The following is a 115087-nucleotide window of genomic DNA, read 5'->3' on the forward strand; positions in this document are numbered from 1 at the left end:
CAGGTCTTCGTCGCCCTCGCCGACCCGAGCCGGCGCACGATCCTGGCCGCGCTCGCGTCGGGCGGCCCCGCCACGGCCACCGACCTGGCCGCGCGCCTGCCCATCACCCGCCAGGCGATCGCCAAGCACCTGGCCCTGCTCGCCGAAGCAGGACTCGTGACAGCCGAGCCGGGGGAGCGCCGGCGCGTGCGCTACCGGCTCCGTTCGGCCCCCATGCAAGTCGCACAACAGTTCCTGGCCGCGCTGGCCCGGGACTGGGACAGCCCGCTCGACGCGCTGCGGGACCACCTCGACCGATGAACCGGAGGAGAGATCATGACCGAGCACAGCTTCAGCACGACCATCCTGGTGGACCGCACCACGCGGGAAGCCTTCGACGCCATCGGGAAGGTCCGCGCGTGGTGGTCCGAGTGCATCGACGGGCCCACCGCCGAGCCCGGCGACGAGTTCGTCTACGACTTCGCGGGCAAGCACCGCTGCACGATCCGGGTGACCGAGGCCGTTCCCGGCCGCAAGGTTGCCTGGCTCGTGCTGGACAACGAATTCGACTTCACCCGCGACGAGACGGAGTGGGTCGGCAACACGATGATCTTCGACATCGGCGGGCGGGACGGCCGGACGGAGGTCCGCTTCACCCAGCAGGGCCTGGTGCCCGCGTACGAATGCTTCGACGTCTGTGCCACGGCGTGGAGCTTCTTCGTCGGCACCAGCCTGAAGAACCTGATCACCACCGGGCAGGGACTCCCGAGCGGCCGCGACATCGCGCGCGTGCCCGCCGAGGAGCACGCCCTCGCGCAGAGGAGCTGACCATGCAAACACCACCGATCGTCTCGGCCGAGGACTGGGAGGCTGCGCGTCAGCGGCTGCTGGTCGAGGAGAAGGAGCTGACCCGGGCCCGGGACGCGCTGGCCGCCCGGCGCCGGCGGATGCCGTGGCTGCCGGTCGACAAGCCGTACCGGTTCGAAGGCCCGCGCGGCGAGGCGAGCCTGCTCGACCTGTTCGACGGCCGCCGCCAGCTGATCGTCTACCGCGCGTTCTTCGATCCCGGCCTGTCCAGCTGGCCCGGCAACGCCTGCCACGGCTGTTCGATGATCGCCGACCAGGTCGCCCACGTCGCGCACCTGAACGCCCGGGACACCACGCTGGTGTTCGCCTCGCGTGCGCCGCAGCCCGACATCGAGCGGCTGAAGGCGCGGATGGGCTGGGCGATGCCCTGGTACACCATGCTCGACGGGTTCGACACCGACTTCGGGGTGGACGAATGGCACGGCACCAACGCCTTCATCCGCGACGGCGACCGGGTGTTCCGCACCTACTTCCTCAACAACCGCGGCGACGAAGCGCTCGGCGGCACGTGGAGCTACCTCGACCTCACCGCGCTCGGACGGCAGGAGGACTGGGAGGACTCGCCCGAGGGCTACCCGCAGACGCCGCCGTACGAGTGGTGGAACTGGCACGACGAGTACGGCGACACCGCCGCGCCGCGCCCGTCGGCCTGATCGGCCTGACAGTCCACATCGGACGGAGACGGGCTACTTGCCGGTCTTCTGCTTCTCGATCTGGTCCCGTCGTTGCCAGGCCGGTCAGCTCCTTGTTGTAGGCGTCGGCGACTTGGTGAGGTTCTTGTCGATCGCCTCGGCGCCCGGCCGGTCCTGCGCGGAGGTGAGCGCGACCTTCAGCACGCCGGGGTGTTCCTCGAAGATCTTGCCGACGTGGGTCGAGCCCGGCGGGACGACGATGACGTTCTGGCCCCAGAAGATCGGCTCGGTGAAGGCCACGCTCTTCTTGCGCTCGTCACTCGCCACGAGGCCGACGGCCATCATGTCGTACTGCCCGCAGTCGAGCCCGGGAAGTCCGGCCGCGACGGTGGTCGTCTTGTGGACGATCTGTGGCGGGTCGCCGGACAAGGGCTCCCGCGGCGGGCCGTTGTGCTCGATGCCGATCCGAGGATCGTCGTGCCGGGAGTCGTCGCGCAGCGCCGTCCATCGAGGGGCACTCACCGCCCATGAGAGCTACCTGAACAAGCCCTGACTTCGCGGCGCCGGTCGGGCCCGACGGCCGCCGGTCATTTCGCCGGTCGGTGCTGCTGCCCGTTCTCCCCGCCGTGCAAGCGGTTCAGCATGGCGTTGTACGCGCGCAGCGCTTCCTCGTCCTCGTCGAGATCCACGCCGGGATCGAGCGTGTCGGTCCGGCCCGTCACCGCCGAGCGCCGCGCCGACTCCAGCCACGCCCCGAGATCCCCGGCGCCGGAGGACGAGCCGACCCATACGGTGATGACGATCACCGCCACGCCCGCCATCAGCAGGTCTCCGCCGACCCACATCATGGCGCCGCCCCAGTGCAGATCGTCGACCGGGCCCGGGCCCCACCCGCGGCCGGGCGAGACGTAGGCCGGGAACGGCGGCTGCGAGGTCATCAGCAGCGTGAGGCCCACGACGGTGTCGACCACCATCCCGACGAGCAGTACCACCAGGCGAAGCAGCTGCGGCAGCCGCCGCCCGAACGGCTCCGTGCCGAGGATCGGCAGCAGGAAGAGGTAACCGCTGCTGAGGTAGAGCAACTCCTCGACGCCGTGCACCACCGGATGTGTCGCGGCGGTCTGCTGGAACGGCGTGAGGTGGGTGCCGACCACCACGGCCGCGTAGTAGACGAAGGCGAACACCGGATGCGTCAGCAGTCCGGCAGCGCGGCTACGGCGGGCCCGCGCGGCCGTGCGGCGGAACCGGTCCCCGCTCGCCCGGCGCAGCAGTTCCAGCGGGCGGCCCAGGAGCAGCAGGGCCGGTACCACCATGATGAGGAGCAGGTGTTGTGCCATGTGGACGGTGAACAGCACGGTGCTGTAGGCGTTCACGCTGCCACCGGCCGCGACCGTGCCCAGCAACAGTCCCAAGTAGAACCACACGGCCTCCCGCAGCCGCCAGTCCCGCACCCGCAGGATGCCGGCCAGGTACCCGGCGGCCGCGACCGCGATCACGACGGCGGCGGCGACCGGCATGTCCCACACCGTCAGGGCGGTGTGCCAGGACAGGGCTGGTGGGACGGTCAACGGTCCTCGCTCGAATTCGCCGGGGTGCTCAGGATTCCCAGTGTGGCACTGCGGGATAATGGAGTCCGAGGCACCGTCCCCGGAAAATCCGCGACGCCGTCCCGAAATGGGTGCCGGAGAGAAGTTGGTTCATCAATGCCCGATACGTTCCCGCCCGGTTCGACGGGTTCGCTCGAACTGGCGATCGGCGGAATGACGTGCGCGGCGTGCGCCGCACGGGTCGAGCGCAAGCTGAACAAGCTCGACGGCGTCGTCGCCACCGTGAACTACGCCACCGAGCGGGCCACCGTGTCCGGGCCGGTCGCGGTGGAGCGGCTGATCTCCCAGGTCGAGGGCGCGGGCTACACGGCGAAGCTGGTCGAGGACGGCGAGTACGACGACGGGCAGGGCCGCGTCCGCGTACTGTGGCGCCGCCTCGTGGTCGCGTTGCTGGCCGGCGTTCCGCTGGCGGACCTGTCGATCACGCTCGCCCTCGTCCCGTCGCTGCGCTTTCCCGGCTGGCAGTGGGTGCTGCTCGCGCTGATCGTGCCGGTTGTCACCTGGTGCGCGTGGCCGTTCCACCGCAAGGCCGCCGAGGCCGCCCGGCACGGGGCCAGTTCGATGGACACGCTGGTGTCGCTGAGCATCATCGCCGCCACCGGCTGGTCGGTGTACACGATGTTCGGGCAGAGCGGCAGCGGCCGCGCCGACGGGGTGTGGGGCCTGGTGCTGCAGCCGGGTGGGTCGATGTACCTCGATGTGGCGGCGGGCGTGACGATCTTCGTGCTCGCCGGCCGGATGTTCGAGGCGCGAGCGAAGCACACGGCCGGTACCGCGCTGCGCGCACTGGCCGACATGGGCGCCCGTGAGGTCACCGTGCTCGGCGAGGACGGCGCCGAGCGCCGGGTCCCGGTGCGGGAGCTGCGGACCGGTGACCGTTTCGTGGTCCGGCCCGGCGACACGGTCGCGACCGACGGCGTGGTGCTGTCGGGGGCCTGCGCGGTGGACACGAGCGCGATGACCGGGGAGTCGGCGCCGGTGGAGGTGACGGCCGGGGACGCCGTGGTGGGCGGGACCGTCGCGCTCGGCGGCCGGGTGGTCGTGCGTGCCGAGAAGGTCGGCGCCGCCACCCAGCTGGCCCAGCTGGTGCGGCTGGTCGAACGGGCCCAGAGCGACAAGGCGGCGGTGCAGCGGCTGGCCGACCGGATCGCCACGGTGTTCGTGCCGATCGTGATCGCGCTGGCAGCGCTGACGCTCGCCGGCTGGTTGCTGGGCGGCGCGCCGGCGGAGAAGGCGGTCAGCTGCGGGCTGGCGGTGCTGATCATCGCCTGCCCCTGTGCACTGGGCCTGGCGACCCCCACCGCGCTGCTGGTCGCCTCCGGCCGCGGTGCGCAGCTCGGCGTGTTCATCAAGGGGCACCAGGCGCTGGAGTCCGCGCGGGCGATCGACACGATCGTGCTGGACAAGACCGGCACGCTCACCACCGGGCGGATGTCGGTCGCGGGCGTGCAGGTGGCCGAGGGCGTCGCCAGGGCCACCGTGCTGGCCTGCGCCGGCGCGGTCGAGAACGCGTCCGAGCACAGCGTGGCCCGCGCTGTCGTCGACCTCGCGCGGCGCGAGCTGGGCGGCGTGGCCGGGGTCGAGGACTTCCGGACCCTGTCCGGACTGGGTGTGCGTGGCCGGGTCGGCGGCCGCGACGTCACGGTGGGCACCGTGCGGCTCATGCGGGCGGAGGGGCTGGCGGTGCCGGCGGCGCTCGAACAGGCCCGCTCCGGCTGGGAGGCGCGGGGGCACACGACGGTCGCCGTGGCGATCGGCACCGAGGTCGTGGCCGTCCTCGCGCTGTCCGACACCGTGCGCCCGAGCGCGCGTGACGCGGTCCGCGAACTGCACGCGCTCGGCCTGCGCACGGTGGTGCTGACCGGCGACAACGCGGTGACCGCCCGCGCGGTCGCCGCGGAGGTCGGCGCCGGGGAGGTGATCGCGGAGGTGCTGCCCGCGGGCAAGGCGGACGTGATCCGGCGGCTGCGAGCCGAGGGGCGCACGGTGGCCATGGTCGGCGACGGGATCAACGACGGCCCGGCGCTGGCCGGTGCCGACCTCGGCCTGGCGCTGGTCACCGGCACCGACGTCGCGGTCGGCGCCGCCGACCTGATCCTGATGCGCTCGGACCTCGCGGTGGTGCCGGCCGCGGTGCGGCTCGCGCGGGCCACGTTGACGACCATCCGCGGCAACCTCCGCTGGGCCTTCGGGTACAACGTCGCCGCGCTCCCGCTCGCGGCGGCGGGCCTGCTGAACCCGCTGATCGCGAGTGCCGCGATGGCGTGCTCGTCCCTGTTCGTGGTGTCCAACAGCCTGCGCCTGCGACGGTTCGGGCGGTCGCGGGCCGCCACTGCGGAACCGGCAGCACGGCACCCGGAACTTTCCGCCGCCGACCGACGACCTCGATGACGACGAGGACACCTCCTCGCCACGACACCGTCACGACGGAGGACGACGATGACTCGGCAGACTTTCGCGGTTTCGGGCATGACCTGCGAGCACTGCGCCGCCTCGGTGCGGGAGGAGCTGGGTGAGCTGCCCGGGGTCCGCACGGTCGAGGTCGACCTCGGGCGGGGGAGTGTCCGGGTCGCCAGCGCGGGGACGCTCGACGCCGGGCAGGTCGAGGCCGCGGTGCGGACGGCGGGCTACGAGCTCGTGCGATGACCCAGGCCGGCGTGCGGCCCGGCCCGGTGGCCGGGACGGAGCTGCTGATCGGCGGCATGACCTGCGGCGCGTGCGCGGCACGGATCGAGCGCAAGCTCAACAAGATCGACGGGGTCGAGGCGACGGTCAACTACGCGACCGGGAAGGCGCACGTCGTGCTGCCCGACGGGATGCCGGTCGAGGACGTCGTCCGGGCGGTCGAGGCCGCCGGCTACACGGCCGAGCCGCCGCGGCCGGCCGCTGAGCCCGAACCGGCGTCCCCGGCCGGGACCGCCGACCCGCAGCGGCAGCGGTTGCTCGTCTCGGCGGCGCTCGCGGTGCCCGTGATCGCGCTGGGCATGCTGCCGCCGCTGCAGTTCGTGCAGTGGCAATGGCTGTCGCTGACCCTGGCCGCGCCGGTCGCCGTGTGGGGAGCCTGGCCGATCCACCTGGCCGCGTGGACCAACCTGCGCCACGGCACCGGGACGATGGACACGCTCGTCTCGATGGGCGTGAGCGCCGCGTTCCTGTGGTCGCTGTACTCGCTGTTCCTGGGCAACGCCGGGGTGCCGGGCATCCGGCACGAGTTCTCCCTCACCTCGAAGCCGTTCGACCACGACGGCATCTACCTCGAGGTCGCCGCCGGGGTCACGGTGTTCATCCTGGCCGGCCGCTACTTCGAGTCCCGCTCCCGGCGCCGCGCGGGGGCGGCCCTGCGGGCACTGCTCGACCTGGGCGCGAAGACGGTGACGATGCTGCGGGACGGGCGCGAGCACCGGGTCCCCGTCGAACGGTTGCGCGCTGGGGACCTGTTCGTGACGCGGCCGGGCGAGAAGATCGCGACCGACGGCGTGGTCGTCGAGGGCGACTCGGCGATGGACCTGAGCGCGCTGACCGGCGAGTCGATGCCGGTCGAGGTGGCCGCGGGCGACGAGGTCACCGGGGCGACCATCGCGCTCAGCGGCCGGCTCGTCGTGCGGGCCATCAGGGTCGGCGCCGACACCCGGCTGGCGCGGATCGGCGCGATGGTGGAGCGGGCCCAGAACGGCAAGGCCGCCGCCCAGCGCCTCGCCGACCGCGTGGCCGGCGTGTTCGTCCCCGTGGTCCTGGTGCTCGCGCTCGCCACACTCGGGTTCTGGCTGGCCTCGGGCGCGGGCGGGGACGCCGCGGTCACCGCGGCCGTCGCGGTGCTGATCATCGCCTGCCCCTGCGCGCTCGGCCTGGCCACGCCGACCGCGCTGCTCGTCGGGACCGGGCGCGCCGCGCAGCTCGGGGTCGTCGTCAAGGGACCGGAGGTGCTCGAGTCCACCCGCCGCGTCGACACGATCGTGCTGGACAAGACCGGCACGGTGACCACCGGCAGGCCGAGCCTGGTGACCGTGCACACCGGAAGCGGCGTCCCGGTGGACGACGTGCTGTGGCTCGTCGGCGCGGTCGAAGCGGCCTCGGAGCACCCGGTCGCGGGCTGCATCGCCGCCGCCGCGACGAAACAGCTCGGCGAGCTGCCTCCCGTGCACGAGTTCCGCACGGTCGCCGGGTCGGGCGTGCAGGGCGTGGTCGAGGGGTGCGCGGTCGTCGCGGGAAAGCTGGACCTGCTGACCGGTTTCCGGACGCCGGCGTCGTTGCTGCGGGCGAAGCAGCAGGCCGAAGAGGCGGGCTGCACGGCCGTGGTCGCGGGCTGGGACGGGATCGTGCGTGCCGTGCTCGTGGTCGCGGACACCGTGAAGCCCACCTCCGCGGCGGTGGTGCGGCAGCTGCGCGTGCTCGGGCTGCGGCCGGTGCTGCTGACCGGTGACAACGAGGCGGTGGCCTGCTCGATCGCCCGCGACGTCGGGATCCGGGACGTCGTCGCCGGCGTCTCGCCCGAAGGCAAGGTGGCGGTCATCGAGAAGCTGCGCGCGCGAGGCGCCGTCGTCGCGATGGTCGGGGACGGGGTCAACGACGCGGCCGCGCTGGCGACCGCGGATCTCGGCCTGTCGATGGGGACCGGGACGGACGTGGCGATGGAGGCGGGGGACCTCACCCTGGTGCGCGGCGACCTGCTCGCCGCCGTGGACGCGATCCAGCTGTCCCGCCGGACGCTCGCCACGATCAAGGCGAACCTCTTCTGGGCCTTCGCCTACAACCTCGCCGCGCTCCCGCTCGCCGCGTGCGGCCTGCTCAACCCGATGATCGCCGGGGCGGCGATGGCGCTGTCGAGTGTCCTGGTGGTGTCGAACAGCCTCCGGCTCGCGAGGTTCCGCGGCGCCGGGACGACCGAAGTCACAGCGCGTCGTCGTCGCGCAGCCTCGCGGCGTTGAGGAGGTCGTCCCGGGCACGCGCGATCCGGGACCGGACGGTCCCGATCGGACAGTCGCACACCTGGGCTGCCTCCTGATAGGACAGTCCCAGGATCTGGGTCAGCACCAGGATCTCGCGCCGCTCCGGCTCCAGGCCGTCGAGCAGCAGCTTGAGCTCGACGACGTCCTCGAACCCCGCGCCGCTGCGGCGGCCTTCGATCGGCTCCCACTCCGTGTGCGCGGCGATGCGCGGGCGCGCCCCGGCCGCGCGGATGTGGTCGACCAGCACCCGGCGCGCGATCGAGAGCAGCCAGGTCCGCGAGGACGAGCGGCCCGCGAAGCGGGGCAGGCTGGTGAAGGCGCGCAGATACGTTTCCTGGGTGAGGTCGTCGGCGCGGTCGGCGTCGGCCAGGTGCGCGAGCAGCCGCCACACGTCCGCCTGCGTCGCCCGCACCCAGTCGGCGAGCGCCCGGCGGTCCCCGCGGCCCGCGGCGATCGCCAGTTCGGTCACCCGGTCGTCGTCCTCGCGCTTTCCCGGCACAGCGCAGGAGGCTAATACACCCCCGCCGGGAACTTCCGCGCCCCATGGACGACTAGCAGGGTGTGCGATGCGAGATTTTCCGGGACGCGTTGTCCGCGCGGATCGATGGTGAGCAGGAACCGCTGGACCCCGACGTGCTCGACCGGCACCTCGAGACCTGTGCGGACTGCCGGGCGTGGTACTCCGCCGCGCAGGACCTGCGCCGCTGGATGACCGTGCGCGCCGCCCCCGTGGTGCCCGATCTCACCGAGGTGGTCCTGGACCGGATCCCCGCGCCCACCGGCGAACGGTGGCCGGCCCGGATCGGGCTCGGCCTGGTGGCGCTGGCCCAGCTCACGTTGTCGGGCGCGCAGCTGTTCGGCGCGGCGACCGGGATGGGTGCCATGCCCGCCGCGTTCATGACGGGGCATCTGAGCCACGAAAGCACCGCGTGGAACCTCGCGGTCGGGATCGGGTTGCTGTGGGCGGCGCTGCGGCCGCGGGCGGCCGCCGGCCAGCTTCCCGTGCTGACCGGCTTCGTGCTGGCACTGGTCGCGTTCTCGGTCGGCGACCTGCTCGGGCACGCGGTCACCCCCGGCCGGCTGGCCTCCCACGTGTTCGTGCTGCTCGGGCTCGCGCTGCTGTTCGTGGTGCGCCGGCAGTACCGCGACGACGGGCGGCCGGGCACCGGGGACGCCCTCACCCCACAACACCGCACCGCACCGGGTACCGATCCCGGCGAGGCGGCGGACGAGCCCCTGCCGGGGCCCCGGCGCCGGCATCGCCCCGCCAGCCGCCACCGCGCCGCCTGAACCACGAAGACCCTGTCCGACCGTCCCCATTGGAGTGTGCTGTCTTGTCCAGAACCCTGCGCAGCCTCGCCGTCCTCGGCGCGGCCGGTGCGGCCGCGCTGCTGAGCCTCACCGGCGTCGCCTCGGCCCACGTCACGGCCAACCCGAACACCGCGCAACAAGGCGGCTACGCGAAGGTTTCCTTCCGGGTGCCCACCGAGCGCGACAACGCCTCGACGACCCAGCTGGAGATCGACTTCCCGGCCGAGCACCCGCTCGCCTCGGTCTCCACCCGCGCGGTCCCGGGGTGGACGGCGAAGGTCGAGAAGACACCGCTCGCCAAGCCGATCACCACCGACGACGGGCAGCTCACCGAGGCGGTGTCGAAGATCGTGTGGACCGGCGGGAAGATCCCGCCGGGCTCGTTCGAGGAGTTCGACGTCTCGATGGGCCCGCTGCCTGCCGACACCGACCAGCTGGTGTTCAAGGCGCTGCAGACCTACGACAACGGCGAGGTCGTGCGCTGGATCGACACCACGACGCCGGGCGGGCCGGAAGCCGAGCACCCGGCGCCCGTGCTCAAGCTGACCCCGAAGGCGGACGCCACCACCAGCGCCGCGGTCAGCCCGGCCGCTTCGAGCACCGGCTCGGGCTCCGGGTCCTCGACCGGCACGGTGCTGGGCGTCATCGCGATCGTGCTGGCCGCGCTCGCACTCGCCCTCAGTGTCTTCACGCGACTGCGCTCCCGCCCCGGCACGAACGGCGCCGGCGCGGAATGACCGCGGCGCCCGGCCGGCGGGCACTGCGCGCGACGCTGCTCGTGCTGGCGAGCGGGTGGCTCGTGCTGTTCGCCGGGTCCGGCGCCGCCTCCGCGCACGCCGCTCTCGACTCGACCGACCCCGCGCAGGGCGTGGTGCTGCCCACCGCGCCTGCCCAGATCTCCCTGACGTTCAGCGAATCGGTCCAGGTCGCCGCCGACGGGGTGCGGGTGTTCGGCCCCGACGGCACCGAGGTGGACGCCGGGCAGGCCACGCACCTCGGTCCCGCCAGTACGGTCGGGGTCGGCCTGCGCGACGGGCGGCAGCAAGGCACCTACACCGTGTCCTGGCGGGTGATCTCCGCCGACTCGCATCCGGTGTCCGGGGCGTTCACGTTCTCGGTCGGGCACGCCTCGCCCAGCCACGGGCCGGCGTCGGCGGCGTCCGCACAAGCGAACACCACGGTGAGCGTGCTGTACGCGATCGCGCGCGGCCTGGCCTTCGCCGCGTTCGCCGTCCTCGTCGGCTCGGTCGGCTTCGTCCTGGCCTGCCTGCCCTCGGCCCAGCGCTCCCGCGCGATGCGGCTGGTCATGTTCACCGGCTGGGCCGGCTCGATCGCCGGGGCCCTCGGATGCCTGATCCTGCAGGGGCCCTACGGCTACGGGTTGGGCGCCGGGCACGCGTTCGACGCCGATCTCGTCCAGCAGGTGCTGGGCAGCAGGCTCGGTGTCGCGCTGCAGGCACGGTTGCTGGTGCTCTGCCTGGCAGGCGTCTACCTGACGTTGCTGTCTTCGGCATCGGCGACCGCCTGGCGCGGGTGGCGCTGGACGTTCGGCGGCGCGGGCGCGGTCCTGGCGATCGGGCTCGCGGTGACCTGGTCGGCCGCCGACCACGCGGCAGTCGGACTGCAGCCCGCGATCGCGCTTCCCGCCGATGTCGCCCACCTCGTCGCGATGGGCCTGTGGCTCGGCGGGCTCGCCGCGCTGCTGCTCACCCTGGTCCGCCCCATCGCGGACGGACCGGCGCTGGTCACGGCTGCCCGGCGATTCTCCCCCATCGCAGCCGGTTCGGTCCTCGTGCTGGTCGGCACCGGCAGCTACCAGGCCTGGCGCCAACTGGGCACCTGGAGCGCCTGGCTGAGCACCGGCTACGGGCGACTGCTCCTGATCAAGGTGCTGCTCGTCGGGTGCCTGCTGGCCGCGGCCGCGCTGTCGCGGCGCTGGGTACGCCGCCGTAGCGGGACGAACCCGCGCGCGCTGCGCCGCAGTGTGCTCGCCGAGGCCGGACTCGCGGTCGTGGTGCTCTCGGTGACCGCACTGCTGGTCGAAGCGGAACCAGGCCGCACCGCGACCGCGGCGCCACCGGGCCCCGTGCACCGTGAGGTCGGCTACGACACCGGCGGCCCCGGTGGCGCGGGCCGGGTGGAGGTGGACGTCAACCCTGCTGCCGGCGGGCCGAACACGGTCGGCCTGTCCATTGAGGACAGTGCGGGCCGGCCCCGGGACGTCCCCGAGTTCCACGCGAAGCTCACGCTGCCCGCTCGCGGCATCGGTCCGCTGGAGATCCCCTTGCGGCGCACCGGAACCGGCGACTACACGGCGGCGGCGGTGCAGATCCCGGCAGCGGGCTCGTGGCAGCTCGCCCTCACCGTGCGCACCTCGGACCTCGACGAGACGACGGTCGCCACGACGATCGAGATCCGGTAGCTCAGATCAGCAGGGCCGTCATCAGGGCCATGCCGAGACTCATCACGCCATCCACCGCCAGACCCGCGGTGCGCAGCCGGAGCCTGCCCTCCCCACGGCCGGCGTCGATCGCGCGGGCGAGCCGGCCGACGCCCGCCAGCACGAACACCGCCGTCAGCACCACGGCGACGATCACCACATGCGGCGGCGTGTCCGTGCTCATCGTCATGCCCGCCATCGCCATCGGCATCGCCAGCAGCGTCCACGCCATGCCGCCCATCATCAGCGCGTGGTGGCCCAGCGACAGCCGCCCGTGCGAGCCGTGGCCCTCGGTCCCGAGCACCAGCATCCCGACGAACCACGCCGCCGCGGCGGCGAACAACAGCACCTGCGGCACCCGCGCGACGCCCATCGCCGCGGGCCACGCCATGGCGACCATCCCCGCGCACATCAGCACGTGCAGCACATCGCAGGTCCGGCGCATCGGGGGACCGTGGCGCACGCACCGGTACAGGCAGAAGACGCCGACCGCGGCGAAGACGACCGTGACGATCCAGCGCAGTCCCGTCCCGGGGATCACGAGGTCATCCCGTGCCCGCGCGGCCTGTGGTGGACCCCGGTGAGGAGTGCTTCGCGTTCGCCGATGGACATCGCGCTCCCTTCAGATCCCGCTCACCCCATCCAGTCGTCCGCCGGGCCCGCGGAGTTCCCGGCAGCCGGGCGGTGGCCGCGGACGGCTCGCAGGACCGTGTCGTTGGTGTGCTGCGTGCCCTCGGGCGGGGGAGCTGTCCGGGGGCGGGTTTCGTTGACCAGCACGGTCCAGTCGTGATCCAGGAGCTCGGCGACGTCGCCGGGGTGGTAGTAGTCGCCGGGGTCGAAGCCGTGGTCGTCGTGTGGGGACAGGTCGGCGGGGTCGTGGCCGGCGACGAGCAGGGTGCCCCCGGGTGCGACGGCGGACAGCAGTCCGCGCAGCGCGACGTGGTCCGGCCGGCGCCGAAGCGGGAAGTACTGGACGGAGACGAGGTCGAACGCGCCGGCCGGAGGTGGTGCGACGCTCAGGTCGGCACACGTCCAGGCCACCCGGCCGGCGCAGTCCGTGGCCGCGGCGGCGGCGCGCTGCAGGGCGGTCCGGGAGATGTCGACCGCGGTGACCTGCCAGCCGCGCCGGGCCAGCCAGAGCGCGTCGGCGCCTTCACCGCAGCCCACGTCGAGCGCCTGGCCCGGCGCCAGTTCGCCGGCCTCGGCGACGAGCACGCCGTTGGGGTTGCCACTGAACACCTGCTCGCGGCTGCCGTACATCCCGTCCCAGAACTGTGCGTCCATGTGCCCATCTTGCTGTCCCTGCCACCGGTCGACAAAGTTCTTTGCGAGAACCGCAAAAGCCGGCGGCGGTCATCGTCACGGTGCACCGCGTGCGCTCGCCGGTCCAGCGAAGCACGTCGCCCTCGATCTCCAGCCTGGAGCGGTGAACATTGCCGAAGCTGTCGTAGCACGTGGAGCCGTACGCCTCGCCCCGGCTCACAATCCGGGGTGCTGTCTCGTCGTACTCGTGAGGGCAGTCGCGAGGGAGGGGAACACCATGAGCACGCCATCCGACCCGGGCCTGAGCGCGATCATGAGCGAGCGGCGGCAGCTGACCAACCTCGCGTACCGGCTCCTCGGTTCGCTGGCCGACGCCGAGGATGTCGTGCAGGACACGTACGCCCGCTGGTACGCCATGTCGCCGGCACGACGGGAAGCCGTCGAAGTCCCCGGTGCGTGGCTGACGAAGGTGGCCAGCCGCGTCTGCCTGGACCTGCTCCGCTCGGCGCGGGTCCGCCGGGAACGCTATGTGGGCGAATGGATTCCCGAGCCGCTGCCGGACAGTGCGGAGTGGAGCCACGGGCGGGCGGGCGGCGCCGCCGACCCGGCCGACCGGGTCACTCTCGACGAGTCGGTCAACATGGCGTTCCTCGTCGTGCTCGAAGCGATGACCCCGGCCGAGCGCGTCGCGTTCGTCCTGCACGACGTCTTCCGCTACTCCTTCGCGGAAGTGGCCGAGATCGTCGGCCGCACCCCGGCGGCCTGCCGTCAGCTCGCCTCCTCGGCCCGCCGCCGCATCCGCGCGTCGCAGGCTCCGGTGACTCCCACCGCCCGCCGGGCCGACATCGTCCGGGAGTTCAAGCGGGCCTGGGAAGCCAAGGATGTCAACGCCCTCATCGGCCTCCTGGACCCCGGCGCGACCGCGACCGGTGACGGCGGCGGCCTGGTGAGCGCCGCGCTCCACCCCATCGACGGCGGCGAGGCGATCGCGCGCTACCTGGTCGAGCTCGCCGGCAAGGTGACCGGCCTGGCCGTCCAGGAGCGCACCGTCAACGGCCAGCCCGGCCTGGTGGCTCAGCAGGACGGGGTCATCGTGATGGTGATGGCGTTCGACCTCGCGGGCGACCGGATCAAGCACATCTGGGCGGTCCGCAACCCCGAGAAACTCCGGTTCTGGCCGAGGGGCTGACTCGGTCGTCGCGGAAGGGCAGCCCGCGCCGCCGCCCCGGAGCGTTACCTCGCAGGACCGCGGCCGGCCAGGGTGGGAGAGCCGTTATCATCGGCTGGTCGACTAGGAGGGGACAGGTCTTGACCAATCCGTTGGTGGCAGCGCCCGTCAGCACGACGACCGCGACCAGTGGAGTTCCGCTGCTCGAGGACGCCCAGAGCGTCCGGGCCGGCATCGAAAGCGGTGACTGGGCCTCGGCGGTGATGGGCGCGGCCGGAACCGCGATGGACGCGCTCTCGATGGTGGCGGACCCGTTCGGGTCGATCCTCGCGGCGGGTGTCGGCTGGCTGATGGAGCACGTCGGGCCGCTGAAGGAGGCGCTGGACAAGCTGGCCGGGGACCCGGACCAGATCACCGCGCACTCGCAGACCTGGCAGAACATCGCGCAGGAGCTCGGGACCATCGGCCAGGACCTGACGAGCCAGGTCGACGCCGACGTCCAGAGCTGGGCGGGCCCCGCGGCCGACTCCTACCGCAGGCAGGCCGCCGACCTGACCGCGTTGCTCGGCGCGGCGAGCGAGGCGAGCGCGGGCACCGCCAGCGGCGCGCAGACCGCGGGCCAGGTGGTCGCCGCGGTGCGCCAGCTGGTGCGGGACACGATCGCCAAGGTCGTGGCGCACATGATCTCCTGGGCCCTGCAGGTGATCGCGACGCTGGGCATCGGGCTGACCTGGGTCGTGCCGCAGGTGGTGAGCCTGGTCGCGAAGACGGCCACCCAGATCGCCGGTCTCGTCAAGCGCCTCACCACCGCCATCAAGACGCTCTCGGAGCTGCTGGGCAAGGCGGGCAAGGTGTTCGGCGGCGCGTCGGACGCCCTGAAGAAGATCAAGTCCGCGAAGCCCGCGACCCCGGGCAAGCCGACGTCGCTGCCGCAGGCGAACAACTTCGTCAATCTCGGCGGCAAGACCAGCCCGAGCAGCGCGGGCGGCGGCGGTTCCCGGTCCATCGACGACAACACCCCCTCGCCGGGGAAGCCGTACCAGCCGCCGTACGGCCCGACGAACGTCTCGCAGTCCGCGAACGACCACGTGATCTTCGGCAACCTCAAGCCGCCGAGGCCGAACCGGCCGGGCCGGCCGCCGAACCCGTGGGGGTTCAGCGGCGGCCACGTGCTGCACAACGACCTGCCGCCGGGCACGGTCCCGCACAACACCGCCCCGGCCGGGGCGAGGCCCAGCTGGCACGGCGCCGGGGTGACCGGCGGCAACCCGCCCGTCGTGCACGGGCCGGTGGGCCCGACCGGCGTCGGCCCGGCGCCCGGCCCGGGGCCGTTCGGCTCGTTCCCGCATCCCAACGGGGTCTACGACCTGCCCCGCCCGACGATGACCGACCCGCACGGCGGCAACGCCGGGAAGCCGATGAGCACGATGTTCCCGCAGGGGCTGAATCCGGGAGCCGTGCAGAACATCGGGGACCAGGCGTGGAACGGGGGCCGCCCCAACGGCCCCGTCGCGCCGGTGGCCGGGGCACGGCCGGACGCACATGGGAACCCGCAGAGCTACACCTGGCACGGGCAGGGGCAGATCCCGTACACGCCGATCTACAACCCCGGTGGTGCGGACCACGGCAGCGGAGCCGGCAACCATCCGAACGCGGGCAGCACGGTCAACGTCGCGGGCTACGCCAACCCGTACTACCCGCCGGGCGCCCCGACAGCCAACCCGCCGCTGCAGCCGGCCACCTTCTATCCGGACGGCAACGACATGAGCCCGCCCCGGCCCACGCCGTACACCCCGGTGTGGAACCCGGGCGGCGCGGACCACGGCGGCGCGCCGTCCTGAGCCACGAGATGAGTTCCATGTTCGATATCGGCGAATCGGTGTCGCTCGCGTTCGACGAGCAGCGCAGGCTGCGGGTGATGGTGCCGCAGGAGTACCTCCCGCTCGCGGCCTGGCTCTACACCGACGCCCAGCCCAACATCTCCGTGCTCGACCAGCTGGGCGCCGCGCTGCAGCAGTGCCGCGGCGAGGAGCGGACGCTGGTCGGCAACGGCTGCCTGGTCGACTTCGTCAACGACGTCGTCGTCCTGGAGAGCCGGTACGGGGTGTGGCCGCGCAAGGTGCTGCCCCAGTCGGTGTTCTGGCCCGTGCTCAACGGGTTGCGCTCGTTCCTGGTCGGCACGGCCGGGCAGCCGGCGCTGGCCCGGCCCGCGGACTACCCGCTGGCGGTCGCGCGCGTCTTCGAGCAGCAGGCGGACGACGGGCGGAAGCCGTTCCTGGTCAACTACACCTATTTCCCGCCCGAGTGGTCGGACGAGGAGGTGCGCGAGGCCGGGACCGGCGCGTGGCAGTCGCCCACCGTGGTCCGCGACGAGGCGACCGGGGTCTGGTCCGGGATGTGGCGGGGCCTCGAACTGGCCGGATACTTCCAGCCCCGCACCGGCGAGGTGCTGACCTACTTCCCGGTCGTCTCCCCCTGACCGGGGAGTCTTCCCGCGCCGTCGCCTTCCGTCCCGGGTTCGCCGAACTCGTGCTTGCAACTTTGGTCCAACAATTCTAAAGTCGGACCCAATCATCCACTTCAGTGGAGGCGAGCACATGTCAACGGTGACCGTGCGGGAGCGCTACGACGAGGCGGACTCCCGGGCCTACTACCAGGCCGGGTACTGGCAGGCCGACGGGCTCGCGGAGCTCGCCGAGGCAAGGGCCGCGTCCCACGGCGACAAGGTCTTCGTCTCGGACGGGACGTCCGCGCGGACCTACGCCGCCTTCCGGGAGCAGGGGACGCGGCTGGCGGCGGGGCTGCGCCGGCTGGGCGTGCGGCGCGGCGACCGGGTCGCGGTGCAGCTGCCGAACTGGACCGAGTTCGCCGTCATCGCCTTCGCGGTCAGCAGGCTCGGCGCCGTGCTCGTGCCGATCATGCCGATCTACCGCGCGGCCGAGGTCGGCTACGTCCTGCAGCACGCCGGTGCGAAGGTCGCGATCACCTGCGAGGACTTCAGGGGCTTCGGGCACCTCGGCATGTTCGACGGCCTGCGCGCGGACCTGCCGGACCTGGAGGCGCTGGTGGTCGTCCGCGGCGACGGCGCCGTCACCCTGGACGAGCTGATGGACGCACCGGGAACCGGCCTCGAAGCGCCGCCTTCGCCGGACGACGAGTTCCTCATCGTCTACACCTCCGGCACCACGGCCCGCCCCAAGGGCTGCCTGCACACGTTCAACACCGTTTGCGCGAGCGCTGCCGCGATCGCCCGCAGCGTCCACTACACCGAGCACGACGTCCAGTTCGGACCATCGCCCATCACGCACAGCACCGGGCTCGTCACCAGCGTCATCCTGCCGCTGCTCACCGGCGCGTCCTCCCACCTCATGGAGGCCTGGGAACCCGGGGAAGGCCTGCAGCGCATCGCGGAGCACGGCTGCACAGCCGCGGTGACCGCCACACCGTTCCTGCAGATGCTCACCGCCGCCTACGACCCCGACCGGCACGACGCGAGCAGCCTGCGGCTGTGGGTGTGCGCGGGCTCGCCGGTCCCGGGCTCGATCGTGCGCCGCGCGAGCGAGCAGTTCGCCGGCTGCCGGGTGCTGAGCCTGTACGGCCGCTCGGAGAACTTCCTGACCACCATGTGCACGGTCGACGACCCGCCGGGGCGCTCCGCGACCTCGGACGGCGCCGCGATCGCGGGCGCCTCCGTGAAGATCGTCGACGAGGCCGGCGAAGAGGTCCCGCGTGGCACCGAGGGCGACATCGCCTACCGCGGCCCGAGCCACATGCTGCAGTACTACGGCGACCCCGAGCAGACCGCGGCGCTGTTCACCCCGGACGGCCACTCGCGCTCCGGCGACCTCGGCGTGATGGACGCCGACGGCTACGTCCGCGTCACCGGGCGGCTCAAGGACATCGTCATCAGGGGCGGGTTGAACATCAGCGCCCGGGAGCTGGAGGACCTGCTCGTCGAGCATCCGATGGTCGAGCAGGTCGCCGTCGTCGGGATGCCGGACGACCGGCTGGGCGAGCGGGTCTGCGCCTACGTCGTGCCGGCGCCGGGCACGCGGCCGCGGCTGGCGGACCTGACCGGATACCTGCGCGGACGGGACGTCGCGACGCCGAAGCTGCCCGAGCGGCTGGAACTGCTCGACCGGCTGCCGCTCACCGCGACCGGCAAGGTGCGCAAGCACGTCCTGCGGGACGACGTCACGGCCAAGCTCGCGGAGCAGTGAGCCGCGAGATCCTGCGTGCGGCGCCGCTGACCGCCGTGAAGGGGTGCGGCCGAGGGCGTCAGCGGCGCAGCGTCGCCAGGCCCTCGCTCGCGAAGCCGGCCACCAGGTCGGCCAGCGCGGGGGTCTGGGCGAGCTTCGCCGGCCAGTAGGCGATCGAGAAGATCACGCCGAGGCACGCCTGCGTCCCGGCGGCGATCTCGTCCTGGCGGGTGTCCGGGAAGCAACGGGTCACCGCCGCCTCCCAGCGGGCGATGTACTGCCGGCGCCGCCGGTCGAACTGGCGCTTCCACGGGTCCACCAGGGACCGGTCCTCGCGCTGGTAGATGTTCACCAGGTGCCGGTGCCCGACCGCGAACCCGACGTGGTGGCGGATCAGCCGCTCGAGGTCCTTCGCCGCGTCCTCGTGCACCGGCGCCGTCGCGCTCAGCAGCTCGTCCAGCGCCTCGTTGAACAAGGCGGCCAGGATCTCGTCCTTACCGGAGAAGTGCCGGTACAGCGCGGGCCCGCTCAGCCCCGCGCGCTTGCCCAGCTCGTCGACACCGACCCCGTGGAACCCCTTCTCATAGAACACCGCGGCGGCCGTGTCCAGGATCTTGCGGTCCCTGTCCACCGGGCAAACCTAGCACATCGGCGTGAACGATCGTTATTGTGGACGGATGCACAGGGAAGCCGGGCTGGCCGTGCGCGGCCGGGCGCTGCTGCGCGAGGCGGTCGCGCTGACGGGCCCGCTCGCGGATGTCGTCGCGCCCGCGGCCGACGACCCGGCCGGGTTCGACGGGCCGCTCGCGGTCCTCGTCGGCGTGCTCCGCGACCACCTGCCGGAGGCCGACCGGCCCACCGAGACAGCCCTCCTGCTGGCCGAGACCTACGCGCTGCGGGCGGAAATCCGGGAGTGGCTCGGCGGCGAACGGCTGCGCAGGCGGGACGCGCTGGAAGCGGGGCTCGCCCGGCTGCGCAAGGTCTCCGACCCGGACGAGCTGCTCGCCCGTGCCTGCGAGGCCGTGGTCGAGTCGTGCGGGTTCGACCGGGTCATGCTCTCCCGCGTCGAGGGGTCGCTGTGGCGGCCGTGGAAGAGCTTCGCCGTGAGCAACCGGGACCCTGAACGAGCGTTCCGCGAATGGATCCGGACGCTACCCGAGATCCGGCTCGACACCCTCGTCCTGGAGACGGAGATGGTCCGCAGGCGCGAGCCCGCGCTGGTCGCCGACCCACGCCACGACCCCCGCGTCCACCAGCCGCTGCTGCAGGCGTCCCGGGCGAACTCCTACGTCGCCGCCCCGCTCATGCCCACCGGCCGGGTCATCGGGTTCCTGCACGCGGACCACGAGTCGCGTCCGGCCACGACCCTGGACCGGGACATCCTCGGCGCCTTCGCCGACGCGTTCGGCCGGATCTTCGAGCGGGCGGTGCTGCTGCGCCGCCTCCGGGAGCAACGTGAGCAGGTCCGCGAGGCGATGCGGACGGTCGAGACCGTGCTGGCGGACCTGGCGGACGCCGAGATCGACCTCGCCGACCAGGCCCAGGCGGCACTGCGTCCCGCGCGGACCCCGGCGCGCTCCTCGGCGACGCTCGAATCGCTGCTCACCAGCCGTGAGCTCGAAGTGCTCGCCCTGATGGCCACCGGCGCGACGAACAACCGGATCGCCGACGAGCTGGTCATCGCCGAGGGCACGGTGAAGTCCCACGTCAAGCGGATCCTGCGCAAGCTGTGCGTGGACAACCGTGCCGAGGCCATCTCGCAGTACCTCCGGCTGACGATCGGCGACTCCACCTTCTGATCCCCGCGCTGCCCCTTGAATCGGGAGCGGACTCGAATTATGGTCCAATAGTTGAACCAACGGAGGTGGGCGAGTGCGGGCAGTGGTGCTGCGGGAGTTCGGGGCGGCCGACGTGCTGCGGCCGGGGGAGGTGCCCGATCCGGTCGCCGAGCCGGGCTGGGTCACCGTGCGGCTCAAGGCCGCCGCGCTGAACTGGCACGACGTGCTGGTCCGCCGCGGACAGTACGGCTCGCCGCTGCCCCACGTGCCCGGCGCGGACGGTGCGGGCATCCGCGCCGACACCGGTGAGGAGGTCGTGATCGTGCCCTCCCTGTGGTGGGGTGCCGACGAGTCGGCCCCGGCGCGGAACTGGGAGATCCTCGGCGACCACCGGCCCGGCACCTACGCGGAGCTGGTGCGGGTGCCCGCCGAGTGCCTCGCGCCGCGCCCGGCGGGCTACAGCTGGGCGCAGGCGGCGGCGCTGCCGCTGGTCGGGCTGACCACCTACCGCGCGCTGTTCACCCGTGCGCGGCTGCGGGCGGGGGAGTCGCTGCTGGTGCTCGGCGCGGGTGGCGGCATCGCGACGACGGCGGTGACCTTCGCCTGCGGGATCGGCGCCTCCGCCGTGGTGACCTCGTCCTCGCGAGCGAAGATCGAGCAGGCACAGGCGCTCGGCGCGAAAGACGGCGTGCTCTACACCGAAACCGGCTGGGAGCAGGCCGCGAAGAAGCTGTCGCCCGGTGGACGGGGTTTCGACGTCGTGCTCGATTCGGCCGGCACGTGGGCGGAGGCGCTGACGGCGTTGCGACCCGGCGGGCGGCTGGTCGTGCTCGGCGCGAACGCGGCCGAGCACGCGCCGATCGACGTCCGGCGATTCTACTTCGGACAGTACAGCTTGCTCGGCACGACGATGGGCGGCCCGCAGGACTTCGCCGGCCTGCTGCGCCTGCTCGGCGAGCACCCGATCGCGCCGCCGGTGCTCGACCGGACGTTCCCGCTGGCCGAGGCGGCGGCCGCACATCGCCACCTGGAACAGGGCGGCGGCTTCGGAAAGGTGGTCCTGCTGCATGACTGAGAAGTTCGTCCGCTACGAGGTCGACGAGCACGGCGCCGCGTTCGTCACGCTCGACGATCCCGCGACCCGCAACGCCCTGGGCGACGAGTTGCTCGACGAGCTGCTGGCCGCGCTGGAGCAGGCGCGGCTGGACGACGAGGTCCGGGTGGTCGTGCTCGGCTCGTCCCACGAGCGCGTGTTCTCCTCCGGCGGCAATCTCAGGGCGTTCGCCGACGACCGGCCGCCCATCGTCAAATACGCCGGGCTGGACCGGTTTCCGCGGCTGTTCAAGCTGATCGGCGCACTCGGGAAACCGGTGCTCTGCGCGGCGGGCGGCGACGTGCTCGCCGGTGCGTTCGGGCTCGCGCTCGCGTGCGATCTGGTGCTGGCCAAGGAATCGGCGCACTTCGGCTGCCCGGAGATCAACGTCGGCGCGTTCCCGTTCATGATCTCGGCGCTGATCTACCGCAACGTCGACCGGATGAAGGCCAACGAGCTGATGATGCTGGGGGACAGGATCACCGCTGCGCAGGCGCGGGAGCTCGGCATCGTCAACCAGGTCGTGCCCGACGACGAGTTCGACGCGACCGTGCGGGCCTGGGCGCACCGGGTGGCGGCCAAGTCACCGCTGCTGATGAGACTGGGCAAGGACGCCATCAACGCCACCCGCGACCTCGGCCTGCCGGAGGCGCTGGACCACCTGCAGGCGCAGCTCGCATTGGCGTTCACCACCGAGGATCTCGGCGAGGGAGTGCGGGCGTTCCGGGAGAAGCGCGAGCCGCGGTGGCAGCGGCGCTGACGGCGATCGGGCGTTGACTTTTTTGGTCCAACAATATTAGCGTTGAACCAACAAGCAGGTTCGGGCTCTGCCCTTCTCCAGATCAAGGAAGATCGCTCATGACGTTCGCGCGGCTCACGGATCGCTACTCGGCCGAGGAGATCGAGCAGTTCTACGCCACCGGTCGCTGGTGCGCGGAGAGCCTGTTCGAGCTGCTGGAGCAGCAGGTGGAACTCCGCCCGGACAAGGTGTTCCTGACCGACGACACCCGCTCGCTGACGTTCCGCGAGCTGCGCGACGGCGCGCTGCGCCTGGCGGCCGGCCTGCGCCGCGCCGGGGTTTCGCGCGGCGACCGCGTGTGCGTGCAGATCCCGAACTGGGTCGAGTTCGGCCAGATCGTGGTGGCGCTGTCGCGGCTCGGCGCGATCATGGTCCCGATCATGCCGATCTACCGCCTGGACGAGGTCGGCTACATCGTCCGCAACGCCGGCGCCCGGATGGCGATCACCTGCCACACCTTCAAGAAGTTCGACTACGTCGCGATGTACCAGCAGATCCGCCAGGACGTCCCGGATCTGGAGACCGTCGTCGTGGTGCGCGGCGAGGTCGAGGGCGCGACTCCGTTCACGGAGCTGGTGGCCGACGTCGACCCGGAGGTGGCCGCCGCGGAGATCGGGCCCGGGGCCGGCCCGGACGACCACTTCGTGATCGTCTACAGCTCGGGCACCACCTCGCGGCCGAAGGGCTGCCTGCACACGTTCAACACCATGGCCTGCGGTTCCCGGTTGCTGGCCAAGGGTTTTGGCTACACCGACGCGGACGTCCAGTTCGGACCGTCGCCGGTCACGCACACCACCGGGCTGGTGACGAGCATCCTGCTGCCGCTGATGCACGGCGCCGCCTCGCACCTGATGGCGGCCTGGGAGCCGAAGGCCGGGCTGGAGCACATCCGCCGGTTCGGCTGCACCATCGCGGTGACGGCGACGACGTTCCTGCAGATGCTGACGGACGTCTACGACCCGGCTGTGCACGACGCGAGCAGCCTGCGGCTGTGGGTCGCGGCCGGGGCGCCGATTCCCGCCGCGTTCGTCGAGCAGACGCGGAAGCTGCTGCCCGGCTGCCGGGTGCTGAGCCTGTACGGGCGCACCGAGAACGTCACCACGACCATGTGCACCCTCGACGACGACCCCGCGCGCTCGCTCACCTCGGACGGACGGGTGCTGCCCGGCAGCTCGGTGAAGATCGTCGACCCCGCGGGGAAGGAGGTGCCCCGCGGGCAGGAGGGCGACATCGCCTACCGCGGCCCGATGCACATGCTGGAGTACATCGGCAATCCCGCCGAGACCGCGGCGCTGTTCACGCCGGAGGGCTACTCGCGCTCGGGCGACCTCGGGGTGATGGACGCCGACGGGTACGTGCGGGTCACCGGGCGGCTCAAGGACATCGTGATCCGCGGCGGCATGAACATCAGCGTGCGCCAGGTGGAGGACCTGCTGACCGGGCATCCCGCGGTCGCCGCGGCGGCCGTGGTCGGCATGCCCGACCGCAGGCTCGGCGAGCGGATCTGCCTGTACCTGGTGCCGAAGCCGGGGCACGGGAACGTGACACTGGAGCAGGTCAAGGAGTTCCTGCTCAGCCGGGGGCTGGCGATCCAGAAGATGCCGGAGCGCCTGGAGGTCGTGTCGGAGCTGCCGATGACGGCCACCGGCAAGATCCAGAAGCACCGGCTGCGCGCGGACATCACGGCCAAGCTCGAGGCGGCCGAGACCAGGGTGTGAGGTGGACTTCGACGTCACCACCCTGCACGGGCGCCGCGCCGCGGTGTGGCCGCAGAAGCTCGTCGACGAGGCGGCCGCCCGGCCCGGTTAGGTGGACGCGATCAGCGCGGCCTCGTCCGGCTCAAGCACCGCCTCCGGCAACGGCGATCCGGGCCGTCGCCCGCAGGACCTCGTCCTCGCCGCGGGTCGCCCGCAGGGTCAGGTCCGCGGCGCCGTCGCGCACCTCGGCGACCTCACCGGAGAACCGCAGGACGTCGCCGGGGAAGACCGGAGCCACGAAACGCACCTCGTACTCGCGCAGATGCTCCACGCCGCACCAGTCGGTCAGCCAGGCGGCGAGCATCCCGGCGTGCATCTGGCCCATCGCGAGTACCCCGGGGAACCCGGCCGCCCTGGCGAACTCCGGATCGTGGTGCAACGGGTTGAAGTCCCCGCCGGCGCCGGCGAAGCGCACGATGTCGGTCTGGGTGACCGGGCCGATCTCCCGCCCGGGAAGCGACTGGCCGGGTCCGGCGGCGACGGGGTTTCTCACCGTTCTCCTCGTTCGATCAGGACCTCGCGCACCCGCACGGCGCATTCGCCGGACGCGTCGAGGTAGTCGGTCTCCAGGGTCACGAAGCGCAGGCCGCGCTTGCGCACGTCGTCGGCCACCCGCCGGACGCCGCGCAGCGAGTCGCCGCCGCACAGCGGACGCAGGTACGTCCACCTCACCGAGCCCACGACCACCCGCTCGAACGCCAGCCCCAGCCTGTCGACGAACCCGCGCTGGTCGCGGTGGTGCCCGGCGACGACGACGTGGGTCGCGGTGGCCGGCACGTCCGGGAACCCGGCCGCACGAGCGGCTTCGGCGTCGGTGTGCACGGGATCTTCGGCGCGGGTCGCCGCCGCGAACTCGCGGATCTTCCCGCGTTCGACGTCGAAGGCGACTTCGTCCAGGATGTCCACCGGCCCTCCCCTTTTGGTCCGACCTATATTATCATTGGCCCGTAACTAGGTGAAGGGTTGGCAATGGATCTCGCGGACTCACCCGAGGAGGCCCTGTTCCGGGCGGAGATCAGGGACTGGCTCGCCGGCGCACTGCCGAAGCTGCCCTGGCCCGAGCCGCCCGGTCTGGAGGGGAAGCTGCCGTTCTGGCGGCAGTGGCAGCAGATGCTGTTCGAGGCCGGGTACGCCGGGCTGTCCTGGCCGAAGGAGTACGGCGGCCGCGGCGTGGACGAGAAGCTGCGTGCCGTGTTCACCGAGGAGACCGACCGCGCCGGCGCGCCGGAGCGGCTCAACATCATCGGTGAGGACTTCGCGGGCCCCACGATCGCGGACTTCGGCACCGAGGCGCAGAAGGAGCGTTTCCTGCGCCCGATCCTGACCGGCGACGAGATCTGGTGCCAGCTGTTCTCCGAGCCCGACGCCGGGTCCGACCTCGCCTCGCTGCGCACCAGGGCGACCAAGGTGGACGGTGGCTGGCGGATCGACGGGCAGAAGATCTGGACCAGCCGGGCGCAGCTGGCCGCGCACGCGATCCTGCTCGCCCGCACCGGCGGCGGCCCGCGGCACAAGGGCATCACGTACTTCCTGCTGCCGATGGACAGCCCGGGCGTCACCGTCCGGCCGCTGGCGCACATGCTCGGCGAGGCCGAGTTCAACGAGGTCTTCCTCGACGGGGTCTTCGTCCCCGACGAGCTGGTGGTCGGCGAGGTCGACGGCGGCTGGCGGGTCGCCATGGGCACGCTCGGCTACGAGCGCGTCGCGATCGCGACCGGCCGGGTCAACACCCAGCGCGCGGTCGCGGACATCATCGCCGACATCGCCGGGCGCACCGGCGAGGACGGGGGTCCGCTCGGCGCGGACCCGGCGGTCCGGCAGCGGGTGGCCGACCTCTACGGCCGCGCGCTGACCCACCGGCTGATCGGCCAGCGGGTCGTCACCCTCGCCGCCGAGGGCGGCCCGCCCGGACCGGTCACCTCGATCGGCAAGCTGTACTTCTGCCCCCTGGTCGAGGAGCTGGCCGACTTCCGGCTGTCGCTGGAGCCGCTCGGCGGCCAGTTCGGGCTCGACGACGAGCTCGCCGAGGCCTCCCGCTGGCTGCGGCTGACCTACCAGGCGCGCGGCACCGCCATCGCCGGCGGCTCCACCTTCATCCAGCGCAACATCGTGGCCGAGCGGATGCTCGGCATGCCGAGGAGCTGACATCGTGGTCTACACCTGGGTACCCACCGAGGACTACATCGAGAACGCCAACGTCACGCGGCTCGCCCGCGCGCACGGCCTCGACTCGCTGGCCGGGCTGCGGGCCCGGTCGGTCGCGGACATCGAGTGGTACTGGGACGCCGTGGTACGCGACCTGGGCCTGCCGTTCCGCACGCCGTACACCCGCGTCGCCGACCTCTCGCGCGGGATCGAGTGGCCCGACTGGTTCCCCGGCGGCGAGCTCAACATCGTCGACGCCTGCCTGACCCGGTGGGCCGGGACGGCGCCCGAGCGTCCCGCGGTGGTGCACGAGGCCGAGGACGGCACCGTCCGCACGCTCACCTTCGGCGAGCTGGCCGCCGAGGCCGAGCGGGTGGCGGCCGGGCTGCGCGCGCTGGGCATCGGCCGTGGTGACGCGGTCGGGCTGTTCCTGCCGATGATCCCGGAGGCCGTCGTCGCGTGTTACGCCGTGGCCCGGCTCGGCGCGGTGCTCGTGCCGCTGTTCTCCGGCTTCGCGCCGACGGCGATCGCCTCCCGGCTGCGGGACGCCGACGCGAAGGCCGTGATCGTCGCCGACGGCACCGTGCGGCGCCGTCGCGAGGTGGCGATGAAGCCCCTGCTCGACGAGGCGCTGGCAGCCTGTCCCTCGGTGCGGCACGTGGTGCTGGTCGGCAACCTCGACCCCGAACCGAAGACCTCGTCGCCGAAGGACGTGCCGTGGTCCGGGCTGCCCGGCGGCGACCCCGGTCCGGCCGAGGCGATGCGCGCCACGGACACCCTGCTGCTCGCCTACACCTCGGGCACCACCGGCAAGCCCAAGGGCGCGGTGCACACCCACGCCGGGTTCCTGGTGAAGACCGCCGCCGAGGTCGCCTACTCCTTCGACCTCGGCCCCGGCGGCGTCTTCTGCTGGGTCACCGACATGGGCTGGATCATGGGCCCGCTGTCGATCTTCGGCACGCACGCCAACGGCGGGAGCCTGTTGCTGTACGAGGGTTCCCCGGACGTGCCGGGCCTGGACCGGCTGTGGCGGCTCGCGGAACGCCACCGGGTCCGCATGCTCGGCGTGTCGCCGACGCTCATCCGCACCCTGCGCACGAGCGAGGGCACCGACCTGAGCGGGTTCGACCTGTCGTCGGTGCACGTGCTCGGCTCGACCGGCGAGCCGTGGGACCCGGACTCCTACGAATGGCTGGCCCGCGACGTGTTCGGCGGCCGGGTGCCGATCATCAACTTCTCCGGCGGCACCGAGGTCGGCGGCTCGTTCCTCGCGCCCTACCCGGTGGAGCCGATCCGCAGCTGCTCGCTCGGCGGTCCGTCGCTGGGGATGGACGTGGACGTGGTCGACGACGACGGGCAGCCGGTCCGGGGCGAGGTGGGCGAGCTGGTCTGCCGCCAGCCCTGGCCGGCGATGACCCGCGGCGTGTGGAAGGACGACGAGCGCTACCTCGAGGCCTACTGGTCGACCTTCCCCGGCATGTGGCGGCACGGCGACTACGCGCTCGTCGACCCCGACGGCCAGTGGTTCATCCGCGGCCGCTCCGACGACGTCATGAACATCGCGGGCAAGCGGCTCGCCCCGGCCGAGGTGGAGGCGGTGCTGGCCACGCACCCCGCGGTCGCGGAGGCGGCGGCGGTCGGCGTGCCGGACCCGAAGAAGGGCGAAGCCGTGTGGGCGTTCTGGGTGCCCCGGCCCGGCGCGGGGGAGGACGTGTCGGCGAAGCTGCGCGAGATGGTGGCCGAGGAGCTGGGCAAGCCGTTCGCGCCCGCCGTCGTGCACCGGGTCGGGCAGCTGCCCAAGACCCGCTCGGCGAAGATCCTGCGCCGAGCGGTGCGGGCCGCGGTGCTCGGCGCCGACCCCGGCGACCTGTCCGGCGCCGAGAACCCCGAGGCCGTCGCGGAGATCAGGGCCGTTGTCCACCCCTGACCCGCCCCGCTCAGCCGTTGCCGGGAACCGGGATCTCGGTGCGTTCCTCGACCTCGAGCACGGCCTCGGCGTAGGAGTGCACGTGCCGGGTCATCCGGCGGACCGCGCCGTCGGGGTCCTGGCCCTTGATCGCCGCGGTGATGGAGCGGTGCGCCCGCACGGTGGTGCGGCGGACCTCGTCGTCGACGAACGCCTCGTTCTCGGTGGCCGCGTAGATCGCGGTCGACAGCGCGGTCATCAGCCCGGTGAGCAGCTCGTTGTGGCTCGCGGTGGCGACGGCGACGTGCCAGTCGACGTTGGCCTGCAGGAAGTCGGCGAGGCTGCCCTCCCCGTCGGCGATGGCCTCGTTGGCGGCGTCGAGGCGAGCCAGGTCGGCGTCGGTGCGGTTGCGGGCGGCCAGCTTCGCGCAGTAGGGCTCGATCGCCTCGCGGGTCTCCAGCAGCGCGGCGAGCCGGACCTGCTGCCCGCGGATGAGCAGGTTGACCGAGCTGGCCACCGAGTCCTTCCCCGGGCGCTGCACGAACGCGCCGCCGCCGCGGCCGGCCTTGATCCGCACCAGGCCCTGGACCTCGAGGATGCGCAGGGCCTCCCGCACGGTGGTCCGGCTCATCTGCGTCTGCGCGACCAGCTCGCGCTCGGTCGGCAGCGCGGTGCCCTCCTCGAAGTCGCCCTCGAGGATGCGCTCCCGCAGGTCGTCGGCGAGCACGTCGGAGGCCTTGGGCACCTCCATCGGGGTCAGGTGCATCGTGGAACGGCTGGTCTTGGTGGCAGGGGGGCGGGTGCCCGCCATGTCAGTCTCCCCACATTTTGGGCTAACGGTCTGACCGAATATACCATTCTTTCCTTGCCGCGAGGTAGTGCACCAGCCCGCGCGGCGTGATCGGTGAAAGGCAAAAGATGCGCTGGACGTTGACCGAAGACCAGGAGCTGTTCCGGGACTCCTTCCGGGGGTGGCTCGACCGGTTCGCCGCCGAGGCGGTGCGCGGCCGGTTCGCCGCCGGTGCCGCCGCCGCGTTCGAGCGGCGGTTCGTCGAGGAGGGCTGGTTCTCGGTCGGCTCCCCGGAACCGCTCGGCGGGCAGGGCGGCGGCCTGCTCGAGCTCGCACTGGCGGCCGAGCAGCTCGGCCGCTCGGCCGCGCCGTCCTCGGCGTGGCTGGCGTCCGTGCTTGCCGTTCCCGTGTTGCCGCCCGAGGTCGCGCGGGCCTGCCTGAGCGGGGGCGAGTTCGCCGTGCTCGCGGTGAACGCGGACAAGCCGGTCGGTTCCCCCGGCTCGGTGGTCGCCGACGGCGCCGTGCTGACCGGGACGGTGTCGCTGGTCCTCGCCGCCGACCGGGCGGCGAAGTTCGTGGTGCCCGCGAGCGGCCGGCTGTACCTCGTCGACGCCGCGGACGCGCGGCTGACCCGGCGCGCTCTGCTCGACCGCAGTCGCTCGGTGGCCGACGTCGTGTTCGAGGGGGTACGGGGCACGGCGCTGCCGGTGGACGCGGTGGCCGAACTGGACCGGCTCGCCTTGCGGGCGGCCGTCCTCGTCGCGGCGGACAGCCTCGGCGCGAGCGAGCGGATGCTCGAACTGGCCGTGGAGTACAGCAAGCAGCGCCACCAGTTCGGCGTGCCCATCGGCTCGTTCCAGGCGGTCAAGCACGCCGCCGCCACGATGCTGGTCGCGGTCGAGTCCGCACGGTCGCTCGTCTACTACGCGGCCGCGTCCGTCGAGCAGGAGCACGAGGACTTCCCGCTGCACGCGGCGGCGGCGAAGGCCCAGGTGTGCGGGTCGGCCGCCGGGACCGCGGACAGCGCGCTGACCCTGCACGGCGCGATCGGCTACACGTGGGAGCACGACCTGCAGCTGTTCTACAAGCGCGCCAAGCTCGACAGCCGCCTGTTCGGGTCGGCGGCGGAGTGGAACGAGCGTCTCGCGGCGGCACTGCCGCTGGTGCCCGCGGTTCTATAGTTTTGGTCCGTCCTTTGTTATAGTTGGGCCAAATCCAATGTCGGGTGGGAGAGCAGCGGTGGACTTTGCACTGACCGAGGACCAGGCGACCATTCGCCAGGCGGTGGCCGAGCTGGCCCGTAAGTTCGACGACCAGTACTGGCTCGAGAAGGACGCGGCGCACGAGTTCCCCACCGAGTTCTACAACGCCTTCGCCCAGGGTGGTTGGCTCGGCATCACCACGCCGGAGGAGTACGGCGGGCACGGCTTCGGCATCACCGAGGCGGCGCTGCTGCTGGAGGAGGTGTCGGCCTCCGGTGGCGGGATGAACGCCGCCAGCTCGATGCACCTGTCGATCTTCGGCATGCACCCGGTGATCGTGCACGGCTCCGAGGAGCTCAAGCAGCGCACGCTGCCGCGCATCGTCAGCGGGGACCTGCACGTCTGCTTCGGCGTCACCGAGCCCGGGGCGGGCCTGGACACCACGCGCATCACGACCTTCGCGCGCCGGGAGGGCGACGAGTACGTCGTGAACGGGCGCAAGGTGTGGATCTCCAAGGCCGTGGAGTCGGAGAAGATCCTGCTGCTGACCCGGACCACCAAGTTCGAGGACGCCAAGAAGAAGACCGACGGCCTCACGCTGTTCCTCACCGACCTCGACCGGTCGAAAGTGGACATCCGGCCGATCCGCAAGATGGGCCGCAACGCCGTCACCTCGAACGAGCTGTTCATCGACGACCTGCGGATCCCGGTCGAGGACCGGGTCGGCGAGGAGGGGCAGGGTTTCAAGTACATCCTCGACGGCCTCAACCCCGAGCGGATGCTGGTCGCCGCCGAGGCGCTCGGCCTCGGCAGGGCGGCGCTGCGGGCGGCGGTCCGCTACGGCAACGAGCGAGAGGTGTTCGGCCGTCCCATCGGGATGAACCAGGGCCTGCAGTTCCCGCTCGCGGACTCCCTCGCCCGCCTCGACGCCGCGGAACTGGCCCTGCGCAAGGCGACCTGGCTCTACGACAACGGCAAGCCGTGCGGCCGCGAGGCCAACACGGCGAAGTACCTGTGCGCCGACGCCGGCTTCCAGGCCGCGGACCGCGCACTGCAGACCCACGGCGGCATGGGGTATTCGGAGGAGTACCACGTCTCGCGCTACTTCCGCGAGGCCCGCCTGCTCAAGATCGCACCGCTGAGCCAGGAGATGGTCCTGAACTACCTCGGCTCACACGTGCTCGGACTGCCGAGGAGCTACTGATGTTCCGTCTGGACAACCGATCCGCGCTCGTGACCGGCGCCGGCGGCGGCATCGGCGCCGCCGTCGCCCGCGCGTTCGCCGACGCCGGGGCGCGCGTGCTCGTCACCGACATCGACGAGCAGGCCGCGAAGGCGACCGCGGAGAGCATCGGCGACGCGGCCGAGTACCGGGCGCTCGACGTCCGCGACGCGGCCACCGCGGCGGAGGCGGCCGCGCAGGCGGCGGCGCTCGGGGACGGGAAGCTGCACATCCTGGTCAACAACGCCGGGGCGATCGCGCCCGCGATGTTCCCGAAGCTGACCGAGGAGGCGTTCCGGCGCATCGTCGACATCCACCTGGTCGGCAGCTTCGTGTGCAGCAAGGCGGTGCTGCCCTACCTGCCGGATGACGGCAGCGGGCGGATCATCAACGTCACCTCCGCCGCCGGGCTGGAGGGCACGATCGGCCAGGCGAACTACGGCGCCGCGAAGGCCGGGATCATCGGCCTGACCAAGTCGCTGGCCAAGGAGCTGGCCCGGCGGCAGGTCACGGTCAACGCGCTCGCGCCGCTCGCGGCCACGGCGATGACGGAGAACATCCGCGGCAACGAGAAGCTGGCCGCGAAGACGCTCGCGCGCATCCCGCTCGGCCGCTGGGCGGCTCCGGACGAGATCGCGGGCAGCTTCGTGTTCCTGGCCTCGCCCGCGGCGGGCTACATCACCGGCCAGGTGCTGCCGGTCGACGGCGGGACGGTGATGTGATGAGCAAGCACACGAAGAGCCCCATGCTCGCGGCCGGGCGCGAGGTCCTGCTCGCCGAGGCCGTGCGCACGCCGATCGGCAAGTCCCACCCCGAGCGCGGCTGGTACCGCGACACGCATCCGAACGCGATGCTGGCCGCCTGCTACACCGAGCTCGTCTCGCGGGCCGGCATCGAGCCCGGCGCGGTCGAGGACCTGGTGATCGGCTGCACCGCGCCGTTCGGTGAGCAGTCCCGCAACATCGGCCGCAACGCGTGGCTGCAGGCCGGGTACCCGCCCGAGGTGCCCGCGGTGACGCTGGACCGGCGCTGCGGCTCGGCGCAGACGGCGATCGCGATGGGCGCCGGGCTGATCGGGTCCGGCACGCACGACCTCGTCATCGCGGGCGGTGTCGAGCACATGGGACACGTCCCGATCGACTCGCCGGTGAAGATCTCCGAGCTGTACGGCGATCCGTGGCCCGAAGAGCTGCGCGAGCTGTATTCCTTTGTGCACCAGGGCGAAAGTGCCGAGCTGATCGCCGACCGCTGGGACATCGGGCGCACCGAGATGGACGAGTTCGCGGTCCGCTCGCACCGGCTGGCGTCCGAAGCGCTGGAGGCGGGCCGGTTCGACGCCGAAACCGTGCCCTTCGGTGAGCTGCGCGGCGACCAGAGCATCCGGCCCGGTACCGACCTGGAGAAGCTGGCGAGCCTCAAACCCGCCTTCCGCAAGGAAAACGGGCGGATCACGGCGGGCAGCTCGTCGCCGATCTCGGACGGCGCGGCCGCCGTGGTGCTGGCCTCCCGTGCCGCGGCCGCCGAACACGGACTGCGCCCGCGGGCGCGCATCCTCGACCAGACCACGGTCGGCGTGGATCCGGTCATCATGCTCACCGGCCCGATCCCGGCGACCCGGAAACTGCTGCAGCGCAACGGGCTGACCATCGACGACATCGATCTGGTCGAGATCAACGAGGCGTTCAGCTCCGTGGTCCTGGCCTGGGAGCGCGAGCTGAAGCCGGACATGGAACGGGTCAACGTCAACGGCGGCGCGATCGCACTCGGGCATCCGGTCGGCGCGACCGGTGCCCGGCTGATGGCCACGATCCTGGCCGAGCTGGAGCGCCGTGACGCGGAGCTGGGCCTGGTCACGATGTGCTGCGGCGGCGGCCTCGGCACGGCGACCCTGATCCAGCGGCTCGACGGATGATCGACCTCAAGCGCCACATCCCGGAGGGCGCCGGAATCTGGTGGGGCCAGGCCAGTGCCGAGCCCACCCCGCTCGTGCACGCCCTGCTCGACCAGCTCGGCGAACTCGGCCGCCACCGCGCGTTCTGCGGGCTGACCTGGGACCAGCGGCTCACCCGGGAGCTGCCCGAGCAGCTGTCGCTGGTGTCCTACGGCGCGCTCGGCGAGCTGCGCCGCGTCAGCCGCGCCGGACGGCTCACCGTGCTGCCGTGCCACTACTCGGCGCTGCCCGCGATGTTCGCCGAGGGCGCGCTGCCGTCCGACGTCGGGTTCGTCCAGGTCTCCCCGCCGGACGCGGACGGGCTGTGCTCCCTCGGCGTCGGCGCCGACTACGCCGCCGACGCCGTCGAGCACACGCCGGTGCTGCTGGCCGAGATCAACCAGCGGATGCCCGCCACCACGGGCACGCCGCGCATCCCGGTCGGCCGCTTCGCCGCCGTGGTCGAGACCGACCGGCCGCTGGCCGAGGCACCGGCCAAGGAGCCGGACGACGCGGAACTGGCGATCGCCCGGCACGTCGCCGGGCTGATCTCGGACGGCGACACGCTGCAGATGGGCGTCGGGTCGCTGCCCTCCGCGGTGCTGGACTGCCTGGCCGGGCACTCCGACCTGGGCTTCCACTCCGGCATGATCTCCGACGGCGTGCTGCGGCTGGTGGAGAAGGGCGTGCTGACCGGCGCCCGCAAGGAGATCGACCGCGGCGTCATCGTCACCGGCGCCGCGCTGGGCACCGCCGAGCTGTACGACCGGCTGCCGGACCTGCCGGTGCACTTCCGGCCGGCGAGCTACACGCACGCGCCGGCCACCCTGTCCCGGCTGCGGTCGCTGGTGTCGGTCAACTCCGCCATCGAGGTCGACCTCACCGGCCAGGTCGGCGCCGAGGTCCGCCGCGGCGCCTACATCGGGGCCGTCGGCGGCCAGGCCGACTTCACCCGCGCCGCGTCGCTCACCGGCACCCGGTCGGTCATCACCGTGCGGGCCCGCTCGGGCACGCACTCCACCATCGTGACGGCGCTGCACGGCGGCGCCGTCACCACGTCCCGGTCCGATGTGGACTGTGTGGTGACCGAGTACGGCGTGGCGCACCTGCGTGGGTGCGACCTGGCCGAGCGGGCGCGACGGCTGGTCGCGATCGCCGCACCCGAGCACCGCGAAGCCCTGTCGAGAGGAGCCCACCCATGACCACCCGGCGACCGAGCAGCGTGCACATCCGCGAGGTCGGCCCGCGCGACGGTTTCCAGAACGAGCCCGAGCACATCCCCACCGAGCAGAAGGTGCGGCTGATCAACGCGCTGGCGAGCACCGGGCTCAAGCGGATCGAGGTCGCGAGCTTCGTGCGTCCCGACGTCATCCCGCAGCTGTCCGACGGGGTCGAGGTGCTCAACCGGATCGACGTGCCCGGCGACGTGCGGCTGATGGTGCTGATCCCGAACAGCAGGGGCCTGGACAACGCGCTGAAGGTGCGGGAGAAGTTCCACGAGGCCGCGATCTTCGTGTCCGCCTCGGAGACCCACAACAAGAAGAACGTCAACCGCACGGTCGGCGAGACCATGGCGGACAACGAGAAGATGGCCGCGCGCATCAAGGGCGAGGGCCTGGACTGCGCGGCGGTGATCGCGACCTCGTTCGGCTGCCCGTACGAGGGCAGGGTCGCCCTGGAGCGGGTGCTCGGCCTCGCCGAGCGGTTCGCCGAGGCGGGTGCGACGGAGATCGGTTTCGGCGACACCACAGGCATGGCGAACCCCGCGTACGTGACGGAGTTCTTCACCGCCGCGCTGGACCGGCTGCCCGGCGTCGAGGTCACCGCGCACTTCCACAACACCCGCGGGCAGGGCCTCGCCAACGCCTTCGCCGCCCTGGAGGTGGGCTGCGCGAGCTTCGAGTCCAGCTTCGGCGAGCTGGGCGGCTGCCCGGTCCCGCCCGGATCGACCGGCAACATCGCGACCGAGGACCTGGTCAGCATGTTCCACGAGATGGGCGTGGAAACCGGTCTGTCGCTGCCCGGGCTCATCGACGCGGCACGCGCCGCGCAGGACGTCCTGGGCCGCAAGCTCACCAGCCATTCGATAGTGGCCGGACCCGTCAACTGGAACTGAGAGGAAGCACATGAGCAACCGCGTCGCGCTCGTCACCGGCGGTGCGCAGGGCATCGGGCAGGGCATCGCGCAGACCCTGGGCGAGCAGCAGTACCGGGTCGCGATCGCCGACCTGAACCTCGAGGCCGCCCAGGCCACCGCGAAGTCGATCACCGAGGCGGGCGGCACCGCGCTGGCGGTGCAGGCCGACATCACCGACACCGCGTCGGTGCAGGCCGCGGTCAAGACCGTGACCGAGGAGCTCGGACCGGTGGAGATCGTGGTGAACAACGCGGGCTGGGACGACTTCATGAAGTTCGTCGACACCGACGAGGACTTCTGGAACCGCATCCTGGACATCAACTTCAAGGGCGCGCTGCGGGTCGTCCAGGCCGTCGTGCCGGGCATGATCGAGCGCGGGTTCGGCCGGGTGATCAACATCGGCTCGGACGCCGGCCGCGTCGGGTCCTCGCTGGAGGCGGTGTACTCGGGCGCGAAGGGCGGCATCATCGCGTTCACCAAGACGCTGGCCCGCGAGGTCGCCACGAAGGGCGTCACGGCCAACACGGTGTGCCCTGGCCCGACCGATACCCCGGCGCTGCGCAAGTTCGCCGACAACTCCGGGCAGGACGCCGACAAGGTGCTGGCCGGGATGGTGCGCGGGGTGCCGATGAAGCGGCTGGCCAAGCCGAGCGACGTCGCGGCCGCGGTCGCGTTCTTCGCCTCCGACGCCGCCGAGTACGTCACCGGGCAGACCCTGTCGGTCAGCGGCGGATTGACGATGGCGTGAGCGTCGGCTGGAAGCAGGTCGGCGACTACGCCGACATCCGCCTCGAGCACAGCGGGGACGGGATCGCCAAGATCACCATCTGCCGCCCCGAGGTGCGCAACGCCTTCCGGCCGCAGACGCTGGTGGAGATCTCCGACGCGCTCGACGTGGCCCGCGAGGACACCTCGATCGGGGTGATCATCCTTACCGGGCAAGGAGATCTCGCCTTCTGCTCCGGCGGTGACCAGCGGGTGCGCGGCGACACCGGGTACCTGTCCGAGCCCGGCAGGCCCGGCCGGTTCCACGTCACCGATCTCCACGTGCAGATCCGGCGGCTGCCCAAGCCCGTGGTCGCGATGGTCGCGGGCTACGCGGTCGGCGGGGGACAGGTGCTGCAGCTGGTGTGCGACCTGGCGATCGCCGCCGACAACGCCAGGTTCGGGCAGACCGGGCCGCGGGTCGGCTCCTTCGACGGCGGGTTCGGCGCCGGCCTGCTCGCGAACCTGGTCGGCACCCGCAAGGCCAAGGAGATCTGGTTCCTGTGCCGCCAGTACGACGCGCGGCAGGCGCTGGAGCTGGGGCTGGTCAACACCGTCGTGCCGCTGGCCGGGCTGGAGGCCGAGACCGTGCGGTGGTGCCGGGAGATGCTGGCGCTGTCGCCGTTCGCACTGCGCATGCTCAAGGCGAGCTTCCACGCGGCCGAGGACGGGCTGGCCGGCATCCAGCAGCTCGCGCACGACGCCAACCTGCTGTTCTACGCCTCCGAAGAGGCCAAGGAAGGCCGCGAGGCCTACAAGGACAAGCGCACGCCGGACTTCGGCCGGTTCCCGCGCCGGCCCTGAGTACGAAAGGTTCATCATGAGCGACACCGTGGTCGTCCGCCGCTCCGCCGGGGCCGGTATCGAGGTCTGCACACTGAAGCGCCCGCCCGCCAACGCATTGGGGCTGCCCATCATCGAGGGGCTGCACGCCGCGCTCGACGAGGCAGCCGGCGCGAAGGTCGTGGTCGTGTCGTCGGAGGTCCCGGGCTTCTTCGCGGCGGGCGCCGACATCAAGCACATGTCCTCGATCGACGCGAAGTCGTTCACCGAGTACGGCGACCGGCTGCGCGGTGTGCTCGACCGGCTGGCCGCGCCGGACCGGATCACCATCGCCGCGGTGGACGGCCTCGCCCTGGGCGGCGGGCTGGAGCTGGCCATGGCGTGCACGCTCCGGGTCGGCTCGGCGTCGGCGAGGTTCGGGCTGCCCGAGGTCAAGCTCGGCCTGATCCCGGGCGCGGGCGGGACGCAACGGCTGCCCCGGCTCGTCGGGCGCGGCCGGGCGCTGGACATCATGCTCACCGCGCGCCAGGTCCCGGCCGAGGAGGCGCACGCCATCGGGCTGATCGACCGCCTGGTGCCGGCCGGGACGGCGGAGAAGGCGGCGCTGGAACTGGCGCAGGAGCTGGCCGGGCTGTCGCTGCCGGCGCAGCAGGCGGTGATCCGCACCGTCGACGCGGCCTTCGACCTTCCGCTGGAGCAGGGTTTCCGGTACGAGGTCGAGCAGGAGCAGGAGCTGTTCGAGTCCGGCGAGGCCCGTGAAGGGATCACCGCGTTCCTCGAGAAGCGGCCGGCGAACTTCGCGTGAGCCGTGAGTACCGAGGTGGTTCCGCCGGCCGCCCCGGCGCCGAAGTTCAGCCGGACCCCGGCGACGCTCGGCACGCGTACAAGGTCGGCAGCGATCGGGTGTGATCGCCGTGGAGGGAGAGGGATGTACGGACTGACCGTCTTCAGCTCGGGTTCGGGACCCGAACGGTTCCGCCGGATGGCAGAGCTCGCGGCGAGAGCCGAGGAAGCGGGGTTCGACGCGGTGTGGACCGGCGAGCTGTACAACCGGTCGGCGACCGTGCCGCTGGCGGTGCTGTCGCAGGCCACCAGCCGCGTCCGGCTCGGCACGAACATCGCCTACGGCGTCGGGCGCACCCCGCTGGTGTGGGCGGCCGAGGCCCGCGACCTCGACGAGCTCTCCGGCGGGCGGCTGACCCTCGGCCTGGGCAACGGCACGCCGCGGATGATGGCGGACTGGCACGGCGTCAGCGGCGAGGCCCCGGCCGCCCGGATGGAGGAGCTGGTCACCGTGCTGCGCAAGCTGTGGCGCCTGCACGAAGGCCCGGTCGAGCACGAGGGCCGCTTCTACCGCGTCCGGCTGCGGCCGACCTCCGACACCCCGCCGCCCGTCCAGGAGTACCTGCCGATCTGGACCGCGGGCGTCAACCCGCGGATGATCCGCGCCGCGGGCCGGGTCGCGGACGGGCTCGTCGGGCACCCGATGTTCACCCCGGCCTACCTCGACGAGGTCGTGCGGCCCGGCCTGGCGGCCGGGCTGGCGGACTCGGGCCGGGAACCGGGCGACGTCAAGCTGATGGGCATCCTGATGTGCGCGGTCGACGCCGATGCGGACGCCGCACGACGGCGGCTGGCCTTCGCCGTCGCCCAGTACGCGGCCTCCCGGGTGTACGACCGGCTGTTCGCGCTGCACGGCTGGTCCGCTGCCCAGGCGAAGATCCGCGAGGCCGCGCGCACCGGGGACGGCGACGCGATGACCGCCGCCGTGCCCGACGAGGCGCTCGACGCGGTCGGCGTGGCGTGCCGTCCCGGCGAGCTGAAGGAGCGGGTCGCGGTGCACGCGCGCGACTACGACCACCTCAACCTGGTGAGCGTGCCGTGGGGGCTCAAACCCGACGAGGCGGAGGAAGCGACAGTGGCGATCGTGGCGGGGATGAGCTGATGGTGGAGCTGAAGCTGGAGACGATCGAGCTGGCGGAGCCGGTGCGGGGCGTCGTCGTGGCGACCCTGAACCGGCCGGAGAGCCTCAACTCGATGACGGTGACGATGTTCGCCGAGCTCGAGCGGCTGGCGTTCGCCCTCGGCGATGACGACGACGTGCGGGTGCTGGTCCTCACCGGCGCCGGCAAGGCGTTCTGCGCGGGCTACGACCTCGACGACGCCGACGAGCTGGCCGGGCTGACCGCGCTCGGGATGCTGGAGCGCCAGGAGCACGCCGCGCGCAGCCTGTCCGCGCTGCGGTCGCTGCGGATCCCGGTGATCGCGGCGGTCAACGGCGCCGCGGCCGGCGGCGGGCTGTCGCTCGCGCTCGCCGCCGACATCAGGCTGGCTTCGCAGACCGCGAAGTTCAATGCCGCGTTCGTCCGCATCGGACTGTCGGCGGGCGACCTCGGCGCGTCCTGGCTGCTGCCGCGCATCATCGGTCCCGCCCTGGCTTCGGAGATCGCCTACACCGGCCGGTTCGTGTTCGCGGAGGAGGCGGAGCGCACCGGGCTGGTGAACAAGGTCGTGCCGGGGGAGCGGTTGCTGGAGGAGGCGCTCGCGATGGCCTCGCTCATCTGTGCCAACTCACCGGGCGGCGTGCAGCTGTCGAAGCGGGCGCTGCAGGCGAACATGGAGATCACCTCCTACGCCGCGGCACTGGAGCTGGAGAACCGCGGCCAGGCACTGCTCACCCGCGGCGCGGACATGCCCGAGGCGCTGGCCGCCTTCAAGGAAAAGCGCGCGCCCGACTTCACCGGCCGCTGAGAGGAAACCATGATCGACTTCGACGTGCCGGAGCTGAGCACGTTGCGCATCGAGGAACCCGAGGACGGGATCCTGCTGCTGCGGATCAACCGGCCGGAGCGGATGAACTCGCAGACCGTCGTGATGTTCGGCGAGTTCCTCGTCGCCGCCCGTGCGATGCGCGACAGCAAGGCGCGGGCGCTCATCCTGACCGGCGCGGGGGAGCGGGCCTTCTGCGCCGGCTTCGACCTCGACGAGATCGACGTGATCACCCGCATGGGCGTGCGGGAGTTCCTGCACTTCCAGGAGCTGGCCACCGGGGGCCTGGCCGCGATCCGCGCGCTGCCGTTCCCGGTGATCGCCGCGGTGCACGGCGCCGCGGTCGGCGGCGGGATGGCGCTCGCGCTGGCCGCCGACCTCCGGCTGGCGGCGCAGAGCGCGAAGTTCAGCGCGGCGTTCGTCAAGGTGGGCCTCTCGGCAGGAGAGCTGGGCACGTCCTGGCAGCTGACCCGGCTGGTCGGGCCGGGACGCGCGGCCGAGATCGCCTACACCGCACGGGTCGTCGCCGCCGAGGAGGCGGAACGGATCGGACTGGTGAACCGGGTGGTGCCCGCGCCGGACCTGCTGGGCGAGGCGCTGGCGACGGCACGGCAGATCGCCGGGAACTCGCCCGGCGGCGTGCGGATGTCCAAGCGGGCGCTGCAGCGCAACCAGGAGGTCGCCTCCTACGCGGGCGCACTGGAGCTGGAGAACCGCGGGCAGGCACTGCTGACCCGCTGCGCGGACATGACCGAGGCGCTGGCGGCGTTCAAGGACAAGCGCGCGCCGGAATTCACGGGAAGGTGAGGGACATGGTGACGCTGGGAGACATCGACCCCGGGTTCGGGCCGAACGACGACCTCCGGCACCGGCCCGAGCCGGGCGGCCGGATGCGCGACAGCCTGTTCTGGGAGCTGATCATGCCGGACGAGCAGCTCGGCATGCAGGTCTACCTGTACCTGACCGACCGCGGCAGGACCGGCTACAACGTGTCGGTGTGGGGCCCGGGTGCCGAGCCGGTGGCGTTGAAGCTGGCGCAGGGCACGGTCGGCGACGACGTCGACCTGGACAACTTCGAGTTCGAGGGCCTGACGGTCAAGCAGCCGGAGCTGCGCCGCACCGCGCAGGTCGGCTACACCAGCGACGAGGTGAGCCTGCAGTTCGACTTCACCGCGCTGCACGACGCGTTCAGCTACAAGTGCAACCCCGACGGCCTGCCGTCGTGGTTCGCGGCCAACCGGCTCGAGCAGACCGGCCACGTGACGGGCTTCCTGGAGGTCGGCGGACGGCGCATCACGTTGGACCGCAAGGGGCACCGGGACCACTCGTGGGGGGTGCGCGACTGGGGCGTGCCGCACCACTGGAAGTGGTTCATCGCCTACACCGAGTCCGGCCGGGTGGTGAACGGCTGGATCTGGATCGCCCGCGGCGAATGGGGTTTCGCCGGGTACGTCGTCAAGGACGGCGTGACCATCCCGGTGTCGCACATCGAGCACAAGGCCGAGTACGACGACGGCATGGTGCAGCGGCGGCTTGAGGCCGACGTCGTGGACATCACCGGCGGGACGACGCGGCTGGTGATGGAGTCCTTCGGCGCGGTCAAGCTGCCCACGAAGGACCCGATGGGCACGGTGATCACCGAGGCCGCCTGCCGGGCCACGATCGACGGTGCCGAGGGTGCCGGGCAGTTCGAGACGCACTGGCCGGGGCAGTACCTGCAGCACCTGATCGAGAGCGGATCATGACCTGGGACTGGAACGACGAACAGCGCGACGGGCTGGCGCGGTTCCTCGCCGCGCACGGGATCTGCGCCGGGCCCGTGACCACCCGGCGCATCGGGGACGGGCATTCGAACCTGACGTTCCTGGTGGGCGACGGGCAGCGCCAGGTGGTCGTGCGCCGGCCGCCGCCCCCGCCCGTCCCACCGGGCGCGCACGACGTGCTGCGCGAGGCGAAGCTGATCGGCGCGCTGGCGGGGACCTCGGTTCCGGTGGCCGAGGTGCTCGCGGTCGCGCAGGCCGGCGAGGTGATCGACGTGCCGTTCTACGTGATGAGCTACGTCGAGGGCCCGGTGATCACGTCGCGGACGCCGGACACGCTGAGCACGCCGGGGGACCGGCGCCGGATCGGCGAGTCCCTTGTGGACATACTCGCCGAGCTGCACGCGGTGGACTGGCGGGCGCGCGGGCTCGCCGGGATGGGCCGCCCGGAAGGCTTCAACGCGCGGCACTTCCGCCGCATGGGCCGGCTGATCGCCGACGAGGAGGGCCGCCCCCCGGCCGAGTTCGCGGAGATCGACGCGTGGCTGGCCGCGCACGTGCCCGCCGAGGCGGGTGCGACGGTCGTGCACAACGACTACCGGCTGGGGAACGTCATCGTCGGCCCGGACTCGCCCGGGCGGATCATCGCCGTGCTGGACTGGGAGCTCGCGACGCTGGGTGACCCGCTCTTCGACGTCGGCTACTTCCTGTCGTCCTGGCCGGTGGCCGGGGAGTCCCGGACGCCGACGGAGGACCTGGCCGTGGCGGCGCTGGAGGAGGGCTACCCCACCCGGGCCGAGCTGGCCGCGCGATACGCGTCGGCGACGGGCCGCGATCTGTCCGGTTTGGACTGGTACACCGCGCTGGCCCTGTGGAAGCTGGCGGTGCTCTACGAATACGGCCGCCGCCGCGCGGTGCGGGGTGTGGGCGACGAGTACTACGCCGACGCCGCTCTGGTGAAGGCCTTCCTGACAGCGGCGGAGCAAGCCGCGTCGTGACGCGGACGCTCACAGCGAAAGGGGCCGCCTCGACCTGAGGCGGCCCCTTTCGCTGTGCTCAGACGTTGCGCTGCGCCTTCGCCGCCGCGCTCGCGGCCTTGCTGCGTTCCCTGATCTCCGCCCAGTCCTCATCGGACAGTGACGTTAGCCCGGCGAACGTGCCCGGGCCCGCCAGGCGCTGGCCGCCGTCCATGGCGATCGTCTCGCCGGTCAGGTAGTCGCACGCGTCGGACAGCAGGAAGATCGTCAGGTTCGCCAGCTCCTCGATCGTGCCCATCCGGCCCATCGGCACCTGGTCCGCCTGCGTCGCGCCCACCGCGCTCTTGTCCGTCGGGTTGAGCATCTCCCACGCGTAGTCCGTGGGGATCGGCCCCGGCGCCAGCGCGTTGAGCCGGATGCCGTACTTCGCCCACTCCACCGCCAGCGACATCGTCATCGCGTGCACCGCGGCCTTCGCCATCGCCGAGGGCACCACGAACGCCGAACCGCTCCACACCCAGGTGGTCAGCGTCGACAGCACCACGCCCGGCAGGCCCTGCTCGATCCAGCGGCGCCCGGCCGCGTGGGTGGTGTTGAACGACCCGTTCATCACCGTCGAGCTCACCGCCTCGAACCCGCGTGCGCTCAGCGTCTTCGTCGGCGCGATGAAGTTGGCCGCGGCGTTGTTGATCACGCCGGTGAGCGGGCCGTGCCCGGCCCAGATCTCCGCCATCGCCGCGTCGACCAGGTCTGCATCACGCACGTCCACGGTCTGGAAGTGCACGGTGCCGGGCTTGCCCGCCTCGGCCGCGGCCTCCGCGAGCACCGTCTCCCGACGGCCCCACAGATGCACCTGCGCCCCGTGGTCGGCCAGGTGCCGCGCGACCCCGCGGCCCAGCCCCGTGCCGCCGCCGGTGATCAGGATGCGCTTGCCCGCCAGCAGGTCCGCGGCGAACACGGACTTCCTCGTCGATGCCATCCGGTGTCCCTCTCTACAGCCCGAAGCTCTTGCTGATGATCTCGCGCTGGATCTCGTTGGTGCCGCCGTAGATCGGCGGCGCCAGGGCCTTGCGCACCTGGCCTTCCATGCCGTACTCGCGTGCGTAGCCGTAGCCGCCCATCATCTGCATCGCCTCCAGCGCGGTGTGCTTGGCGATCTCGGTGCACTTGAGCTTCGCCATCGACCCCTCCCGGGCCAGTTGGTCCTCCTCACCGGCGTCGATCCGCGCCGCGACGTCGTAGACGAACGCCTTCGCGTAGGCGATCTCCGTTGCCAGGTCGGCGATCCGGTGCCGGATCGCCTGGAAGCTGCCGATCGTCCGGCCGAACTGCTCCCGCTCCTGCACGTACGCGAGCACGTCGTCCAGCGACCGCTCCGCGGCACCCAGCGACATCGTCGCGATGATGAGCCGCTCGACGGACAGCCCGCGCATCAGGTGCTTCCACGCCTGCCCGGCCTCGCCGACGACGTTCGCGACCGGGATCCGCACGCTGGTGAAGAACAGGTCGTTGACCGTGCGCGGTTCCATCGTCTCGATGCCGCGGATCTCCAGCCCGGGCACGTCGGTCGGCACGATCAGCAGCGTCAGGCCCTGATGCTTGTCGCCGGTGGAGTCGGTGCGGGCCAGCAGCAGGAGGTGCTTGGCGATGTGCGCGGCCGAGGTCCAGGTCTTCTGGCCGTCGACGACGTAGTGGTCGCCGTCGAGCACCGCCCTGATCCGCACCGAGCCCAGGTCCGATCCCGCGCCGGGCTCGGACAGCGCGATGGCCTCCACCTCGCCGGCGCAGAGGCCGCCGAGGATGTCCTTCTTCTGTTCCTCCGTGCCGTAGCGCAGGTACGTCTGCGCGGCGGTCAGGCCGGTGGAGTACGCCGTGATCGGGGCCAGGCCGCGGGAGGTCTCCTCGAGGAACAGGCACTCGTCGACCATGCCCGCCCCGGCTCCGCCGTACTCCTCCGGGATCGACACGCCGAGCCAGCCGAGCGCGGCGAGCTTGCGCAGGATCTCCGGGCTGTTGGCGAGGCTGCCGCCGTCGGTGAGCGCGTCCCGCTGGGCGAGCGTCCGGCACTCGCTGTCGCAGAACTCGCGCACCGCGGCGGCGAACCGTCGCTGTTCCTCGCTGAATCGCATCGTGAACGACCGTTATCAGTTGCCGCGGAAGGCGGAGAAGTCGGGGGTGCGCTTCTCGTTGAAGGCCGTGATGCCCTCGTTGGCCTCCGCGGACTCGCCGAAGGTCTTGAGGTAGGAGTACGCCATCTGGCCGACGGCCGCGAACTGCTCGGTGTCGGTGTTGAACGACTGCTTGAGCACCTTGAGCGCGGTGGGGGACAGGGCCAGGATCTCGTCGGCCCAGGCGCGCACCTCGGCGTGCAGGTCGGCGGCCGGGACGACCTTGTTGACCAGGCCCCAGTTCTCCATCTGGGCCGCGGTGTAGCGGCGGCAGAGGAACCACACCTCGCGAGCGCGCTTCTCGCCGAGGACGCGGGCGAGGTAGCCGGTGCCGAAGCCGGCGTCGAACGAACCGACGCGCGGCCCGTTCTGGCCGAACTTCGCGGTGTCCGCGGCGATGGTGAGGTCGCACAGCACGTGCAGCACGTGGCCGCCGCCGATGGCGAAGCCGTTGACCGCGGCGATCACCGGCTTGGGCACGTCGCGGATGACGTGGTGCAGCGCGTCGATCTCGAAGAGGCCGGAGTCCGACGGGCCGTAGTCGCCGGTCTCCGCGCGCTGCTTCTGGTCGCCGCCCGTGCAGAAGGCCTTCTCTCCGGCGCCGGTCAGGCAGATGACGCCGACCTCGTCGCTGTTCCACGCCTTCTTGAACGCCTTCACCAGTTCGTCGACGGTGCGCGCGCGGAAGGAGTTGTACCGCTCCGGCCGGTTGATCGTGATCCACGCGAGGCCGTTGTCGGCCTTGTACGTGATGTCGGTGAAGTCGTCCATGATGACCCGGGGTCCTTTCCACGTCGAGAAGAACAAGGGCAGCGGCACCCTTGGTGCGCCCGCCTCCCCGAATCTAGGGGCGTGAACGAGCGTTATCAAGGGTGCCGCCGCCGGTGACGGTGCGGGGAAGGTGGATTTACCCCTTAGGAGGGAGGCCGCCTACCCCTTCGTGGAGTCCGGTCAGCCGCGGCGAACGGCGATCGACGCCCCGAGGTGAACGGCACCGCCCGCGGTTCCGTCGCAGCCGGCGCACGAATGGCCGGCGCCGGAGTGGGCGTGCGGGAACAGCTGGACGTCGGTGTCCGCGTCGTGGCCGGGCGGAGCCGGCGGCGTCGTACGCCCGGACGACTCCAGGGCCAGCAGAGCGGCCCCGTACGCGCCGGTGATCTGCGGATGTGCGGGCACCTGGACCTCGAGGCCGAGGGCCCGCGCCAGGAACCGCACCGCGGCGGGGTTCTGCGCCACCCCGCCGGTCATGACGACCGGTGCCCGCCGGCCGACCTGCGCCACCAGCGCCAGCGTCCGGCCCGCGATCGCGCGGTGCACCGAGGCCGCGATGTCCGGCGTGGGAAGCCCCTGCGCCAGCATGGAGACGATCTCGGTCTCGGCGAAGGTCGCGCACATCCCGCTGACCTCGAGGTCCGGGCTGCCGCGCAGCGCGAGCCCGCCCAGGGTCTCGATGTCGCACTCCAGAGCCCTGGCCAGCACCTCGTAGAACCGGCCGGTGCCACTGGCACACCGGTCGTTCATCGCGAAGTCGTCCACCAGGCCGCTCTCGTCGACAACGATCGCCTTGCTGTCCTGTCCGCCGATGTCGACGACCAGCCGCACCCCGGGGCACATCGCCGCCGTGCCGCGGGCGTGACAGGTGATCTCGGTGAACATCCGGTGCGTGCCGGGCACCAGCTTGCGGCCGTACCCGGTCGACACCGTCCCCGACACGTCGCCCTCGGCGATCCCGGCCTCCGCGAGCGCGAGGTCGATGGCCTTCTGCATGCCCTGACGGCTCACCGCCCCCATCTGCACGACACTGGTCGCGACCAGGTCGCCCCGCCCGTCCACGACGGCGGCCTTGGCGGTGGTCGACCCCAGGTCGACGCCCAGGTAGTGGCCGGTCATGCGATCGCGCTGAACCCGTCGGGCAGGGCTCCGCGCTCCCGGCGGACGTCGATCGCCTCGAGCATGGCCACCAGCCGGCTCTCCAGGATGCCGTCCTTGTAGAACGACGCGTCCGCGACGTCGCCTTCGAAGAAGATGGACGGGATGCCCAGCTTGTCCTGTGCCGCCTTGGCGAGCAGGCGCTGCGGCCCGGTGAAGGCGCGGCAGGTGCGCGTGGAGTGGAACACGAGGCCGTCGAGGCCGTACTCCTCGCAGTCGCGCAAGGTCAGGTACTCCAGCGTCTTGGCGCCGTGGTTCGTGGGGCACAGCAGGTAGTGCTGCGCCATGCCCAGAATCGGGTCGGAGGTGTCGATCAGGTGCGGTTCCTGCCAGAACGCGTTCTGGATGTAGCGCCCGGCCAGCACCGCCACGCCGTGCTCGGCGAACTTGCGGGACAGGAAGCCGAGCTTGTTCCAGTTCATGATGCCGTCGAAGTACAGCCGGTACTTCTCGTCCTTGACCGCGGAGACCCCGTTGTCGATCCGGTCGGAGATCTCGTCGCGCACGGCCGCGAAGTAGTCCACCAGCTCCTGGTTCCCGGGCAGGAAGTTGATGGGCGCGACGCTCGCGATCCAGTCCCAGAACGTGGCGGGCGCGGGTTTTGCCTTGCACAGGGCCAGACCTTCACGGCGCAGCTCCGCCGCGCGTTTGATGTGGGTCATGCTCTCGCAGAGCGCGTCGTGGTCGAACGGGCGTCCGGTCTGCTGCTCGAGGAACTCGATGAGGTTGCGCAGCTGCTCGGCGACGAACTTCGACGCGTCCTCCCACTCCTCGCCCCGGAGATACCCGGCGTCGGGCCGGTTTCCCCAGAGGAAGGGGTGCGAGATGTTGAAGATGGGCAGCTTCTTGCCGAAGACCCGGTAGGAGATGCCGTCCCACTGCTGTCCGGTGCTGCAGCCGGCGTAGTTGTTGACGAAGAAGTCCGGCGCGGGCAGCTTCGCGGCCAGCACTTCCTGGTCGTGCGCGCCGACGACACCCGTCTGGTCGCCCTCGGTGCCCTGCAGGGTGAGCACGGAACACCCCAGGTGGGTCCGCGAGTAGGAGCAGAGCTCGGCGTTGTAGCCGTACTCGGCCCCGGCCAGCTGCGCCGGGCCCTCCACGCGCTGGGCGGCCAGCCGCGCCGCGAAAGCCTCGCCGTGGCACCACGCGAGCCCGGCCGCCTGGAACATCGGGTTGAGCGCGCCGCCGTTGTACCAGACGATCTTCTTTCCCCGCTCGCGGGCGGTGAAGAGGTCCTCCCAGTACTCGGAGATCAGCCGGCCGCCGACGCGGGTGATCCCGAGCCTGTTGCTCTTGTCCTCGGCAGGCTTTTCGATCGTTTCCAGCATTTCGACTCGTCTCCTGTCGGTCGGGGTTCAGACGTGCACGGGCCGGCGGCGGCGAGCGCGCTCCACCAGCGTCTCGATCCGCGTGCGGAAGGATTCGAGGGGGATGCCTTCGTGCTCGGTCTCGATCTGAAGCTGCGGGATTCCCGCCGCGTCAAGGCGTTTGCGCAGTTCGGGGTAGTAGAGCATGTGCGGTTCGCAGAACTTCGGTACCAGGTGGATGACCGCTTCGGCAGCACTGACGCGGACGGCGTCCACGAGGTAGCCGTCCCAGTCGACGTCCTGCTGAACCCGTGTGGGGCAGGGGATGGTGACGTTGCGCCGCGCGTACCACTCGCCAAGGGCCTCGACGGGGTCACCGGTCTCCGCGACGTCCGTGGAGACGTAGCGGCGGCCGTGGTAGAGGTCGTCGTCGACGACTGCCGCGCCACTGTCCTCGATGACCTCGAGCAGTTCCCGGCGCGGCGCGTGGCACAGGTGCCCCGACAGGTGCACCCGCACCCTGTCGTCCCGCTCGGACCTGCGTGGCTCCAGCAGGACGTCGGTGAGCAGCGCGTGGTGTTCGACCGGGTCCATCACCATGCTCGAGGTGATGATGTCCTGGAGTTCGACGGGGCCGAACGCGGCATTCCCGGTGGCGCGCTCGTCGAGCAGCCGCCGGATCAGCGCGCGGTCCCGGTTGTACGCGCCGATGCTGTCGCGGAGGGTGCCGAGCTCGACCGGGTTCCCGGTGAACGCCTCGATCTCCGCCCGGATCCGCCGCATCATCGCCGAGACCTGCCGGGGCGCCCAGGGGTCGTTCATGGACGTGTTGAGCATGCCGAGGAACACCGTCGTGTCCGGTTTCAGCGAGCGCACGATGTCGGCCGAGCCGATCAGCTGGATGCAGTGGTCGGCCTGGAAGACCCCGTCGTACACGTCGAAGCGCCCGGTGGCCACCTGGTCGGCCAGGTTGCGGGTGTAACCGCAGTAGAACTCCGCCAGCAGCGCGCGGCCCTCCGTGATCGGCTGCTGGTCGTCCTGGACGATCACCGGCAGCGCGCCCGCGGCGTGCGCCAGCTCGCGCGGGAAGTTCATCGGAAGGATCGCCAGTACCGGACGGCCGGCGTGCCCGGACCGCCACTGCTCGATGTAGACGCGGGGATCGCGCGCCACCTCGACCAGTTTCGCCATGGCTGCGGAAGACGCGTCGGTCATCGCGGATGGTTCCTCTCGTCGATTCTGTCGATACTCTACGCCGTGCGTAATCCAATCACAAGAAACGTAAAACATCGGGAGTGGAGAGGACGGCAACAGGACGTGCTTGGGTTCACTGACGTCTGTATCCGGACGCGCCGACGGCGTGCCTGCCATCCACTGTGGACGCTCGGGAGCGTCAGCGCTCGCCGTGGTGGTGCGCCGAAGCGACGACGCAGAGCTTTCCCGCCTGGTTGAGCCCCGTCACCTGCGTCACGGCCAGCCGGCGGCCGTGGCTGGCGACGTCGGCGTGGAACGTGCCGACATCGCCGCCCACGAGCGGCCGCAGGTAGCTGACGGTCAGCGAAGCCGGGGTCAGGCCGCCGGCCACCGAGTCGACCGCCAGGCCGGCCAGTAGTCCGGTCAGCCAGAGCGTGATCCCGCCGTGCAGCGTCCGCAACGGGTTGACCAGATCGTCCTCGATGGGGATCGAGAGCCGGGCGCGGCCGTCCACGGCCGACGTCCTCTCGCGGACGGTCTCGCCGAGTTCGCCGACCGACCGGCAAGGACCCGCGAAAGCGCTTTCATCGGACTGTCCGGCAGGGGCCCGCTCGATGAACCGCCCCCACTGACGGCATCGAGCGACCAGTTCGCCGTCCGACGCGAGGACCGAGCCCTCCGCCAGCCCGGTCCGCCCGGATGCGTGCACGACACGGGCCTGGGCGGACAGCCGCGTGCCGTCGGCCGGCAGCGGGCTGAGGAAATCGAGCGAGATCTCGGTGCTCACCGACCACCAGCCGGCGGGCGCCGACCCGATCAGCGCGTAGCCGAGCACGTTGTCCGCCAGCACGCCCACCGCCGAGGCCTCGCCCGGCCCGCTCGACCAGGGGCCATTGGTCATGAACCCCCGGCATTCGTCCCCGTCGGCGCTCAGGCCGCCGACGCCGAACAAGGCCTCGGGACCGCCGGGGTGGAAGTCCTGCCGGTTGTCACGCGAAGTAGCCGCGTCCATTCAAGCACCTCGTATTCCGGGGCGGGTCACGGTGTGTTGATCTCGGCGAAGCGCCGCCGCACGACCGGCGTCCACTGCGCCCGCAGTGCCTCGATCCGCCGGGCCACCCGGCGGCCGACCCAGTCCGGCAGGATGGCCTCGGGCAGCTGCGGGTCCGCCCGCGGGAACTCCTGCCACTCACTGATCACCCGGATGTGCGCGAAGAGGGTCTCGTTGGCATCCGCCGGGTGCAGGGCGTCCATCGCCTCCCACACCTGCTCGTAACGGGACCGCAGGGTGGCCAGGTCCCAGCCCCGCTCGACGATCTCCTCCTGCGGGATGCCGATGGCACCGACGTTGCCGGTGAAGGCGAAGGTGTACTGCTTGAGCCCGAGCGTCTCCAGGAGCCGGCCGACCTCGTCGGAACGCTCGACGTGGGGCGTCAGCCACAGCCCCGGCACCGGGTTGCCGAAGCCGGCCCAGGTGAGGCCGGCGTACAGCGGCCTGCGGGAGCGGCGGAGCGACTGGGGGATGATCGTCCACAGCGCCAGCCAGGTGCCGTCCCAGCCGGTGAACGGGTCGCTCAGCGAGTAGACGCGGCGGGAGCCGGTCTCGAAGATGTGCACCAGCTTGTCCGTGAGCGTCCACCGCACCTCGCGTCCCTGGCGTTCCGGGGTGATCCAGCCGGACGCGGACGCTCGCGCGATCGCCTGCCGGGCCGTCTGCTCCTCGATGCCCAGCCCCTTCAGCACGTACACCAGGGTCGAGGTCCACACGGGCTGCCCGGTGGGCCACACCAGTTCACCGAGGATGGTGATCAGCAACGACCGGGCGCTGCCATGTGTCAGGGTGCTGTCGACGGACTCGCGCGGCGACGTTTCGAGCGCGCCGGGGGTCGGCATCTGCGCCTCCTGGTGGTCGGTCGGCGGGTCGGTACTCGGCACGTCGAGCAGGCTATCGGGGGCACCTCGTGATGGCTGGGCTCAGCCCGCGGAGATGCCGCCGTTGACGCTGATGACCTGCCCGGTCAGCTTGGCGGACCCGGGACCGCCGAGGAACACGATCACCGAGGCGAGGTCCTCCGGCTCGGCGACTCCCAGGTGCGCCTGGCGCGCCGCCTTTTCGAACAGCGCCTTGCTGAAGCCGTCGCGCAGGACGTTCTCGGCGGTCGGGGTGCCGGCGATCAGCGACGGCGTCACGGCGTTGACCCGCACTCCGTCGCGCTTGGCCTCGATGGCGGTGACGCGCGAGAACATGACGATGGCCGCCATGGCGGCGCCCAGTACGGCTTCGCCTGGCGTCGGCACCTTGGCCGCGTCGGAGGCGAGGTTGATGATGCTGCCGCCGCCCTGTTCCTGCAGCAGCGGCAGCACGGCGCGGGTCAGGTTCATCGGGGGCAGCGCCTGGCGGGTCAGGATCGCGCAGACCTCGTCCTGCGGGGTCCGGTGCAGCAGCTCGGGCCGGTAGCTGCTGGTCATCGAGTTGACCAGCACGTCGATCGTGCCGAGGCTGCGCCGCGCCTCGGCGACGGAGGCGTTCACGTGGTCGATGTCGTCCGCATCGGTCGGGATGAACACCACCTCGGCCTCCGGGCACTGCTGCAGGACCCGCTCGCGAGCGGCCTTGCCGCGTTCGGTGTTCCTCGCGAGAAGGGCGATACGGCGGACCCCGGCGGCCGCGAACCCGAGGGCGCTCGCCAGTCCCACGCCCGACGTACCCCCGGCGATGACGACGCCGGAGCCGGGATAGTCGCGAACGAGGGGCGGGTGCGCGGGCATGGGACCTCCGGATCGACGTGGGTGAGCGAGACTTTACATCCAGTGCAACTCGAACCATACTCACGTCAAATTATTTTCGGCCAGACCTTTTGCAAGGTTGGACCGAAGATTGTACTCTTCGGTGACTCGAGTCACATCGATACAAGGGAGTAGCGAGATGGCCGACGTCCGGGTCCTGGACACGTCCTACTGGCCTGCCGAGCCGGGGGACGTGCACGACGTCACGGTCTGCGAGACGCTTCGGCACGCTGCCGCGACGGTGCCGGACCGGCCGGCGCTGGTCGACTGCGTGCAGGACGCCGGGGCCCGGAAAGCCTGGACCTATGCCGAGCTCGCGGCGGACGCGGAGCGTGTCGCGCGGGCGTTGCTGACCACGTTCTCGCGTGGCGACCGCATCGCCGTCTGGGCTCCGAACAGCGCGAACTGGATCGTGCTGCAGCACGGGATCGCCATGGCCGGGATGGTGCTGGTGGCGCTCAACCCCGCCTACCGCGCCCGGGAGATGGGCTTCGTGCTCAGGCAGTCCGGAGCCGTCGGGCTGTTCTGTCCGGAGCGCTACCGGGGGTTCGACATGCGAGGCATGATCGAGGACATTCGCCCGGAGACGCCCGCGCTGCGCGAGGTCGTGACCTTCGAGGAGTGGGACGCTTTCCTCGACCGCGGGGATCCGGGTCTGGTGCTCCCGGAGGTGGGGCCCGACGACGTGATCCAGATCCAGTACACATCCGGGACGACCGGCTTTCCCAAGGGTGCCATGCTGCACCACAAAGGACTGGTGAACGAAGCCCGGCACGTCGCCGAGCGGGCGGGCATGAGCGACGGTGGGGTGTACGTCAACGCGATGCCGATGTACCACATCGGTGGCGGTGCGGTGACCTCGTTCGGGGCCTGGGCCAAGCGCGGCACGTTCGTGATCCTGCCCGGCTTCGAGGCCGGGTTGCTGTTGGAGGCGCTCGAGACCTACCGCGGCACCCACACCCTGGTCGTCCCGACGATGCTGATCGCGATGCTCGACCACCCGGATCGCGCCCGGCGCGACCTGACGAGTGTGCAGACGATCCTCAGCGGGGCGGCCTCGGTGCCGGCGTCGCTCGTGCGGAAGACGCAGAAGCTGCTGAACTGCCAGTTCAGCATCCTTTTCGGACAGACCGAGACGCACGGGGTCGTCAGTCAGACCAGGGTGACCGACTCGCCGGAGGACCAGGCGGAGACGGTCGGCCGGCCGTTGCCGCAGCTGGAGGTCAAGATCGCCGACGAGGTCACCGGAGAGCCGGTCGCGCTGCACGAGACCGGGGAGATCTGCTGCCGTGGCTACCAGAACATGCTGGGCTACTACCGGATGGAGACCGAGACCACGTCGACGATCGACGCGGACGGCTGGCTGCACATGGGCGATCTCGGCTCGATGGACGAGCGGGGGTTCATCAGTATCCGCGGCCGGATGAAGGACATGATCATCCGCGGTGGCCTGAACATCTACCCCGCCGAGATCGAGGGCGCGCTCGGCGACCACCCCGCGATCGAGTACGCGGCGGTGATCGGGGTGCCCGACGCCAGGTGGGGGGAGCAGATCGGCGCGGTCGTGACGTTGCGCGAGGGTGTCGAACGTCCTTCGGTGGAGGAGCTGACCGACTACCTGCGGGCGGAGATCGCGCCCCACAAGACGCCGGTCTACTGGGCGTTCGTCGACCAGATGCCGGCCACGCCCAGCGGCAAGATCCAGAAGTTCGTACTGCGCGAGCGCGTCGAAAGCGGAGCCCTCGCCTTCGACGCCGTCCGCTCGGCGAGCGCCGGCCCAGCGGACGCTGCCGAGCGGGTGTCTCGCTGAACGACGGGCGATCGTGGCCTCGGGCCGAAAACCAACGGCTGCGAAGAGATTCGTCCGCTAACCTCGTTCCACCACGAATTCCAGCGCGTCGCATCGCCCGGGCGATACGAGGAGGCGGTTCCGGTGACGGTGGTCCTGGTGCACGGTGCCTGGCACAGCCCGTGGCACTGGCATGCGGTCGTCCCGCACCTGGCGATGCCGGCGGTGACCGTGGACCTGCCCAGCTGCGGCCCCGAGCACGCCGACATGCACGCGGACGCCGCCGCGATCCGGCGGGTGCTCGACGAGCACGCCGACGTCACGCTGGTCGCCCATTCCTACGGGGGCATCCCGGCCACGGAAGCGGCCGCCGGCCACCCGGCCGTGCGCAACCTGCTGTACTTGGCCGCCTACAACGCCGATCTCGGCGAGACACTGGCCGCGTTCGCCCCGGAGGATCCCGCCGAAGCCAACATCAGGCCCGAACAGGACTGCGAGCTGACCGAGGACGGGATGCTGGCGTTCCGGCCCGACCGCGCGATGCTCGTGCTCTTCCACGACTGCCCCGACCCGTCCGAGGCGGCGCGACACCTGCGGCCGATGCGGCCGATGTTCACCCAGCAGGCGCCGGATGCCGTGGCGTGGAAGGAAATCCCTTCCACCTATGTGGTCTGCACCCGCGACCGCGCGACCGCCGTCGGGGTGCAGCGCCGGCTCAGCGCGCGCGCCCAGCAGGTCCTCGAAATCGACACCGGGCATTCGGCGTACCTGGCGCGTCCCGAGCGGGTGGCAGAGATCATCACCGAGGTCGCGTCGTAGCTTCCGTGGCACGGCAACGAAGTTCATCTGCGCCGACGGTCGGCGCCACGTCGCGCAGCGCGTCCGGCCCGGCCATGGGCAGCGGCACGACCCTCGGCATCAGGCAGACGCCGAGCCCCTCGGCGACCAGCAGGTCCTCGTGGTCGGTCCACGCATGCCGGAGCCGCCCACTGCACGATGCTCAGGTGTTCGTCCAGGACCAGGGCTACCGGCTGCTGCTCGCTGACGAGGCCGACGTGGCCCTGGTGCTGCCCGGCCCGGACGCGCCGCCCGTCACCGACGTCCGCTTCGAGCAGACACCGTTGCTGACGGCGAGCGCCGGGGCGGTGGTCAGGGACCGGCTCACCGTCAGGGCATCGCGGCTTTGCCGAGGCCGCTCGCGGGCAGGCGGGCGGCGGGCCGGCTGTCGGCCTGCTCCCGCAGGGCGTGCAGGAAGGCCCGGGCGGCGTGGGAGGGAGACTCCCTGCTGAGCGCCCGCACCTCGCGGGTAGCCCAAGCCGCCGGATCACGTACCGGCAGCCACACCACGTCCGCCGGCACCGTGTCGGCCGCGAGCCCGGGTACGACGGCGATGCCCAGGCCCGCGGCCACCAGGCCGAACCGGGTCGGCCACTGCCGGGCCGAGTACCCGATCCGTGGGTTCGCTGGCAGGACGTCGCACTGGCCGCGTACGGCTGACACTGCCTCGAATCGGATAAATGTTCCGATCCGGGGCGGAAGTCGGCCAGTACGGTCCAATGTGGACTTCGTTCGAAAGTTTTCGCTCCGGCCCCTGTTCTTGACCGGCGGTGAGGTGTCGGTTAATTTCTGTTGCGGCATCGGAGGAACACCCCGACCCGGTGCCGTCGCACGTTCCGTGGAAGCGCTTTCTCCGCGTTCGCTCGACGCGTGCGTTGACAACGTTGTCATGCCGCAATGCGCCGGACTGCCCTTCGGGCTGCCGGCCGAAGGAGAGCCGTGAACAGCGAGCGACAGATCTTCCCCGGACCCGGGGCTGGGCCCGCGGTGAGCCGCCGGTCCTTCGTCCTGCTGACGGGCGCGACGGGCGCGGCGGCGCTCGTCGGCGGGGCCCCCGTGGCCTCCGCGGCGCCGGCGCGCCCCGCACCCCCCGGACCGCTCACCACCGCGCAGTCGCTGGGCGTGAACGCGACCGGGTACGACCGCCGGATGACCGACGCCGAGATCCCCGGACTGCTGCGGCAGGCGGGCATCGGGCTGATCCGCTATCCGGGTGGCGGGAACGCCGACGGGTTCGACTGGCGGACCGATGGTCCGTTCACCTGGCCCCTGTTCGTGCAGCTGGACCAGCAGGTCGGCGCCGCGCCGCTGATCACGGTGAACTACGGGCAGACGGCGCTGGGACCGGCTGTGGCGGCCGACTGGGCTGCCGACGCGGTGCGGCGTCCCGGCTGGGACAGCCGGACGGCCCTGTGGGTCCTCGGCAACGAGGGATACGGGCCGTGGGAGATCGACGAGCATCCCGACTCGCACACCCCGCAGTCCTACGCGCAGCACGCGCGGGAGTACTTCGAGGCGATCCATCGCGCCGATCGCTCCGCCCGCGTCGGGTTCCCGATGACGATCGACCGGGATGTCGCGGCGGGGACCGGCACCTGGGTGCCCGACCCCGACCGGTGGAACCGCACGGTGTTGTCGGCCAACCGGGACCAGGTGGATTGGATCGATTTCCACTGGTACCCGGTCTTCGGCGTGCCGGTCCTGTCCAACGCGCAGATCTTCGAGACGGTCCGGCGGATCCCGGGCGCGATGCGCTACCTCGCCGGGGTCATCGCCGAATCGGGCTCCCGCGCGCCGGTCTTCGTGAGCGAGTCCAACATCTCGCAGTCGGAGATCGTGTACAACGCTCAGCCCGTGGCGGCGCTGTACGCGGCGGCCACCGCGCTGACGTTCCTGTCCCACGGCGCGCATTCGTTCCTCTGGTGGCAGGTGCACAACACGGACGACATGAACGGGGACTTCGGCTTCCTGTCCGACGGCACCGGAAGCCCCGGCCCGAGCGCGACGACCCTGAGCGCTCCCGCCCGCGCGGGCGATCGGCAGCTACGGGTGACGTCCACCGACGGTTTCCACTACGGCCACCGGTTCACGATCGGCAGCGGAGCAGGTCAGGAGTCGCGGAAGATCACCGCGATCGGCGGCGGCACCGTGTTGTCCGCGCCCGCGGCCGCCGGCAGTAGAACGATTCACGTCGGTGCTGTGGTCCCGTTCGCCCCGGGCACCGAGATCACCATCGGCAGTGAGGCCACCGCCGAACGCGGCACGGTCAAGACGGTCGGCACCGGCGCCGGGGCCGCGGCGCTGGCCGCGCCGGCCGCACCGGGCGACCGCACCCTCTACATCGTCGGCGAGGGGATGGGCGGGCAGAGCATCCCGGTGTTCATGCCGATCTCGCTCGCCCCTGGCGCGCAGGTCGTGGTGGGCAGCGGCGCGGACGCCGAAACCGTCACCGTGGCCTCGGTCGGCACGTCCTCGAGCCTCGCAACGACCACGGTCGCGCCCGTCTCGCCCGGCGAGAAGACCGTGTATGTCGCCGAGACCGCCAACACCAACACCGGCGTCGCCCACTATGTCGGAGATCTCATGACCGTCGGGGACGGCGTGCGGGGGGAGAGCGGCGTCATCGTGGCCGTCGGTACCGCCGCCGCGGCCCCGACCACCGTCGCGACCGGCACCCGGGCAGGGGACGGCTCGGTCCGCCTCGCCCAGTCCGCGAATATCACCCTCGGCCACGCCATTCAGCTCGGCACAGGTGCCGCGACGGAGCGGGTGACGGTGCGGGCCGTCGGCACCGACGGCACCCTCTACCTCACGACTCCGCAGCGGTTCGCCCACGCCGCGGGCACCGCGGCCCGCGACCTCGGCACCGGGATCACCCTGGACCGGGCACTCCGGCAGCCACATCCTGCCGGCAGCGCGGCGCGGGATGCCGGGTCCGGCCTCCGGCTGACCGCACCCGTACGGCGGCGCCACGCCGGCGGCGACCAAGTGATGACCGAAGGCACCGGCGTCACGTTGTCCGGACCACTGACCCGCTCGCACGCGACGGGGGAGCCCGCTTCGAGCAGCGGCATCACCTTCACCCCGCCGCTGTCCGCGGCGCACCCGGAAGGGACGCCCGTGAACGAGACCGGACTGCGGGAGCCGCCGCCGAACACACCGATGCCGGCCTTCTGGGGCTACGTGCTGACCTCGGAGCTCACCCGGCCCGGAGCGCGGATCACCGCGCTGGACTCGCCGTTGTCCTCGGTACTGGCGTTCGGTTCGACGCGGCCGGGCACGACCGCCGTCATGCTGATCAACACCGACGACGCGGCCGCCGTCACGGCGTCGGTGGCAGGATTGGCTTCCAGCGGGCCCGTGCGCACCCTGCGCTACGGACTGACCGGCCCGGTGATCACCGAGAGCGCGACCAGTCTCGCCGAGGTGCGCCGGGGACTCGCTCTGGCGTCCGAGTCGATCACCGTGCTGGTGGCGGCGTCCACTCAGGACGGACAGGCGCTCACGCTGCGAGCGACGGAAGCGAGCTGACGACCGGGTCGGGGTCCCAGGCGTGCCCGCAGCAGTGGGTGGCGTCGGCGAGGAGGAGGCCCGAGACCAGATCCGGGCGCGCGGCGGCCAGGGTCAGTGCGATGGATCCGCCGGTCGGGTACCCGGGTCACGGTGACCGGCTTGGACGGCTACCGTGCCTGCTTGCGCATCGACGACCTCCTCGCGGACGGGTCGCTTCGCGCAGGGGCCGCTGGGTGCAACGGAAAGTGGGCGCCGGGCGGTGGAACGATGTCGCGGTCAGCTCACGCTGGAGTCACGCGGGCGGCGGGAGTTCTTGCCGAGTGCCCCGGCCCACCGCACGCTCCACGCCTCCAGGGGAGCGATCGCGTCGACCAGCTGGCGCCCGGGCTCGGTGAGCTGGTAGCCCTCGTCGTCGATCGAGACGAGTTGCGTGCCGGTCAGTTCGTTGAGCCGGACGCTGAGCACGCTGGAGGACATGTTCTCGCATCGGCGCTGCAGGTCGCGGAAGCCTGCGGGCGCCTGGCTCAGCTCCCACAGGATGCGCATGCTCCAGCGCCGGCCGAGAAGGTCGAGTGCGGCCATGATCGGTCGGCCTGTTTCGGAACCCCGGACCGGCTTGCCCGGTCTCGGTGCGCTCGCTGCCATGCCCACTCCTCGAAGTTTGGTTAGCGAAGCACTATACCGGCCTTTCGGCGCGCTGTTCCAAACTTACGGATACGCGGGCACGAGCGCGGGCTTCCCGGGTGTCGCTCTACCATTTCTTCCAGCTGGGCAAGGAAGATCTGGCGATCGTCGCTCGCCGACGGTGCTGACGGTCCCGAAATCATGCCGAGAATGGCGGGGCAGGTCAAGGCTGGCAGAGGCGTTCCATCCTGGCGGCTCGGTGCACCCTGTTGATTCCGCCATCGGGCGCTCGCGGTGCTCGAGGGTGCCACGACGTTGCGGTGCCACCGTGTAACACCACGACAGCCGCTGCGACCTTCCTGGCGTGCCCGAGATTCCCGACTTCGACCAGGTGGTTCAAGGTTTGCTTCACTTGGCCCTGACCCCATTCGGCCCCGCAGGCGTCGTGGTGATGGGCCTTTACCTGCTCTTCAAGGCGGTCACGTCATGGGCTGAAGCCTTGCGCAAGGCCGTGCGTGCCGGTGGGGCGACTGCGGGTTGGCTGGGGCGTCAGTTGCAGCGGCCACAGGGACAACTGTGGTACTCGATCGTGACCACTGTGGTCATGGTGTTGGTGCAGGGATTCTGGTTGGCCTTCGCTTTCGTTGTCGGCAACGTGGTGTCGCGCTTTGTGGCGAACTGGAACACTGCTCCCGACCAGCAGCCGACGACTTTGGGGCAGGCGCTTCTCCCGATGACGTGGGACACGGTGACGCAAGGCTATGTCCTGATATGCGTCCTCTGCGCACTGGCGTCCTACCGTCTCGCGGCCAAGGGGCGCCAGTCGGGATTCGTGTTCTTCGTCGCCGGCCTGCCGGGCTGGTTCTGGGGAGCGTTCGGAGCCATTGGGGCGACGGTCCTTACTGTCTCCCATCTGCTTGGGCTGAACGTCGGGCTCCAGAGCCCGGGCGAGCTTCAATCGGTCGGGGTGCTTGTCGTCTGCGGGTTGCTGTTCCTGTTCGTCACCCGTGCCGCCCTCATGGCGCCGAGTGTCATCAGGCGGGCGTGGCGTCTTCGCGCCTGAGTGCTAGCGCCGCCGCAGGTAGCTACCGCGCGGGAGAAGGGGATACGCGCCTGTTGCGGCACACTGTGCCGATGGCGGAAGACAGCGATCGGTACTTTTCTCCCTATCGAGCACGCTGACGTGTCCCTGATCGAGGCTGTGGTTGCCCTGGCGGCAAGCTCGGCGGCCACGAACGGCGATCAGGACAAAGCCCTCGACCTGGCTCACATCCTTGAGGGCGTCGAACTGTTCATCGTGAGCTGCGCCGCGGCCACATGCTGTTGGCGCCGGCGTCCCGGCACGAGCGCGGGCAGTCCACCGGCTCGAAGCCGATCGTCAATGGGGACTCTGGTGGCGGTGGTAGTGGCGCCTGGCGCGGACCCGGTCGCCACAGATGTTGGAGCACCACCGACGGCGAGCGTGCGTGCGGAGGAAGACTCGCACACACCCGTGGGCCGCACAGCGGCGAACCAGGGCGGCTCGTGTCCCGGTGGCGAGCCGGATCGTGTCAGCGGCGATGGCCGCGGCAGCGGCATCGAACCTGCCCTGGGCGGCTGACCGCCAAGATCGGCAGGGTCGTTCGCCTTCGTGCCAGGTCAGCTGGACGGCCCCTGGTGCGGACGCCGCCCGGAGGTTGACGGACGTGACCGCGTCCGGAACGGGCGTGCGGGCGTCGGGCAGTGCCGTGAGGATCTCACGCGCGGAAGCTCGCAGGGAATCCAGCGTTGCGACGTCTGAGCGTGTCACGGTGCCCTCGACCACTGGCAGCCCACGTGCGGCCAGCCAACCTTTCACCTGGTCCGGCGAGGCCAGATCATCGACGTCGCCGCTTGGACTCGAGCGCCGCGAGTTCACCAGCGCCAGCGCCGGCGACGCCTCTTCCCCGGGAGCGGACGGCAATTCACCCATGTTCACACCCGCCCATCACGGTAAAGTGACGTAAATGCCATTGGACATCCGTGCGAGAACGACGGCAAGTGCCGCTCCCCGTCGTCGGCGGAGTCGGGCGCGACCACGTTCACGGCGCGGGGCAGGCGCACGACTGGCCAACGACATCACGAGGAGGAGCACATGCGCGTTGTCGCCCTGTGGCGGTATCCGGTGAAGTCGACGCTCGGCGAGGAAATGGCGGAGCTCCGAGTCGACTCCGGTGGCGTTGATGGCGACCGAGCGCTCGCCGTGATCGACACCTTCACCGGGTTCGTCGCCACCGCGAAGCATCCTCGGCTGTGGCGCATGCTTCTGGAGTTCGCGGCGATGACCGAGGACCGGGTGTTCATCACGTTCCCGGACGGAACGAAACTGCCGGCTGACGCACCGGCTGTCGCCCCCCGCCTGTCTGCGGTGCTGGGTCGCTCGATCACGGTGTCCGGAATCCGGCCCGACGGCGCCTCGGTGGAACGGCCCGCGCCGGAAGACGTACTCGACCATGGCGTGACCGCGGTGGTGTCGGCGCAGACCTTGGAGATCGGTCAGGGCAGCCCGGGTTGCAGTTTCGTGGACCACTCGCCCGTCCATTTGATCACCACCGCGACCCTGCGCCACCTGGGAACGGAATCTGTCCGCTACCGGCCGAACCTGATCGTCGACACCCCTCCGGGCACTGCCGCGTTCGTCGAGAACTCTTGGCTGGGAAGGGAAATACAGATCGGCGACGACGCCGGGGCGCGCCTGCGGGTGACCATCCCCACTCCGCGATGTGCCGTCCCTTCGCTTGCCCATGGTGCGCTGCCGCGCGACCCGGACGCGGTGCGGACGGTGATGAAGGGTAACCGGATCGAAGTTCCCGGCTTCGAGGGCGCGAAGCCTTGCGCCGGCGCGTACGCGGAGGTCATCCGGTCCGGCACGGTGCGCGTGGATGACCCCATCACGATGCCCTGACGGCCATAGACCTCGGCACGCCGATCACCAGCTGGGCGACGACCGTCGGCATAGGCCCGGGTAGGTGCGCGGAAGCGGCTCAGCCCGGCCCAGGTCGGCGCCCTCCCGCCGGTGGGCCCGGCGTCGGAGGCGAACACGGCGGCCAGGTGACCTCCTGCGCGCCGTGCCCCGGACTGCACTCGTCCGATCGCCCGTTCGCCCAGGTGAGGCACCAGGTTCCTCCCGGCGCGGCAGGCGCCGCACCGGGAGGAACTCGGTGCTTCAGGCCGCCGCCCACGGCGGTTCGACGTCCTGCGCCAGCTCCACGACATGTGGCTTCGCGTCGGACAGGGTCCAGTCCGGCAGGTATACCCGCTCGCCGCCGCGGAGGGCGGACTCGTGGGACAGGATGCCGGCACAGGTGATGTTCGCTGCCTGCACCGCGTTCGGGTAGGGCTCGGCCTCCCCGAGCACGGACATCAGCAGCCGGTGCGCCAGATGCGGGTGGGAACCACCGTGCCCGCCGCCCTGGACGAACGAACGGTGTTCGGTCTCGCCGTCCCCGGTGTACACCCCGGCGGTGGTGAACGAGCGGATCTCCTCGGGCAGCCGGTGCGCGAAGTCGGGTACCTCGATCCGCTCGGGCGTCTCGCCGAGGTAGAGCACGTGCGCGGCGTCCTCGGTCTGGGCCCACTCGAAGGAGCGGATCGAGCCGTAGACGTCGAAGCTCTCCCGGTACTCGCGGGCGACGGCCCACAGGTGCCGGGTGACCTCGGCGGCGACGTCGCTGTCGAGGAACTTGATGTGCGTCGACTCGATCGCATAAGGCGAGCCGTAGGCGTCTTTCATGCGGTCGAACACCGAGCCCGAGCCCAGGCACTGCACGTACTCGGCCTGGTGCCCGGCGAGCGCGAGCGTCGGGCTGATCGCGTGGGTCGCGTTGTACATCGGCGGCATCCCGTCCCAGTAGGACGGCCAGCCGGTCATGTCCTGGTGGTGCGAGGACCGGAAGAACTGCAGCTTGCCCAGGTTGCCGTCGAGGTAGTTCTGCTCGAGGAAGAAGAACTCGCGGCTGTACACCGTGGTCTCCATCATCATGTACGTCAGCCCGGTCCGCCGCTGTGCCTCGACGATCCGGCGGCAGTCGTCCACCGACGTGGCCATCGGAATGGTGCAGCCGACGTGCTTGCCCGCTTCCAGCGCGGCGACGACCTGGTCGGCGTGCAGCTGCAGCGGGGTGTTGATGTGGATGACGTCGATGTTCGGATCGGCGAGCATCCGCGCGTAGTCGGTGTAGCGCACGTCGACGCCGTAGCGGTCGCCGACCTCGTTGAGCTTCGACTCGGTGCGCTGACAGATCGCGTACATCTCGGCGTTGCGGTGACGCTGGTAGATCGGGATGAACTCCGCCCCGAACTCCAGCCCGACGATGCCGACGCGCAGCACCTTCTCCGAAGACATGCCTTGCCCTTTCTGTGTCATTTCTTGCTTTCGCCCGCGTCGACGGTCAGCTCCAGGCCGGTGATCATGCGCGCCTCGGCCGAGAGCAGCCAGAGCACGGCGGCCGTCGAGTCGCCGATGCCGAGGTCGCCCGGCAGCAGCTGCCCGGCCCGGAAACCTGCCAGCAGGTCCTCGCGCGGCACCTGGTTCAGTTCGACCATCGCGGTGGTCATCTCGGTGTCGATGCCGCCGGGGTGCACGGTGTTGCACCGGATTCCATACGGGCCGAGTTCCGCGGCAAGTGACGCGCTCAGCCCGCGCAACGCCATTTTCGCCGCGACGTAGTGCGCCAGCCGCGGCACCGGTTTGATGCCGACGCCCGAGCTGATCAGCACCAGTGCCGAACCGGCTCCGCGCTCGATGAGCCGGGGCACGGTCGCGTGGCAGGTGTGGAAGACCCCGGTGAGGTTGATGTCGATCATCGTCTGCCAGTGCGCCGGCGGCAGTTCCCAGGTCAGGTGGAACCCGTCGGTGATGCCCGCGTTCGCGATCACGTAGTCGATCCCGCCGAGCCTGCCGGCGGTCTCGTTGGCTGCCCACACCAGTGAATCGTGGTCGCGAACGTCCACTTCGAACACTTCGGCCCGGCGGCCGAGCGCCCGGATCTCCGCCTGGGTGGCTTCGAGATCGTCGATCGTCGCGGTGCGGTACGGCGGGTTCTCCACCTTGCCGGCACGGCCCAGGTCGACCAGTGCGACGTCCGCGCCCTCGGCGGCGAGCCGCATGGCGTGACTGCGGCCCTGCCCGCGCCCGGCCCCGGTGACGAACGCGACCTTGCCTTCGAACCGCCCGCTCATGCCTGCTCCAGCAGGTGCTCGGCGCTCAGGTAGGCCAGCGCCTGGATCGTCTGGTTCGGGTTGTACCCGCCGTAGCTGACGAACTGCCCGCCACCGACCGCGTACAGGCCGCGGCATTCGTGCACCTCGCCGTACACGTTCGTGACCGAGGTCGCCGGGTCCTCGCCCATGCGGTGCACGCCGACGTCGTGCGTGGACAGGTGGTACGGCGGCCGTGGCTCGTCCATCCAGTAGTCCTTCGCGCCCATCTCCCGGGCGATCTTCTCCTTGTAGCGGCCCATGAGCGTGACCGAGTTGGCGTCGTGCGGCTCCCAGTCGTGGGTGATCCGCAGCGCGGGCTGGCCCCAGCGGTCCTTGACGTTCGGGTCGAGGTCGCAGTAGTGCCGGGGGTGCGGGAAGTTCGTGGTCTGCGAGTACATCCGGTGCAGGTGCCGGTAGTTGTCCCGCAGCCAGTGCTTGAGCGACAGGCCCCACTTCGGCACCCTCGGGTCCATCAGGTGGTAGGCCTCGATCGGCTGCAGGTCCCCGGTGACGCTGATGATCGGCGAACCCCAGAGCACGCCGAGGTCGTTGTCCGGCACCAGTTCCGAGGTGTAGTCGTCGACCGCGCTGGAGGCGTTGAACGTGCCGAGGAACGGGTTCGTCGGCTCCGGCAGGATGGAGGTGAACCAGCCGAAGTTGTGCGTCATGAAGTTCCGGCCGACCTGGCCGTCGCGGTTGATCCCCGAGACCAGCAGCAGGCGCACGTTCTCCAGCGCGTACGCGGTCAGCACCACCAGGTCGGACCGGACCTCGTGCGTGGTGCCCGCACCGTCCACATAGGTCACTCCGGTGACCCGGGAACCGTCGTTGCTCCGGTGGATCCGCAGGACCCGGCTCAGCGGGCGTAGGTCGAGGTTCCCGGTCGCCTTGGCGGCCGGCACCGAGGTGACCTGTGTGGTCGACTTCGCCTTGACGTGGCAGGGATAGCCGTGGCAGAACCCGCAGTTCACGCAGGCGGGCCGGCCGCGGTACTCGACCGAGTTGATCGCCAGCGGCTGCCGGAACGGGTGCAGCCCGAGGCGCCGGGCCGCCTCGACGAACGGCACGTCGCCCGGCCCCTGGGTGACCGGCGGCATCGGGTAGTCGTGCTCGCGTGGTGGTCCGAACGGGTTGTCCGCAGCCCGGCCCGAGATGCCCTGTTCCCGCTCGACCTTCTCGTAGTACGGCTCGAGATCGGCGTAGCTGATCGGCCAGTCCGCCAGGGAGCCCTCCGGCAGCGCCTCCTTGCCGAACCGCTCGGCGATCGCCGAGCGCATCCGGAAGTCGGATTCCCGGAACCGGTATGCGGCAGCGCCCCAGTGGAGCGTGCCGCCGCCGGTGCCGATGGAGGGCAGGCCGTACAGCGGCTCGTCCGAGCCGAGCTCGCCCGCGGACCACGGCAGTACGCGTGGGGTCTCGTTCTCGCCGGCCCGCCAGGTCACCGGGTCGACGTCCACCCCGGCGACGATGGCGCCGCGCTGGTAGTACCGCAGCTCGTCCTGCTTGACCAGGAAGTCCTCCTGGGTGTAGTCCGGGCCCTTGTCCAGGCCCAGCACCCGCAGTCCCGCCTTGGTCAGCTGCTCGGCGATGATGCCGCCGGACGAGCCCATCCCGACGACGATCGCGTCGAACCGCTCGGTCACCGCCCGCCTCCGATCCGCGCGTACAGGTCCTTGATGGTGAGCAGCGGGATCTCCCGGGAGTCGACGCCCGGCCGCATCTGCTCGGCCGAATAGCCCCACTGCGCCCCCGGGAAGCCGACGAGCTTCCAGCCGGCGAGGTCGCGGTTGCCGCCGTACGCCGGGTCGCCGAAGTACCCCTGGACGGTGTGCTCGCGCACGATCCGGAAGAACCTCCCGGCGAAGTCCGGGCTTTCCGCCAGCGTGGCCACGAACTCGCGCCGTGCTCCGGCGTCGAGATCCGAGAAGGTGACGTCGCCGCTCAGCTCGCGCAGGGCGGTCAACCCCGCGCGGTAGACCGGTTGCAGGTCACGCAGGAACCCGGCCAGCGAGCGGTCGATGTACTCGACGACACCGGCTTCGCTCGCCCCCGGCGAACCCTCTTCGCCGGGCAGGATCTCCTCGACCAGCGCGTCGAGGACGGCCGCTTCCTCGCGGTTGAGGAACAGCAGTGGGTGGTCCATCTCGTCCTTCTCCGGTGTTTCAGGAACCGACTCGGGCCTTGGCCCTGGCCTCGACCAGCGGGCGCAGGTACTCGATGGAGGTGCGCGCGTCCTCGTCCGGCTCGATGCCACGACGGTGGAAACCCGTCTCCATCGTCAGGTAGCCGTCGTAGCCGGTGTCGAGCAGGGCGTCCACAAGGGACGGGAAGTCGCCGACGCCGGAACCGGGCGGGAGGCGGTCGCTGTCGGCGATGTGGATGTGCTTGAGGTTCTCGCCCATCTTGTGCACGTAGTCGCTGAGCACCTCGCGCCGGTACAGCACGTGGAAGGTGTCGAACATGAGCTTCACGTTGTCCCGGTTGACGTCCTCCATCAGCTCGATCGCGTCGTCGGCGCTCTCACAGAGGTTCGTGTCGTGGGAGGTCGGCTCGATGACCAGCGTGACGCCGGTGTGCGCGATCGAGTCGGCGATCTCGGTGAGGCACTCGCGGGTCCACTTGAGCGCCTGCCGCCGCGAGGTGCCGAAGATGATCCAGCCGGGCAGGTAGATCAGCGTCTTGCCACCCCACTGCGCGGTCAGCTCGGCGAGCTCCTTGTAGTGCTCGATGGTCGCCCGGCGTTCCTCGGCGATGGGGGAGGCGGGGTTGTTGCCGGGACCGCCGGACGGCGCGGGGAGCATGCTCGACAACGAGAGCCCGTGCTCGTCGAGCAGGTCCTTGACCTGGGCGCGCCGGCCGGCCGACAGGTGCGACGGGTAGGCGTGCGGGGCGGCGGCGCCGATCTCGATGCCGTCGTAGCCGAGCCGGGCGATGCGCTTGATCGTCTCGTCGAGCGTGTAGGAGGGCACCCAGACGAAGAAGCTGGAGTAGGCCCAGGTGTTGTACGAGATCTTCACTTCGGTTGTTTCCCTTTCTTGTTACTGCGGCGGCCGGCCGAGGAACTGCTCGACGTTGGCGCGGTCGATGAGGGTCGATTCGAGCTTGATCCGGGGTGCGAGCGGTTCGCCCGCGCAGAGTTTCGCAGCGGCGATCGCGGCTTCCTTGGCCACGAGCGGGTAACCGACCGTGGCGGTGAGCGAGCCGGCGGAGATCCGCTTCAGTGCGTCGGCCTCACCGTCCACACTGAACACCTTGATCTCATTCTGCCGCCCGGCCTCCCGGATCGCCTGCAGCGCACCGAAGGTCATCTGGTCGTTGTGCGAGTACACCGCCTGGATCTGCCCGTGCGGGAAGCGCTGCAGCAGGTCCTCCATGACCTTGAGCCCGTCGGCGCGTTTGTAGTTGGCCGTCTGGGTCGCGATGATCCGGACGCCGGAACCCGCGATGCCCTGCCGGAAGCCGGCGCCGCGGGTGATGGTGGGGGAGGCGCCCAGACTGCCGGACAGCTCGACGACCCCGCCGTGGCCGCCCAACGCCTGGACGACGGCCTTTCCGTCGGTGACCCCGGCTTCGATGTTGTCGGAGCCGATGTAGCTGGACACGTCGCCGTCCACCTGCCGGTCGGCGGTGATCACCTTGACCCCGGACTGGGTGGCCCTGGCGACGATCCCGCGCAGGGCGGCGGTGTCCTGCGGCGAGATGACCAGGACTTCCACGCCTTTGGCCAGCATGTCGGACACCTGGTTGACCTGGGCTCCCGCGTCGCCCTGGGCGTCGGCCACACTGACCTTCATGCCCGGCAGGAACTTCCGCGCGAAGTCGGGGAACATCTGGGTCGTCTTCGCGCCGTAGGGAAAGGCCGTGCTGTTCCAGGAGACGCCGACGGAACAGCGCACGGTGGACGGATCGGCGTGCAGGACCAGCTGGCCCTGACATTCGGCGTCGCAGTAGACGCTGGGCGCCAGCCGGTCGCCGAGCTCCTCGGTCACCGAGATTTCCTCGTGTGGGACCGTCGTGCAGCCCGCGGCGAGCAGCGCCAGGCTCAGCACCGCCAGCCGGGCCTTCACGACCGGCCGCCCTTGCGGCGCCGGACCGCCTGCACGGCCAGCAGCACCGCCACGAGGATCACCGCGCCCTTGACGATCTGCTGGTCGAACGGCGAGACCCCGATCAGGTTCAGCACGTTGGCCAGCACCGCGAGCAGCAGCGCGCCGAACACGGTGCCGACCGCGCCGCCGATGCCACCGGCGAGGCTGGTCCCGCCGATCACCACGGCGGTGATCGCGTCCAGGTTGGACAGTGCGCCCGCGGTGGGGTCGCCCACGCCGAGCCGGGCCGCGCTCATGATGCCGGCCAGCCCGGCGCACAGACCACTGACGGCGTAGGCGATCACCAGCGTGCGGCTGGTGCGCACCCCGGAGAGCCGCGCCGCCTCCAGGCTGCCGCCGATCGCGTAGAGGAACCGCCCGAACGGCAGGTAGCGCAGGGTCAGCACGCCGATCACCGAGACGAGGAGGAAGATCACGAACGGCCCGGGGATCCCGAGCACGTCACCGCTGCCCATCAGGGTGAAGAACCCGTCGCCGTTGTCGAACGACTTCGGCCCGCCGTTGGTCAGGCGCAGCGACAGGCCCTGCATCGCGACCATCGTCGCGAGCGTCATGATGAACGGCTGCACACCGAACCGGGCGACGCCGAGGCCGTTGAGCACCCCGACGCCCGCGCCGACCAGCAGCGACAGCACGATCGCGAGGGGCAGGACCATTCCGGCGTCGAGGAACAGCGCTGTGGTGACCCCGGTCAGGGCGAGGGTCGCGCCGACCGACAGGTCGATGCCGCCGGTGAGGATCACGAACGTCATGCCGATCGCGATCACCCCGACGACCGCGGACTGGCGGCCGACGTTGAGCAGGTTGGTGGGCTGGAAGAACAGCGGTACCGCGATCGCCACCACGGCGATGACGACGGCGGCGATGAGCAGCGGCAGCCAGTTGCGCCGCACCCGCGGGGTCAGGGCCGGCATCCGGCCGACTTCGATGGCCACGGCTATCGCCCTCCAACGGCGTGAGACATGATTTCCTCCTCGGTGGCGGTGCCACCGGGCAGTTCGGCGGTGACTTCGCCGTGGTGCATCACGAGAATCCGGTCGGACAGCGCCAGCACCTCGGGCAGTTCCGAGGAGATGACGACGATCGCGAGGCCCTGCGCGCACAGTTGCCGGATCAGGGTGTAGATCTCCTGCTTGGCGCCGATGTCGATGCCGCGCGTGGGTTCGTCGAGGATCAGCAGGTCCACGCCCGCCTCGAGCCATTTGGCGAGGACGACCTTCTGCTGGTTGCCGCCGGAAAGCGTGCCGACCGGCGCCAGCGGTCCGGGCGTCTTGATGCGGAGCTTTTCGATGTACCGCCGCGCCACGGCGTGGTCGGCCGCGGGACGGACCGTGCGGCGCCCGCGTTTGAGCAGGCTGACCAGCGAGATGTTGGTGGCGCAGGACTGACCCACGACGAGCCCCTGAGTCTTGCGTTCCTCCGGCACGAGACCGATCCCGGCCTTGATCGCCTGTAGCGGGTCGGTGATCCGCACGGGTTCTCCGTGCAGCCGCACGGTTCCGGTGTGCGGGTCGGCGCCGAAGATCGCGCGGGCCAGCTCGGTGCGGCCCGCCCCGCGCAGCCCGGCGATGCCGAGCACCTCGCCGGCCCGCACCGAGAACGAGATGTCCGACAGCACCCCGGGCCGGGACAGCCCCTCGACCTGGAGCACGGGCTCGCCGATCTCGGCACCCGGTTCGCGGCTGCCGCGCACGAAGTCGCGGCCGACCATCTTCGAGACCAGCTCGTCGTGCGTGGTCTCGGCGATCGCCCCCTCGCCGGTCAGTTCGCCGTCCTTGAGCACCACGTACCGGTCGGCGAGGCCGAAGACCTCTTCCAGGCGGTGCGAGACGAAGATGACGCTCACGCCGCGCCGGGTCAGGTCGTGCACGAGCGCGAGCAGCCGGTCGACGTCCGCGCCGCCGAGCACGGCGGTCGGTTCGTCGAGGATCAGCACGCGGGCATCGCGGCGCAGCGCTTTCGCGATCTCGATCATCTGCTTGTCGGCGACGCTGAGCTCCCGCACCCGCTGGTCGGGTGAGACCGTCAGGCCCAGTTCGGCGAGCAGGGCGGCGGCCTCCCGGCGCGCGCCCCGCCAGTCGATGCGCCCGCGGCCGGGGTAGCGGTTGAACAGGAGGTTCTCGGTGACCGTGAGCTCGGGAAACAGGCTCAGTTCCTGGTAGACGGTCGCGATGCCGAGCGCCTCCGCGCCGGCCGGTCCACTGATCGCGGCCGGGCGGCCGTCGAGGAGGACCTCGCCCGCGTCCGGTGCGTGCGCGCCGGAGAGAATGCGGATGAGGGTGGACTTGCCGGCGCCGTTCTCTCCGATGAGGGCGAGCACCTCACCGGCTTGCAGGGAGAAGCCGACGTCGCGCAGGGCCTGCACCCCGTGGAAGGCCTTGCTCAGGCCGTGAACTTCCAGACGGTTCGACATTTATTCCACCCCCGGCCTCAGGGGGCGGACGACAGCGCTGTCCTCCGTGGATCTTGTCATGCGGATGAGCGTAAATTCTGCTCTGAAGCGCCAAAATAGGCCAGAATTATTTCTTTTTCGACAGAAATGAGGCTATGATCCGACCATGGGCTCGCTGTGGACCGAAGTCGGCATCCTGCTCGAAGAGCAGAGCCTGGCCCCCGACGCGCACGCCGCGCGAAGTGTCATCGCCCGTCTGATCGCGGACGGCACACAGGTCAGTCGCAGCCTGCTGGTGCGCGCCACGGGCCTGGCGCGCTCCACGGTGGACAAGCACCTCGAGGTGCTGCTCGACGCCGGGCTGATCGAGGACGCCGGGTTCGGCAAGCAGGACGCACGCGGCCGCCCGGCGCAGATGTTCCAGGTCAGCGCCGGCAAGGGCGTCGTACTCGTGGCCGAGGTGTCCACTCGCACCTCCCGGGTCGCGCTGACCACGCTGGACAAGGAGGTCGTAGGGCGGCGCGAGCTGAGGATCGACGTGGAAACAGGCCCCGAGGTGCTGCTGGCCGCGCTCGTCGAGCAGTTCCTCGCCCTGCTGGAGGAGAACGGGCTCACGAAGGAGGACGCGCTCGCGATTTCGGTCGGCCTGCCCGGGCCGGTCGACTCGCATCTGGGCATGGCCGTGCGGCCGCCGCTGATGCCCGGCTGGGACGGTTTCGGCGTGTGCCGATTCCTCGCCGAACGGCTCGGTTGCGACGTGGTCGTCGACAACGACGTGAACCTGATGACGCTGGGGGAGGCCAGGGCGCTGAAGGGTGCGCACCTGCCGCTGTTGCTCGTCCACATCGGCCCCGGCGTCGGTGGCGGTTTCGTCGGCGAGAACGGCAGGCTCCTGCACGGCGCGGACGGCGCCGCAGCGGACATCGGGCACATCCGCGTGCCCGAGCTGCCCGACGCGTTGTGCCGCTGTGGAAACCGCGGCTGTCTTGAAGCCATCGCCTCGACCGGTGCCATCGCGGCCCGGCTCAACGTGAGCGAGGACGACCTGCTGGCCTCGGTGATCCGCGGCGAGGCGAACACCGTCAGCGTGGTCCGCGAGGTGGCCATCGTCGTCGGCCGGGTGATCGCCGACCTGGTCAACTTCTGCAACCCGGCGCGGATCGTGCTCAGCGGGCCGATCGTCCAGTGCACCGAAGAGGTGCTGGCCCAGGTCCGCAGCGTGGTCTACCAGCAGTCCCGGCCGCTCGCCACCCGCAACCTGTCGCTGGTGCACAGCTCACTGGGCGACGAGGCGGGCCTCATCGGCGGCATGGTGTCGGCGATCGAGCAGGTCCTCTCCCCGCGCGGGATCGCCTACCACACCCGGCCACGGGACTCGCCCATGCTGCCGCTCGGGTTGTGACCCTCCGTTTTCGAAACCGGGCGCACCGGGTGCCCGATGGGTCATGACGGCGACAGTCGGGTTGCTTTGCAGACCCGGGCCTGCCCGCGGCGGTGACCCGGGACCTGGTGGACGAACTGTCGGGGCGCGTCAGCGACAGCGTCGAGCGGAAGGTGTGCCTGCGCTGCGAGCCACTCGTCCTCGACGGCACGGCAACGTCCCGATCGTCATCCTCCCCCGGGTAGCCCTGGCGTCGTTGCCCGCCGTCGGCGCCATCCAGCTGCGGGCCCGTCTGCGGAATACTCTGCTGCACCTGCGGGGGAACTTGGCCGGGGCACGGTCCTGCCCGACGACAGGAGCGGCTGCGCGCGGCAGGGCGGGTCTCGCCCGTGCGGCGCGTGGTCCGCGCCCACCGGCCCTGGCAGGGCGCGCCGCGGGCCGCGTTCGGTCCCGGTTGAGCAGCGGCGTGAGTGCGACGAGGACGTCCCCAGCCTGCCGCACAGCTGGTTCGGCGAGATCTGGTACTTCACGACTTTCTCCTTCACCCGCGTTCGCGGACACGTCGCTGTTCGGACCGGATGTGCCGCTCCGGCGCCTCTTCCAGGCCGGTCAGCGCGGGCAGCCCACCCGGCGGGCGGGCGCCGACTTGCTGTGCGACGTCCATCAGCACATGGTTCTGGGCGTCGAGCTTCGCCTGGGTGGCGCGCTCGCCCCGGTTCTGCTCGGACTGGATGATGAACACCATCACGAACGTCACGACCGAGGTCACCGAGTTCAGCAGCAACTGCAGCGCCGGACCGTCGGCGCATTCCCCTCCTGGGGACGGGTTTCCGGCGGCCGGTGGAGGCGACCGCGCAGGCCGCTGAGCGGGTGCTGGAATGCGGTGGCAACTACGACCAGGCGGCCACTCGGGCTTGCAGGTGCTCCGCGGGAAGGGACCGGGAAGCGCCGTCCGGTGATCCGCGCCGGCGAACCCCGCATGTGTGTGGTTGGGAAGGAGTACGGGGTCCGCCGGCCTTTTCGCGGCGGCTTCGGCATTCTCAACCGGCTTTCGCGTGACCAGTTTCGCAACCCGCGCCCCGTCCGCGTACCGCTCCTGCTGCTCGAAATCCGCCCGGGAATTCGGCTTCACAGAGCGAAGAACCGGCTCCGGCCGGTGAGCCGGCCCCTGCCCGGAAAAAGGTCTTCGCGGAAATCGTGGACGGGAATTGTTTGAACCGCCGCCGGCGGGCAACCAAACGCTGTGAGGTCATTGCGATGCGGGTACTGCTGAACGCCGGTCCGTGGCTTGCGGTGCCGCCTTCCGGCTACGGGGGCATCGAGAACGTCGTCGCAACTTTGGTGGCGGAGCTGCGCGAACGCGGTGTCCGGGTGGTCCTGGCGACGGTCGGCACGAGCACGCTTCGTGCCGAGGAAACCATTTTCCGTCACGAGGAACCACAGTTCCCGCAGTTGCAGCTGCCCTACAACCGCGTGATGGGCTGCGTGCTGGCCCATATGCAACAGGTGGTGCGGGAACTGTCCCGGCGGGACGACATCGACCTCGTGCACGACCACGTCGAAGCGGTGGGCCCGGCGATCCTGTCGGCGATGGGCACGGGGGCGCCGCCCACCCTGCACACACTGCACTGGGACCTGGCCAAGCATCCGGCGTTCTACGAGGAGTTCGACGGCGGCGGCCGCCTGTTCGTCAACGGCGTCTCGGCGGCGCAGCTGGCCAGAGCGCCGGCGGCACTGCGCGCGCACAGCGTGGGACACGTGCACCTGGCGACCCCGCTGGCGTATCGAAGGGGTGCGGCGGCCGAGAAGGGGCGGTACGCGGTGGTGCTCGGGCGCATCACCGCCGGCAAGGGACAGCACATCGCCGCGCGGCTGGCCCACCGCGTCGGCATGGACGTCGTGCTCGCCGGCCCGGTGGGGCCGTACGACCAGCCGGCCGCGCTCGACCCGGCGCTCGCCGGGGATGCGGACGCTGTGCGGAATCCCGACGTTCGCTACTGGCGGGACCAGGTACAGCCGCTGGTTGACGGCGACCGGGTGCGCTGGCTGGGTTCCGTGGGCGCGGCCGAACGTGACGACCTGCTGGCCCGGGCCGCCGTGAGCCTGTTTCCCCTGCAGTGGGAGGAACCGGGCGGCACCGCCGTGGTCGAGTCGCTGGCCCTGGGCACCCCGGTGGCCGGATACCGGCGGGGCTGCCTGCCCGAGCTGATCGACGACGGGCTCACCGGAGTGCTGGTGGAGCCGGGCGACGAGGACGGCCTGGCCGCGGCGATGCACGCCGCCCGGCGGCTGGATCCGCGAGCGTGCCGCCTGGTCGCCGTGGCCCGGTTCTCGCCCGCTGTGATGGCCGACCGGTACCTCGAGCTCTACGAGCGGGTGCGCCGCGCGGGCGAAGCCGTCGTCCGGCCGAAGGTGAATACCGCCTGCAGGACGTGCCGCCTGCGCTGAACGAGTGCCTCGAGCAGGGCGGGCGCTTCTTCGACGGGCACCACGTCGGTCACGACGTGCTTCCTGACGGCCGCGCCATCCGCACCCCACAGCAGATCGATCGTCCTGGCCGACAACCGTTCCCGGTCCCACTCGTGCGCCAGGCCCCTGGGCACGCGGCCGATCTGCGCGCACCGCACGGTGAGTCCGTTGTGGTGGAACTCCTCGCCGAGCCGCACGGCAGCCGCACCGTCCTGGTAGAAGGCCAGGTCGATCACCGTGCCCTGGGGCCGCACCGCGCGCAGGGCGAGCGCGAGGCTCGCCGGCCGGCCTCGGCACTGGAAGACCACGTCCGCGCCCCGGTCTCCGGGGCCGTGCCGCCACCGGGTCTTGAGCAGGACGGCCGGATCCACCGTGCCGGGGTCGAGGGCCTCGAAGCCGAGCGCCTCGGCCACGGCGCGACGTTCGGGCGTCGGCTCGACGAGCACGACCTCCTGCGCCCCGTGCCACCGGGCGAACAACGCGGTCAGCAGCCCGACCACCCCGGCGCCGGTCACCACCACCACACGCTCGCGCACGCCGTCGGCCAGCGAACGCACGTCACTGCCCTGCAGATCCGCGGCCGCGTGCAGTAACCCGTTCGCGCAGATCGGCCCCAGATGGGCGACGTAGATGCCGAGCAGCGGCTCGAGGTCCGCGGGCAGGCGGACCATCCGGTCCGACCGCGGATCGGCCCGGTAGGCGCTGCGGTGGCCGTAGGTCATCGCGACCAGCTCGCCCGTCTCGAACGCCGGGTCGCGGCTGCCGACCACGGTGGCGACCTGCATGTAGCCCCACCGGCGCACCGGGTAGTCCTGCCCTGGCCGCCGGGAGTCGAACAGGGCGAGTTCGCTGTCCCAGCCGATGTGCAGGCTCGGATGGGTGCCCTTGACGAAGCTCAGGTCCGTGCCCGCGGACAGTCCACTGTAGAGGGTGCGGACGTCGACGAGACCCTCGGGCAGTGCCGGTTCGGGCGGTGCGGCCGCGAGCGCGACGCGCCCCGGGCGTTCCACGACGAGCACTCGTTCCTCACGGGACATCGGCACCGCCCTCGAGTCGCACCGTCCTCCGTTGCGTGGCCGCGCAGGCGATCGCGCAGGCGAGCCGGTGTGTCCGCAGAGCGTCGGTGTACGGCGTCCGCACGGTGTCGGTACGGCCGAGTACGGCATCAACGAAGTCCCGGTCGGCCGCGCGTTTCGCGGCGTCCCGATCGACAGGTCGCGCCCGCGGTGGCTCGGAGCCGTCGCGGATCTCCAGTGTGTCCTCACCGAGGGACAGGGCCAGATCGTCGGCGAAGATCTCCAGGCCGGCGCGGTGTTTCCAGCCCAGTAGGCAGGTCGCCGCCAGCGTTCCGACGGCGCCACCGGCGAAACGCAGGGTGGCCACGGTCGCGCCGTCGACGTCTCCGCCCGGGGCGGTGCCGTCGGCGAAGGCGTGCACCTCGGCGACCTCGCCGACGAGCAGCCGCGCGAGATCCAGCACGTGGATCGCCTGCTCGACGACCTGGCCGCCGGACTGTGCGCGGTGGACCCACCACGGCACCGGCGGAACCTTGTCCAACCACGTGCCGAGCGCCAGCCGCACCGGCCGGCCCGCCAGGACCTGCCGGGCCTGCTCGACCGCCGCCGAGTACCGCCAGTGGTGTCCCACCGACGCGAGGACGCCCGCGCGATCGAGTGCCGTGGCCACCCCTTCGGCGACCGTGTCGTCGAGCGCGATCGGTTTCTCCACGAACAGCGCGATCCGGGCGGCCGCCAGGGTTTCCTCGGCGGGTCCGTGCGCGTCCGGCGGAACGCAGACGTAGGCCGCGTCGACGCCCGCCTCGACCAGCCCGGGGACTTCCGGTACCGCGCGCAGGCCGAATTCGGCGGCGAAGGCCTGTGCCCGCCCGGGGTCGGTGTCGGTCACCGCCACGAGTTCGGCGTCGACGAACCCGCTCAGCATCCGGGCGTGCCGCATGGCCACCCCGCCCGCTCCGACGAACCCGATCCGGCACCCTGTCACGGCGACTCCTTTGCAGCGGGCTTCCCGTCGTGCGCGCGCTGAAACGGGCGGTCAGCGGCGGGCCGCGGTCCCTGACCGTCTACGAGGAACGCATTCAGGACCGTAGGCGGGTGCTGTCCCTGAGCATCACTTCGCCGCGCACGGTCATCGACCGGGGGCGCCGGCGCGCCGTGTCGGTCAGGACCATGCGCATCGCGGTCTTCCCCATTTCCTCCAGGGGGAGGCAAACCGTGGTGAGGGCGGGCACGTGGTCCTTGACGGTGACGATGTCGTCGAAGCCGGCGACCTGAACGTCCTGGGGGACACGCATTCCCCGGTCCCGCAGGCACGCCATCGCCCCGATGGCCATAACGTCGTTCACCACGAGGAGGCACATCCCGTTCCGGCCCCGCGCCAGCCCGAACTCGTCGACAAGACGCCGGCACGCGTCGAACCCACCGTCTCGGGTGAACTCGCCCGGGACCATCGCGACGGGCTCCAGCCCATGGCGCCGAAGCGCTTCGGTGAACCCGGTGGTCCGGTCTACCGCGGTCCGCAACTCCACCGGCCCGGTCAGTACAGCGAACCGGCGATGCCCCTGTCCGACGAGGGCCTCGGCGAGCGCGGCGGCACCCGCGCGGTTCTCCGGTACCACCGAGTCCACGCCCGGCCTGGCCTGGCCGATGACGGCCACCTGCCCACCCAAATCGTGGTAACGCTTGAGCTCCGAGCTCAACAGGCGGTCGTGCTCGCTGCGGCGGGTCAGCTGTGACCCCACGAGGATGAGCGCATCGGCACGGTGTGAGATGAACGACGTGACGGCTTCGAGTTCGGCGCCGAGGTCGCCTTCGGTGCAGGACAGCAGCACCTGCCGGTCGTGCTCGCGCGCGACATGCTGCACGCCGCGCGCTATCGAGGAGAAGTACGGGTCGGCGATGTCCCGCACCACCAGTCCGACCAGTCCGGTCAACGATCGGGCGAGCGCTTGTGCCTGCGCGTTCGGGACGTAGCCCAGTTCGGCCGCGGCCTTGCGGACCCGTTCGGTCAGGCCCGCACCGGGGATGCGCGGCGACCCGTTCAGCACCCGCGATGCGGTCGCCTGGGATACCCCGGCATGCCGGGCCACCTCGAGCAGCGTTACCGGCCGCATAATTCTCCTCACTGTCGCCGATCGACGTTCAGTATCGCACCACCTCCAGTAGCGGCCAGGGTGTTCGGGCCGGGTCCGGCCGCAGGCCGGAACGCGTGGGGCACCCACTCCAGCCCCGGGTGCTCGGCCAACGCCACGATCCATTCGGCGTACTCGCGGTGCGCCGGCGGCCGGCGGATCGTGGCCACCAGCCGGTGGTCGCCGCCGGCGAGCGACACGTCCGCGCCCTGTCCCATCGGCGGCCGGTGCTGGGTCGGCATGATCATCGACGGTTGGCTGCCGAGCACGAACTCGCCGTCCAGCCACACGCGGATGTCCTCGGAACAGTTGAACATCAGCCGGCCCTCGACGGCACGGTCGAGGCGGATCGTGTAGCGAATGACGAGAATCAGATCCTCGAACTCCGCCCGGGGCCACCTGACCCAGGTGCCGGGAACGGTCAGCTGCCGTGCGTTGGCAGGCATCGGCGGCTCGGGTGAGCCTGCCGGCCGCAGCGACGAGATGTCGCGCTCGCCCCAGACCTGGCCATAGGGGGAGGACCAGCCGACCGACACCGGGATCGTGTAGGGCGTGGGATCGAACGCGCAGTCGTCACCGCGGTCCGGCCACACCCCGGTGAGTGCGTCCCGCAGCTTCGACACCTGGTCGGTGAACTCGTCCAGCGACGCCGGCGGGTCGATGCCGACGACCTCCCGGTTGAGGACCAGGTGCTCGCCGATGGGGGCGAGCCACTTCGCCGGGATCGTGTCCGGCTCGATGATCGCCATCAACGCGCCGACGGACGCGGTCGAGCTGTCGGTGTCGGCGCCACAGCCGTTGGTGATGGTGATGGCCTTGTCGAAGTCACCTTCGGACATGAGCCAGCCCAGCACGACGAAACCGGTGTTGATCCGGGTGTCGGTGAAGTCGCACGGACCGTACTTGCCGAGGATGAGCGACATCACCTCCTCCCAGTCGTGCCCTTCGGACACCCACACCCGGGTGTCGTGCACGACCTGCCGGATCCGGCTGCTGATCGGCAGCAGCGCGGATGCCTTGTCCAGCAAGCGATCCGGGTCGCTCTCGACAAAGGCGTGCGACTGGAGCGCGGCCATGAACACCGCTGCCCAGATGCCGTCCCCGGCGTGGTCGAAGCAGGCGTCCTCGTAGGCGTAAGCGGCGGCGCGTTCCGGTTCCCCGGGAGCCAGGCAGGCCCACAGCTCGGTGCGGATCACCGCGCCTTCGCCGCAGGTGTACCAGTTGTCGAAGGAACCGGTGAACGGCGGGACCAGACCCTCGGCGAGATTCCGCTTGGCGACACCGTATTCGCACCAGGGAAAGCGGATGTGCTCGCGCCAGGCCCGCGCGATGACGTGCCGGTCCACTCGCGGCGCCGCCAGTCCGCTCAGCACCGACGCGTAGACGACCTGCATGTCGAGATCGTCGTTCGGCACCATCCCCTCGGGAACGGGGACGTAGTAGTCGGCGCGGATGGGACCGTCGAGGCCCTCGAACGACTGGCCGAACGAGCCGCCCACCGCCTTACCGCGCCAGCAGGCCAGGACCTTCTCGCGATAACGCTCGATCGAGGAGGGCATTCGGACTCCAGTTCTGTGGTCGATGTGGCCTGGGGACGACGGGTTCACCCCTTCACCGAACCCGCCGTCAGACCGCTGATCAGGTAGCGCTGGACGAAGACGAACACCAGGACGGGCGGCAGGGAGGTCACCAGCCCGGCCGCCATCAGGTTGTTCCACTGTGGCAGCCCGCCGTCTGCCGACGCGCTGACGAACGCCTGGATCCCCACCCCGACGGTGCGGGTGGTGTCCGAGGTCAGGACGCTGGCGAAGAGCACGTCGTTCCAGGCCAGGACGAAGGCGAAGATCGCGGTCACCACCATGGCCGGACGTGCCAGCGGGAACACCACCTTGCGCAGGGTCTGTAACCGGGTGGCGCCGTCCAGCGCGGCGGCCTCCTCCAGCTCCTCCGGGATACTCACCAGGTACCCGGTCAGCATCCAGATCGTGTACGGCAGGCTGAACGACATGTAGGTCAGGATCAGCACCGGCGGGGAGCCGATCAGCTTGACTCCCAGCGCGTTCTGGATCTGCACGTAGATCGCGTAGAGCGGGATCACCAGCACGATTCCCGGCGTCGAGTAGCACGCCAGCAGCGACAGCCGCAGTGCGTCCCGGCCCCGGAACCGGAAGCGCGAGAGGACGTACGCGGCGCCGAAGCCCACGATCGAGGACAGCACCGCGGTGCAGGTGGCGACGACGATGCTGTTCTCCAGGTTGCCGGCCAGGTCGATGACACTCCAGATGTCCACGAAGGCACGCGGCGACAGTCCCTGGACGGACAACGTGGTTCCCGCGACGTCGCTCGGCTGCAACGAGACCAGCACCATGTACCCGATGGGCACGAGCACGAGCAGCAGGAACACCAGCCCGAAGCCGTAGCCGAGCCAGCTGGAAGCGGCGCGGGCCGCCCGTCGGGGCACCACCTGAACCTCAGTCGTCATGGGAGTTGACTCTTCTCAGGTAATAGGCGACCGGAATGAGCAGCACCAGGAGGTTGACGACGGCGATCGCCGACGCGTGCCCGAAGTCGAAGGACGTGAACGAGGTCGTGTAGATGGCGATCGGCAGGACGTTCGCCTGCGGGGGCGGCGGGCTGCCGAAGAGGACGAAGGGCAGCGTGAAGTTGTTGAAGTGGTTGATGGCCGACAGACACGCGGCCAGCGCCAGGGTCGGCCTGATCGCGGGCAGGGTGATCGACCAGAACTGCCGCAGCGTGCCGGCACCGTCGATGGCCGCGGCCTCGTAGTAGTCGTGCGGGACGGACTGCACCACCGCCAGCACCATGATGTAGATGAACGGCCAGCTGGTCCAGATTCCGGTGATCACCAGCGCCCAGAACGAGTTCGGGCCGATGAGCCAGATGGTGTCGGGCGAGCCGAGCCCGGTCGCGCCCAGGAACCTGTCGACCAGGCCGGTTTCGGTCTGGAACATCAGGCGCCAGATCAACGCGCTGGCGAACGCCGGCAGGATGAACGGCAGCAACATCACCGTGCGCAGCAGGGACCTGCCCCGGAGCCGCCGGTTCGCCAGCAGTGCCGCGCCGATGCCGATCGGTATCGCCACCGCGGTGGTCAGGACGCTGAAGAACACGCTCGTGCGCAGCGACTTCAGGACCGACAGCGGCCCGGACGGGGCCAGTACATCCAGATAGTTGAGCAGGCCACGCAGGTGTGTCGCGGTGATCTCACCGATGGTGAACTGGTTCAGTGCCGTCAGGCTGATGAACACCGCGAGCGCGAGCGGGAGGTAGGTCACCACCGCCATCAGCAGGAAGCTGGGCGACATCAGCCAGTACGGGACCCGGCGGGCGGCCGGGCGGCGGCGGCGACGCTGCGGCGTTGGCGTGTCCGCCTGCTGCTTGTCCAGAACGGCCCTGGTCATCGTCTCTCACTCTCCAGCGCCGTGGTCAGGGCCTGGTTGGCCGTGACGAGCCGGGCCTTGAGCGCGCCGGGATCATAGGTTCCGCCGGCGGCCAGCTCGGCGAAACTCGGCTTCACCGCGGTCGAGAGCAACGGCGAGACCTGCGCGAAGGATGGCGACCACGGTGTCGGCGCCGCGTTGGTGGCGGAGTCGTAGATGGTCTTCCACACTCCCTGCCGCGTCTCGGGATGGGCCGTGAAGGTCTCGGTGGTGATGGGAAGCCCGCCGACCTCCTGCCACGTCAGCCGCTGCACGTCGGGATCGCCCATCATCCTGGCGAGTCCGAGTGCCAGCTCCCTTTTGCTGCTGTACTTGGAAATGGCCCAGGTCGCGCCGCCGAAGTAGCTCTGCACGGGCCGCGTGCCGGCGGGTAACGCCGGCCGGCCGTAGGGCACCGTCGGGTTGCCCGCGAGCGCCCAGTCGCCGGCGACGCTGGTGCCGGCCATGCTGCTGATCGCCTGGGTGAAGCCACAGGCGAACATCGCCGTCCGCCCGGAGGTGAACTGCTTCACCTGCTCGGCCGAAACATTCGTGGCGTCCCGTTTGCCGGCGATCCGGTACTTCGCGATCCAGTCCAGCCAGAAGGTCGTCGCCTCGAACACCTCGGGTGAGTTCAGCTGCGACCTGGTCCCGTCCGGACTGATCAGCTGGCCGCCCAGCTGCGCGGCGAGCAGCCAGATCACGTGCCACGGCTCGGAAGCCTCCGCAGCACCCATCCCGACCGCGTACCGGTCCTGCTCCGGCGCGGACAACTGCCGGCCGACGTCGACGAAGTCCGTCCAGGTGGTCGGGGCAGCCGTGATACCCGCCTCCTGGAACTTCTTCCTGTTGTAGTACATGGCCATCGTCGAGGCGTAGTAGGGGATGGCCACCAGTTCGGTTGTGCTCCGGCCGCATGCCGCCAGCGCCGACGGCAGGTACCGGTCCTTCCCGCCCACCGCGGCCCAATCGCTGTCCGAGAGCACCTCGAACACGCCGACGGCCTGGCCGGTGGGCAGTGTCTGCGGGCTGACCTCGAAGATGTCCGGCCCGTCCCGGCTGGTCGCGGCGGTGATGACCGAGGTGGTGACCGCCGAGCCGAGCGTCACGACGTTGAACTTCGCCGAAGCACCGGGATACGCGGCCTCGAACTTCCTGCGCATCAGATCGAGTATGCGTCGCTGGCCGGCCGGCGCGGTGGGACTTTGCGCCACCTGGACGATGACCTGGTGGGGGTCGGAGCCTCGCCCGCAGGAGCTGAGCAAGGACGTTCCGGCCACCCCGGCGAGGCCCAGCCCGCCGATCTTGAGCACGCTCCGCCTGGACACGGGTTGCCCGGCCGGTGGTGCGAGCCGATCCGGGGTGGTCTCCTGCGCCATGCTCCACGCTCCTTTGTGGACTTCCTGCTTCGTTGCAGACAGGAGTGCCATACGTCATCGGTGCTTCCCCGCGGCTTCCGGAGACGACCTGGCCGGTCGAGGTACCGTTGCGCATTCAGCGACCGGTGCTGGTGACGGAGTCGTCCGGCACAGCCCGGCCCAGCTCTGTCGGAATGCGCTTTCCCGAAGTTTTGCATGTTGCTTGATCCACTGTCAATATCCGGGTGCACACCCGCTCCGGTCATGGCACGGGCGCCGGTCATCACGTAGGTTCTGAGTTCGGATGCCGATGCGCATCCGGCTCACCGGTTGGGTGCGTTCAGGCGGAACTGGCGCCACAGCGAGGGTCTCGCAGCGACAAGGCAGGAGAAGCGATGGGGTCACCGGCGCAGGATCGTCGCGATCTGTTCACCCGCTACGACCTCGGTGTCTCACCGTTCTGGTCCGAAGCCACGCCGCAGGAGCAGGACGCCCAGCGCGACTGGCACGCGACCATCGCCGCCCGCGGCAACGTCCGGTTCGGTCATCAGTCCTTCGTTTCACCGCTTGCCGCCGTGTACGCGGACAACCTCGTGATCGGCGACCACAGCTACCTCGCCGCACACGTGTACGTCTACGGTGATCACGAGATCGGCGAGAACTGCACGCTCAACCCGTTCTCGGAGCTACGGGGCCTGGTCCGCATGGGCGACGGCGTACGGGTCGGCGCGCACACCTCCATCCTCGGCTTCAACCACCGCATGGAGCCGGACGAACCGATCTATCGGCAGGGGTTGACCCACAAGGGGATCACGATCGGCGACGACGTCTGGATCGGTTCGCACGTGGTCATCGTCGACGGCGTCACCATCGGCGCGCACAGCGTGATCGGGGCCGGTTCCGTCGTGACCAAGGATGTTCCCGCGTGGACGGTGGCCGCGGGGAATCCCGCACGGCCCATCCGGGACCGGCGCTCGGCATCGTCGAAGGCGCCGAAGGATCTGGGTATCAGGTTGCACCGGCTGGGCGAAAAGGCCCGTGAGCAGGCCGCCGAGGTACTGGCACGCTGCTGGCACGGTGACGCCGCGAGCGGGACCTTCCTGGATCACCCGGGCGCCTCGCGCACCCTGCGCGCGTGGTGCGACGCGACCGAACTGGCGGACCTGCTGCTCGGTTCAGCGCCACCGCAGACCGCCAAGGATCGTATCGTCGACCTGTTGCGATCGAACCAGGATCCGGAGACCGGCCTGGTGCCTGAACTCTCGGACACGGGAACGCCCGGCTCGGCCGCGCCCTCGATGGACGGCCATGCCCCGGTGAACTACCACGTCCTGGCCGCCGGGTACGCCCTGGAACTGCTCGGCTCGCGCTTCCCGCACCCGATTCGTTCGGTGGCCGACCTTTCCGCCGTCGAGCTGCGGACGAGGTTGGACCAGCTGCCCTGGGGCGAGGAAGGCTGGCGTGCGGGTTCCTGGGTGGACTCCGTCGGCACGGCGTTCCACCGGAACCAGGCCGACTTCGGCATGGCCGGTGAGGTCGAGACGTTGTTCGGCTGGCTGCTGTTGCGTTGCGACCGCGCCACCGGTCTGTGGGGGCGTCCCGACGACCGCAGCCGCTGGCTGGAGCCGGTCAACGGGTTCTACCGTCTCACGCGGGGCACGTTCGCCCAGTTCGGCGTGCCACTTCCGTACCCCGAGCGCACCATCGACAGCGTGCTCGCCCATGCCGTCGACGAGACCTATTTCCGGGCCGACCGTGGCACCGCGTGCAACGTCCTGGACGTGATCCACCCCCTTTGGCTCTGCGCCAGGCAAACCGGACATCGCCGCGCGGAGGGGGAGCGATGGGCACGAGCACAGCTGGACCGGGTGCTGAGGTCGTGGCAGGACGGCGCCGGTTTCAGTTTCGCGCTCGAGACCGGGCATGGTCCCGAGCGCACACCCGGTCTGCTGGGGACCGAAATGTGGTTGTCCATCACCTGGTTGCTCGCCGACCAGCTGGGACTGAGCGACTCGCTCGGCTATCGGCCGCGGGGGGTACACCGGCCGGAACCACAGGCCGGTGTACCCGGCCGGAGGCGGTGAGGCTGGACTGGGAAAGCGCATTCCCGTAGGGTCCCGGAAGGTGGTGGAGAGACCGGAGGTGGCAGACGTGGCCGAGCTGGACATCGTGATCGCGATGACCCCTGAGTTCACCGAACGGACGCTGTCGCCGGCCCTGCGTGAACGACTCGCGACGTTCGGCCGGGTCCGGGTTTCCCCGTCACCGGCCGACCACCACACACCGGCCGCCCGGGAACTGCTCGCCGGCGCCGATGTGGTGATCACCGGTACCGGGACGGCGCTGCTCGACGATGCGACACTCGCGGCCGCACCGCGGCTCGAGGCGATCGTCCACGCGGCCGGTTCGCTGCGACCGGTGGTCACCGCCGCTGCCTTCGAGCGCGGGATCCGGCTGTCCTCCCAGGCCGGGGCCAACGCCTTGCCGGTGGCCGAATACACCCTGGCGATGATCCTGCTGGAGCTCAAGGGGGTCCGGCTCGCCGAGCAGGTGTACCGCGCCGAGCGCGATGAGGTCGACGTCGACAAGCTGCTCGCCGTCAACGGCAACTACGGCCGCCGGGTGGGGATTGTGAGCGCGTCCGCCATCGGCCGCCGGGTGATCGAGCTGCTGCGGCCGTTCGATGTGGACACCGTGGTCTACGACCCCTACCTGAGTGCCGAGGCCGCGGCGGAACTGGGTGCGGCCCGGATGGATCTGCGGTCACTGTTGTCCACATCGGACTTGGTCTCGCTGCATGCCCCGTTGCTGCCCGAGACCCGCGGTATGATCGGCACGACCGAGCTCGCCGCACTGCGCGACGGCGCGATCTTGGTCAACACCGCCCGAGGTGCGCTGGTCGACCAGCAGGCGCTGATCCGAGAGCTCGTCGAGGGCCGTATCCGTGCGGTCATCGATGTCACCGATCCCGAAGTGCCCGAACCGGGATCTCCACTGTGGAGTCTGGACAACGTGGTGCTCACGCCGCACGTGGCCGGATCACGCGGTCTCGAACTGCACCGGATCGGTGAGCGCGCGGTCGCCGAGGTCGGCCGCCTCGCCCGCGGCGAACCGCTGGCTCACGAGGTCACGCGCGAGGCGTACGCCATCAACGCCTGACAACTCGGGATCTGCCTTCGAGAACTGGGGGTGCACCGCTCCTCCACCGCACGGAGCGGAGGAGGAGCGGTGCTTCAGCGTCAGCTCACGCGGCGTATTTCGTACCGCACCGGGCCGCGGCCGGACAGGTCGAGCCGGACCATCCCGACCAAGCCGTGGCGCGACTCGTAGCCGTGGGCGAGGTGCACCACGCGCTCGGTCGGACGTTCCGCGACGATCTCGACCACTTCGGTGCCGGAGGTCAGCCGGACCCGGTTGTCGGCAGTGGATACCGAGGTCACCTGACCGTCACCCCGGTCCTTCAGATACGGCACGAAGAGGCTGCAGGCGAGATCGCCCACTCCCTCGACGATCCGGACGGTGCTCCCGTCGATCTCCACCTCGATCTCGTAGCTCAGACCGTTGACCTCGGCCCCGGCAGTGAGTCGTGCGCCGGAGCCCGAGGCGTGGCGGTTTCCGGTGGGCGTCATGGCCGACAACGGGTGGATCGAACGATCGTCCCGGCGCACGCCGATGCCCAGGGTGAAGGGCAGCTGGTTGGACAACCGGTGCGCATCGGGTTCCGCGTCCGGCCGTCCGTAGTGGGTCTGTCCACCGAAGCGCAGCCGCCGGTTGAGGCCCAGGGTGATGTCGGCGATCCCGAACGAGTCGTAGCCCTTGAACGGCGCCAGGTTGACGTGCACGGACCAGCCGGAACCGTGGATCAACGAACGGTTGACAGGTTCCAGTTCGACGTGCGTCCACGGGCTGCCGACCTCGGGTGCGCTCCCTTCCCCGGTGAACCCGTCCAGGACGGCGGTGGCGAGGTAACCCAGCGGCAGGCTCACGTAGTGCGCGTCCATCGTGTAGACCTCATGGCCCACTCGCCAGTTCGCCGGCAGCGCGTTCTCCACGGGGCTGAGATCCCCCGTGGGCCGCTGACAGGCCTTCGCCGCGGCGAAGGAACGCAATGCGGCGGCGTCGGCCGCGGACGCCAGCTCGGGGTGGCTGTCCCGTAGCAGCCGGGCAGCCTGGTGGAAGTACCAGCACTGGCCGGTCAGATTCCAGAGGTGGGCGGTGCTGCGGTAGGCGCTCGCGAGCGAGCCGCTGGACAGCTGCACGCCGAGGCTGCGCCGTACGCCGGAGACGAGCAGTTGTTCCAGTGGTTCGCGGTAGACGCCGTCGTAGCCTTCGGCCAGCAGTTCCAGCAGGTGCACCCGGCACCACAGGTCGTAGGAGTTGGGCACCCCCGGCTCCCGGTAGAAACCCTTTTCCAGATCGATCGCGTTCTTCCAGTCGATCTCCACCTGGGTCGCCTGCCGCAACTCCCGGTAGAAGCCGTGGTCGACGTCCGGATCGTCGCTGAAAAACGGTTCCAGCCACTTGTCCACGTCGTCGCGGTCGTAGGGTGACAGCCCTTCCTGGATCCGTTGCCACTCGCCGAGAATCCAGACGGCCGCCCAGTTGACGGGAGGTCGTTCGGAGAAGGCGTCCGGGACCTCGACCCGGCGGATCTTGTCGATCATCGGCTCCAGGTCCGTGTCGCCGAGCCGGCGGAGCAGCCGGAGGGTGCGCATGACCGGTGGCCACATGAAGTCGCGCAGGTTGCGGAAACCCGGGCTCCCGACGGCGTGGGTGAAGTCGGCGGCCGGCGGCGTGGCGTCGTCGGGATCGAGCATGTGCCGCAGGGTCGCGTGCACCCCGCGGGCGGCCGCGTCCATGAGGCGGCGGCGTTCGTCCCCGGTGGCCGTGCTCGCCAGAACCGCGTTGACGTAGGCGTAGTACGCCGTGCCGTACTGCGCGGGCTCACCGAAGACGGGATCGTTCAGCTCCCCGGACTCCTGTAGGTGTGGCGCCAGTGCCGCGGCGGCCTGCCTGATCAGTTCCAGTGCTGGGTTCTGCACCGTCTCTCCGTTCTGTAGCTGGTTGCGGTTCGGGTCAGATGGCGGTGACGGAACCGGCGCTGAGGCCCTGCACCATTCGCCGTTGGAACACCAGGTACAGCACCACCACCGGAATCGAGCTGACGACCCCGGCCGCCATCAGCTGGCCGTACAGCGGCAGTCCGGTACCGGTGGCGTTGTTCGCGAACTGGTCCATCGTGACCGCGAGCGTCTCGGTTTGCGACCGGGTGAGGACGCTGGCGAACAGCACGTCGTTCCACCCGACCAGGAAGGAGAACACGAAGGCGACCACCATCGCCGGCACGGCGATCGGCAGGATGATCCGGAACAGCGCGCCGATCCGGGTGCATCCGTCGACGAAGGCGGCTTCTTCCAGCTCCCGGGGGACGGTGCGCAGGTAGGTCACCATCAGCCAGGTCGACAGCGGCAGGCCGAAGGTCATGTAGGTGATGACGATCGCGTTGAAGTTGCCGATGAACTGGATACCGCTCAGCGTCTGCAGCCAGGAGAACACGACGAACAGGGGCAGCAGGAGCGTCGTGCCGGGCACGGTCTGGGTGGCGATCAGGGAGTAGAGGAAGGTCTTCTGCCCCCGGAACCGCAACCGGGCGAGCGGATAGGCCGCCAACGCGCCGAACACGACGGACAGCAACGACGCGGACCCGGAGATGGCCAGGGTGTTGAACAGGCCCGCTGCCAGCGGTGCCTGCGACCACATCGTGACGTAGTTGCCGAATCGCAGTCCCCACAGCGAAACGTCGCCCAGCGCGACTTTGGCATCGGGTGTGACGGAGAGCAGAAGCATGTAGCCGACGGGGAGAACCACCGCTGCGAGACAGGCCAGCACCACACCTCGGCTGACCCACCGCGGTAGCAGGCGGTCGACATCGCCTGCGCGCCACCGGGTGTGCGTCGAGTTCGACGCCATATCGATCGTCCTCCTTTGCGAGCGGGTCTATTCCGCCCGGCTCGCGATACGCGTCATGCGCAGGTACAGGTAACCGGGGATCATCAGCAGGATGATGGTGATGACGGCGAGGGCGGCCGCGAGGCCGTAGTCGAACGAAGTGAACGCGTAGAAGTAAGTGGAAATCGGCAGGGACGCCGCGGAGGAGGGCGGGGGCGAGGAGAACATCACGTAGGCCAGCGTGAAATTGCCGAAATGGTTGAGTGTGGACAACAGAATCGCGAGCAGCAGCAGGCCACGGATCTGGGGCAGCACGATGGTGAAGAGCTTGCGCACCGGCGAAGCACCGTCCAAAGTGGCCGCTTCGTAATGCTCGCGCGGAATGGTCTGCAACCCCGCCAGCACCATCAGGTAGATGAACGGCCAGGTCGCCCAGATGTCGGTCACCGTCATGGCCCAGAACGCGTTGGGCCCGATGAGCCAGTAGGTGTTGGCGTCGGCGATGCCGAGGTCGGCCAGAATCCGGTCGACCAGGCCATGTTGGTTGAGAAACAGGACCCGGGCGAGCAAGGCGGTGACGAAGGTCGGGATCACGTAGGGAACCAGGTACAGGGCGCGCACGAGGCCCCTGCCCCGGAACCGGCGGTGCACCGACACCGCGGCGAGACAGCCGATCGGTGTCACCACCAAGGTCGTCAACAGGGAAAAGGCGACGCTGATCCCGAGCGAGCGCAATGCGCTCACGCCGAGCACATTGCTCGACCGGAACGCGTCCGCGAAATTGCGGAAGCCGACCAGCGGGGCGTGCACCCATTCCCGGAGCGTGCTCACATCCAGCTTGAGGAAGCTGAGATAGAAGGAGATCACGACGGGTACGAAGACGATGACGAGCAAGGCCAGCGCACACGGGATCAGCATCACCAGAGGCCGGTCCAGCGTTCGGGACACCCACCGCGGGACTCGGCGCCGCGCACGGGGCGGCGGGGACGCGGCAGGAAGAACACGGGGATCGTCGACGGCGGAGGATGGCAAGATCGTGCCTTTCTTTCGTCCCGGCGGCGAGCGCCGCCCGATCGGCGGTCCCGTCCGCTGATCGGGCGGCTGCCGTCTATTTGAGCGCCGCCTGGGCCGCCTGTTGCCCGGCCGCCAGCTCACTGGACAGTTCCTGGTCGTTCCATCGCCCGTTGACGGCCAGGCTGCTGCCGACCTTGTTGATCGTGGTGCTCAAACCGGCCTGCAGCTGTGCCCATGCCGAGGTGAACTCGGTGGCCTCCTGGCTGGCCGCGACATCCAGGAAGGGCTTGGCGTCCGGTTGTGCCTTCGCCAGCATTTCGATGCCGGCCTTGGTGCTCGGTGTCCAGCCCAGCGACTGATACTGCTTCAGCACCACGGCATCACTGTTGCTCGCCTTGGCCAGCGCGAGCGCGAGCGACTTCTTGTTCTCGGCGTACTTGAACACCGCCCAGAACTGTCCGGACACGATGCTCAGGGCCGGGGTGCCGCCGGCGGGCCGGCCGGCCATGCCAAACGGGACACTGGGCAGCGGCGCGAACGCGATGTCGTTCGCCACCGGGCTGCTCTGGGCCGCGGTGAGGGTGCTGCGGGTGGCGATGGGCAGCATCGCCACCTTGCCGGCGGTGAACGCCGAGAGCATCTGCGCGTTGTTCCAGGTCAGCGACTCCGGCGGCACGATGTGGTACTGGTACAGCTGGGAGAAGTAGAAGCCGATCGCCGTCTTCACCTGGTCGCTGTCGAGCTGTGCTTCCTTACCGTCGCGGGAAAGCAGGCTGCCACCGAGCTGATGGGTGTACGACCAGACGAACTTCCACGGGTCGAGGGTGTCCGCGGGGTCGAACCCCGCGCCGTACACACCGGGGCTCGCGGCCTGGATCTTCTGGGCGTCTTCGATCCATTCGTTCCAGGTCCTCGGCGGTCCGGTGATCCCGGCCTTGGCGAACATCGCTTTGTTGTAGGCCACCATGTACGGAACGCTGAACGAGGGCACGCCGATGTCCTCGGTCGGGCTCGGGCCGGAAACGCTCAGGGTGGAGGGGTTCCAGGAGTCCCGGCCGCCCACCTGATCCCAGTCCTGCTGGGAAAGCGTGAGGAAACCCTGGGTGCCGTACAACGTGCCGCCGAGCGCACTGCCGTAGCCGATGACGTCCGGACCGGATCCGGAAACCAGGGACGTCTGGACGATGCTGTTCTCCTGGGCCCCGCCGTTGTAGTACTGGAAGTTCACGGTGGCGCCGGTTTCCTTGTGGAACTCCTCAGCCAGCGCTTGGTAGTACTGGTCGTACTGCTCCTTCTGGCCCGCGCCGGCCGCCGCCACCAGTGCGGTGATGGTCTGGCCCCCCGAGTCGTCCGAGCCGGCGCCGAACCCGGAACATGCGGCGAGCAGCGTGCCCACCAGGCCCGCGGATAGTCCGGCCAGTAACCGATTCCTGTAGCGGCGCACGAGGCCCCCTCTGAGGTCGGGTCCATCGACAGTGTCGATCTGGAACACCCCGACGGGACGGGCCCTTGGAACCTCGTCGTCGAGGTGCTGATTGCGTTCGCGCCTTCCTGCGACCTGCGCCCGGCCTGACAGGCGCACCGGTAGCGCGGGATGGAAAGCGCTTACCAAGTATCTGGTCCGCTCTGGATCATGTCAAGTGCTGTACCGGCCTGAACGGGATCATTCGTCCGAGAAACGCGGATAAGAGCGTAGTAAACGCTTTCCAAGATAGCGCTGCGCAGCGAGAATTTCCCGCAGCGGGACCGGCGTCAACGCGGCCAGTCGGAGCCGATCGTCACCAGGCCGTCGTGCGGAGCCAGCAGTAGCCGGCGCAGGTCGGGGCCGACGAGCGCGACCTGCCATGATCGGTCCGCAGGACCTCGCACGTCGAGCCGCCCCTCGGTGCGCCTGACCTGGAAGACGCTGGGCCGCGCGGAGGAACCGGATGGCACGGTCACCGTCGTGTCGGCCACGTCGCCGGGTGTGAAAACCTCGAGTGTGACGCCGTCGCGATAGTCGTAGTCGGGACGGTCTTCGCGCGAACCGAGGGGGACGAGCGCGCCTGGCCGGACGAGCAGCGGCAGGCTGAGGAAGTCGTGTTGTTCGGTGACCCAGCAAGGCCCCTGCACCCGTCTGCCGGTGAGCAGATGTGCCCATTCCCCTTGCGGCACATAGTAGGTGACCTCGCCGCAGTCGGTGAAGACCGGCGCGACGAGCAAGTCGGGACCCAGCATGTACTGGTTGTCGAGATGTCGGCAGTTCCGGTCGTCGGGGAACTCGAGGGCCATCGCGCGCATCATCGGCAGACCCTCTTCGTGCGCCTGCTCGGCAACGCCGTACAGGTAAGGCATCAACCGCATCTTCAGCCGGGTGAAGTGGCGCACCACGTCCGCGGCTTCCTCGCCGAATTCCCACGGCACCCGGTAACTGATGCTGCCGTGCAACCGGCTGTGCGAAGAAAGCAGGCCGAAGGCGGCCCACCTCTTGAACAACCCGGGCGTGGGGTTTCCCTCGAAACCGCCGATGTCGTGGCTCCAGAAACCGAAACCCGACATGCCGAGCGACAACCCGGCCCGCAGGCTCTCCGCCATCGACACGTAGGTCGGCTCCGGGTCCCCTCCCCAATGCACCGGAAACCGCTGACCGCCGGCCGTCGCCGACCTGGCGAACACCACGGCCTCTCCGGCTCCGTGGTGTTCCGTGAGAACGTTGAACACGGTCTGGTTGTACAGATAGCTGTAGTAGTTGTGCATGGCGCTGGGATCCGAGCCGTCGTGATAGACGACGTCGGTCGGAATGCGCTCCCCGAAGTCGGTTTTGAAGCAGTCGACCCCCATCGACAGCAGAACGCGTAACTTGTCCGCGAACCACTCGCGGGCCGCCGGGTTCGTGAAGTCCACGATGCCCATCCCGGCCTGCCAGGTGTCCCATTGCCAGACGTCGCCGTTGGGCCTGTTGAGCAGATATCCGAGATCTTGGGCCTCTCGGAACAAGGCGGACTGCTGGGCGATGTAGGGATTGATCCACACTGAGACGCGCAGCCCCCGGTCCTTGAGCCGCTTCAGCATCCCCGCCGGGTCGGGGAACGCGCGGTGATCCCATTCGAAGTCGCACCAATGGAACTCCCGCATCCAGAACGAGTCGAAGTGGAACACGCTCAGCGGTAGCTCCCGACGCTCCATTTCGGACACGAAGGAGGTCACGGTCGCCTCGTCGTAGGAGGTCACGAAGGAGGTGCTCAGCCACAGGCCGAAAGACCAGGCAGGCGGCAGGGCGGGGCGCCCTGTGAGGGCGGTGTACCGCCGCAAGATCTCCTTGGGTGTGTCGCCCGCGATCACGAAGTACTCGAGCTCCTGGCCGGGCACGCTGAACTGGACCTGCGAGACGAATTCGGAACAGACCTCGAACGAGACTCGGTCCGTCGAGTTGACGAAGACCCCGTATCCCTGGTCGGTCCAGTAGAACGGCACGCTCTTGTAGGCGTGCTCGCTGCTCGGGCCGCCGTCGTCGTTCCAGGTGTCGACGCTCTGCCCGTTCTTCACGAGGGCGGTGGATCGTTCGCCGAGCCCGTACACGCAGGCGCCGACGTCGAGGGCGAGCCGCTCGTGGACGAACTGCTCACCCGCGTCCGTCTGCACGATTCCGGTCGACCGGCGACCGCTGCCGGTCAGCCGCCGTTGACCGGACCAGAACGAAAGATCCCAGGTGCCGGTGGTGGCGATGCGAACGGAGAGATCGTGCGACGTCATGATCGCCGCATCGTCCGCGACCCCGACGGAGACCGCGGCATCGTCCTGGCAGTGCAGTTCGAAGGCCGGTCGCCGGGCGGCGCCGCCCGTGTGGTGGGCGGCCCGGACGCCGATCACGCCGTCCATCGGCGACCAGAACGTGAAGGTGATGACGGGATTGTTGAGCGAGTGGCGCCGGTTCTCGATCGCCCTGGTCGGGGCGTAGACCGTCAGCCCGCGGGCCGACGGAACCACCTCGTGCGCGGAATGGGGGTGGAGTGCCCGGACGCCGTCCCGCATACGCCAGAAACCGCTGGTGAACTTCACGCCTTCCCTCCCTGCTCAACGCCGCGCGGTCGTGGCTCAGGTGAGGGCTTCGCCGACCGCGTCGCGGCGATAGTCGGAGATCCGCACCGGCTTCCCGGCACGTGCCGAGTCGTAGATCGCCATCGCGATCTCCACCGGACGCCGGGCCTGCTCACCGCGCGCCAGCGTGGCCGACTCGTACCCCGCTTCCGTGAGTGCTCCCGCGATGTCGTCGAAGACATTGAGCGGTTTGCCGTCGAACCGGCCCAGGCTGCCCTGGTCGAACTTCTCCATGGTCAGCACATCGTCGAGGAGAGACAGGCTCCCTCGGTCGCCGTTGACCTCGGCGCGCGTGGTGAAGCCGCCGCCGTAGATGTCGTCCATCCCGCTGGTGGTGCGGAACGTCGAGGTGGCCACCAGGACCGCCATGGCGCCGGATCGCAGCGTGAGCGCGGCGACCGCGGTGTCTTCCACCGGGATGTCATGGGCGTAGGTGCCGGTGACCGCATGCACGGACTCCACCTCGCCCATGCACCAGGTGAGTTTGTCGATCGCGTGGATCGCCTGGTTCATCACCACGCCACCACCGTTGAGCTCCCAGGTCTGGCGCCAGGCGCCGTCGGAGCGGTAGTACTCGTCCGGACGGAAGCACTTGAACCCGAACTCGCCCAGGATCAGCCTGCCGAGGACGCCGCTGTCGATGGCGTTCTTCAGCCGCCAGTTGTCCTCGTAGTAACGAAGGTAGAACTCGCCGAAGAGTTCGACCCCCGCGTCGGCGCAGGTGTCCGCGATGGCGTCGGAACGGGCCAGGTTCACCTCCATCGGCTTGGTCAGCAGGACGTGCTTGCCGGCGTTCGCGACCGCGGCCGCGAGGTCGAGATGCAACCCGCTGGGGGTGTAGATACCGACGACGTCGACATCGTCGCGCGTGAGCGCGCCGGACACGTCGGTGAACCACGGCACGTCGTAGCGCTCGCCGTACTCACGTGCGCGTTCGGCGTTGGCGTCCACGACGGCCGCGAGCCTGGCCGTCGGAGTCTCCGCCAGCATCTGGCATCGCGTAGCGCCGTAACCGAGTCCTACCAGGGCGAAGCCGACCGGTTCAGCCACGGTGCCGCACCTCCTGCCGGGAGCCGGCCGCGACGAGCGCCTTCAGGTTGCGGATGTCGGCGAGGGTGGCCTGCTGGAGTTCCGGCTGCTCCTCGGGTTTGCGCGGATGGTGGACGCGCTCGACGGTGAAGTACCCCTCGTAGCCGGAGGCGATCAGGGCAGGAATGATCTTGGCGTAGGGCACGTCGCCTTCGCCGACCACGGCCCTGCCGAATGTCGGCCTGGCGGGATCTTCCGGGGTCGCCGGCACGTCCTTGGTCTGCACGTCGACGATGCGGACCTGGGTCGCCTCGCGGTAGCCGTCCTCCCACGGCTGCTCGCCGGACCACCACCCGTTGCAGACGTCCCAGCACAAGGCGACCGACGGCGAATCCAGTGCTTCGATCAGCTGCCGGGCCTCCGTGGCGCGTCCTGCGTAGCTGGCGCCCTCGAGCTCGATCATCAGGGTGATCCCGGCTCGTTCCGCCATCCGCACCGACGAGCGCAGCCGTGCCACGACCGCGGGCAGGCAATCGGGGTACTGGGGGCGCCGGTGCCACTCCGGCAGCGGCTCCTGGCCCGGCAGCCATAGCGCGAAGATCCGGACGAGCGGGGCGTCGAGAAGCTCCGCCGCCCGAAGCGCCCGTTCGAGCTGCTGCTCGGCCCTGCGCTGATCGTCGTCGCTGTCCACGTAGCAGTCGCGACCGTATTGCGAACCGACTGACGCGATCTCCAACCCGTGCGCGTCGGCCTGCCGCTTGATCACTCGCACGTCCGGGACGTCGACGTCCACGATGTTGCGACCGCCGACATTGCGCACGGCCACGCCATCCAGGCCTTGCCCGGCGGCCAGTCCCGCAGCGGCCTCGAACTCGCTGGCCAGGTCGTCGCTGAACGCGCCGAGTTTGAACAAGTCAGCCCCTTCGCAGTAGTAAGCGCTTTCTTCAAACGTCGCACAGGCGCAGACAACTGTCAAGCAAAGTGCTGGAACAGACGGACTATGGGGGAGCGTGTGGTGAGTAAGCGCTTCCGGTCGGCTCGGTGAAGGTTCGCCAGGTCAGGACGCCGGGCCGGCGACCGAGTCCCGGACGATCAGTTCCGGCCGAATCGTGCTCACCGCGCCGGGCTCGGCCTGGTCCAAGCCGGCGGCGATCCGGCCGGCCCGCCGTCCGGCGTCGAGCAACGGAAGGCGAACTGTGGTGAGCGAGGGATAGGCGTCGAGCCCGAACGGCAGGTCGTCGAAACCGGCGACCGAGACGTCCTTCGGGACCTGCAGACCGCTTTCCCGGACAGCGGCCAGCACGCCGAGCGCGATGCTGTCGTTCGCCCCGATGATGGCGGTGGGCCGGTCGGGCAACGCCAGCAACCGTGCGGCCGCCTCCCACCCGCGTTCCCGGTCGAAGGCTCCGCCGTCGAGTGCCAGGCCCTCGTCCCAGGGCACGTCGTGCTGGGCGAGCGCCTCCCGGTGTCCCTGTAGCCGCTCTGTGGTCGTGGAGTGCCGTGGTGGACCGGTGATGTAGCCGATGCGCCGGTGCCCCATCGCGAGCAGGTGCCGCGTGAGCGAACGCGCGCCGCCGCGGTTGTCGAAGTTCAGCGTGACGGCCCGGGCTCCTTCGATCGGCGGCCGGCCGCACAGCACGACCCGGGTTCCCGCCGACGCGGCCTGATCGATCAGCCCGGCCAGCTCTGTCAGGTAGTCCGCATCGTCCACACAACCACCGGCCAGCACGATCGCCCGGGTCCGCTGACGGAGCAGGAGCTCCACGTAGCGCAACTCCTCGACCGGCGACCCCCCGGTGTTGCAGATGACGGCCAGCAGATCCTCACGGGATGCTTCCCCTTGGATCGCGCCCGCCAGCAGCCCGAAGAAAGGATCCGACACGTCGTTGACCACGACGCCCAGCATGTCCGACATATTGACCGCCAGCGCCCGGGCGTAGGCGTTCACGACGTAGTTGAGCTCGCTGACGGCCCGCAACACCCGCTGCCGGGTTCTGGCCGCAACCGGGTAATTCCCGTTCAGCACCCGCGAGACCGTCGCCGAGGACACTCCGGCACGCTTCGCGACATCCGCGAGCGTCACCGCCACACGAGCCTCCCAGCAGCCGATAACAGTAAGCGCATTCTACGGGAACGGCAGCACGAACAGGGAGGTGGCACGACTGCCTGCGCCCGCATGGCTCGGTCAGCCACCCGCCGCGGAGCGCGAGCGCGCCGACGGCGGCCACGGCGGCAACGACCAGGCCTGAGTGGATCGGTCCAGCCGAACGCGTCCTGGAACAGGAGCTAGGCACCCTCGCCCGGCGGGGTGAGGACGTCCCGGGCGTGGTGGTCGGTCCCGGCCCGGCCGGCCTACCGACCGATATTGGGCAAGCCTGAGCCAAGTGGTGTGCCGGCCGCTGTTCAGTCGGAGCCGCCTGGTCCATCTCGCTCGGCGGTTGGGTCGAGTTGCGGCAGGAACGGCTGGTTCCGAACCCGCGGCCAAGGGTGGCGTGCCGTCATGGGGCACGGTGCGCCCTGGAATCATGGAGGCATGGCTTCCAAGGTGCCGATCGACCAGCCCGAGGCGAAGACCACGGTGAACCCCGCGGCCGTTCGCGAGGCCGCGCTGACGTTGTTCGCGGAGCGCGGCTATCACGGCACGGCGCTCAGCCAGATCGCCGGCGTACTCGGCATCCGCACGCCGAGCCTGTACAACCACATGCGCGCCAAGCAGGATCTCCTGCGCGACATCGTTTCCGAGACCACCGAGCAGGTGTGGGCCGACTACGAGCAGGCGGTCGAGGGAGTGGACGACGTCGTCGAACGGCTGCGGCGCGCGGCCCGGGTCTACGCCCTGCGGCACGCGACCCATCGGCGGGAAGCGCTGATCGTCAACCGGGACATCGCCAGCGTCGAGGAGCCTGCCCGCTCCCGGGTGCTGGAGCTGCGCCGCCGTCATGCGCAGGCCATCAAGGGCCTGATCGACGAGGGCGTGCGGGAGGGCCGGTTCGACGAACCCGAGTCGACGCTGGCCGCGTTCGGGATCCTGGAGATGTGCGTCAGCATCGCGCGCTGGTTCCGGGAGGACGGCCCGCAGTCCGCGGAGACGGTCGCCGACACCTACAGCACCTACGCGCTTCGCGTGGCCGGGCTCGGCTGAGTTCGTTGCTTGCCCCTTGTCAGCCGGCTCACTAGACTCGACACTAACTATCATTAGTTAATACGGTGGCTCATCATGTGGCCAGCGAGCACCCAGGAGTGTCGATGCTCAGAGTCGAGTTGATCCGCCCCATTCCCCAGTTGCTGGTGGAACACGCGGAGCGGTTCCAGGACAAGGTCGCCTTCTACGACGACCGCCGGTCGGTGACCTACGCGGCCCTCGCCGAGCGCACCCGCCGGCTGGCCGGGCATCTTGTCGAGGCCGGGGTGGCGCGCGGCGAGCGCGTGCTGATCTACCTGGACAACAGCGTGGAGACGGCGGAGTCGTACCTGGCGACGACCCGGGCGAGCGTGGTCGGTGTCTGCGTGAACCCCGACGCGGCCCCTTCCGAGATCGGCTACCTGCTCGCGGACAGCGACGCGCACGTGGTGATCACGGACGAAGCGCACCTCGCCCGGGTCCGCGCGCTGATCGGCGAGCGCGGCGACGTGCTCATCCTGCTCACCGGGGACCGGGAAGTCCCGGACGCGCGATCCTACGAGCAGCTGGCGACGACCGAGCCCGCGTCCGCGCCGCGGGATGATCTCGACCTCGACGACACCGCCTGGATGCTCTACACCTCGGGCACCACCGGCCGCCCCAAAGGGGTGCTGCTGACGCAGCGAAGCTGCCTGTGGGTGGTCGCGGCGTGCTGGGCGCCGATCGCCGGACTGTCCGCGGAGGACCAGGTGCTCTGCCCGTTGCCCCTGTTCCACTCGTACGCGCTCGATCTGTGCGTGCTGGGGGTGTTCGCGGTCGGCGCCACCGAGCGGATCCTGCCGAGGTTCTCCACGTCACGCGTCTTCGAACTGCTCGCCGCCGAACCGTTCACGGTGCTGCCGGGCGTCCCGACGATGTTCCAGTACCTCGTGCACGGCGCCGGGGAAAGCGGCTTCCGCGGCGACACCTTGCGGCTGTGCGTTTCCGCCGGCGCGATCATGCCGGCGGCGCTCAACGCCGAGTTCGAGCAGGTGTTCGGCGTGCGGCTGCTGGAGGGGTACGGCATCACCGAGACCTCGACCATGGTCACCATGAACTGGCCGGTCGGGGGCCGGGTGCTCGGGTCGTGCGGCCTGCCCGTGCCCGGCGTCGGCGTGCGCCTCGTGGACCCGGTCACCGGCGAGGACGTCGGTGTGGGGGAGGAGGGCGAGCTGTGGGTGAGCGGGCCGAACGTCATGCGGGGCTATCACAATCGCACCGACGCGACCGCCGAGGTGCTGCGGCACGGCTGGTACCGCACCGGCGATCTGGGTCGCCGGGACGCCAACGGGTTCCTCACGATCAGCGGCCGCACGAAGGAACTGATCATTCGCGGCGGGGAGAACATCTATCCCGCCGAAGTCGAAGCCGTCCTGCTGAAAGCCGGTGGGGTGGCGGACGCGGCGGTGGTCGCCCGCAAGCACCCGGATCTCGGTGAGGTGCCGGTCGCCTTCGTCGTGCCCGAACAGCCGGGAGTGCTGGACGTCGCGGCACTGCTCGAGCTGTGCGGGCGTGAGCTGTCCCGGTTCAAGGTGCCCGCGGACATCCTGGAGATCGACGCCATCCCGCGCACCGGCTCCGGCAAGATCATGCGCTTCCGGTTGCAGGAACGACTGAGCGCTTTCGCCGGCTGAGACGGATCGCCGGTTGACCCGGCATCCCGCTGCGCCTACGATGCAAACTAACGTTAATTAGTAAGGTGGTGTTCGTGGATCTCTCCAACACCTTCACCGTCAACCTCCCGGTCGAGGACACCTGGAAAGTGCTGACGGACCTGGAGCGGGTCGCCCCGTGCCTGCCCGGTGCGGCGCTGCTGGGTGTCGAGGGCGATGCCTACCGCGGCGCGGTGAAGATCAAGGTCGGCCCGGTTTCCGCGCAGTACCAGGGCATCGCCCGGTTCGTGGAGAAGGACGACCAGGCCTACCGGGCGGTGATCAGGGCCGAGGGCAAGGATGTCGGCGGACAGGGCAACGCCGCGGCGACCGTCACGGCGACCCTGACCCAGCAGGGCGACGGCACCAAGGTCGACGTCCGGACGGACCTCGCCCTCTCGGGCCGGGTGGCCCAGTTCGGGCGCGGTGTGATCGCCGACGTGAGCAACAAGCTCCTCGGGCAGTTCGTGCGGCGTCTCGAGGACGAGTTCGCCTCCGGCGGCGCCACCACGCCCACCGCGGCGGCGAAACCCGTCGATCTCGCCGATGTCGAACCGCTCGACGTCATGTCCAGCATGGGCGGCACGATCGCCAAGCGCGCGATCCCGGCGGCCGGTGCTCTCCTGGCGCTGATCGTCGGAATTCTCCTGGCGCGCAAGGGCCGTCGCGTGCCGTCGGCGCAGGCGCCGGTCGTGATCAACCTGTCTTTCCCGGCCTTGTCGGGCCGGCCCGATTCCGAGGAGGCGACTCGATGACCGCCGAGCTGATCCGTGAGCCCGCGCTCTACATCGGTGGTGACTGGGTCGCCGGCGGTGGCAGCGAGTGCGAGGTCGAAAACCCCGCCACCGAAGAGACGACCGGTGTCGTCGTCCAGGCTTCGCCCGCCGAGGTCGACCAGGCTGTCGGTGCCGCCCGAGCCGCGTTCGACGGCTGGGCGAACACGCCGGTCCAGGATCGAGTGGACGCGTTGCGGCGCCTGTGCGACGTGATCGCCGATCGCGCGGAGACCTTCGCGGCGCTGATCACCCGGGAGCAGGGCTCACCGCCCCCGCTCGCGCGGAAGTTGCATGTGGACACCCCGCTCGGGGTGATCGCCCGTACCGCGGACGCGTTGGAGGAGTTTCCCTTCCAGTGGCGGCGCGACAACTCGGTGATCCTGCGCGAGCCGGTCGGCGTGGTCGCCGCGATCACGCCGTGGAACCTGCCGCTGCACCAGATCATCGTCAAGGTGGTGCCCGCGCTCGCGGCCGGCTGCACGGTGGTGCTCAAGCCCGCCGCGCTGACTCCGCTGACGGCGTTCGAACTGGCGCGAGCCTTCGAGGCGGCAGGGTTCCCGCCCGGCGTCTTCAACCTCGTCACCGGTGGTGGCCGTGATGTCGGAGACCAGCTGACCCGTCACCCCCTGGTCGACCACGTCTCGTTCACCGGGTCGACCGCGGTCGGGCGTCAGGTCGCCGCTGCCGCCGCCGACACCGTCAAGGGCGTCACGCTGGAGCTGGGCGGCAAGTCCGCCAGCGTCGTGCTGTCCGATGTGTCGGACGAGCTGCTGGCCAAGGCGGTCAAGGTGACCGTCGCCAACTGCTTCCTCAACGGCGGCCAGACCTGCACCGCGCTGTCCCGGCTGATCGTGCCCACCTCCCGGCTGGCCCAGGTGGAGGAGCTGGCCGCGGCCGCGGCCGCGAAGTACGTGCCGGGGGAGCGGCTCGGGCCGTTGATCTCGGCGGGGCAGCGCAAGGAGGTCGAGAGCTTCCTGGTGCCCGGCACCGCCAAGGCCGTCACCGGCGCGGTGCCGCTGCCGGAGAAGGGCCACTTCGTGACGCCGACCGTGTACAGCGAGGTGGATCCGGATTCCCGCCTGGCTCAGGAGGAGGTCTTCGGTCCGGTGCTGTCGATCCTGGCCGCGGAGTCCGACGACCACGCGATCGAGCTCGCCAACGACTCCATCTACGGTCTCGGCGGCGCGCTCTGGATCGAGGACAAGGAACGGGCGCTGGGCTGGGCCGCGCGCATCCGCACCGGGCAGATCGACGTCAACGCCGCGCCGTTCAACCCGCGGGCGCCCTTCGGCGGGTACAAGCAGTCCGGTCTCGGCCGGGAGATCGGTGACTACGGCATCGACGACGTGCTCGAGGTCAAGGCGGTGCAGCTGTGAGCGAGGGATATCGCGTCGAGGTCGACGCCGTGGTGCTGCGTGCACCGGACCAGCCGATGGCGGTGGAGCGCATTCGCCTGCGGGACGTGGGTCCCGGGGATGTCCGGGTGCGGGTGGACGCGACCGGTGTCTGTCACTCCGACCTGTCGCTCGCCCGTGGGGTGCTCGCGCAGCCGCTGCCGGCGGTGCTCGGGCACGAGGCTTGTGGCACGGTCCTCGAGACCGGCGCCGAGGTGACCGGGCTGAGCGAGGGCGACCGGGTGATCCTGCTGTGGATCACGCCCTGCGGCGACTGCGTCCACTGTGGACGCGGCGAGGCACACCTGTGCGTCAACGGCTCGGCGCGCGGCAACGAGCCCTACGCCCTGGATGCGCAGGGAGAGCCGGTCTATCCCGGGCTGACGGTCGGATCGTTCGCCGAGCAGACCGTCGTGCCGGCGGCCGCCGCGGTCAAGGTGCCCGACGACATCAGCTCGGCCGACGCGGCGCTGCTCGGCTGCGCCGTCACCACAGGCGTAGGTGCGGTGACCAAGACCGCCGCCGTCGTGCCGGGCTCCTCGGTACTGGTCATCGGGCTGGGCGGGGTCGGCCTGGCCGCCATCCAGGGCGCGAAGCTCGCCGGGGCGAGCACGATCATCGCCGTCGACCGCAACGCCGACAAAGCCGGCCTGGCCACCAAGCTGGGTGCGGACCACTTCGTGCCCGCGGACGACGAGACGAAGAAGGCCGTGCGCGCGCTGACCGGCAAGCAGGGCGTGGACTACGCCTTCGACTGCGTCGGCTCGGCCCGCACCATCCGCGACGCGTGGGGCATGACCCGGCGCGGCGGCAGCGCCTGTGTCGTCGGCATCGGCGGCAAGGACGACAAGGTCAGCTTCAGCGCGCTGGAACTGTTCCACTTCGCCCGCACGCTCGTCGGCTGCGTCGCCGGTTCGCTGGACGCCGGCCACGACCTGCCGCGGTACTTCGAGCACGTCCGGGCCGGGCGGCTGGATCTCGCCGCGATGGTCACCGGGCACGGCGGTCTGGCCGACGTGGAGCGTGCGCTGCAGGAGATGGCTTCAGGACAGGGAATCCGCACCCTCGTCACCCCGGGAGAGGCGCGATGAGGATCGGCGCGCTGGCCCTCGAACCGGTCTACGACGGCTACGGCCAGGAACCCGCTCACGAGGTCCTGAGCCGCCCGGGCGTGCCCGACGCCTGGGCTTGCCACGGGCACCTGCTCGACGACGCGGGGAACCTCGAGCTGACCCTCGGCGGGTTCCTGCTGCGCACGGCCGGACGGGTGGTGCTGATCGACGCCGGCGTCGGCACGATCAACAACGACAAGTACCACGGCGGCCAGTTCCTGGAGAGCCTGCACGCACTGGGCGTCGCTCCCGGAGACGTCACCGACGTGGTGTTCACCCACCTGCACTTCGACCACGTCGGCTGGGCCACGAAGAAGGGCCAGGTCGTGTTCCCGAACGCGACCTACCGGGTGCACCGGGCGGACTGGGCCCACTTCGTGGAAGGCCCCGGCGCCGAACCCGGCGCCGTGCGCAAGCTTTCGCCACTGACCGACCGGCTGGAGACCTTCGAGGCCGACACGACGCTGGCGCCCGGTCTGGACACCCGGCACGTGCCCGGGCACACCCCGGGTTCCACGGTCTTCGTCGTGTCCAGCGAAGGCGAGCGTGCGTTGCTGCTCGGCGACGTCGCGCACTCCACCGTGGAACTCACCGACCCCACCTGGGAAGCGGTGTTCGACGTCGATCCGGCCGCGGCGAAGAAGGTGCGGGCGGAGCTGGCCGACGCGGCCACCGACCGGTCCGACGTGCTTGCCGCCGCCCATTTCCCGTCCGGGCGGCTGGTCACGGTCGAGGGCGAGCGCCGGTTCCGGTTCATCTAGAAGGGAAACACCCATGGATCTTCAACTCAGCGGCAAGAACGTGCTCGTCACCGGCGCCGGACAGGGCCTCGGGCGCGCGATCGGGCTGGCCTTCGCGGGGGAGGGCGCCAACGTCGCCTTCCACTACAACTCATCGGCCGACGGCGCCGAGGCCGCGGCCAAGGAAGCCGCCGCACTCGGGGTGAAGGCCGTCGCGGTCGGTGCCAACCTGCAGGACGGCGACTCGGTGACGCGGGCCGTCGAAGAGGTCAAGGCGCAGCTGGGCCCGGTCGACATCCTGGTCAACAACGCCGCCGCGACCCAGAGCAAGCCGTTCCTGGAGACCACCGAGGAGGACTGGGCGCCCCAGATCGGCGTCACGGTGGCGGGCACGCTGCGGGTCACGCAGGCCGTCGCGAGGCAGATGGCCGACAACGGCGGCGGTGCGATCGTGAGCCTGATGGGCGACTCCGGCCGCGTGGGGGAGTCCCGGCTGCTGGTCACCGCGACCACCCGCTCGACCACGGTCGGGCTGACCAAGTCGCTGGCCAAGGAGCTGGCCCGCTACCAGATCCGGGCGAACGCCGTGTCGATCGCACTCGTGCAGACCGCGAGCCTGGACTCGCACACCGGCAACGCCGACGACGCGAAGATGAAGAAGATCCTCTCCGCCTACCCGCTGCGGCGGCTGGGCCGCCCCGAGGACATCACCCCGACCGTGCTGCTGCTGGCCTCGCCGCTCTCGTCCTGGACCACCGGGCAAGTGGTGTCGGTCAACGGCGGCTACACCATGCCGTGAGCACCACCGTGACGCCCAACGATCAGCCCGCCATCGGCCGGGTGGTCCGCCGCAAGGAGGACACGCGGCTGCTCACCGGCCGCGGCCACTACGTCTCGGACCTGCAGCTGCCGCGGATGCGGCATGTCGCGTTCCTGCGCAGTCCCTACGGGCACGCGAAGATCAGCCGCATCGACGCGACGGCGGCGCGCTCGGCACCCCGGGTGCACGGGGTGTTCACCGGTGACCTGCCGGACTTCGCCGCGGTCACCCTGCGTGCGCTGTCGGCCTTACCGTCCTATGTGGAAACCGAACAGCCGATCCTGGCCCGGGACAAGGTCCGTTTCTCCGGCGAACCCGTGGCGGCGGTGATCGCGGAGGACCGCTACCTGGCCGAGGACGCCCTGGAGCTGATCGACGTCGACTACGAGCCGCTGCCGGCGACGGTCACGGCCTGGCTGACGCCGGAGGAACCGGTCCACGCCGAGGCGCCGGACAACGTCCTGCTGCAGCGGACGTTCGACACCGGCGAGGTGCCCGAAGCACTGGCCGGTGCGCACCTCGTGGTCGAGCGCGAGCTGGTGACCAACCGGCACGCCGGCAACCCGATGGAATGCCGGGCGGGCGTCGCCCTGTGGGACGGCGAGAGGCTGACGTTCTGGTCCGGCACGCAGGTCCCGCACATCGCGCGCAACATGCTCGCGGAGCTGCTCGGCCTGCCCGAGGGCAACGTGCGCGTGATCGCGCCCGATGTCGGCGGCGGCTTCGGCACCAAGGCCGTGCTCTATCCCGAGGACGTCGCGTTGTGCGTGATGGCCCGGCAGATGCGCGGCTTCCCGGTGAAGTGGGTGGAAGACCGGGCCGAGCACCTGCTCGCGGCCACCCACGCCCGTGACCACCGCTACCTGGTGAAAGCCGGGTTCAGCGCCGACGGCGAGCTGCTGGCCCTCGACGCCGACGTGACCTGCAACGTGGGTGCCTACTCGGTCTATCCCTGGACCGCGGGCATCGAACCGCTGATGGCCGGCGGCCTGCTGTCCGGGCCGTACCGGCTGCAGCACTACCGGTGCACCGTCCGTGGGGTGGCCACGAACACCGCGCCGTCCGGGCCCTACCGTGGCGTGGCCCGCCCGGCGAGCGTGTTCGCCATGGAGTCGTTGCTGGACGACGCCGCGCAACGGCTGGGCATGTCCGCTTTGGACATCCGGCGGCGCAACCTCATCACCCCGGCCGAAATCCCGTACCGGATGCCCTCGCGCCTTGTCGACGACTCCGGCTGGTACGGCGAATGCCTCGAGAAGGCCGTGGCGACGATCGGGTACGACGAGTTCCGCGCCGAGCAGACACGGCGCCGGGAGGCCGGGGAGAACCCGATCGGTCTCGGGCTGGCCTGCTACAACGAGCTGACCGGACTCGGCCGCGCCGCGGCCGCCGGGCCTCGCATGCCGTTCCGCACCGGGCACGACGCCTGCACCGTCCGGGTCAACCCCGACGGCCGGGTCACCGTGCTCTCCGGCGTCACCTCGCAGGGACAGGGGCTGGAGACCACGGTCGCCCAGATCGTGGCCGACGCCGTCGGAGTGCCCTACGAGGACGTGGAAGTCCGCATCGGCGACACCAACGAGTCCTTGTGGGGCTTCGGTGCTTTTTCCTCGCGCCAGGCCGTGATCGGCGGTGGCGCGGCGCACCGGGCCGGCACCAGGGTGCGGGAGAAGATCCTCCGGCTCGCCGCAGAACTGTACGAGACCGACGCGGACGACCTCAGCGTGACCGGTGGGGAGATCCGGGTCGCGGGCGAGCAGAAGCCGCTGGGCACGCTCGCCGAACTGGCCCGGGTCGCCTACCTCGAGTCGAACCGGCTGCCCCAGGGGATCGAGCCCGGCCTCGAGGCCACCCGGTTCTACGACCCGATCCGTGGTGCCTTCGCGGCCGGGGCGCAGGCCGCGGTCATCGAGGTCGACCGCACCACGGGCGAGCTGCGGATCCTGAAGTGGGTGTGCGTCGAGGACGCCGGCACGGTCATCAACCCGCAGGTGGTCGAAGGCCAGATCGCCGGGTCGATCGCCCAGGGCCTCGGTGGGGCGCTGTACGAGCATCTGATCTACGACGAGGCCGGGAACCTGTCCACCGGCACGCTGATGGACTACCTGATGCCCACCAGCGCCGAAGTGCCCGACCTCGTCATAGAGCACCTGTCCAAGCCCGCGGACAACCCGCTGGGCGTCCGCGGGGTGGGGGAGGGCGGCACGCTCGGGCCCAACGCAGTCCTGGCCGGCGCACTCACCGACGCCCTCGGCGTGCGGGTCACCCACCTGCCGCTCACGCCCGCGGTCGTCTGGGAAGCACTGCGATGATCACCACGGAAATCCGCGACGAGGTCGGGCTGATCGTGCTCGACCGGCACGAGAAGCGCAACGCGCTGGACGTCGAGCACCTCGACGCTCTGCGTGCGGCGGTGGAAAAGCTGGCGGCGGCCGAGGTCCGGGCACTGGTCGTGACCGGCCGGGGCACGAGTTTCTGTTCCGGCGCCGATCTCGGTGGCGTCTACGGCGACGGCTTCCGGGTAGCCCTCTACGGCGCGCTGCGCACCATCACCGCGCTTCCCGTTCCGGTGCTCGCCGCGGTGAACGGGCCGGCGATCGGTGCGGGTGCACAGCTCGCGATCGCCTGCGATCTGCGGGTCGCCGCGCCGTCGGCGACCTTCGCCGTGCCGACCGCGCGCAACGGCCTCGCGGTCGATCCCTGGACGATCCGCCGCCTGGCCCTGCTCGCCGGCGGCGGCCCCGCCCGCGCCCTGCTGCTCGGTTGCGAAAACCTCGACGCCGAAGCGGCCCGCCGGTGCGGCCTCGCCGACCGCACCGGTTCGCTCGACGATGCCCTGGCCTGGGCGACGGAGATCGCCGGGTTCGCTCCGCTCTCGCTGCGTTATTCGAAGGTCGCGCTGGAGTCCCTGTTCGAGCCCGAGCCCTGGGGCCCGGCGCTGGACGAGGCGTTCGACGCCTGCTGGCGCAGCGAGGACTTCGCCGAAAGCAAACTCGCTCGCGCCGAGAAACGTGCCCCCCGATTCCGCGGCCGCTGAAAGGTTGTCATGAAGCCCGCACCGTTCGACTACCTCAGAGCCCACAGCGTCGGCGAGGCCGTGCGTGCGCTGGCCGACGCCGACGGCGATGGCAAGATCATCGCCGGCGGGCAGAGCCTGCTGCCGGTCCTCGCGCTCCGGATGGCCAGGCCCCGGTTGCTGGTGGACATCAACCGGATCCCCGGGCTGTCCACGATCACGCCCGTGGACGGCGGCGTCCGGCTCGGCGCGCTCGTGCGGCACGCCCGGCTCGCCGGGCAGACCGCGCATCCGCTGCTGGCCGAAGCCGCCCGCTGGATCGGGCACACCGCGATCCGGTCCCGGGGCACGAGCGGCGGCAGCATCGCCCACGCCGACCCCGCGGCCGAACTGCCCGTGGTGGCCGCCGCGCTCGAGGCGACGATCCACATCGCCGGCCCCGGCGGCACCCGCGCCACCACCGCGACCGAGTTGTTCACCGGCCCGCTGGAAACCACGCTCGCCGAGGACGAGATGATCACCGCGATCGACCTCCCTTCGCCACAGCGGTGGGGGTTCGCCGAATTCTCCCGGCGGCACGGCGATTTCGGGCTGGTGACCGTGGTCGCCGCCGAGGTCGCGGGCCGGTGGCGGCTGGCACTCGGCGGTGTCGGCGGCGTCCCGCTGCGGCCCGCCGAGGCCGAGCACCTGCTCAACGACGGCGCCCCGGTCGAGCAAGTGGCCGCCGCGGCCGCCGCCGCGGTCACCCCTTCCGGTGACATCCACGCCTCGGCCGAGTATCGCCGCGCCATGACCGAGGAGTTCACCCGCCGCGCCCTGACCCCGGACACCGAGCGAGCCGCCGCATGAACGTCGAATTCACCGTCAACGGAACCCGCCACGAAGCGGATGTCGAACCGCGCCGCACCCTCGCCGACGCGTTGCGCGACGACCTCGGGCTCACCGGCACCCATCTCGGCTGCGAGCACGGGGTCTGTGGTGCGTGCACCGTCCTCGTCGACGGCGAGCCCGTGCGCGCGTGCCTGATGCTCGCGGTACAGGCCGACGGCAGTTCCATCACCACCGTGGAAGGCCTGGCCGGGGACGACGGCACGCTGCACCCGCTGCAGGAGGCCTTCTCCGCGCACCACGGGCTCCAGTGCGGATTCTGCACGCCCGGCATGCTGATGTCCGCACTCGACCTGCTGCACCGCGAGACCCGGCCGTGCCGCGAACGCATCCGCGAGGAACTCTCCGGCAACATCTGCCGCTGCACCGGCTACGTGGGCATCGTCGACGCGGTGCAGGCCGCGGCCGAGGAGATGGACTCCGCGTGAGCACGGCCAGTGCGCTGCTCTGCCTGGGCGGCGAACCCCTTGCCGAGGTCGAGAGGACCTGGCGCGCCCTCGACGAGGCCGGCTGCGACACGTGCTACGTCATGGACGACTTCACCCTCTGCGCCGCGATCGCCGCGCGGACCAGGAACACGCGGATCTGCTGCCTGACGCGGTCGCACGATTCGTCCCGGGTGGTGGAGGCGGCCCGCACGCTGCAGTACGTCAGCGGCCGGCGGTTCGTGCTCGGCGTGGGCCCGCTCGCCGACGACCTCGGCCCGTTCGGCCCGGTCACGGCCGCGGAACGCCTCGTCGAGGAGGTGAGCGGGCTGGTGGAGCCCCTGCCGGTCATCGTGTTCGGGTCCGGCGCCGGGCCGGCCCGGCTCGCCGCCGAACTGGCCGAGAGCTGGTTGACGACCGCGGTTCCCGGCCAGGTCCAGCGCAGGCGTGTGCAGCTGGACGAGTTGTGCCGGCGGCTCGGCCGGACACGGCCTCCGCGCTGCTCGGTCGCCGTGCCGGCCGGCCACGCGCCGGACGCGTTCGCCGGGGCGGGTGCCGACGAGGTGGTGAGCACTCTCGACCGGCCGCTGTGCTCCGCCGAGGACGCGGCGGCGTGGCTCCGCTCGGTGGGCGCCGACGACGTGCGTTCCGCGTGACCGCCGCTACCCCGGCGCGGTCACCGGTGCGGCTGTGAGCGCACCGTCCACCCGCCGCGGGATGCGGAGGTCGTTCGCGTCGCGCAACGCGGGCGGCAGGAACGCGTCGGGCACCGACTGGTAGGCGACCGGGCGCAGGAACCGGCGCATCGCGGTGACCCCTACTGAGGTGTGCACCGAAGTCGTCGCCGGATACGGGCCGCCGTGGTGCTGCGCCCAGCCGACCGTCACGCCGGTCGGCCAGCCGTTCCAGATGACCCGCCCCGCGGTGCCGGTCAAGGTGCGCAGCAGGGCCGGCGCGGCGGCGTCGCCGCTCGGTTCGCCGTGCACCGTCGCGGTGAGATTGCCGTCCATCAGGTCCGCCGCGGCAGCCGGCTCCGCGTCGTCGGTGTAGGCGACGACCAGCGCGAACGGCCCGAAACACTCGACGAGCAACTGCCCGGGATGCCGGGCGAGCTCCGTGGCGGTGGTGCTGACCAGGACGGGTCGCACGACCGCCTCGTCCGCGGCGTCCTGCTCGGGCACGCTCAGCGGCTGGACCGCCGGGTGGGCGGCGAGTCGCGCGGCCTCGGCCCGGAACGCGGTGCCGATGCCCTTGTGCAGCAACCGCATCGGAGCCGTGGCCGCCTCGGCGGCGATCAGGTCTTCCAGCCCGTACCCCGCCGGCACGAACAACACACCCGGCTTGGTGCAGAACTGACCGCCGCCCAGTGACATCGACGCCAGGAAGCCGCCGACGATCTCCTTGCCGCGGACCCGGGCCGCTTCGCGGGTGACGAACACCGGATTGAGGCTGCCCAGCTCCCCGTAGAACGGAATGGGGGAGGGCCGCGCCGCGGCCAGGTCGGCCAGTGCCCGCCCGCCCGCCGTGGAGCCGGTGAAGGCGACGGCGGCGATCCGGGCGTCGGTCACCAGCTTGCGTCCGTTTTCCATCCCGTGGACCACGGCGAACGTGCCCTCGGGCGCACCGGCGGCACGCAAGGCGTCGATGACCACCCGTGCGTAGGCACCCGACAGCCGGGGCTGTGCGGGATGTGCCTTCGCGACCACCGGGCAGCCCGCGGCCAGCGCCGACGCGGTGTCGCCCCCGGCGAGCCCGAAGGCGAACGGGAAGTTGCTCGCGCCGAACACCGCGACCGGGCCGAGCGGGATCAGCATCCGCCGCAGGTCCGGGCGCGGTGCGCTCGCGTCGGCGCGGTCGATGATCGCTTCCAGCCACGAGCCTTCCTCGACGGCATCGGCGAACATCTCGAGCTGCCCGGCGGTACGTTCGACCTCGCCGGCGAGCCGGGGCACGCCGAGAGAGCTGTCCGTGTCGGCCCGCGGCACCAGCTCGTCCTCATGTGTGCGCAGCGCACCGGCGACGGCGCGCAACAAGCCGGCGCGTTCGGTCAAGGGCATCGCCGCGAGCACCGGCGCGGCCGCCTGGGCCGTCGCCAGCACCTTCTCGTACTCCGCACAGGTGGTGTCCGCACTCGCGGGGGCAGGCATCATCGCTCCTCTTGCTCGCCGAATGGCCGAAAGTTCTGGCAGCACGGGAATCCGTGGCTCCTCACGATCACAGCCGGCCCACCGAAACCGGTACCTCCAGGTGGAGGTACCGGCTTGGCCGCGGCCTGGGCGAGCATCGATCCATCGCGGCCACCCGCGACCTCGCTGAGGAGGACAGTTTTGCTTCGTTCCGCAGTTCTTTCCGTGTCCGCAGGGGGTACTCGATGACCGGCCGGGCGGCAGGACCGCTCGCCGGAATCCGGGTGCTCGACATGACCAGGCTCGCTCCGGGCCCGTACGGCAGCATGCTGCTGGCCGATCTCGGCGCCGAGGTGATCGCGATCGGCGGCGGCCGCTCCGGCCTGCCGGTGCCGGCGCTGTCCCGGGGCAAGGAATTCGTCACGCTCGACCTGAAGACCGCCGAGGGCCGCACCGCCCTGCACCGGCTGGTCGCCGAGTCCGATGTGCTCATGGAGGGCTTCCGGCCCGGGGTGGCTGATCGCCTCGGCGCGGGGTACGCGGAGCTCAGCGCGCTCAATCCACGCCTGGTCTACTGCAGTGTCACCGGTTACGGCCAGACCGGACCGCTCTCCCAGCGCGCCGGTCACGACATCAACTATCTCGCGATCGGCGGCGCGCTGGGCACCTTCGGGCCGCCCGGCGGCCCGCCGGTGCCCCCGCTGAACCTGGTCGCCGACTTCGCCGGTGGCGGCCTGCTCGCGGCGTTCGGCATCGTCGGCGCGCTCTACGAACGGGAGCGCTCCGGCCGCGGGCAGTATCTGGACGCGGCCATGGTCGACGGGGTGCTGTCCATGATGGGCATGAACTTCACCGACTGGGGCGGGGGTGCGCTGCCGCGGCGCGGCGATGGTGTGCTCACCGGGTCGATGCCGGCCTACCGCTGCTACGAGTGTGCCGATGGCCGGTACGTGGCGGTCGGCGCGCTGGAAAACGCTTTCTTCGCGAACCTCTGGCAGGCACTCGACCTGGGTGCGGTGCCCGACCACTTCGACCCGGCCAACTTCGCCGGGATCGAGGCGCGGCTGAGCAACGCCTTCCGGCAGCGCCCGATGGCGGAGTGGACGAAGTTCTTCGCCGAGATCGACGCGTGTGTCACGCCGGTCCTCGAACCGCACGAGCTGGGCGGGTTCGACCAGATCGCCGAGCGCTACCAGGGATTTCGCCCGGAGTCCGTGCCGGCGGTGCCGGTGTACTCCCGGACCGCCGCGGCGCCCGGGCCGACCGACACCGCCGACGCGACCGAGCGGGTGCTCGCCCGGTTCGGCCTGTCCGCCGAGGAAGCGGGCAGGGCGGCGGGACCCCGCGACGGCAGTGCAGTCACGGGCCTGCGCTGGCCGCCGATGTGAACCGGTACTTCGAAAACCGTTGAGGAGCAAGAAGAACATGGACACCGAGTACGAGGACTTCCGGTCCAGCGTGCGCCGGCTGGCGGCGGACAAGATCGCGCCTCACGCCGCGGACGTGGACGACAAGGAGCGTTTCCCCGAGGAGGCCTGGGCAGCACTGCGCGCGGCGGACCTGCCGGGCCTGCCCTACGACGAGAAGCTGGGCGGTTCCGGCGCCGATCTGCTCTCCCAGGTGATCGCCGTCGAGGAGGTGGCTGCGGCCTGTGCCAGCTCCGCGCTGGTGCTGCTGGTCAACTGGGCGGGAACGTCCACAGTGGTCAGTCATGGCTCGGACGAGCTGCGTGCCGAGGTCGTGCCGCGGGTCGCCGGGGGCGAGGCGGGCGCCGCCTGGTGCATGACCGAGCCGACGGTGGGCTCCGACCTGTCCGGCATCAGGACCACCGCGACCCGGGACGGTGGCGACTGGGTCCTCAACGGACAGAAGCGGTTCATCAGCAACGCCCCGTGGGCCGAGTGGTACGCCGTGCTCGCCCGGACCGGCGAGAAGGACTTCGGCGTCTTCATGGTCCGCAACGACGATGCCGGGATGTCCTTCGGCCCGCACGAGAAGAAGATGGGCATGCGGGGAAGCCCGACGACCGACGTCATCCTGGAGGACTGCCGGATCCCCGGCAGCCGTGTCGTCGCCGACCCGACGCAGGGCTACCGCTACATCAACGGCGAGCTCAATGTCAGCCGTGCGCTGATCGCCGCACAGGCGCTCGGGATCGCTCAGGGTGCCTTCGACGCCGCCGTCGCCTACACCTGCGATCGCCAGCAGTTCGGGCAGTCGCTGTCCCGATTCCAGCTGCTGCGGGGCATGGTCGCCGACATGGCGGTGAAGATCGAGTCCGCCCGTGCGCTGCTCTACGACGCGGTCGCGCTGATCACCGCGGGCGACCCACGGGCGCGGTCCCGGGTCTCCATGGCGAAGCTGCTCTGCAGCGACAACGCGATGTCGGTGACCACGGACGCCCTGCAACTGCACGGCGGCTACGGATTCACCCGCGACTACCCGGTGGAACGCATGATGCGCGACGTGAAGATCACCCAGATCTACGAGGGTACCAACCAGATCCAGCGGCTGGTCATCGCGAAGGACGTCTACGCCGGGCAGGCGCGGTCATGACCCGGGCACTCGACGGGATCCGCGTCCTCGACCTCGGCGAGATCATGCAGGGTCCGCTCGCGGCGCAGGTGCTCGGCGACTTCGGCGCCGAGGTGGTCAAGGTCGAGCGTGGGATCGGCGGCGACATGATGCGGTCGCTGGACCGCGCGGCGGGGGAGACGGGCGAACCCTGCTCCTACTTCGTCGCGGTGAACCGGAACAAGCGCAGCGTCTCGCTCAACCTCAAGACCCGGGAGGGAATGGAGGCGCTGCACCGGTTGCTGGCGCAGGCCGACGTGCTGGTGCACAGCTACCGGCCGGCCGCGGTGCGCAGGCTCGGCCTGACCTACGAAGACCTGGCCGAGCGCTACCCGAAGCTGGTCTACGCTTCGGCTTCCGGCTTCGGGGAGACCGGACCGTACGCGCACAAGGCGGGGCAGGACATGCTCGCCCAGTCGCTGAGCGGCATGGCCCGCACGGTCGGCGACCCGAACCTGACCGCGCACATCCTGCCGGTTCCCGTGGTCGACTACGCGTCGGGAATGGCACTGGCACAAGGGATTCTCGCTGCCCTGCTGGAGCGGGAGCGTTCCGGCCGCGGGCAGCAGGTGAGCGTCAACCTGCTCGACACGGCGCTGGCGCTGCAGACGCTGGAAAGCGCGTCACTGCTGATGTACCAGCGTGAGACGAACTGGGTCACCGACTGGTACAGCGGGATCTTCGAGACCAGCGACGGCATGGTCACCGTGCTCGGGCTGTTCCGGGAGAACGCACTGCACCTGGTGTGCAAGGCACTCGAGATGGAGGATCTCAGCCGTCGCCCCGAGTTCGCCACCGCGGACCTGCAGGCCCGCAACAAGGACAGGGCCAACGAGTTCCTGCGGGACACCGTCCGCACGCTCACCACGGACGAGGCGATTCAGCGGTTCGACGCCGCCGATCTGCTCTCCGCGCCGCTGCTGACGCTCGAGGAGGCACTGGCGCACCCTCAGGTGCTCGAGAACGGCACGATCACCCAGGTCGAGGTCGGCGGGCGGCGGACGACCCGCATTCTCGGCAACCCGGTCAAGCTGTCCCGGACCCCGGCCACGATCAGGCGGGGCGTCGCCGACGTGGGCGAGCACACCGAACCGGTGTTGCGCGAGTTCGGCTTCACCGACGACGACCTCGCGCGACTGCGCGCGAGCGGGGCCGTCCGATGAGGACGTTCGAGCCCACCCAGCGAGGAGGATCCCGATGAACGAGCGCAATGCCTTGGTGCTGAAGGAGTTCGGCGCGGACCTGGAGGTCACCCGGTTCCCCGGGGTGCGACCCGGACCGGGTGCGGTGGTGGCCGACGTCAGCCACGCCGGTGTCTGCGGCACCGACATGCACCTTCAGCAGGGCCGGATGGCGATCCCGCTGCCGGTCGTGCTCGGCCACGAGGCGGTCGGCCGCGTCCGGGAGCTCGGTGCAGGGGTTTCGACCGACGCCACCGGCGCACCCCTGCGGGAAGGCGACCTGGTGTCCTGGGCGTCGAACATCCCGTGCGGCAGCTGCTTCTACTGTGCGACCGAGGGCGAGCCGTCGCTGTGCGAGACCCGCAAGGTCTACGGCATCAACCAGAGTTGCGCCCAGCCCCCGCACCTGTCCGGTGGCTGGTCGGAGCAGATCTACCTGCAGCCCGGCTCCACCATCGTCAAGCTGCCCGAGGGCATCCGGCCGCAGCAGGTGATCGCACTCGGTTGCGCCGGCCCGACCGTGGTGCACGCGGTGCTGGACATCGGCAGACCCCGCGAAGGCGATGTCGTGGTGGTCCAGGGCAGCGGGCCGGTCGGCATGGCGGCGGCCATGTTCGCCGCCGTCGCCGGTGCGAGCAAGGTGATCATCGTCGGCGGGCCGGCCAACCGGCTCGAAGTCGCACGGGAGATCGGGGTCGGCGACGTGCACCTCGACATCTTCACCGAGACCGACCAGCAGGCCCGGCTGGCGAAGGTGCTGGCGGAGACGCCGGACGGGCGCGGCGCGGACCTCGTCATCGAGGCGACCGGGGTGCCGGCCGCGGTCGCCGAAGGCATGGACATGACCCGGCGCGGCGGCAAGTACCTGGTGGTCGGCCAGTACACCGACCACGGGCCGACGATGCTCAACCCGCACCACATCACCCGCAAGCAGCTGCGGGTGCTCGGCAGCTGGGCGTTCTCGCCGCGGAACCACCTGGACTACGTGCTGTCCCTGCCCAGCCTCGCCGCGCGCTTCGACCTGGACCGGCTGGTCACCGCCTATCCGCTGGAGCGGGCCAACGAGGCGCTGGCGGACATGCGCGCGGGCCGGACCCTCAAGCCGGTGCTGGTGAGCGGAGACCGGTCGTGAGCGGGCGGTGGGACGAAGCTTCGCGGCGGATGCGGCTGCGGATCGACGAGACCGCGGCCGACGTGGCAACGGGCTTCCCGAACTACGCCGACACGGACACGGGCGTCTGGACCCGCAGTGCGGACGGGTTCT

Annotated in this window: 105 protein-coding genes (2 of these 105 only partly in view); 59 read left to right on the plus strand and 46 right to left on the minus strand. The window is 70.7% G+C overall.

Annotated elements, in window-relative coordinates; translation table 11 throughout:
- The 3 genes in view from LWP59_RS12645 to LWP59_RS12655 are tightly spaced (at most 15 nt apart) and all read left to right on the plus strand, a layout consistent with a single transcriptional unit that may run on beyond the window.
- Positions 1-300, plus strand: the 3' portion of a protein-coding gene (locus LWP59_RS12645; protein WP_144633219.1) for an ArsR/SmtB family transcription factor. The gene continues 30 nt to the left of window position 1, outside the view; the window shows 300 of its 330 coding nt (coding positions 31-330); its start codon lies beyond the left edge, outside the window; its stop codon occupies positions 298-300.
- 15 nt (positions 301-315) lie between these two features.
- On the plus strand, positions 316-807 hold the full coding sequence (locus tag LWP59_RS12650) for an SRPBCC family protein (RefSeq protein WP_144633222.1): 492 nt from the start codon (positions 316-318) through the stop codon (positions 805-807).
- Positions 808-809: 2 nt separating this feature from the next.
- Positions 810-1499: a DUF899 domain-containing protein gene (locus LWP59_RS12655; protein ID WP_144633225.1), complete on the plus strand. Its 690-nt coding sequence runs from the start codon at positions 810-812 to the stop codon at positions 1497-1499.
- A gap of 84 nt (positions 1500-1583) precedes the next feature.
- Here the strand turns inward: LWP59_RS12655 and LWP59_RS12660 are convergent, their stop codons facing one another.
- Both LWP59_RS12660 and LWP59_RS12665 read right to left on the minus strand, forming a co-directional pair.
- Entirely contained in the window at positions 1584-2000 is a 417-nt protein-coding gene (locus tag LWP59_RS12660) for a transporter substrate-binding domain-containing protein (RefSeq protein ID WP_144633228.1), read from the minus strand.
- A gap of 65 nt (positions 2001-2065) precedes the next feature.
- Complete coding sequence (locus LWP59_RS12665; RefSeq protein ID WP_144633230.1) at positions 2066-3046, minus strand: cytochrome c oxidase assembly protein; 981 nt, start codon at positions 3044-3046, stop codon at positions 2066-2068.
- A 135-nt stretch (positions 3047-3181) separates the two neighbouring features.
- Between LWP59_RS12665 and LWP59_RS12670 the strand changes: the two genes are divergently transcribed.
- The 3 genes from LWP59_RS12670 to LWP59_RS12680 are packed head-to-tail and all read left to right on the plus strand — an operon-like array spanning position 3182 to position 8010.
- Complete coding sequence (locus LWP59_RS12670; RefSeq protein ID WP_144633233.1) at positions 3182-5476, plus strand: heavy metal translocating P-type ATPase; 2295 nt, start codon at positions 3182-3184, stop codon at positions 5474-5476.
- Between the two features lie 48 nt (positions 5477-5524).
- The gene (locus LWP59_RS12675; protein WP_144633237.1) at positions 5525-5731 is read left to right on the plus strand and encodes a heavy-metal-associated domain-containing protein; all 207 of its coding nucleotides are present in this window, start codon (positions 5525-5527) and stop codon (positions 5729-5731) included.
- On the plus strand, positions 5728-8010 hold the full coding sequence (locus LWP59_RS12680) for a heavy metal translocating P-type ATPase (RefSeq protein WP_144633239.1): 2283 nt from the start codon (positions 5728-5730) through the stop codon (positions 8008-8010). Before LWP59_RS12675 ends, LWP59_RS12680 begins: the two co-directional genes overlap by 4 nt.
- On the opposite strand, the gene LWP59_RS12685 is transcribed toward LWP59_RS12680, so the two are convergent.
- Positions 7973-8530 carry a sigma-70 family RNA polymerase sigma factor gene (locus tag LWP59_RS12685; protein ID WP_144633242.1) on the minus strand — a complete coding sequence of 186 codons (558 nt, stop codon included), beginning with the start codon at positions 8528-8530 and terminating at the stop codon, positions 7973-7975. The genes LWP59_RS12680 and LWP59_RS12685 overlap by 38 nt on opposite strands.
- 62 nt (positions 8531-8592) lie before the next feature.
- On the opposite strand from LWP59_RS12685, the gene LWP59_RS12690 reads away from it, so the two are divergent.
- From LWP59_RS12690 to LWP59_RS12700, 3 genes are read left to right on the plus strand one after another with little or no spacing between them, the layout of a single operon-like run.
- Entirely contained in the window at positions 8593-9321 is a 729-nt protein-coding gene (locus LWP59_RS12690; RefSeq protein WP_144633245.1) for a zf-HC2 domain-containing protein, read from the plus strand.
- Between the two features lie 44 nt (positions 9322-9365).
- Positions 9366-10079, plus strand: a complete 714-nt coding sequence (locus LWP59_RS12695; protein WP_222425407.1) for a YcnI family copper-binding membrane protein — start codon at positions 9366-9368, stop codon at positions 10077-10079.
- Positions 10076-11764: a copper resistance CopC/CopD family protein gene (locus LWP59_RS12700; protein WP_144633248.1), complete on the plus strand. Its 1689-nt coding sequence runs from the start codon at positions 10076-10078 to the stop codon at positions 11762-11764. The genes LWP59_RS12695 and LWP59_RS12700 overlap by 4 nt, the downstream gene beginning before the upstream one ends.
- Before the next feature lies 1 nt (position 11765).
- On the opposite strand, the gene LWP59_RS12705 is transcribed toward LWP59_RS12700, so the two are convergent.
- Both LWP59_RS12705 and LWP59_RS12710 read right to left on the minus strand, forming a co-directional pair.
- Entirely contained in the window at positions 11766-12323 is a 558-nt protein-coding gene (locus tag LWP59_RS12705) for a DUF5134 domain-containing protein (protein ID WP_144633251.1), read from the minus strand.
- A gap of 92 nt (positions 12324-12415) precedes the next feature.
- Positions 12416-13066 carry a class I SAM-dependent methyltransferase gene (locus tag LWP59_RS12710; protein WP_144633254.1) on the minus strand — a complete coding sequence of 217 codons (651 nt, stop codon included), beginning with the start codon at positions 13064-13066 and terminating at the stop codon, positions 12416-12418.
- Positions 13067-13322: 256 nt separating this feature from the next.
- Between LWP59_RS12710 and sigJ the strand changes: the two genes are divergently transcribed.
- The 4 genes from sigJ to LWP59_RS12730 all read left to right on the plus strand — a co-directional run bounded on the left by sigJ (position 13323) and on the right by LWP59_RS12730 (position 18433).
- Positions 13323-14234, plus strand: coding sequence for an RNA polymerase sigma factor SigJ (sigJ, locus tag LWP59_RS12715; RefSeq protein WP_144633257.1), 912 nt, complete (start codon positions 13323-13325; stop codon positions 14232-14234).
- Positions 14235-14353: 119 nt separating this feature from the next.
- Positions 14354-16054: a WXG100 family type VII secretion target gene (locus LWP59_RS12720; protein ID WP_144633260.1), complete on the plus strand. Its 1701-nt coding sequence runs from the start codon at positions 14354-14356 to the stop codon at positions 16052-16054.
- A 17-nt stretch (positions 16055-16071) separates the two neighbouring features.
- The gene (locus tag LWP59_RS12725; RefSeq protein WP_144633263.1) at positions 16072-16692 is read left to right on the plus strand and encodes an EndoU domain-containing protein; all 621 of its coding nucleotides are present in this window, start codon (positions 16072-16074) and stop codon (positions 16690-16692) included.
- Between the two features lie 118 nt (positions 16693-16810).
- A complete protein-coding gene (locus LWP59_RS12730) occupies positions 16811-18433 on the plus strand; it encodes an AMP-binding protein (protein WP_144633268.1) in 1623 nt (540 codons plus the stop codon).
- A 58-nt stretch (positions 18434-18491) separates the two neighbouring features.
- Here the strand turns inward: LWP59_RS12730 and LWP59_RS12735 are convergent, their stop codons facing one another.
- Positions 18492-19043, minus strand: a complete 552-nt coding sequence (locus LWP59_RS12735) for a TetR/AcrR family transcriptional regulator (RefSeq protein WP_144633272.1) — start codon at positions 19041-19043, stop codon at positions 18492-18494.
- A 46-nt stretch (positions 19044-19089) separates the two neighbouring features.
- Between LWP59_RS12735 and LWP59_RS12740 the strand changes: the two genes are divergently transcribed.
- From LWP59_RS12740 to LWP59_RS12755, 4 genes are all read left to right on the plus strand, one after another.
- Positions 19090-20211 (plus strand): LuxR C-terminal-related transcriptional regulator, encoded by a 1122-nt coding sequence (locus LWP59_RS12740; RefSeq protein ID WP_144633275.1) that lies wholly within the window; start codon positions 19090-19092, stop codon positions 20209-20211.
- Positions 20212-20284: 73 nt separating this feature from the next.
- Positions 20285-21265: a zinc-binding dehydrogenase gene (locus tag LWP59_RS12745; protein WP_144633278.1), complete on the plus strand. Its 981-nt coding sequence runs from the start codon at positions 20285-20287 to the stop codon at positions 21263-21265.
- Positions 21258-22043, plus strand: a complete 786-nt coding sequence (locus LWP59_RS12750; protein ID WP_144633281.1) for an enoyl-CoA hydratase/isomerase family protein — start codon at positions 21258-21260, stop codon at positions 22041-22043. Before LWP59_RS12745 ends, LWP59_RS12750 begins: the two co-directional genes overlap by 8 nt.
- Before the next feature lie 98 nt (positions 22044-22141).
- The gene (locus LWP59_RS12755; RefSeq protein WP_144633284.1) at positions 22142-23800 is read left to right on the plus strand and encodes an AMP-binding protein; all 1659 of its coding nucleotides are present in this window, start codon (positions 22142-22144) and stop codon (positions 23798-23800) included.
- Between the two features lie 121 nt (positions 23801-23921).
- Here LWP59_RS12755 and LWP59_RS12760 read toward each other — a convergent pair whose 3' ends face one another.
- Positions 23922-24332, minus strand: coding sequence for a MaoC family dehydratase (locus LWP59_RS12760; RefSeq protein ID WP_222425408.1), 411 nt, complete (start codon positions 24330-24332; stop codon positions 23922-23924).
- The gene (locus tag LWP59_RS12765) at positions 24329-24745 is read right to left on the minus strand and encodes an FAS1-like dehydratase domain-containing protein (RefSeq protein WP_222425409.1); all 417 of its coding nucleotides are present in this window, start codon (positions 24743-24745) and stop codon (positions 24329-24331) included. Before LWP59_RS12765 ends, LWP59_RS12760 begins: the two co-directional genes overlap by 4 nt.
- 63 nt (positions 24746-24808) lie before the next feature.
- Between LWP59_RS12765 and LWP59_RS12770 the strand changes: the two genes are divergently transcribed.
- Together LWP59_RS12770 and LWP59_RS12775 are read left to right on the plus strand one after the other, a co-directional pair.
- Positions 24809-25984 carry an acyl-CoA dehydrogenase family protein gene (locus LWP59_RS12770; RefSeq protein WP_144633290.1) on the plus strand — a complete coding sequence of 392 codons (1176 nt, stop codon included), beginning with the start codon at positions 24809-24811 and terminating at the stop codon, positions 25982-25984.
- Positions 25985-25988: 4 nt separating this feature from the next.
- Positions 25989-27911, plus strand: coding sequence for an AMP-binding protein (locus LWP59_RS12775; RefSeq protein WP_229857996.1), 1923 nt, complete (start codon positions 25989-25991; stop codon positions 27909-27911).
- A 10-nt stretch (positions 27912-27921) separates the two neighbouring features.
- Here the strand turns inward: LWP59_RS12775 and LWP59_RS12780 are convergent, their stop codons facing one another.
- Positions 27922-28701 carry a FadR/GntR family transcriptional regulator gene (locus LWP59_RS12780; RefSeq protein ID WP_222425410.1) on the minus strand — a complete coding sequence of 260 codons (780 nt, stop codon included), beginning with the start codon at positions 28699-28701 and terminating at the stop codon, positions 27922-27924.
- A gap of 107 nt (positions 28702-28808) precedes the next feature.
- Between LWP59_RS12780 and LWP59_RS12785 the strand changes: the two genes are divergently transcribed.
- From LWP59_RS12785 to LWP59_RS12850, 14 genes are all read left to right on the plus strand, one after another.
- Positions 28809-29861, plus strand: coding sequence for an acyl-CoA dehydrogenase family protein (locus LWP59_RS12785; protein ID WP_144633297.1), 1053 nt, complete (start codon positions 28809-28811; stop codon positions 29859-29861).
- A gap of 58 nt (positions 29862-29919) precedes the next feature.
- Positions 29920-31086, plus strand: a complete 1167-nt coding sequence (locus tag LWP59_RS12790) for an acyl-CoA dehydrogenase family protein (RefSeq protein ID WP_144633300.1) — start codon at positions 29920-29922, stop codon at positions 31084-31086.
- Complete coding sequence (locus LWP59_RS12795; RefSeq protein WP_144633303.1) at positions 31086-31826, plus strand: SDR family NAD(P)-dependent oxidoreductase; 741 nt, start codon at positions 31086-31088, stop codon at positions 31824-31826. Before LWP59_RS12790 ends, LWP59_RS12795 begins: the two co-directional genes overlap by 1 nt.
- The gene (locus LWP59_RS12800) at positions 31826-33016 is read left to right on the plus strand and encodes a thiolase family protein (protein WP_144633306.1); all 1191 of its coding nucleotides are present in this window, start codon (positions 31826-31828) and stop codon (positions 33014-33016) included. The genes LWP59_RS12795 and LWP59_RS12800 overlap by 1 nt, the downstream gene beginning before the upstream one ends.
- Positions 33013-34236: an acetyl-CoA hydrolase/transferase family protein gene (locus LWP59_RS12805; RefSeq protein WP_144633309.1), complete on the plus strand. Its 1224-nt coding sequence runs from the start codon at positions 33013-33015 to the stop codon at positions 34234-34236. Before LWP59_RS12800 ends, LWP59_RS12805 begins: the two co-directional genes overlap by 4 nt.
- On the plus strand, positions 34233-35150 hold the full coding sequence (locus LWP59_RS12810) for a hydroxymethylglutaryl-CoA lyase (protein WP_144633312.1): 918 nt from the start codon (positions 34233-34235) through the stop codon (positions 35148-35150). Before LWP59_RS12805 ends, LWP59_RS12810 begins: the two co-directional genes overlap by 4 nt.
- Before the next feature lie 10 nt (positions 35151-35160).
- Positions 35161-35919: an SDR family NAD(P)-dependent oxidoreductase gene (locus LWP59_RS12815; RefSeq protein WP_144633315.1), complete on the plus strand. Its 759-nt coding sequence runs from the start codon at positions 35161-35163 to the stop codon at positions 35917-35919.
- Positions 35916-36740, plus strand: coding sequence for a 1,4-dihydroxy-2-naphthoyl-CoA synthase (gene menB, locus LWP59_RS12820; RefSeq protein ID WP_144633318.1), 825 nt, complete (start codon positions 35916-35918; stop codon positions 36738-36740). The genes LWP59_RS12815 and menB overlap by 4 nt, the downstream gene beginning before the upstream one ends.
- Before the next feature lie 16 nt (positions 36741-36756).
- Positions 36757-37524 (plus strand): enoyl-CoA hydratase/isomerase family protein, encoded by a 768-nt coding sequence (locus LWP59_RS12825; protein ID WP_144633321.1) that lies wholly within the window; start codon positions 36757-36759, stop codon positions 37522-37524.
- A gap of 123 nt (positions 37525-37647) precedes the next feature.
- Positions 37648-38664: an LLM class flavin-dependent oxidoreductase gene (locus LWP59_RS12830; protein WP_144633324.1), complete on the plus strand. Its 1017-nt coding sequence runs from the start codon at positions 37648-37650 to the stop codon at positions 38662-38664.
- A complete protein-coding gene (locus tag LWP59_RS12835) occupies positions 38664-39470 on the plus strand; it encodes an enoyl-CoA hydratase/isomerase family protein (protein ID WP_144633327.1) in 807 nt (268 codons plus the stop codon). The genes LWP59_RS12830 and LWP59_RS12835 overlap by 1 nt, the downstream gene beginning before the upstream one ends.
- A 9-nt stretch (positions 39471-39479) precedes the next feature.
- Positions 39480-40295 (plus strand): enoyl-CoA hydratase/isomerase family protein, encoded by an 816-nt coding sequence (locus tag LWP59_RS12840; RefSeq protein ID WP_144633330.1) that lies wholly within the window; start codon positions 39480-39482, stop codon positions 40293-40295.
- Between the two features lie 5 nt (positions 40296-40300).
- Positions 40301-41233, plus strand: a complete 933-nt coding sequence (locus LWP59_RS12845; RefSeq protein WP_144633333.1) for a DUF7064 domain-containing protein — start codon at positions 40301-40303, stop codon at positions 41231-41233.
- Positions 41230-42246 (plus strand): phosphotransferase family protein, encoded by a 1017-nt coding sequence (locus LWP59_RS12850; protein ID WP_144633336.1) that lies wholly within the window; start codon positions 41230-41232, stop codon positions 42244-42246. Before LWP59_RS12845 ends, LWP59_RS12850 begins: the two co-directional genes overlap by 4 nt.
- A gap of 58 nt (positions 42247-42304) precedes the next feature.
- Here the strand turns inward: LWP59_RS12850 and LWP59_RS12855 are convergent, their stop codons facing one another.
- From LWP59_RS12855 to LWP59_RS12895, 9 genes are all read right to left on the minus strand, one after another.
- Positions 42305-43204 (minus strand): SDR family oxidoreductase, encoded by a 900-nt coding sequence (locus LWP59_RS12855; protein WP_144633339.1) that lies wholly within the window; start codon positions 43202-43204, stop codon positions 42305-42307.
- 13 nt (positions 43205-43217) lie between these two features.
- Positions 43218-44354, minus strand: coding sequence for an acyl-CoA dehydrogenase family protein (locus LWP59_RS12860; RefSeq protein ID WP_144633342.1), 1137 nt, complete (start codon positions 44352-44354; stop codon positions 43218-43220).
- Between the two features lie 15 nt (positions 44355-44369).
- Positions 44370-45164: an enoyl-CoA hydratase-related protein gene (locus tag LWP59_RS12865; RefSeq protein WP_144633345.1), complete on the minus strand. Its 795-nt coding sequence runs from the start codon at positions 45162-45164 to the stop codon at positions 44370-44372.
- Positions 45165-45344: 180 nt separating this feature from the next.
- Entirely contained in the window at positions 45345-46283 is a 939-nt protein-coding gene (locus LWP59_RS12870) for an acyl-CoA dehydratase activase (protein WP_144633348.1), read from the minus strand.
- Positions 46280-47650, minus strand: coding sequence for a 2-hydroxyacyl-CoA dehydratase subunit D (locus tag LWP59_RS12875; RefSeq protein ID WP_144633351.1), 1371 nt, complete (start codon positions 47648-47650; stop codon positions 46280-46282). The genes LWP59_RS12870 and LWP59_RS12875 overlap by 4 nt, the downstream gene beginning before the upstream one ends.
- Positions 47651-47677: 27 nt before the next feature.
- Positions 47678-48844, minus strand: a complete 1167-nt coding sequence (locus LWP59_RS12880; protein ID WP_144633354.1) for a 2-hydroxyacyl-CoA dehydratase subunit D — start codon at positions 48842-48844, stop codon at positions 47678-47680.
- Positions 48845-49022: 178 nt separating this feature from the next.
- Positions 49023-49835: a PaaI family thioesterase gene (locus tag LWP59_RS12885; protein ID WP_144633357.1), complete on the minus strand. Its 813-nt coding sequence runs from the start codon at positions 49833-49835 to the stop codon at positions 49023-49025.
- 26 nt (positions 49836-49861) lie between these two features.
- Positions 49862-50758, minus strand: coding sequence for a PaaX family transcriptional regulator (locus LWP59_RS12890; protein ID WP_222425411.1), 897 nt, complete (start codon positions 50756-50758; stop codon positions 49862-49864).
- 39 nt (positions 50759-50797) lie between these two features.
- A complete protein-coding gene (locus LWP59_RS12895; protein ID WP_144633360.1) occupies positions 50798-51592 on the minus strand; it encodes an SDR family NAD(P)-dependent oxidoreductase in 795 nt (264 codons plus the stop codon).
- Positions 51593-51749: 157 nt separating this feature from the next.
- On the opposite strand from LWP59_RS12895, the gene LWP59_RS12900 reads away from it, so the two are divergent.
- The gene (locus tag LWP59_RS12900) at positions 51750-53420 is read left to right on the plus strand and encodes an AMP-binding protein (protein WP_144633363.1); all 1671 of its coding nucleotides are present in this window, start codon (positions 51750-51752) and stop codon (positions 53418-53420) included.
- Positions 53421-53543: 123 nt separating this feature from the next.
- A complete protein-coding gene (locus tag LWP59_RS12905; protein ID WP_186383043.1) occupies positions 53544-54218 on the plus strand; it encodes an alpha/beta hydrolase in 675 nt (224 codons plus the stop codon).
- A 348-nt stretch (positions 54219-54566) separates the two neighbouring features.
- Here the strand turns inward: LWP59_RS12905 and LWP59_RS12910 are convergent, their stop codons facing one another.
- Positions 54567-54899 (minus strand): LysR substrate-binding domain-containing protein, encoded by a 333-nt coding sequence (locus LWP59_RS12910; protein ID WP_229857998.1) that lies wholly within the window; start codon positions 54897-54899, stop codon positions 54567-54569.
- 276 nt (positions 54900-55175) lie between these two features.
- On the opposite strand from LWP59_RS12910, the gene LWP59_RS12915 reads away from it, so the two are divergent.
- On the plus strand, positions 55176-57767 hold the full coding sequence (locus LWP59_RS12915; protein WP_144633371.1) for a hypothetical protein: 2592 nt from the start codon (positions 55176-55178) through the stop codon (positions 57765-57767).
- Between the two features lie 258 nt (positions 57768-58025).
- Here the strand turns inward: LWP59_RS12915 and LWP59_RS12920 are convergent, their stop codons facing one another.
- Positions 58026-58394, minus strand: a complete 369-nt coding sequence (locus LWP59_RS12920) for a winged helix-turn-helix transcriptional regulator (RefSeq protein ID WP_144633373.1) — start codon at positions 58392-58394, stop codon at positions 58026-58028.
- Between the two features lie 343 nt (positions 58395-58737).
- Between LWP59_RS12920 and LWP59_RS12925 the strand changes: the two genes are divergently transcribed.
- The gene (locus tag LWP59_RS12925) at positions 58738-59436 is read left to right on the plus strand and encodes a hypothetical protein (RefSeq protein ID WP_144633375.1); all 699 of its coding nucleotides are present in this window, start codon (positions 58738-58740) and stop codon (positions 59434-59436) included.
- Positions 59437-59751: 315 nt separating this feature from the next.
- On the opposite strand, the gene LWP59_RS12930 is transcribed toward LWP59_RS12925, so the two are convergent.
- Positions 59752-60324 (minus strand): CGNR zinc finger domain-containing protein, encoded by a 573-nt coding sequence (locus tag LWP59_RS12930; protein WP_229858000.1) that lies wholly within the window; start codon positions 60322-60324, stop codon positions 59752-59754.
- A 162-nt stretch (positions 60325-60486) separates the two neighbouring features.
- On the opposite strand from LWP59_RS12930, the gene LWP59_RS12935 reads away from it, so the two are divergent.
- Positions 60487-61296: an MOSC domain-containing protein gene (locus LWP59_RS12935; RefSeq protein WP_144633378.1), complete on the plus strand. Its 810-nt coding sequence runs from the start codon at positions 60487-60489 to the stop codon at positions 61294-61296.
- Between the two features lie 261 nt (positions 61297-61557).
- Here the strand turns inward: LWP59_RS12935 and LWP59_RS12940 are convergent, their stop codons facing one another.
- The 8 genes from LWP59_RS12940 to LWP59_RS12975 are packed head-to-tail and all read right to left on the minus strand — an operon-like array spanning position 61558 to position 70115.
- The gene (locus LWP59_RS12940) at positions 61558-62736 is read right to left on the minus strand and encodes a Gfo/Idh/MocA family protein (RefSeq protein WP_144633381.1); all 1179 of its coding nucleotides are present in this window, start codon (positions 62734-62736) and stop codon (positions 61558-61560) included.
- Positions 62737-62753: 17 nt separating this feature from the next.
- Positions 62754-63572, minus strand: a complete 819-nt coding sequence (locus tag LWP59_RS12945; RefSeq protein WP_186383044.1) for an SDR family NAD(P)-dependent oxidoreductase — start codon at positions 63570-63572, stop codon at positions 62754-62756.
- The gene (locus LWP59_RS12950) at positions 63569-65236 is read right to left on the minus strand and encodes a GMC family oxidoreductase (protein ID WP_144633387.1); all 1668 of its coding nucleotides are present in this window, start codon (positions 65234-65236) and stop codon (positions 63569-63571) included. Before LWP59_RS12950 ends, LWP59_RS12945 begins: the two co-directional genes overlap by 4 nt.
- Positions 65233-65736: a gluconate 2-dehydrogenase subunit 3 family protein gene (locus tag LWP59_RS12955; RefSeq protein WP_144633390.1), complete on the minus strand. Its 504-nt coding sequence runs from the start codon at positions 65734-65736 to the stop codon at positions 65233-65235. Before LWP59_RS12955 ends, LWP59_RS12950 begins: the two co-directional genes overlap by 4 nt.
- Before the next feature lie 19 nt (positions 65737-65755).
- On the minus strand, positions 65756-66610 hold the full coding sequence (locus LWP59_RS12960) for a sugar phosphate isomerase/epimerase family protein (RefSeq protein ID WP_144633394.1): 855 nt from the start codon (positions 66608-66610) through the stop codon (positions 65756-65758).
- A gap of 21 nt (positions 66611-66631) precedes the next feature.
- A complete protein-coding gene (locus LWP59_RS12965; protein WP_144633396.1) occupies positions 66632-67660 on the minus strand; it encodes a substrate-binding domain-containing protein in 1029 nt (342 codons plus the stop codon).
- A complete protein-coding gene (locus LWP59_RS12970; RefSeq protein WP_222425412.1) occupies positions 67657-68637 on the minus strand; it encodes an ABC transporter permease in 981 nt (326 codons plus the stop codon). The genes LWP59_RS12965 and LWP59_RS12970 overlap by 4 nt, the downstream gene beginning before the upstream one ends.
- A gap of 2 nt (positions 68638-68639) precedes the next feature.
- Positions 68640-70115, minus strand: coding sequence for a sugar ABC transporter ATP-binding protein (locus LWP59_RS12975; RefSeq protein ID WP_144633398.1), 1476 nt, complete (start codon positions 70113-70115; stop codon positions 68640-68642).
- A 145-nt stretch (positions 70116-70260) separates the two neighbouring features.
- On the opposite strand from LWP59_RS12975, the gene LWP59_RS12980 reads away from it, so the two are divergent.
- Positions 70261-71496 (plus strand): ROK family transcriptional regulator, encoded by a 1236-nt coding sequence (locus tag LWP59_RS12980; RefSeq protein WP_144633402.1) that lies wholly within the window; start codon positions 70261-70263, stop codon positions 71494-71496.
- Between the two features lie 520 nt (positions 71497-72016).
- Here LWP59_RS12980 and LWP59_RS40320 read toward each other — a convergent pair.
- The gene (locus LWP59_RS40320) at positions 72017-72607 is read right to left on the minus strand and encodes a low affinity iron permease family protein (RefSeq protein WP_267903743.1); all 591 of its coding nucleotides are present in this window, start codon (positions 72605-72607) and stop codon (positions 72017-72019) included.
- A 125-nt stretch (positions 72608-72732) separates the two neighbouring features.
- Here LWP59_RS40320 and LWP59_RS12990 point away from each other — a divergent pair, with 125 nt between their 5' ends.
- The gene (locus tag LWP59_RS12990; protein ID WP_222425414.1) at positions 72733-73923 is read left to right on the plus strand and encodes a glycosyltransferase; all 1191 of its coding nucleotides are present in this window, start codon (positions 72733-72735) and stop codon (positions 73921-73923) included.
- Here the strand turns inward: LWP59_RS12990 and LWP59_RS12995 are convergent.
- From LWP59_RS12995 to LWP59_RS13025, 7 genes are all read right to left on the minus strand, one after another.
- Complete coding sequence (locus tag LWP59_RS12995) at positions 73842-74981, minus strand: zinc-dependent alcohol dehydrogenase (RefSeq protein WP_144633405.1); 1140 nt, start codon at positions 74979-74981, stop codon at positions 73842-73844. The two genes, LWP59_RS12990 and LWP59_RS12995, sit on opposite strands and share 82 nt — an antisense overlap.
- Positions 74971-75945 carry a Gfo/Idh/MocA family protein gene (locus LWP59_RS13000; RefSeq protein WP_144633407.1) on the minus strand — a complete coding sequence of 325 codons (975 nt, stop codon included), beginning with the start codon at positions 75943-75945 and terminating at the stop codon, positions 74971-74973. The genes LWP59_RS12995 and LWP59_RS13000 overlap by 11 nt, the downstream gene beginning before the upstream one ends.
- A gap of 94 nt (positions 75946-76039) precedes the next feature.
- Positions 76040-77074, minus strand: coding sequence for a LacI family DNA-binding transcriptional regulator (locus tag LWP59_RS13005; RefSeq protein WP_144633410.1), 1035 nt, complete (start codon positions 77072-77074; stop codon positions 76040-76042).
- A gap of 8 nt (positions 77075-77082) precedes the next feature.
- On the minus strand, positions 77083-78651 hold the full coding sequence (locus tag LWP59_RS13010) for an ADP-ribosylglycohydrolase family protein (RefSeq protein WP_144633413.1): 1569 nt from the start codon (positions 78649-78651) through the stop codon (positions 77083-77085).
- Between the two features lie 44 nt (positions 78652-78695).
- Positions 78696-79574, minus strand: a complete 879-nt coding sequence (locus LWP59_RS13015; protein WP_144633416.1) for a carbohydrate ABC transporter permease — start codon at positions 79572-79574, stop codon at positions 78696-78698.
- Positions 79564-80514, minus strand: coding sequence for a carbohydrate ABC transporter permease (locus LWP59_RS13020; protein WP_144633419.1), 951 nt, complete (start codon positions 80512-80514; stop codon positions 79564-79566). The genes LWP59_RS13015 and LWP59_RS13020 overlap by 11 nt, the downstream gene beginning before the upstream one ends.
- Positions 80511-81911, minus strand: a complete 1401-nt coding sequence (locus LWP59_RS13025; protein WP_186383045.1) for an extracellular solute-binding protein — start codon at positions 81909-81911, stop codon at positions 80511-80513. Before LWP59_RS13025 ends, LWP59_RS13020 begins: the two co-directional genes overlap by 4 nt.
- Positions 81912-82285: 374 nt before the next feature.
- Here LWP59_RS13025 and LWP59_RS13030 point away from each other — a divergent pair, with 374 nt between their 5' ends.
- The gene (locus LWP59_RS13030) at positions 82286-83974 is read left to right on the plus strand and encodes an acyltransferase (RefSeq protein WP_144633425.1); all 1689 of its coding nucleotides are present in this window, start codon (positions 82286-82288) and stop codon (positions 83972-83974) included.
- A gap of 67 nt (positions 83975-84041) precedes the next feature.
- Complete coding sequence (locus LWP59_RS13035) at positions 84042-85049, plus strand: hydroxyacid dehydrogenase (RefSeq protein WP_222425415.1); 1008 nt, start codon at positions 84042-84044, stop codon at positions 85047-85049.
- 80 nt (positions 85050-85129) lie between these two features.
- Here the strand turns inward: LWP59_RS13035 and LWP59_RS13040 are convergent, their stop codons facing one another.
- The 8 genes from LWP59_RS13040 to LWP59_RS13075 all read right to left on the minus strand — a co-directional run bounded on the left by LWP59_RS13040 (position 85130) and on the right by LWP59_RS13075 (position 96048).
- A complete protein-coding gene (locus LWP59_RS13040) occupies positions 85130-86932 on the minus strand; it encodes a hypothetical protein (RefSeq protein WP_144633428.1) in 1803 nt (600 codons plus the stop codon).
- Between the two features lie 34 nt (positions 86933-86966).
- Positions 86967-87737, minus strand: coding sequence for a carbohydrate ABC transporter permease (locus tag LWP59_RS13045; RefSeq protein WP_186383046.1), 771 nt, complete (start codon positions 87735-87737; stop codon positions 86967-86969).
- A 150-nt stretch (positions 87738-87887) separates the two neighbouring features.
- On the minus strand, positions 87888-88787 hold the full coding sequence (locus tag LWP59_RS13050; protein WP_144633435.1) for a carbohydrate ABC transporter permease: 900 nt from the start codon (positions 88785-88787) through the stop codon (positions 87888-87890).
- A gap of 160 nt (positions 88788-88947) precedes the next feature.
- A complete protein-coding gene (locus tag LWP59_RS13055) occupies positions 88948-90297 on the minus strand; it encodes an ABC transporter substrate-binding protein (RefSeq protein WP_186383047.1) in 1350 nt (449 codons plus the stop codon).
- Positions 90298-90605: 308 nt separating this feature from the next.
- On the minus strand, positions 90606-92891 hold the full coding sequence (gene yicI / locus LWP59_RS13060) for an alpha-xylosidase (protein WP_144633441.1): 2286 nt from the start codon (positions 92889-92891) through the stop codon (positions 90606-90608).
- A 36-nt stretch (positions 92892-92927) separates the two neighbouring features.
- A complete protein-coding gene (locus LWP59_RS13065; protein ID WP_144633443.1) occupies positions 92928-93980 on the minus strand; it encodes a Gfo/Idh/MocA family protein in 1053 nt (350 codons plus the stop codon).
- Positions 93973-94872, minus strand: a complete 900-nt coding sequence (locus tag LWP59_RS13070; RefSeq protein ID WP_186383048.1) for a sugar phosphate isomerase/epimerase family protein — start codon at positions 94870-94872, stop codon at positions 93973-93975. Before LWP59_RS13070 ends, LWP59_RS13065 begins: the two co-directional genes overlap by 8 nt.
- 144 nt (positions 94873-95016) lie before the next feature.
- A complete protein-coding gene (locus LWP59_RS13075) occupies positions 95017-96048 on the minus strand; it encodes a LacI family DNA-binding transcriptional regulator (protein WP_144633448.1) in 1032 nt (343 codons plus the stop codon).
- Between the two features lie 444 nt (positions 96049-96492).
- Between LWP59_RS13075 and LWP59_RS13080 the strand changes: the two genes are divergently transcribed.
- The 12 genes from LWP59_RS13080 (at position 96493) to LWP59_RS13135 (ending at position 108598) form a co-directional block, all read left to right on the plus strand.
- Positions 96493-97101, plus strand: coding sequence for a TetR/AcrR family transcriptional regulator (locus LWP59_RS13080; RefSeq protein ID WP_144633451.1), 609 nt, complete (start codon positions 96493-96495; stop codon positions 97099-97101).
- Positions 97102-97205: 104 nt separating this feature from the next.
- The gene (locus LWP59_RS13085) at positions 97206-98753 is read left to right on the plus strand and encodes a class I adenylate-forming enzyme family protein (RefSeq protein WP_144633455.1); all 1548 of its coding nucleotides are present in this window, start codon (positions 97206-97208) and stop codon (positions 98751-98753) included.
- 74 nt (positions 98754-98827) lie between these two features.
- Positions 98828-99526, plus strand: coding sequence for an SRPBCC family protein (locus tag LWP59_RS13090; RefSeq protein WP_144633458.1), 699 nt, complete (start codon positions 98828-98830; stop codon positions 99524-99526).
- Positions 99523-100923 carry an aldehyde dehydrogenase family protein gene (locus LWP59_RS13095; RefSeq protein WP_144633461.1) on the plus strand — a complete coding sequence of 467 codons (1401 nt, stop codon included), beginning with the start codon at positions 99523-99525 and terminating at the stop codon, positions 100921-100923. The genes LWP59_RS13090 and LWP59_RS13095 overlap by 4 nt, the downstream gene beginning before the upstream one ends.
- Positions 100920-102032 carry a zinc-binding dehydrogenase gene (locus tag LWP59_RS13100; protein ID WP_222425416.1) on the plus strand — a complete coding sequence of 371 codons (1113 nt, stop codon included), beginning with the start codon at positions 100920-100922 and terminating at the stop codon, positions 102030-102032. Before LWP59_RS13095 ends, LWP59_RS13100 begins: the two co-directional genes overlap by 4 nt.
- A complete protein-coding gene (locus LWP59_RS13105) occupies positions 102029-102814 on the plus strand; it encodes an MBL fold metallo-hydrolase (protein ID WP_144633464.1) in 786 nt (261 codons plus the stop codon). Before LWP59_RS13100 ends, LWP59_RS13105 begins: the two co-directional genes overlap by 4 nt.
- Positions 102815-102827: 13 nt before the next feature.
- Positions 102828-103592 carry an SDR family NAD(P)-dependent oxidoreductase gene (locus LWP59_RS13110; RefSeq protein ID WP_144633467.1) on the plus strand — a complete coding sequence of 255 codons (765 nt, stop codon included), beginning with the start codon at positions 102828-102830 and terminating at the stop codon, positions 103590-103592.
- On the plus strand, positions 103589-105925 hold the full coding sequence (locus tag LWP59_RS13115; RefSeq protein WP_144633470.1) for a xanthine dehydrogenase family protein molybdopterin-binding subunit: 2337 nt from the start codon (positions 103589-103591) through the stop codon (positions 105923-105925). Before LWP59_RS13110 ends, LWP59_RS13115 begins: the two co-directional genes overlap by 4 nt.
- Positions 105922-106650 carry an enoyl-CoA hydratase gene (locus LWP59_RS13120; RefSeq protein ID WP_144633473.1) on the plus strand — a complete coding sequence of 243 codons (729 nt, stop codon included), beginning with the start codon at positions 105922-105924 and terminating at the stop codon, positions 106648-106650. The genes LWP59_RS13115 and LWP59_RS13120 overlap by 4 nt, the downstream gene beginning before the upstream one ends.
- A 9-nt stretch (positions 106651-106659) precedes the next feature.
- A complete protein-coding gene (locus LWP59_RS13125) occupies positions 106660-107478 on the plus strand; it encodes an FAD binding domain-containing protein (RefSeq protein WP_144633476.1) in 819 nt (272 codons plus the stop codon).
- Positions 107475-107945, plus strand: coding sequence for a (2Fe-2S)-binding protein (locus LWP59_RS13130; RefSeq protein WP_144633479.1), 471 nt, complete (start codon positions 107475-107477; stop codon positions 107943-107945). Before LWP59_RS13125 ends, LWP59_RS13130 begins: the two co-directional genes overlap by 4 nt.
- The gene (locus LWP59_RS13135) at positions 107942-108598 is read left to right on the plus strand and encodes an LLM class flavin-dependent oxidoreductase (RefSeq protein ID WP_186383049.1); all 657 of its coding nucleotides are present in this window, start codon (positions 107942-107944) and stop codon (positions 108596-108598) included. The genes LWP59_RS13130 and LWP59_RS13135 overlap by 4 nt, the downstream gene beginning before the upstream one ends.
- 6 nt (positions 108599-108604) lie before the next feature.
- Here LWP59_RS13135 and LWP59_RS13140 read toward each other — a convergent pair whose 3' ends face one another.
- Entirely contained in the window at positions 108605-110089 is a 1485-nt protein-coding gene (locus tag LWP59_RS13140; protein WP_144633485.1) for an aldehyde dehydrogenase (NADP(+)), read from the minus strand.
- A 224-nt stretch (positions 110090-110313) separates the two neighbouring features.
- On the opposite strand from LWP59_RS13140, the gene LWP59_RS13145 reads away from it, so the two are divergent.
- The 5 genes in view from LWP59_RS13145 to LWP59_RS13165 are tightly spaced (at most 37 nt apart) and all read left to right on the plus strand, a layout consistent with a single transcriptional unit that may run on beyond the window.
- Positions 110314-111456 (plus strand): CaiB/BaiF CoA transferase family protein, encoded by a 1143-nt coding sequence (locus tag LWP59_RS13145; protein WP_144633488.1) that lies wholly within the window; start codon positions 110314-110316, stop codon positions 111454-111456.
- Positions 111457-111493: 37 nt separating this feature from the next.
- A complete protein-coding gene (locus LWP59_RS13150; RefSeq protein WP_144633491.1) occupies positions 111494-112624 on the plus strand; it encodes an acyl-CoA dehydrogenase family protein in 1131 nt (376 codons plus the stop codon).
- On the plus strand, positions 112621-113805 hold the full coding sequence (locus LWP59_RS13155) for a CaiB/BaiF CoA transferase family protein (RefSeq protein ID WP_144633494.1): 1185 nt from the start codon (positions 112621-112623) through the stop codon (positions 113803-113805). Before LWP59_RS13150 ends, LWP59_RS13155 begins: the two co-directional genes overlap by 4 nt.
- 34 nt (positions 113806-113839) lie before the next feature.
- Positions 113840-114955, plus strand: a complete 1116-nt coding sequence (locus LWP59_RS13160; RefSeq protein ID WP_144633497.1) for a zinc-binding dehydrogenase — start codon at positions 113840-113842, stop codon at positions 114953-114955.
- A protein-coding gene (locus LWP59_RS13165; RefSeq protein WP_229858004.1) for a glycoside hydrolase family 88 protein crosses the window boundary here: on the plus strand, positions 114952-115087 show its start. The gene runs 980 nt beyond the window's last position; only the first 136 of its 1116 coding nucleotides appear in the window; it begins with the start codon at positions 114952-114954; its stop codon lies beyond the right edge, outside the window. Before LWP59_RS13160 ends, LWP59_RS13165 begins: the two co-directional genes overlap by 4 nt.

This window comes from Amycolatopsis acidiphila (genome assembly GCF_021391495.1).
Classification (GTDB): Bacteria; Actinomycetota; Actinomycetes; order Mycobacteriales; family Pseudonocardiaceae; genus Amycolatopsis_E; species Amycolatopsis_E acidiphila.

Coding starts and splice junctions, on each gene's coding strand:
- LWP59_RS12650 (WP_144633222.1), top strand. CDS start 316: ATGACCGAGCACAGCTTCAGCACGACCATCCTGGTGGACCGCACCACG.
- LWP59_RS12655 (WP_144633225.1), top strand. CDS start 810: ATGCAAACACCACCGATCGTCTCGGCCGAGGACTGGGAGGCTGCGCGT.
- LWP59_RS12670 (WP_144633233.1), top strand. CDS start 3,182: ATGCCCGATACGTTCCCGCCCGGTTCGACGGGTTCGCTCGAACTGGCG.
- LWP59_RS12675 (WP_144633237.1), top strand. CDS start 5,525: ATGACTCGGCAGACTTTCGCGGTTTCGGGCATGACCTGCGAGCACTGC.
- LWP59_RS12680 (WP_144633239.1), top strand. CDS start 5,728: ATGACCCAGGCCGGCGTGCGGCCCGGCCCGGTGGCCGGGACGGAGCTG.
- LWP59_RS12700 (WP_144633248.1), top strand. CDS start 10,076: ATGACCGCGGCGCCCGGCCGGCGGGCACTGCGCGCGACGCTGCTCGTG.
- LWP59_RS12710 (WP_144633254.1), bottom strand. CDS start 13,066: ATGGACGCACAGTTCTGGGACGGGATGTACGGCAGCCGCGAGCAGGTG.
- sigJ (WP_144633257.1), top strand. CDS start 13,323: ATGAGCACGCCATCCGACCCGGGCCTGAGCGCGATCATGAGCGAGCGG.
- LWP59_RS12725 (WP_144633263.1), top strand. CDS start 16,072: ATGTTCGATATCGGCGAATCGGTGTCGCTCGCGTTCGACGAGCAGCGC.
- LWP59_RS12730 (WP_144633268.1), top strand. CDS start 16,811: ATGTCAACGGTGACCGTGCGGGAGCGCTACGACGAGGCGGACTCCCGG.
- LWP59_RS12740 (WP_144633275.1), top strand. CDS start 19,090: ATGCACAGGGAAGCCGGGCTGGCCGTGCGCGGCCGGGCGCTGCTGCGC.
- LWP59_RS12750 (WP_144633281.1), top strand. CDS start 21,258: ATGACTGAGAAGTTCGTCCGCTACGAGGTCGACGAGCACGGCGCCGCG.
- LWP59_RS12755 (WP_144633284.1), top strand. CDS start 22,142: ATGACGTTCGCGCGGCTCACGGATCGCTACTCGGCCGAGGAGATCGAG.
- LWP59_RS12770 (WP_144633290.1), top strand. CDS start 24,809: ATGGATCTCGCGGACTCACCCGAGGAGGCCCTGTTCCGGGCGGAGATC.
- LWP59_RS12780 (WP_222425410.1), bottom strand. CDS start 28,701: ATGGCGGGCACCCGCCCCCCTGCCACCAAGACCAGCCGTTCCACGATG.
- LWP59_RS12785 (WP_144633297.1), top strand. CDS start 28,809: ATGCGCTGGACGTTGACCGAAGACCAGGAGCTGTTCCGGGACTCCTTC.
- LWP59_RS12795 (WP_144633303.1), top strand. CDS start 31,086: ATGTTCCGTCTGGACAACCGATCCGCGCTCGTGACCGGCGCCGGCGGC.
- LWP59_RS12800 (WP_144633306.1), top strand. CDS start 31,826: ATGAGCAAGCACACGAAGAGCCCCATGCTCGCGGCCGGGCGCGAGGTC.
- LWP59_RS12805 (WP_144633309.1), top strand. CDS start 33,013: ATGATCGACCTCAAGCGCCACATCCCGGAGGGCGCCGGAATCTGGTGG.
- LWP59_RS12810 (WP_144633312.1), top strand. CDS start 34,233: ATGACCACCCGGCGACCGAGCAGCGTGCACATCCGCGAGGTCGGCCCG.
- LWP59_RS12815 (WP_144633315.1), top strand. CDS start 35,161: ATGAGCAACCGCGTCGCGCTCGTCACCGGCGGTGCGCAGGGCATCGGG.
- LWP59_RS12825 (WP_144633321.1), top strand. CDS start 36,757: ATGAGCGACACCGTGGTCGTCCGCCGCTCCGCCGGGGCCGGTATCGAG.
- LWP59_RS12830 (WP_144633324.1), top strand. CDS start 37,648: ATGTACGGACTGACCGTCTTCAGCTCGGGTTCGGGACCCGAACGGTTC.
- LWP59_RS12835 (WP_144633327.1), top strand. CDS start 38,664: ATGGTGGAGCTGAAGCTGGAGACGATCGAGCTGGCGGAGCCGGTGCGG.
- LWP59_RS12840 (WP_144633330.1), top strand. CDS start 39,480: ATGATCGACTTCGACGTGCCGGAGCTGAGCACGTTGCGCATCGAGGAA.
- LWP59_RS12845 (WP_144633333.1), top strand. CDS start 40,301: ATGGTGACGCTGGGAGACATCGACCCCGGGTTCGGGCCGAACGACGAC.
- LWP59_RS12850 (WP_144633336.1), top strand. CDS start 41,230: ATGACCTGGGACTGGAACGACGAACAGCGCGACGGGCTGGCGCGGTTC.
- LWP59_RS12855 (WP_144633339.1), bottom strand. CDS start 43,204: ATGGCATCGACGAGGAAGTCCGTGTTCGCCGCGGACCTGCTGGCGGGC.
- LWP59_RS12860 (WP_144633342.1), bottom strand. CDS start 44,354: ATGCGATTCAGCGAGGAACAGCGACGGTTCGCCGCCGCGGTGCGCGAG.
- LWP59_RS12865 (WP_144633345.1), bottom strand. CDS start 45,164: ATGGACGACTTCACCGACATCACGTACAAGGCCGACAACGGCCTCGCG.
- LWP59_RS12870 (WP_144633348.1), bottom strand. CDS start 46,283: ATGACCGGCCACTACCTGGGCGTCGACCTGGGGTCGACCACCGCCAAG.
- LWP59_RS12875 (WP_144633351.1), bottom strand. CDS start 47,650: ATGCTGGAAACGATCGAAAAGCCTGCCGAGGACAAGAGCAACAGGCTC.
- LWP59_RS12880 (WP_144633354.1), bottom strand. CDS start 48,844: ATGACCGACGCGTCTTCCGCAGCCATGGCGAAACTGGTCGAGGTGGCG.
- LWP59_RS12885 (WP_144633357.1), bottom strand. CDS start 49,835: ATGGACGCGGCTACTTCGCGTGACAACCGGCAGGACTTCCACCCCGGC.
- LWP59_RS12895 (WP_144633360.1), bottom strand. CDS start 51,592: ATGCCCGCGCACCCGCCCCTCGTTCGCGACTATCCCGGCTCCGGCGTC.
- LWP59_RS12900 (WP_144633363.1), top strand. CDS start 51,750: ATGGCCGACGTCCGGGTCCTGGACACGTCCTACTGGCCTGCCGAGCCG.
- LWP59_RS12920 (WP_144633373.1), bottom strand. CDS start 58,394: ATGGCAGCGAGCGCACCGAGACCGGGCAAGCCGGTCCGGGGTTCCGAA.
- LWP59_RS12930 (WP_229858000.1), bottom strand. CDS start 60,324: ATGGGTGAATTGCCGTCCGCTCCCGGGGAAGAGGCGTCGCCGGCGCTG.
- LWP59_RS12935 (WP_144633378.1), top strand. CDS start 60,487: ATGCGCGTTGTCGCCCTGTGGCGGTATCCGGTGAAGTCGACGCTCGGC.
- LWP59_RS12940 (WP_144633381.1), bottom strand. CDS start 62,736: ATGTCTTCGGAGAAGGTGCTGCGCGTCGGCATCGTCGGGCTGGAGTTC.
- LWP59_RS12945 (WP_186383044.1), bottom strand. CDS start 63,572: ATGAGCGGGCGGTTCGAAGGCAAGGTCGCGTTCGTCACCGGGGCCGGG.
- LWP59_RS12955 (WP_144633390.1), bottom strand. CDS start 65,736: ATGGACCACCCACTGCTGTTCCTCAACCGCGAGGAAGCGGCCGTCCTC.
- LWP59_RS12975 (WP_144633398.1), bottom strand. CDS start 70,115: ATGTCGAACCGTCTGGAAGTTCACGGCCTGAGCAAGGCCTTCCACGGG.
- LWP59_RS12980 (WP_144633402.1), top strand. CDS start 70,261: ATGGGCTCGCTGTGGACCGAAGTCGGCATCCTGCTCGAAGAGCAGAGC.
- LWP59_RS12990 (WP_222425414.1), top strand. CDS start 72,733: ATGCGGGTACTGCTGAACGCCGGTCCGTGGCTTGCGGTGCCGCCTTCC.
- LWP59_RS12995 (WP_144633405.1), bottom strand. CDS start 74,981: ATGTCCCGTGAGGAACGAGTGCTCGTCGTGGAACGCCCGGGGCGCGTC.
- LWP59_RS13005 (WP_144633410.1), bottom strand. CDS start 77,074: ATGCGGCCGGTAACGCTGCTCGAGGTGGCCCGGCATGCCGGGGTATCC.
- LWP59_RS13010 (WP_144633413.1), bottom strand. CDS start 78,651: ATGCCCTCCTCGATCGAGCGTTATCGCGAGAAGGTCCTGGCCTGCTGG.
- LWP59_RS13015 (WP_144633416.1), bottom strand. CDS start 79,574: ATGACGACTGAGGTTCAGGTGGTGCCCCGACGGGCGGCCCGCGCCGCT.
- LWP59_RS13020 (WP_144633419.1), bottom strand. CDS start 80,514: ATGACCAGGGCCGTTCTGGACAAGCAGCAGGCGGACACGCCAACGCCG.
- LWP59_RS13025 (WP_186383045.1), bottom strand. CDS start 81,911: ATGGCGCAGGAGACCACCCCGGATCGGCTCGCACCACCGGCCGGGCAA.
- LWP59_RS13030 (WP_144633425.1), top strand. CDS start 82,286: ATGGGGTCACCGGCGCAGGATCGTCGCGATCTGTTCACCCGCTACGAC.
- LWP59_RS13045 (WP_186383046.1), bottom strand. CDS start 87,737: ATGCTTCTGCTCTCCGTCACACCCGATGCCAAAGTCGCGCTGGGCGAC.
- LWP59_RS13080 (WP_144633451.1), top strand. CDS start 96,493: ATGGCTTCCAAGGTGCCGATCGACCAGCCCGAGGCGAAGACCACGGTG.
- LWP59_RS13085 (WP_144633455.1), top strand. CDS start 97,206: ATGCTCAGAGTCGAGTTGATCCGCCCCATTCCCCAGTTGCTGGTGGAA.
- LWP59_RS13095 (WP_144633461.1), top strand. CDS start 99,523: ATGACCGCCGAGCTGATCCGTGAGCCCGCGCTCTACATCGGTGGTGAC.
- LWP59_RS13105 (WP_144633464.1), top strand. CDS start 102,029: ATGAGGATCGGCGCGCTGGCCCTCGAACCGGTCTACGACGGCTACGGC.
- LWP59_RS13110 (WP_144633467.1), top strand. CDS start 102,828: ATGGATCTTCAACTCAGCGGCAAGAACGTGCTCGTCACCGGCGCCGGA.
- LWP59_RS13120 (WP_144633473.1), top strand. CDS start 105,922: ATGATCACCACGGAAATCCGCGACGAGGTCGGGCTGATCGTGCTCGAC.
- LWP59_RS13125 (WP_144633476.1), top strand. CDS start 106,660: ATGAAGCCCGCACCGTTCGACTACCTCAGAGCCCACAGCGTCGGCGAG.
- LWP59_RS13130 (WP_144633479.1), top strand. CDS start 107,475: ATGAACGTCGAATTCACCGTCAACGGAACCCGCCACGAAGCGGATGTC.
- LWP59_RS13140 (WP_144633485.1), bottom strand. CDS start 110,089: ATGCCTGCCCCCGCGAGTGCGGACACCACCTGTGCGGAGTACGAGAAG.
- LWP59_RS13145 (WP_144633488.1), top strand. CDS start 110,314: ATGACCGGCCGGGCGGCAGGACCGCTCGCCGGAATCCGGGTGCTCGAC.
- LWP59_RS13150 (WP_144633491.1), top strand. CDS start 111,494: ATGGACACCGAGTACGAGGACTTCCGGTCCAGCGTGCGCCGGCTGGCG.
- LWP59_RS13155 (WP_144633494.1), top strand. CDS start 112,621: ATGACCCGGGCACTCGACGGGATCCGCGTCCTCGACCTCGGCGAGATC.
- LWP59_RS13160 (WP_144633497.1), top strand. CDS start 113,840: ATGAACGAGCGCAATGCCTTGGTGCTGAAGGAGTTCGGCGCGGACCTG.